Genomic DNA, 92,241 nt, shown 5'->3' with positions numbered 1-92,241 from the left:
GTTAAGTTTGAACTGCTCATATCTTTTGACGAGGTATTGCTACCTCATTCACAAACGTTGCTCGTTGTTCAGTTTTCAAAGAACAATCTCAGTCAGTAACCAATCTCTTAGTTACTTTCTTTTCCTCACCGCTTTGTCAGCGGCGACTTTTATATCTTATCATTTCGTTCATTTCTTGTCAACACTTTTTTAAAACTTTTTTTCAATCTCTTTTCGAGACTGTTTTTTGTTTTAAGTTTGTTAACTCATGTCCGAAGCGACATTGATTAATTTATCATAAAGGCAAGGGGTGCGTCAACCACTAAATACCTACCATTTTAAGGGAAACAATAAGCGCGAGTCCTGGGATACCCAGAAGCCCCACTCCTGTTAATGTGGCAGGGTTAATAGGTACATGGATTCCCGCTATCCACCCCGTCGAATTCACGATGTACAACAGCGCAAATGCGCTAACTCCATGAAGAAGAAAGGTTATGATACCACGCCATGCCAGCCGCTGACGAAATAGCACAATGAACAATCCAACTATGGACACAAGGAGCAGACCAACCAACAGCATTTTCATCACTATAATACCTCCCCTAACCGCAATGCATGCATCCCTACGCGCTTGGCTCTCTTCATCAGCATGGCAATCCGCTTCTCAGCTGCCTCAAGCGTCGAGATCGCATAATCCACCTCATCTGTACCTAGTGCATGCTCAAATCGCACACAAGCCATTCTCCACTCCGCAACCGCATTACGGATATCCCTCATAAGAAGCTGCTGCTCAGACAACATTAACCCATACTCACGCTTGTCCCTATTTCGCATGAACCAGTTCTTCATACGTTTCCACATGAGTTCCCCTCCCCACATTCACTTTAGTCATGAATATGAACGTCGGGACAAGACTAGAACCTCTTTATGAGCTGCTTCGACCATGCGAGACAGTACTCTAATGAACAGTATATCAATCATTCCTCTTATAGATAACAAAAAAAGCCCTCGATATTCGAGAGCTTCTATATCAAATCATGAAGAAACAACATTTCAGGCCTGCTCACGATGGAGCTCCACCATTACAGAACATCCCTCCGGCCTTCTAACGCCTTAGACAATGTCACCTCATCGGCGTATTCGAGGTCACCACCCACAGGAAGTCCATGAGCAATTCTCGTTACACGAATGCCGAACGGCTTCACAAGCCGCGAAATATACATCGCTGTTGCTTCCCCTTCAATATTTGGATTCGTAGCCAAAATCAATTCTTTGACCCGCTCATCACTCAAACGCTTAAGCAGCTCAGCAAGACGTATATCCTCTGGGCCTACTCCCTCCATTGGTGATATCGCGCCCTGTAGCACATGGTAATACCCCATGAACTCTTTCGTTCGCTCCATCGCAACCAAATCCTTCGTTTCCTGAACAACACACATTACTGAGGCGTCACGTGTCTTATCCGAGCAGATACGGCAAGGATCAATATCTGTAATATTGCAGCACACAGAGCAATAGTGCAGGTTCCGCTTCACATTAACGAGCGCCTTTGCAAAATCAATAACGTCATCTTCCTGCATGCGGAGTACATGGAACGCAAGGCGAGCCGCTGTCTTCGGCCCAATACCGGGCAAATGTGTAAATGCCTCGATCAACTTGGCGATCGGTTCTGGATAATACAATGCGGGCTCTCCTTTACGATAGCTTAATCAACGAACTCAACATCGTCTCACATCAAAAAATGTCCCCTAAATGGTAGAAACGGCATATACCAGAATCGGTATATGCCTCACATTCGTGTTTCTCTACATTAGAACAAGCCAGGAATTTTCATTCCGCCTGTGAATTTAGACATGTCGTCATTTGCCATGTCTTCTGCTTTAGTCAACGCATCGTTAACTGCAGTAATAACAAGGTCTTGAAGCATTTCGATATCTTCTGCATCTACTACTTCTGGTTTGATGGAGATGCTAAGCAGTTTTTTGTGGCCGTTAACCTCTACAGTAACAGCTCCGCCGCCAGATGTACCAGTTGTTTTCTTTTCAGCCAACTCTTCTTGAGCTTTCAACATTTGTTCTTGCATCTTTTTAACTTGTTTCATCATTTGGTTCATATTGTTCATCGCCGTGAATCTCCTTTTTTCTCCATTTAAGATAAGTTACTCTTTTATGACAACGAGATCTTCTCCAAATAACTGGATTGCCTCGTCAATCCATGGTTCTTGAGAATGATTGCGGCCTTCTTGGCCCTCTGGCTCCAGTTGGAACTCTTGCTCTTCCTTATCCTCTGTCTGGGCGGCTGCAGCCTCCCAGTCCTTGAGCATCATCGTATCCATCTGGTATGTCTTGCCGAAGGTCTCGGATAGCACTTGCTCAATCACCTGCTTGTTAGTCGGCTTCTCCGTCGTATCACGATGAATCGAATTTTTGAAACCGATAAGAATTCGATCCTCTAGACATGATACAGGCTCACCGTTAACCAGCCAAGCATGAATGGTAACACCGGCTTCCTTCACTCGCTGAAGCACTTGTCCCCAAGTCCCTCGAATGCGATTGAATTCGGCGCTGTTATGATTCGCAAGGTACCGTGTGAACTGCGGTGGCTGTTTAGAGAACTTGGATACGTGTCCAGATGGGCGAGTCGCAGCAGGCGTACGCTCATGCGTTACCTGTTCCTGACGACCTCCACCTGACTTCATCAGCTGTTCAACCTTCGTCTCTAAGGACGTAATCTGTTGACGCAAATGTTGCAGGGAGGATGAATGTTCCATTCCATCCTGCCGAACCTCTCCCTGAGCGGAATCCCCAGTGTCCGTATAATGATTCATCGGACGCTGTCCTGAAGCTGCCAATTGAAGCAGCGCGACCTCAAATAAAGTCTGCGGCTGCACAGCATACTTCATATCCGTCTGGTATCGATTCAGCGTATCAATGATATGAAAAAGACGACTCTCTGTGAATCCCTCCGCCATTTCACGGAAAGACTCTACGCGAGTCAACCGGTCCGTTAGCGCATCCCCGCTCGGCACCATCTTCATCATAAGCAGATCTCGGAAAAAGTACAACAGGCTTTCCATGCACTTATCCGCACTCTTACCTTCCTGCATCAACTGCTCAACCACCGAAAGAACAGAACCTACATCACCCGCCTGTACTGCTCGGGCAAGCTCCGCAAACCTCTCTTCGGGCATACCTCCTGTAATGTCCAATACCTGTTGATAGGTAATGGCTCCATCAGTAAAGGAGGCAGCTTGATCCAGCAAGCTGATCGCATCACGCATCCCACCATCAGACAGCTTCGCAATATAAGTCAAACTGTCATGATCTGCCTGGATGCTCTCTTCTTCGCACACCTGAGCCAAGCGCTGTACTTGCTCAGCAAGTGAAACTCGACGAAAGTCAAATCGCTGGCAACGCGAAATAATCGTGGCCGGAAGTCGATGCGGCTCCGTTGTCGCCAAGATGAACATCACATGCGCCGGCGGCTCTTCTAACGTCTTCAACAAGGCGTTAAAAGCTTCTGTCGTCAACATGTGTACTTCGTCAATGATGTACACTTTGTAGCGAACTTCAGTTGGCGCATACTTCACCTTTTCGCGAAGATCGCGAATTTCCTCTACGCCGCGATTCGATGCAGCATCGATTTCCACTACATCCATCACCGCGCCAGCTGTTATGCGCCGACACGCTTCACAAGCGTTGCAAGGCTCCGGGCCTGGCCCTTGTTCGCAGTTGACAGCCTTCGCCAGTATTTTCGCCGCACTTGTCTTCCCGGTTCCTCTTGGACCGCTGAACAAATATGCATGCGAAAAACGCTGCTCCCGCAGCGAATTTTGCAGCGTTTGAATAATATGCTGTTGTCCGACCATGTCTTGAAATGACTGTGGTCTCCATGCGCGATACAATGCGATATGAGCCATGATGCAACCTCGAAAACGTTTTTACTTATTATACTATATCATAACCTCTAAAAAAACAGCCATTCCCTCTCTTTGGAAAAGAGAGCGTTCGTCACTGCTGCTATGAACCCTGATAAGGGACAGCGAGCGTGAATGTCGTGCCAAACCCCTTGGATGAAACGCGTATCGTACCGCCCAAATCATGGATAATCCGTTGGCATACCGATAATCCAAGCCCTGTCCCATTCTGCTTCGTGGTGAAGAAGGGATCGAATATCTTATCGACGAGGAACGCAGGAATTCCCGGCCCCGTATCATGGATATCAATCAACACACGTTGCTCCACACTATCCCGCTTCACACTTACCGTAAGTGTGCCACCCTCCACCATCGCCTCAATACCATTTTTGGCGATGTTGATGAACACTTGCTTCAGCAGCTCGCGATCGGCAACCACGTTCGGCACAGTCTCTCCCGCCTCGTATCGAACATGTACGCCGTGCAGCACTGCTTCACTCCGAATAATCGGCAAAATATCATTCATCACCTGATATACATTCACACGCTCAATCGTGACATGCTTCGGTTTGCTTAAGAGTAGAAACTCCCCAACCAACTCATTGATTCGGTTGATTTCGGTCAGCATGATCTCGGTGTAATGGACTTCCTTCGCCATCCCTTTGTCACGCAGCGTCTTCTTGAACATTTGCAGAAACCCCTTAATAGAGGTCAAGGGATTACGAATTTCATGAGCTGTTCCTGCGGCAATCTGTCCAATCATCGCCAGACGGTCGCTTCGCTGTACCTGCTCCTCCAACGAGCGCAAATTTGACACATCCTTGAATAGCACATAAGCACCTACGATCTGCTGCTGTTCATCACGCATGACATTCGAATCCATAAGAAGCTCATATCGATCCACACCATTGCACCAAGAGACAGCATGATTCCGCACACTCACACCTTCAAGCAGAGAACGTTGTACCAGATGATGCTCTGTAGGCATGTCACCAAATAGCTCATTGACCCGTCTCCCGAGCGCCTTCTCTCTCTCCCATCCCATCACTATGCACGCCATATCACTGATGTCTACCAATGTGAACTGATTATTCAGCAGCATGATCCCTAAATTCACATCCTGAATAAAAGCACCGGCAAATTGCTGCAGCAGCGTTAGTTCCGTATCCGCCGCCTGTACATTTGCTCCTTCATTGCAGGAATCAGACATAGAATTCTGCGACAGAGCGCCGTGTAACGGCATGCTTGAATCGATCATACACTCACCTCTTTTTGCAGAAACGAAAATGAGATATCCGCTCACTTGCTGTTCACTCTAAACTTCGCCATCAGGCAATCTTTTTCCTGCTGTATATATAATATGAACATGTATTCATATTAGTTGAAACAAAAAAACACCGGTTATCCCGGTGTCCTCGTATGCACTATATGAACCGTGCACCTGTTATTGATAATTGCGATCCGAGCGGCACTTCTACACTACGACTCAGGCCAGGCTTCCCTCCGGCACATGAGCTCTCCTACTTATGGCTGCTTCCTTCCGGACCTGACCAAGTTCATAGGCACCCATTGCGGAGGACCCAGCCGTCAACACCGAGTGTAAACGCCAAACCCCACATCGACAAAACCTCTAACAGGAATTCAACCTCGCTACAGCGGATTGCGAGTTACAGGGCACCGCTACCTCCCCGTCTAGCACGGCATAACTTAGTATAGACGATTTGCTGCAAAAGTGCAACTGACGTCATTTGTTAACAGATATGGCATCTGCTTCTTCCTTACTGCCATCCGCATCTTCTTCCATTTGTTGCAAATACTTCAACAGCACACAAAGCAATGAACTCATAAGTCCAGATCCTAAATAAATCCACGGCGTAGCACCTGATACCGGATACAGCCATTGCAGTGCACAAGCTGATAACACCGCATATACCAGTACATAAATGACCCAGAATGAAGCAAGGAACACCGTCTTAGCCGCCCAGATGAGCTCCAAAATGATAACCCCTACTAATGCGAAACTTGTGACAGCGAGACTAAGCCATGCCAGTACAACATTACCATCCGGCAGAACTGGCCACCCCCAAGCAGGAAGGGCCCTTGCAGCCAAGCGAAAAATACCGTATTCAACCCCAACAACGAAGAAAGTAGCAACCATCACAATGAATGCGTCTTTGAACAACGTACCCGTTCCTCTTTGCAAACGATGCCCAAATTGTTCCGATCGCGCATGCTTGCGCCGTTCACTCCACTCTCCTGCCGCAACAAATAGAACCCCCAAGAAAAGCGTGCTTCCGACGATGGACAAGGGCAGCTCACCCTTGATGATGTGCCATATAAATCCCAAACTAAGCTCAAACAACCTTTCGATCATGCCGTTCACGCTCCGCTCCTTCTACTGTGGCCCCAATTCAAAGTCCAAATTCACCGGTTCTTTGGGCATTGTATCATTTACCGCTGGTCCACCCGTAGTAGGTACAGATTCATCAACAATATCCAAGCGAAATCCATCCACCCAGACTTGACCCGGACCGCTTAATAGCACGCCAAATGCAATCGCCTCCGCATAAGGTGCAATATCAAGTACAACTTCATAGGGCCTCCATTCGGTCGTGCCGCTAATTGGACGATTGTCCATGTTGTCGAAGTTAATAGGCACTTCATCCTTCCCGTCAACCCGCATCCACATGCCTGCCCATCCCTGCACGTCGTCCGTCTTCAGAAACGCTGATAAACGAAGGCGCTGTCCCACATAATTCTCAGCCTTGAACATTTGCATCAACGTGCCAAATCCTCGTGGATCCGCATCCACTTTTCCTTGAATCGTACCTGACGACCTCCCGCGATATACATGAACGTGATCAAGAGTAACGCTATATTGGTGCGGATACACACCTGTTATGATCCATCCCTGTGGAGCAGACTGCATCATCCCATATCCGGTATTCTCAGATTGATTGTTCTCATCCATTCGATGATCCCCCTCTGGCGTGTAAAAGCATCGGAAACCTTGGCGGTATACATGCGGTGTCATGCCATACCGTTGCTTAAAAGCACGAGTGAAGCTGTCTTGCCCAGAAAATTGATATTCTAATGCGATGTCCAATATGCGCTTGTCCGTTGACAACAGCTCCACCGCAGCCCTTGCCAATCTGCGCTCCCGTAACAATGTCCCCACACTGACACCCACATGCCGCTGAAACACACGATTAAAGTGAAAACGGGAGACCGTGCAATGTTCCGCTATGTCTGCTGCATCCACGTCCTCTGTAATATGCAGTTCTATGTAGGCTATTGCTTCTTTGATCCATTTCTCGTGCTCCAGCCACATAGCCAGCCCCCCAGTCATCTTGAGGCAATGCCAGCACATGCCTCGTAAATCCCCATTCCATTCAATCGTACCGTATTTACTCCCCTTTGTTTTGACATTTTGTGCGAAATCGAGTTCCGGACAGCAAACATCAAGCCAGGAAGGATAAAAATATACAAAAAAAATGAACTCCCTTGGCTGTTGCCAGCAAGGGAGTCCATATCGTAAACAGACGTATTAGATACCGTATTTCTTTTTGAATCGATCCACACGACCACCAGCATCCAAGAACTTCTGCTTACCTGTGAAGAATGGATGGCAAGCGGAGCAAACCTCTACCTTCAAGTTCTCTTTAACGGAACCTGTTTCGAAAGAGTTGCCGCATGCGCAAGTTACAGTCGTAATGAAGTATTTCGGTTGAATTGCTTCTTTCACTCGAATTCACCTCTTTCCGCCCTGAGCCCTTTGCGTGCCCAGAGTATATAAAAACACATGAATGGATTATAGCATGTTTGCATCTAGTTCGCAATCTCATGTTATAACCATATTCTTGTCCGCCATAACAGCGAACGAGCGCTTAGGAGCTCACAGAGCTGCTGCGTGTTCTGCGCGGAGGCGGGGTTGGTGTTCCGCTCGTATCAAGTGCTGCAAGGAACTCTTCGTTCGTCTTCGAATCACGCATCTTCTTCAAGAATTGATCCACGAATTCCGGAGACTCGTTCATGTTCTTTCGAATTGCCCACAGCTTATCAAGCTCTTCCTTCGACAACAGCATTTCCTCGCGACGTGTACCCGAGCGACGAATATCGATAGCCGGGAAGATACGGCGTTCAGCCAGCTTACGATCCAGATGAAGCTCCATATTACCCGTACCTTTAAATTCTTCATAAATGATGTCATCCATACGTGATCCTGTCTCAACGAGTGCCGTTGCCAAGATCGTCAAGCTTCCACCCTCTTCAATGTTGCGGGCAGAACCGAAGAAGCGCTTTGGACGATGGAAGGAAGCTGGATCAATACCACCAGACAACGTACGGCCAGACGGTGGAACCACGAGGTTGTATGCTCGCGCCAAACGAGTAATACTGTCAAGCAGGATAACAACATCCTTCTTATGTTCCACGAGACGCAATGCACGCTCCAGAACAAGTTCTGTTACCTTGATGTGGTTCTCAGGCACTTCATCAAATGTGGATGCTACAACCTCACCTTTTACAGAACGCTGCATATCCGTTACTTCTTCCGGACGCTCATCAATAAGCAGAACGAACAGTTCAATCTCAGGATGGTTGGTCGAGATGCTATTTGCAATCTCCTTCAGAAGCAATGTCTTACCTGCCTTAGGAGGGGCGACGATTAGCCCGCGTTGTCCAAGACCAACAGGTGCGAGCATGTCCATAATGCGTGTGGACACTTTGTTGGAAGCCATCTCAAGCACAAGTTTCTTCTCTGGATATAGCGGCGTCAGGGCCGGGAAGTGCAAGCGTTGAGCTGCTTCATCCGGATTCTCACCATTGACGGCGTTAATCTGAAGCAATCCGAAATAACGTTCGTTCTCTTTTGGCGGACGGCATTTTCCCGATACAAGATCACCAGTACGCAAATCAAATCTGCGAATCTGAGATTGAGAGATATAAATATCTTCCGAGCTAGGCAAATAGTTAATAGGACGCAAGAAGCCGAAGCCCTCTGGAAGGATGTCCAATACCCCCTCCATAAACATGAAGCCGCCTTGTTCCGCCTGCGCGCGCAAGATAGCAAATATTAATTCTTTTTTCTTCATTTGACCATAGCCAGGAATCTGAAATTGTTTTGCTAGTTTATATAGCTCGGTCAGCTTCTTCGTTTCCAAATCGGAAATTTGTAAATCCATGAATACAACTCCTATTCTGTTGATAAATACAAATGATGTCAGAAGGATAAGTCCATTGTGAAATCGTTACGTATAAACGCAGCGGCGTGTCAACATGAGATATGAAGGCTGGTTGATACAATGAGATGGTGGACAGATAACAGATGGGAACCATTCGGTCTGGGTAAAAGATAGCCGTTGAAGCGAAGCACTTATGGAAGTGATGGTGCTAAACGCTGCAGCCTCTCCAAGGAATAGAAAGGGAAATACTCTTCGTACGTTCAATCCTGCCAAAAAGTTGCATTTTCTTCTGTATCCGAAAGAGAATGCTCCACTTCCACTCTCTTTCGGACACAGTCCAATACACAAACGACGAATACTAGATGAAATTCCGCACAGCCACGTGAGCAGGGCGCATCATGAGGAGCATCACCACACCTTAACTGACGATCGCGAAATGATCATTATCCTATTTTTACCCTATTACCGTCGAATTATTCCGTCTGACGCCATACATCAGCGCCTAAATTTCGCAAATTTGTGACTAGGTTGTCATAGCCACGGTCAATATACTCTACGCCGGAGATTTCAGTAATGCCATCCGCTACTGTTAGTCCTGCAATGACAAGCGATGCTCCCGCACGCAAATCCGCTGCTTTCACTTTCGCGGCATGCAACTTGGTTCCTTCAATGACAGCAGAGCGACCTTCTACACGGATTTTGGCTCCCATGCGAAGCAGCTCAGGCACATTCTTAAATCGATTGCTATATACGAGATCGGACAGCATACTTACACCAGTTGCTTGCGTGAGCAAGCTTATCATCGGTGATTGAAGATCGGTTGCGAATCCTGGATATACAAGCGCCTTTACATCGATAGACTCGTAGTCAGGCTGGCCAAGCACGCGAAGGGACTCGTCCCCTTCTACGACTTGCACACCCATTTCCTCCAGCTTCGCCGTAAGTGCTTCCAAGTGCTTAGGGATAATATTGTCGATGAGAATATCGCCGCGCGTTGCAGCAGCAGCGATCATATAGGTTCCTGCTTGAATGCGATCCGGAATGATAGAATGACGGCAGCCATGCAGCCCTTCTACACCTTCAATACGAATCGATTCTGTACCAGCACCCTTGATTTTGGCACCCATTGCATTGAGCAGGGTCGCCACATCTATAATTTCAGGCTCTTTGGCCGCATTTTCGATAATGGTGATGCCTTTGGCTCGGGAAGCCGCAAGCATAATATTAATGGTTGCTCCTACACTAACCACATCGAGGTAGATTTTGGCGCCGCGCAATTCACGCGCCGAAATATGGATCGCTCCATGTTCATTGGTTACCGTAGCACCCAATGCTTCGAATCCTTTAATATGCTGATCTATCGGACGGGGTTCAAAGTTGCATCCTCCAGGCATGCCTATAGTTGCTTCGCCAAAGCGGCCGAGCAAGGCGCCCATTAAATAATAAGAGGCCCGCAATTTCTTCACAGGTCCGTTATACATCGGCATCGAAATCATGCTAGATGGATCAATTCGCAAGGCAGAACCTTCCCAGCTTGCCTCTCCACCGAGTTCGGTAATAATCTCCGTATAGGTTGCAACATCACTTAATGCCGGCAAGTTATCGAGCACTACTTCACTCTCTGCTAAAATCGCCGCAGGAATGAGTGCGACTGCACTGTTCTTCGCACCGCTGATCTGCACAGTGCCACGCAGCGGCCGCCCACCGCAAATCATTAACTTTTCCATCACAAGCTAAGTTCCCCCCACGCCGCACCTATCACAGGTTCGGCTCGCCCATATGCTTTATTGGATTCATGTTCATTCATCATAACGCTAAATAATCGCAAAAAAGGGAAGAACACCGGCGAACCGGTGCTTTTCCCGCATTCGTAAACATAAATATGAGTATCGATTATGCTTGGTTGTTGGATCCGAACAAGCGGATTTTGTTGCGAACAACTTCAACCATTGCATTGCGTGCTGGCGTCAAGTATTTGCGAGGGTCGATAACGTTCGCATCTTTAGCCAATGCTTCGCGGATAGCCGCTGTGCAAGCAACTTGGTTTTCTGTGTTCACGTTGATTTTACCTGCACCTGCTGCGATCGCCTTGCGGATGGATTCGTCAGGTACACCGGAACCGCCGTGCAATACGACTGGAACTGGGATTTTGGAAGCTACTGCTTCAATGATATCGTAGTGAAGTTTAGGCTCGCCTTTGTACATGCCGTGAGCAGTACCAACAGCGATTGCAAGTGCATCTACGCCAGTTTCTTCGTAGAAGCGGATTGCTTCTTCTGGGTTAGCCAATTGAGCTGCATCTTCGTCTACGTGAAGATCGTCTTCAACACCGCCGATTGTACCCAATTCACCTTCAACGGATACGCCCATAGCGTGAGCTGCTTTAACGACTTCTTTAGTCAAACGGATGTTGTCTTCGTATGCATGGTGGGAACCATCGAACATAACGGAAGAGAATCCGGCACGAATACAAGCCATAGCTACTTCAAATGTGCTACCATGGTCAAGGTGCAAAGCGATTGGCAAGCCGGATTTCTTAGCAGCTGCCTCAGCCATTGCTACTGTGTACTCCATTCCCATGTAACGCAAAGCGCCTTCGGATACACCAAAGATAATTGGTGCGTTTTCTTCCATCGCCGCTTCTGTAATTGCTTGTGTGAATTCCAAGTTATTGATGTTGAACTGACCTACTGCAAATTTGTTTTCTTTTGCTTTAGGCAAGAACTCGTTCATCGAAACTAATGGCATGGTCTCCATCCTCCTAGGAAGTTGTTCGTCGTCTGTCTATCTAGATTATAGCCGACATCTTATACGGTGTTATTATATCACAATTGGGCGTGAAAAAGTAAACAACCTCTTGACAAAACAGCTACATTACGTTTACGGCAACCGCTTTCCCCGAAACCGCTGCCTCATTGGCCGCTTCCATCAATTTTGTCAGGTCCAGCGCCATTTTTACGTTGTCCATGCTCACTTCTCTGCACTGCACATGACCGACCCATTGCTCAAACATATTCGGGATCGGTTCATCAAATGGAACGATGCTCCATTCGCCATCCCCCTCATTCAGACGAATGCGTATTTGCTCATCCGGCATTCCGTACATAATGCTTCCTCTTGCACCATGAATCTCAATCATGAACGGGGATTGACCGGTAACAAACCCTGTTTCAGCAATTCCAATGGCACCTCCAGTATATTGGAGCAGCGCAACTGCGTTATCCTCTACTTCTTTACCCGTAACATAGCCGTACGACGCAGTTACGGTCTCAGGCATTCCCAACAGTGCACGGGTAATGTACATCGGATGACAGCCAAGATCAATCATTGCCCCACCGCCGCATTCCGCCCGGTTGTAGAAATGCTCTGGCAGCCATCCTGCCAGTGCTCCATTATGCGCCATACGCACACGGACCAGCGATACATCGCCTATAGCACCCTCTTCTACTATTCGACGCAGCGTAACAATATCGCGCTCACACAGCTTCCGAAGAGCAACATTCAACACAACACCATTTGCTTCCACAGCATTCACGATGCGATCCGCTTCAGCTGACGTAAGCGCTAATACTTTCTCAGTGAAGATGTGCTTGCCAGCTTTCGCTGCCTTCACCATAATATCCTCGTGAAGGGAAGTCGGCGCTACTACGACAATCGCATCAATATCCTCTCTCAGCAGCATGTAATCCAAGTCCGGATAATAAGGCACATGATAACGGCCTGCATAGCGCTCACCGCGCTTGGCATCTTCATCCCATATTCCAACTAGCTCTGTATCTGGATGATGAAGGATAAAATCTGTATACTCTTCTGCATGAACATGCCAATAACTACAAACTGCTACACGTATCATCATTAACACCCCTGTATGATCCCTTATTGTCTTACTGATGTTATTTTGCTTAGCGAGTATAGGCCAGGATTTAGACAACACGAGAAACGAGGAAAGCCCCTAATGGGGTCTCTGCTGAGCGCCCTCCACTAGAGGCATGTCCAATTCTTCGTTCTTCGTACCACATAGCAATAATTGAAGGCCTTCCTCCGACCTTGCTCGGATAACATTGAAGAAGGCCAGGGCATCCCCCGGCATGTTTCTTGTTTATCGTTCGTACGCCACTTCTAAGAAGGCATAGTCATCTGATTATTCGGCTGTCCCTGCTCTAATGTCATATTGACCGCAACCCTCATCTCATCGATGTCGAAAGGCTTCGTAAAGTGCATCAATGCTCCGAGGTCCGTAGCTTCCTTAATCATATCCAACTCGCCGTAAGCGGTCATCATAATCACATTCATATGCGGCTTCATCAACTTGATCTGCTTCAAAATTTCCAACCCATCCATGCCCGGTATCTTCATGTCCAACAGGACAATATCCGGCGACTCCTCTCTTACGATCTCAAGCGCCATCTTGCCATTGGAAGCTTGATAGGTCGTATATCCTTCGCTACTGAACACTTCCATGAGAAGAACCCGAATACCATTCTGATCATCGACAATCAATACTTTCTTATTACTCAACTGGTACCCCTCCCACCGCGTCTCACGAGCGAGTGTGCAGCATCCTCTAGTTCGAATGAGTTAATCTCTCACACTGCATGCTTATTTTACCACTCCACATGTACTGTACATATTCGCTTCTTTACAATAAAATCCTTCTTCTTTCAGGAAAAACATCACAACTCCCACATAAAAGCAAAAAAAAAGCGAAGACTCTCCAATTAGGAAAGCCTTCGCTTCATATATTTTATGCGTTATTATCCACGGTGCTTCATTGCCGCTTTGACGAATTCACGGAACAATGGCTGCGGACGGTTCGGACGAGAAATAAACTCTGGATGGAACTGAACAGCCAAGAACCATGGATGGCTTGGAAGCTCGACAATTTCCACCAGTCGGCCGTCTGGGGACGTACCGCTAATCTTCAATCCAGCACCTTCAATTACTTCACGATATTCATTGTTGAATTCATAGCGATGGCGGTGACGCTCGTACACCAGCTCATCATTGTAGCAAGACATAGCGAGTGATCCCTCTTGCAGCTTGCAAGGGTACAGACCAAGACGCATTGTGCCGCCCAAATCTTCAATATCCTTCTGCTCTGGAAGCAGATCGATAACCGGATATTCTGTTGCTGGGTTGATTTCGGAGCTGTTCGCGCCATTCAATGCTGCGATAGAGCGTGCATATTCAATAACCGCAACTTGCATACCAAGGCAAATACCGAAGAACGGAATTTGTTGTTCACGCGCATAGCGGATCGCTGTTACTTTACCTTCGATACCACGATCGCCAAATCCACCTGGTACCAAGATACCGTGTACACCCGACAACTCTGCATCTACGTTTTCTTCTGTAATCTCTTCTGCATTCACCCAACGGATATTGACTTCTGTATTTGCATCAATACCTGCGTGAGCCAATGCTTCTACGATAGACAAGTATGCATCATGAAGAGCAACATACTTACCAACGATTGCAATCTCAACTTGTCCTTGAAGCTGCTTCACACGGTCAACAAGCTTCGTCCATTCCACCATGTCTGGCTCTGGTGTCTGAAGCTTCAAATGATTTACAACATAATCATCCATTCCTTGCTCATGAAGCATCAATGGTACTTCATACAACGTGGAAGCGTCACGGCATTCTACAACCGCATTCGCATCAATGTCGCAGAACAAGGAAATCTTGCGCTTCATATCCTCTGCAAGCTCATGTTCTGTACGGCATACGAGCATATTCGGTTGAATACCGATGCTGCGCAATTCTTTGACACTGTGCTGTGTCGGCTTCGTTTTTACTTCGCCCGCAGCCTTGATGTAAGGGATCAAGGTAACGTGAATATACATCACGTTGTCGCGGCCTACATCACTCTTAATTTGACGAATTGCTTCCAAGAACGGCAAGCTCTCGATATCGCCGACTGTACCACCGATTTCGGTAATAACTACATCAGAACCGGATTCCTTACCTGCACGGAATACGCGTTCTTTGATTTCATTTGTAATATGCGGAATAACTTGTACAGTTCCGCCAAGGTATTCACCGCGGCGTTCCTTTGAAATAACTGTAGAATACACTTTACCTGTTGTCACGTTGCTGTTCTTCGACAGGTTGATGTCGATGAAGCGCTCGTAGTGACCCAAGTCAAGGTCTGTCTCAGCTCCGTCATCTGTTACGAATACTTCGCCATGCTGATAAGGGCTCATTGTGCCCGGGTCAACGTTAATGTAAGGATCAAATTTTTGGATCGTTACTTTGAGCCCCCGATTTTTCAGCAATCTGCCCAGGGATGCAGCCGTAATCCCTTTACCAAGAGAAGAAACGACGCCGCCCGTTACAAAAATATACTTTGCCACTGGTGAAACCCTCCTATGATCAAGTGCATTCAAGACATGTTCTCGGGAGGCTTTGTCTGTAGAACAGGTTCGATACACGCGAGTTCCATAATCTCATGATGTTATCGTAACCCATTTATGCGATATTCATTGATGCAAAATGTCATTAAAAAAGCTCCTGTCTAAAATGTCCGGAAATGGTGTTCCGTAGTGGACGGGAGCTATTTTATACGAATCAAATTGTACCAATTGCAATCGGCAACAAAGCCATAAAAAACTGCAATTCGTATCCTAAAAAAACAAAAAAGTGACTCCCGTAGTGTCACGGGGCACTTTCTTCATATGTGAAAATGACTCTATTTAATTACGTGCAAATGCAAAGCCCATATGCTAGTTTACTCTGTAGGCATTCTCGTGTCAAGGGAGATCGAGTTGATTTTTCGCAGGGGCAGATTATATGGAAAATGCCGCTTACGTATCCCTCCTGAACATACCCCAATCAGCTAGGATATACAGGAAAAATAAGCAAGCGGCATTCTAAAATGCAAAATCAAATCCTGAAGAGGATCTTACATATTCTCTTCCCGGTCATCCTCTTCTTCGAAGTCATCGTTTTCTTCTTCGTTCAGATCCGCATCTTCTTCATCGATTTCCTCTTCGATGTCAACATCATCTTCTACATCAGAATCTTCATCCTCGAAGATCTCCTCTTCCTCTTCGCCATCTTCATCGACGAAGTCGAAGTCTTCTTCTTCATCATTGTTGAAGCTGTCGTCATCATCAGAGTAATCATCATCGTCGTCATCGTTAATGATGCGTGGACGAGGTGTACCCCCGGTCATCGCCTCTTCAGAACGGTCAACCGGATACCAGCGCTTCAATCCCCACAGGTTCTGGCCAACACAAGCAAAACGACCGTCAATGTTAATTTCCGTATATAACTGCGCAATGACATCGTTAATTTGCTCTTCGTTCAGACCCCGCAGCTTAGCGACTTCATTCATGAGATCGCGGTAATAGAAAGGCGTGTTGGCAGCTTTCAGTACCATGAAGGCAAGATCCACCATCGGTATTTCTTGCACTTTTTCAGGGTCTAATTTCAAATCCAGCGGTGTGCTCATTCGGACACATCCTCTCTCTCTAAAAAGTTCAAATTGCATTCACTTATCCATGTTCACACATAAGTAAACCCGATCTCAAGTGAAAATGCAAGTTTTCTTCCTATAGACGAGGAAATGCCACAAGTCGGACAAAAAATAGAAACGCGAAGGGAATCCCTTCGCGTTCGACTGTATCCGCACCCGATGAAGGCTCACGCCCCGTATCGGGTGTGCTAAGCCCTTCGTCGGCTCTTCTTCATACTATGTCCGTGGAAGTCTTTTGACACGGTGGAAGGCCTATCTTTCGCAAAAAAGGCATCTACCCCAGTCCACGCCGGGGTCTGATGCATACGATATGTAAAATTGTCTGTTCAAAAAGACGCTTCAACCGATCCACATTCGTTCGGGTTCACTTGATTATCATATGTACGCTTTTTGAACAACCGTTACAAAGGAACTGTCGGGAGGGACTCGACATTGGATATTACGGGCTTACTCCAGTTACTTATTCAAGGGCTCAGTACCACTAAGCCCTGCGAACGACAACTGCTCATCCGCTTCCGCACCCATGAACAGTATGAACAATGTTCCGAGGTGCTGCATGAACTCGAAGCAAGCAGATCTGAGCTTGCTGATATTCGCAAGGTTCCACTCATTGATGGCTGGGTATATCCGGCCAGAACGGACTTCGATTCCACCCTGCTATCGACCGCTTATGATGTTATTGTAGAAGAAGATATTCATCTCTCGATGCACGCCGTATCCCAGCGTCCTGTCAATTGGGAGCGCGGCATTCCTTGGGGGGTTAAGCACATCAAAGCGCCCCAAGCTTGGAGCACGACTACCGGTTATCGTGTTCATATTGGTGTCATTGATACCGGGGCTGATTTCCACCATCCTGACCTTCGGCACTCGCTCACCCGCGGCATTAATCTGATCCAGCGCGGTTTGCCCCCACATGACGACAATGGCCACGGCACCCATATCGCAGGTACGATCGCCGCTGCCAATCAAATGTACGGCATTATCGGAGTGGCTCCTCGCGCCATTATTCATCCCGTTAAAGCATTCGATGAAAATGGAGCAGCCTTCGTATCTGATATTATCCAAGGCATTGATTGGTGTGTCCGCCATGGTATGAATATCATTAATATGAGCTTCGGCATGAAGACCCGCAGCAAGTCGCTGCTCACTGCTGTCACGAACGCATATAATGCTGGCGTAACCGTTGTCGCCTCCTCTGGCAATGATGCGAAGCGGAAGTCTATTGATTACCCCGCCCGTTACTTGCAGACGATCTCGGTTGGAGCTACTGATCGAATTCGGAAAATTGCCTCCTTCAGCAACCGCGGCCGTTACGTCGACATCTATGCACCCGGCGATAAAATTGTATCTGCTTGGATCAAGGGCAAATATCATGAAATGAGCGGCACCTCAATGGCCACCTCACATGTAAGTGGCGCTATTGCTCTGCTGCTTGCCATGAAGCCTGGTCTCAAGCCTGGTGAAATCAAAACCTTGCTGCGACGATCGGCAAGTCCGATGCGAAGCCGGAATACTACTTCTCGTAGTTTAGGAGAAATCGATGTCATGCGCCTCCTTAAGGAAGCAGAACGCTGACGAGATCCGAACGGGAACAAACACGAGAATGGATGGAAACAAAACAAGGGCAGCCGAGCAAGTCGACTGTCCTTGAAGTTCATTCATGTAGTTGTGCTGTGGTCTAGGAGGCCATTACCGGATCTAGCTTCGTTCGAGGCGTGTTCCACAACTCTGTCCACTTCTTGATTGCAGAGATGAGGATGATGACTCCGAGCACCATCATAATCATTGACAACGATGCATTCAGAATGCTGTAGCCCTTATTAGTTGGATTCAAGTACACATTGGATATCATCCATATTCCCGCATAGTTAACGGTTACGAACAAGTAAGCGAGCGGCACAAGACAAGTAAGTGCATACCAGCGCTTATCTGCAATCTTCATAATAACCGTAGCACCGATGATAAGACCGATGGAAGCCATCATCTGGTTCGATACCCCGAACAGCGCCCATACCGATCCAATATCGCCAGAGAAGAGCAGGTATCCCCACAAGAAGCAAGCAAGCGCACTAGCAAAGATGGAGCCAGGTACCCAATCTACTCGTTTCAATGGCTTATACACTTCTCCGAAGAAGTCTTGGATAATGTATCGCGCCACACGTGTTCCCGCATCAATTGCGGTCAGGACGAATACCGCCTCGAACATGATAACAAATTGGAAGAAGTACGACGAAAGCGATTCGAACCATGGGAACTTCGTGAAAATGTACGTCATGCCAACTGCGAGTGTTACAGCTCCACCCGTGCGGCCTTCCAAGTTCAAACCGATCTCTCGCGCGAGATCCGGCAAATGAACCACATTCATGCCCAGCGTCTTAAACGCTTCTGGCGTTGAGTTAATTGCGAAGTAATCAGCAGGCTGCAAGGCAGTTGCCGCTATAAGTGCCATAATCCCTACAACGCATTCAACCAGCATCGCGCCGAAGCCAACGACTTTAATATCGCTCCAGCGATCCAGCATTTTCGGTGTCGTACCCGATCCTACGAAGGCGTGGAAGCCAGAGATTGCTCCACAAGCTATCGTGATCGAGATGAACGGCCATACTGGGCCTGCCAGTATTGGGCCTCCGCCGTTGATGAATTCAGTTACGGCAGGGAATGGAATATCAGGATTGATAATGAACACACCAACGATAAGAGCAATGAATACTCCGATCTTCATAAAGCTGCTCAAGTAGTCGCGCGGTGCAAGGAGAAGCCATACAGGCAGTGCTGCCGCAAAGAATGCATATATCGGCAAAATAATTGCCAGCGTCTTCATATCAAAGGTCAACCATTGGCCAAGCGCGGTACCTTGAATGTAGGGACCCATAAATACACCGACCATCAAAAGTACAAAACCAACGGTAGAGGCAAGCTTCAAATTGCCTGTCTTCTTGTACCAAATCCCAACCATCATGGCAATCGGGATCGTGATGCCTACCGAGAAGGTTCCCCATGGATTGTGTTCAAGCGCATGGAGAACTACCATCGACAGACCCGCCATCGTAATCGTAATAATGAACAGCATCGCTAGGCCCGTACAGAAGCCTGCCACTGGCCCTAGCTCATCCTTCGCTACCTCAGAGAGCGACTTGCCTTGCTTGCGCATGGAAGCGAACAATACAACCGCATCATGTACAGCACCGCCGATAACGGCACCGATCAACAACCAGAGCAGCCCTGGCAGATAACCGAACTGGGCAGCTAATATCGGACCAACTAACGGCCCTGCCGCAGCAATGGCTGCGAAGTGATGACCGAAGGTCACCCATTTATTCGTCGGCACATAATCCTTGCCGTCATTTAATTCGTGCGCCGGAGTAGGCTTGGAATCGTCTAGCTTTAACACTTTGTTTGCCATAAATGTTCCGTAGAGGCGATAGGTGATCATCAAGATGCAAATCGAACCAATCACTATTGAAACCGCATTCATGATCGTCCACTCCTTTCGAGCTGTTGCTGTTATCTTACCTTATGAAAACAGCATTACCCTGTTTTCAAAGCAGAATGCCGCATGTCCATGATGAAGTGCACAAAAAAAGGATTGAAATGCAAACGATTTCAATCCTCTCTTCTATCCTTATTCGCCTCTTCTCCATCTCATACCAAAATTGATTGGATGATTAGTGAACGCCATTATTTTAAAATCCTAGAAGCTGCTTAAGTTCCTTCATATAGGTACGACTCACAGGCAAGCTGGATCCGTCCTGCATCTTCAGTTGGCATGTGGAGTGGAACCATGGCTCAATCTCTACAATGCGATCCACATTCACCAAGTAGGCCCGATGCACACGAATAATGGATGGGTGAATCAGCTTCCGCTCCAGTACACTAAGTGGTTCTCCTACACGATAGCGCTGTTCTGTAGTTGCGACGACTGTCTTTCCCTCTTCAAACCCGATGTACACGATGCGATCCACATGCAGAACAACAATGCGCTCATCCACCGTCGTAATGGCAAGCCGCTCTACCCGTTCTGTCGGGGTAGGCCGGGAATGTGATATTACCTCATTCTGCATCAATGTAACTGAACGCGAGCCCTGCTTCTCCAGCTTCTCGACGGTTAGCTGAATGCGCTGCTCATCGAACGGCTTTAGAATATAGTCAGCAGCGTTCAACTCGAAAGCACGCAGCGCATATTCATCATACGCCGTTGCGAATACAATCGCAGGTGGCTCATCCAACGCGCCCAACCGTTCTGCTGCCTCCAACCCACTCGCTTCGGCAAGTTGAATATCGAGAAATACGACGTCCGGACGCAGCGCCCCTATGCGCTTCAACGCCTCTTCCATCGATTCTGCCTCTCCTACAACGTCAACCCGTTTCGTGCGGCGAAGCAGATAACAGAGTTCGTCACGCGCTAGCGGCTCATCATCCACGATAAATACTTTCAACATCGATGTCCCCCCGTTCGCTATAATGAATCGGCAACGTAATCGTGACCGATGTCCCTTCTCTATGTGTACTATCGATTTGAATCGAGCCCCTGCTTCCATACAGTTCTTCTATTCGCTTCACAATATTGCACAGCGCTGTGCCTGTTCCTTCTGCAGACGGAACCGCCTCATTGCCAAGCGCGGCCATGGACTCTGGTGCTATGCCCTTCCCATTATCCTTGGTCGTAATCGTCACGCTAGCTCCATTCACCTGCGCCCGAATCGATACTATTCCTTGCGACAAAGTAAATCCCTTGGAGAAGGCATGCCGAATCGCATTCTCCACCAGTGGCTGAAGCGTGAATGGCGGTATTAGTACGTCCATAAGAGAACCGTCAATGTCCGTCTCTACGACATATTTGCCGGGGAATCTCGCCTGTTCCAATGACAAATACGCTTCCACATGCTCTAATTCCTTGTGCAGCGGGATAAGCATCTTACGTGCGCCCTGCAGATTGCTGCGGAAAAACACACTGAGCTGCTGCAGCAATTTGCGCGCCTTCTCCGAATCGGTGCGGCAGAGAACGGATATGGTATTGAAGGCATTAAATAGAAAGTGCGGGTGAACCTGAGCTTGCAGCGCCTTGATCTCCGCATCTTTTAGCAGCCGACTCTGCCGTTCTGCTTCCGCCAATTCCAACTGGGTGGAGAACAGCTTGCCAAGACCCTCTGCAAGCTCTCGTTCTACTCGATCCAGCCGTGAGGGCTGCTTGAAGTACAGCTTCAATGTGCCCACCGTACGGTCATGCACCTTAAGTGGTAATACGTATGCAGCTTGCAAAGGACAACTCGGCTCGAAACACTGAATCTCTTCTCGTGAGGATGCCTTATGAACAATGCCCTCCTCCAGCACTTGCTTCGTCAACTGCGTGGATATTCCATTCAACGGCACATGATGGTCGTCCCCCGCGCCCACGTGCGCAAGAATGTGATGCTCATCTGTAATGGAGATCGCGTCAGCATTCGTACCTTTCCATATGATCAACGCCGCTTCTCGGCATGAATCGCTATTTAACCCTTGACGGAAAAACGGCAAGGTCTGATCGGCGATATGAAGAGCGTTATGGGTCAACAGCGCCCGAGAGCGCTCCTCTTCCTCATAGATGGATTGAATAATCAGCATGAATAATAGAATGCCGAATCCATTGACCGCGACCATCGGCACACTAATCAGCTTGACGAGTTCCCAAGCAGAGCTCCAAGGTTCCGCTACGAGCAAGATGGTGCCCATCTGCGCACACTCCATCCCTATGCCGATCAACGCTGCATGCCATGCAGCATGCTTGCCTTGAATCATACGAAAGCGCTTTCCAACGAGCCCAGTGATAATACCGGCCATTATCGTCGATATCCCACAAGCAGCAGCGGTATAGCCACCAAGCGATAGGCGATGCAAGCCCGCAATTAACCCAACACCTGTTCCGACAAATGGACCGCCAAGCAGTCCTCCAATGACAACACCCATAATGCGTGTATTCGCAATGGCACTTCCCGTCTCTATATCCATATGCCAAGCTTGTGAATATACCGAGCTATTATGAATTTGCACACCAGTATAGTTGCTGATTACCCCAAACGCGCCGAACACGAAGATCAGCAGCCATTTCTCAGCTGTACCGTGTTCATTATGAACAATATGTCGAAATGACTTCATACGCGACAGCACAAATGCGATGATCAGTAATACGCCTACCCGCTCGATCATCAGCGGAAGCAAATACAGCATCCCGTCACCTACTTTCTCTCTAGCTCGATCCTCTCGATGGTTCTTGTTCTTATTCTACCGAACAACTAACTATTGTGGGAACAAGAAAAGCGTCCTGCAAGCTAGTTTCAGCTCACAGGACGCTCTATATTAGGCAATGAACATTGTAACTCTCGTTAGGCGCTGTCTTACATCTGTTCTGGAGCAGATACGCCAACCAGACGAAGTACGTTCGCAATTGTTGTACGAACAGCGCCGAGCAATGCTAGACGGGCTTGTGTCTGCTCTGCATCCTCTGTAATGACACGCTCTGCTCTGTAGTAGCTGTGGAAGAGCGATGCCAGCTCGTACACATAACGAATCAAACGATGTGGCGCATAGTCGCGGGCAGCAACCGCAATCTCTTCTGGAAGCTCACCCAGCTTGCGAAGCAGGTCGAATTCATGCTCTGCCGTCAGCTTCGCCAAATTCAGCTCATTCAACGGCTGCAACGCAACCCCTTGTTCTTCCGCCTGACGGTAAATGCTGCAAATACGCGCATGCGCATACTGTACGTAATAGACAGGGTTCTCATTGGATGTGGAGATCGCCAAGTCCATATCAAAGTCAAGGTGGGAATCCATCGAACGCATTGTGAAGAAGTAACGGATTGCATCAACGCCCACTTCATCCATCAAATCTTCCATGGTTACGGCTTTCCCCGTACGCTTGGACATTTTCACTTTCTCGCCATCTTGGAACAAGCTAACCATTTGCGCAATCAACACGACCAGCTTATCTGGATCATTACCGAGTGCTTCCATAGCCGCTTTCATACGTGGGATGTATCCATGGTGGTCAGCACCCCAAATGTTAATCATTTTGTCAAAGCCACGGCCGTATTTATCCATATGATACGAAATATCTGGAGTCAGGTACGTGTAAGAACCATCATTCTTCACCAATACGCGATCCTTGTCATCGCCGAATGTCGTTGTGCGCAGCCATGTTGCACCTTCATGCTCGAATACATGTCCGCTTGCACGAAGCGCATCCAGCGCCTTCGTTACTTCATTGTTCTCGTAGAGCGATGTCTCGCTGAACCATACGTCGAACGGAACACGGAAGCGATTCAAGTCGCGCTTGATTTTATCCAATTCCTTCGAGAGACCGTAAGTACGGAAATAACGCTCGCGCTCTTCCTCAGACAAGGACAGCAGACGTTCGCCCTCTGCTTGAACAAGCTCTTCCGCAAATCCCTTAATATCTACACCATGATATCCATCTTCAGGCATTTCTGCATCCTGTCCCAATGCTTGCTTATAGCGGCATTCAATCGATTTCGCAAGATTGTTCACTTGGTTCCCTGCATCATTAATATAATATTCGCGCGTTACTTCATAACCCGCGTAATCAAGCAGGTTGCACAATGCATCGCCGACAGCCGCACCACGTGCGTGTCCAAGATGAAGGCTTCCTGTAGGGTTCGCAGATACGAACTCCACCTGTACGCGTTGACCGCTGCCAGCCGCAATCCGTCCGTAGTCGCTGCCTTTTTCATTCACTTCGTGCAAGATGTCGTAAAGATAGCTCTTGTTCACACGGAAATTAATAAATCCAGGTCCAGCGATCTCTGCGCTTTCAATGGAAGCCGCTTCTTTGTTCAGGTTCTCGATGATCGCTTCAGCAATTTGGCGTGGATTGCGCTTCGCAATGCGCGTCAACTGCATCGCTGCATTGGATGCCAGATCACCGTGCGTCTTATCCTTCGGCACCTCAATAACGAACGCAGGAATATCCTCGCGCGCTACAAGACCTGCCTGTACGATTGCATCCTCAATTGCTTGCTTCACTTGATTGTTTACTCGTTCCATTACACTGCTCATATGTCTCGTTCCTCCTGCATCTTATCGTTCATGCCTGTTTCAGGCGGGTGTAATACGTAATTGAATATTGAATTTCCCCGTGCAGCGTTCTTCTATATATAATTGATACGACCACGCTATCCGCAATTCGTCGAATTGTAGCGGCCCTTCGAACGGCCAAGGCTTGTCCCAAGACAGCTTCGATGTCGCTGTTGTTAGAGGAAAGCGAATCGCAGATGAACGATAGTAACCATTCTGTCTCGCTCCAAGAGCAAATGTCTGCTCTGCTTCAACCTGTCCTCTACGCGTTAGCTTCACCTGGTTCTCACTCACCTTCAGTGTAACCTGTGTACGGCTCGCATCTTCGGCAGAATCACTTCGTCGCTTCACCCGCTCCGGCTGGGACTGAGTCTCGGTATAGCGAATATAGAAATGTGAACCCTTCCGATATAAATCGCCCCGTACGTGCTCCGTGACCCGTTCATCATCTTGTCGGCTGTCAATCGTGATAAGAACCGGCAATCTATCAGCCGCTTCCCTCTGATGCTCCGTCATTGTCAAGCTCCATTCTCCAAAGTCTGATTTCTAAATTATCCGGTATACGCCCGCCTTTTGCAACCTCCTTTTCCTATTTGCGCCCTAGGGATACAGCTAAGCATAGCAGGGACAATTAATCGACAATCTATGGCATAATACGATAACTTACGAATTTGTAAGGTTATACCTCAAGAAAGACGTGGAAATTCGAATCTTCCCTCAATTATAATGATAGTAGTAAATGATTCCTCGATTGTCCGCTGCTGCATAATTGCTCAGCTTATGTCATTATTTCGAGGAATATGGGGGCGATTTATGGTGGAATGGACGGTACTTCTAACTTGGTTAACGAACCATAGCGACTGGCTGCTCCTGATAACGCTCGTACTCCACCTAGCTTCGTCAGTATGGGTTGTTATCGACAGCATCCGCATTGAACAATCTGTCTTCTTTACAGTCGGCATGACGACCATTGTGGTCATCGCTCCGCTGTTCGGGCTATGCATTTATATGATGATTCGAAACACAAAACGAAACGCACATCGCAACCACCGTAGACGTATAGGAACCTCTGCAATCTAACGATACGGAATAGAACGGGAGCTGTCCTCGACAGCTCCTTTTTCACGATATGATCTATGCTTTATCTATTTTTCTCCCATCTTCTCTCATGCTAATCTTGTTGATAGAGAAATCCAGTGTTTATTATGAAGGAACCGCAACGCACAATCCATTTATTAGAGGAGTGACCCGACGTGCCAACCAAGTCAAGAAGGCGTACGCCAGTCGCCACAAGTTGGCGATGCGGCGTATGCTGTGCTTGTCGATGCAAGCTGCACAGCTGAAGCTGTCGCAAGGCGCCTACATCGACAAGCTGTCCTTCATCAGGGCAATATTGTGGCATGTTCCTTGTAAGCCGAATCAGGGACGGCCTGGTGCAGTCTATTTGTCATTCATTTATACAGATGCCGGCATTCGTAATGATGCTGGCATTTGCTGTTTTCACACCGATACAAAAGGAATATTTGTCCATTGGCTTGAATTATAATAAACTGTACTCAGCTATACAAAATACATACAAATAGGTGAATGTCTGTGAACCCTTCCTTATTAGGCATTTCGAGTGTATCTTTCCTGCTCGTTGCCGCATTGACCCCATTGCTCATCTGGGGATTGCGGACACTGAAGCTGACGCAGCCGATTCGAGCTGAGCTTCCGCCTGATCATCAAGCTAAGCGCGGCACACCGCTGATGGCCGGCCTTATCCTGATTATCGGTGTAATTACCTCTGTCTCCTATCACCCATCGCCAATGACGATGTTTCTGGCAGCGACGTTTCTGCTATTCGGTTCCGTTGGTCTAATGGATGACTTGAAGAAGGCCGTATTTCAGGATCCCTCCGGGATATCGGGCAAAGCAAAGCTTGTCTTCCAATTCTCCTTTACCGGAGTTCTGTTGTACGTGCTCATTCAGCATTTTGACGTCAGTACGACCATTGTGCTTGGGGGCGGGCTAACGCTCGATCTTCCTCTACTCGTGTATGTGCCAATTATGGTACTGTTCGTGGTAGGTTCGGCAAATGCGATTAACTTTACAGATGGTCTGGATGGGTTGCTTATCAATGTGTCGATCCCGACTTATTTCTTCTTCTTCCTCATATCCGATCATATGGAAGTGAAGATGTTCTCGCTCATCATGATTGCCTGTCTGCTTGGGCTGTTCATTTATAATATTTATCCTGCGCGTGCATTCATGGGGGATACCGGATCGCTCGCCATCGGCGGCTCCCTGTCATTCCTTGCGGTTCTCGAGAAGGTAGAGATCCTGATTCCGGTTCTCTTCTTCGTCTACTTGGCAGAACAACTGTCTGTTATTCTACAAGTATGGTACTACCGCAGAACGAAGCTGAGAATGTTCCGAATGGCGCCCATCCACTATCATTACTCGCTCAAATACGGTTGGAGTGAGAACAAGATCGTCGTTATCTTTGGCTTCATCTCGTGGGTCGGAGTGGGGATATGCTGGTTAGCTTGGAAGTTCCTCTTATCTTAACAGTTGTTGCACACGAAAGCCCTGCAGCCTTTTGAGGCGGCAGGGCTTCTGTTCATTGTGTCATTTCGTTAGGACGCCATAAACTTATCTGTGAATTCCCATACTTTATTCCAATATACCGCTCCAGCAAGATGAGCGCCGCCGTGTCCTGCACCCTTGATCACCAGCAGATCCTTCTCGACATTTGCCGCATCATATAACTCATGAACCATTTCATATGGAACGAACATGTCGGAATCCCCGTGAATGAATAGAATAGGAGTCTTGCTCTTTGCTACTTGCTTCAAGGCAGAGGCTTCCTGCAAGTCATAACCGGCTCTAATATTGGCGACCACATTGGAAGCCGTCATAATCGGGAAGGCAGGCAAATGAAATAGCCGTTTCAATTGGTAGCTGAATTCATCGTAAGCCGACGTGTACCCACAGTCCTCGACAATCACCTTGACATTCGCAGGAAGTTCTTCTCCCGAGGTCATCATAACCGTCGCTCCTCCCATGGAGACCCCATACAGGGCAATTTGAGACTCGGGGTTAGCTTCGACGATATGGCGAATCCAACCCATCATGTCTAGTCGATCATGCCAGCCCATTCCAATATAGGAGCCCTCGCTCTTTCCATGTCCTCGTAAGTCGACGAGCAGTACATGATAGCCTTTATCATAGAATCTCTTGACCGCATACGACATCTGCTTACCGGAGCTCGTATAGCCATGAACGACAATGGCCCACCTATTCGTGGGATTCTCTTGCCGATACTCATAGCCCTGCAGCTTCAAACCATCGAAAGAAGCTAACGTGACCTCGTCGTGATGCTTCGTTTCGATCCATTCTTTTGCCACCTCATTTCCTTGCGTCTCCTGTCCATCTACTTGCATCGTCGGAACCGCACGATCAAGATCCGGATTGTTGTCGAGGAACGGACGCTCCGTCTCCGGATTAAGCGCTATGTTGTAAAAATGATTCCCTATGAATCCTAATGCAACGATGATAATAATGAATACGGTTGTGATCGAAATAAGTAAAATCTTCATCTTACTCATTCTCATCCTCCCTTTCTCTATATTTTAAAGGGGACCGTAACGCATGTCTAAGCCCTGCCCTTTTGCTGCTTCTTACAAAAACAAGCGCACTTCCTCTGCTGCATGCAGATTCTGTGCGCTCGGACAATGCTTCTTTTTCCAGACCTACATTACTTTACGAACCCGAGCAGCATCTCACGAATGATTTTGCTCGCCGTAATCGGCGTTTGCTCGGTTGGATCGTAGATTGGCGCAACTTCCACCAAGTCACATCCAATAACATTGGCTTCCGAACGGGCAATCGAATGAACCGCTTCAAGCAACTCCTTCGACGTAATGCCGCCCGCTTCTGCCGTTCCTGTGCCAGGTGCGCAGCTTGGATCAAGCACGTCAATATCGATAGTGACATAGACCGGACGGCCAGCCAGCTCAGGCAGAACCTTCTTCAGAGGCTCAGCTACTTCGAACGGGAAGAAATTGATGTTCTCGCGAGCATACGTCCACTCTTCACGCGAACCAGAGCGGATACCGAACTGGTACACGTTCTTGCCGCCGATCATCTCAGCAGCCTTGCGAATTGGTGTGGAGTGAGACAAAGGCTCACCCTCATACTGCTCCCGCAAGTCAGCGTGCGCATCAATATGAATAATAGCGAGATCAGGGTAGTTCTTGTACACCTCTTGCAGGATAGGCCATGTCACTAGGTGCTCCCCGCCAAGGCCGATTGGGAACTTCCCATCGCCCAGCAGCTTGCCTACGAATTCCCCGATGATATCCAGGCTCTTCGCCGCATTGCCGAATGGCAGCAGCAAGTCGCCTGCATCGAAGTAATTCAATTCCTCAATGCTTCTATCGAGATACGGGCTGTACTCTTCCAAGCCTACCGATGCTTCGCGGATACGGCCTGGGCCGAAGCGCGATCCTGGGCGGAAGGACACCGTGTAATCCATTGGCATGCCATAAATGACGGCCTTTGCTCCTTCGTAATCATCAGAGCTGCAAATGAACACATTGCCCGAATATTTTTGATCTATTTTCATTGTCTACGCTCCTCCTTCTTCCTGCGCTATCTTATTTGCACAGATCCTCTACAAATTTAGGCAGACAGAAGGCTGCTTTGTGCAGACGAGAAGAGTAGTACTTCGTCTCCATTTCTGGAATCTGTGCTTCGTCCACTTGCAGCGGATCGTGCTGCTTGCTGCCCATTGTGAACGTCCAGAGACCGCTTGGATAGGTCGGAATATTCGCACCGTACACGCGTACGATCGGGAAGATTTCCTTCACGTCACGGTTCACCTGCTGGATCAAGTCCGCCTTGAACCAAGGGTTATCCGTCTGCGCTACGAACAGGCCATCTTCCTTCAAAGCATCATAGATGCCTTGGTAGAAGCCGCGTTCGAACAACGGTGCCGCAGGGCCTACCGGCTCTGTGGAGTCGACCATAATAACGTCGTATTCATTTTTGCTGTTCAAAATATGCATGTATCCATCATTCACGACAACTTCTACACGCGGGTTGTCCAGTTCGCCCGCAATTTCAGGCAAGTACTGCTTGGAGTATTCGATGACTTTGCCGTCGATTTCAACGAGAACTGCCTTCTCTACTCCAGGGTGCTTCATGATTTCGCGGATAACTCCGCCGTCGCCGCCGCCGACGACAAGTACTTTTTTCGGATTCGGATGAGTTACAAGGGCCGGGTGTGCCACCATCTCATGGTATACGAACTCGTCTTTGATCGTCGTCATAACCATGCCATCCAATACGAGCATCCGTCCAAATTCTTCGGTATCCAACATCGCTAAATGCTGAAACGGCGTTTGCTCCTCCACGAATGTTTCGCGGATTTTTGCCGTAATGCCAAAGGTAGGCGTTTGCTTCTCTGTAAACCACAATTCCATAACATCAACCTTCTTTCATAATCATGGTATCGTTGGCTTAGTTCCCGAAATGCTCGTAATGGTTCCTATGTGTAACATTCGTAACACTTCATCTCCATTTTGCACCAAACACAAAGTATTATATCGGTTCCCCCCCAAAATGCAATCATTTTCCGAAGTCAAGTTGAATATTTGCACAATTTTCAGAGCTATTAGAGCTCTGAAAGCTGCTTTATCACTGGATTATTGAAATTTTGACAAATGCTCTAGAATATTCTGTTTTTCATAGTTTTCAACCCTTTTACAGTTTGTGAACGGTGAATTTATTCTAGCAAAAAGGAATAACCTTCCTCCTCTTTTTCCATACTGAATGGTAACCACAAAATGGCCTGATGACGGTCGAACAGGAGGCGCTGCCATGCAGCGGTTAAGCGGCAAAAAGACTGAGAAAAAGCGGAAGCGCGGGTGGCGGCTATGGCTGAAAATCATTGGCGGTTCAATCGCGCTCCTTCTAGGTGCTTGCGGCATCCTGCTCGGGTATCTATATATGACGGATCTGCCTGTGTCTGATATGCAGAAGCCCTCCTTCATTTATGACAGCCAGGGGGCGGAACTTACATCACTAACAAGCGGGCAGAAGCAGCAGCATCCGGTTACGCTGACCGATATCGCTCCAGACGTCATTCATGCAACCATTGCCACAGAGGATCGGCAATTCTACCGTCATGTCGGGATCGACTTCAAAGGAATTGCTCGCGCAATGCTTGTCAATATCGAATCAATGTCCAAAAAACAAGGCGCCAGCACCTTGACACAGCAACTTGCCCGCAACCTGTATCTCAACCACGATCGGACATGGGCTCGCAAGGTGAAGGAAGCGCAATATGCACTTCAACTGGAGATGAAATACAGCAAGGACGATATTTTGGAGCAGTATTTGAATCAGGTATATTACGGCCATGGCGCATACGGTATCGAGGCCGCCGCTCAGCTCTACCTTGGCAAGAAGGCTCGTGACCTGACGCTGGCAGAGAGTGCAATTCTTGCAGGCATTCCACGCGGCCCAAGCTATTATTCTCCCTATTTCAATATGAAAAATGCGAAGGACAGACAAAAGGTTGTGCTTCAGGGCATGGTGGAGACCGGATACATCACCCAAGAGCAGGCACAGCAAGCCTACAATGAAACGCTGGCCATTCGACCGAGGGAGGAGCGAAGCGAGTTGCTTGTCGCCCCCTATTTCCGAGATTATGTCCGGCAGGAGCTCGATTCACTCGGCATTTCCGATCAAGCAATCGAGGCTGGGGGTCTGCGTGTATATACAACACTGGATAAACGGGCTCAGGCGGCAGCAGAGCAGGCTGTCGCCAAGTATATTCCTGCAGAAGGGGATTTGCAGGCTGCTCTTATCTCGATCGATCCACGCAACGGCTATTTGAAGGCGATGGTTGGCGGCAAGAATTATCGGCTAAATCAATATAATCGTGTATTCGCCAACACGCGCCAGCCTGGATCATCCTTCAAGCCGCTGGTCTATCTAACAGCACTCGAGAAGCGAGCCATCACAGCGGCGACTCACTTCGTCAGTCAGCCGACTTCATTCACGTATGACAATGGCAGACAGCAATATAAGCCAAGTAATTATGGCGGTAAATATTATGGCGAGATCGATCTGCGCCGCGCCATTGCTGTGTCAGACAATATTTATGCGGTAAGTACCATTATGCAGATTGGCCCTGAGCAGGTGATCTCCCTTGCGCGGCGGCTTGGCATCGACAGTGACATGAAGCCACTCCCCTCTCTTGCGCTAGGTACATTCCCAGTAAGTCCGCTGGAGATGGCGGCCGCATACGGTGTGTTCAGTAATCAAGGCAAGCGTGTGATCCCCCGCTCCGTCTTAAAGGTCACCGACAGCGGCGGCAGTGTCCTATACGAGGCTCCACCGATTCAACAAGAGCAGGTAGTCAATCCAGCAGATGCGTATGTGCTCACCAGCCTGATGGAGAGCGTATTCGAAACCGGTGGAACAGGCAGCCGCGTAGCGACCAGCATGAAACGCCCTGTCGCCGGCAAGACAGGAACGACGGATACGGACGCTTGGATCGTCGGATATACGCCGGAACTCTCAACTGCCGTCTGGGTCGGCTATGACAAGGACAGAATGATATCCGTTACGGAATCTCATAAGGCAGCGCCTATATTCGCTGAATATACCGAACAGGCATTGTCCAACGTCCCACCTAAAATATTTGCCGTTCCGGACAATGTAGTTAGCGTCTATATTGATCCGGATACTGGGAAGCTCGCAGGAGATAACTGCCCGAATAAACGCCTGGAGACATTCGTAAGTGGAACCGAGCCCACCGCTTGGTGCGATCTTCATGTTCAATCCCCGACAGACCAGAGGAAATACGAAGAGAAGCGACCAACGAAAGAGCTTGAGAAACGTTCGTGGTGGCAGCACTTGAAGCGCTGGTGGGGGGATTAAGGAACGGTATCTATGTGAAACGAGGCTGTCCCAGAGTCCCAGCAATTTGATGACCTATTTCGATAGGAACACGTATGAAAAAAAGACGCTTCCCTTCCCACGAATCCAGTGGTTTGGGAAGCGTCTTTCTATTTTTAGTGGGGCCTGATTCCATTGTTATTGACCCTGCAGAACGGCGGATTCCATTGTTTGTTGATTTCTAGGCAAATCCACTATTCCTCCATAGATAGCCACCCAGCATACAACTCTTCGAGTTGCTGCCGCAGTTCTTGCTGCTTGGCCATCAACAGCGTCCAATCTACCTCCTGATCGGTCTGCATGGACAAGGCAGCCATCTCCTCGTCCAGTTGTCGCAGCTGCTCCTCTACTAGCGCAATGTCCCGCTCCCATTGGGGTGCAGTCTGTCCCTTCCGCGTCACTTGCTTCGGAAGCACGTCATCTGCATGTCTCTTAGCAGGATCGCTTGCCTTCGAATCTTGCTGCTGCGACTTCCTCTCTACCGTGTTCACATCCGTATGTGCACCAGTAGACACCGCCCCCAGCTGTCGTGAGTGATCCATCCAGGTCTGCAGCTTCTCCCGGCATTCATCATAGTTCCCAATATGCACAGACAATCTTGCCTGCTCCAGCACCCACAGCTTGCTTACAACCCGATTAATGAAATAACGATCATGCGAGATAACTAGAAGTGTACCTGGAAAGTTCTCCAACGCTTCCTCCAATGCTTCTCTGGAGTCGATATCCAAATGGTTGGTTGGTTCATCGAGCAGGAGCAAATTCAGCTTCCGGTACATGAGCAGAGCCAATCGAAGTCTGCTCCATTCTCCTCCTGACAGCTGCGCAATTCGCTTGAACACATCCGCTCCATAGAACAGGAATCTAGCCAGTTCTCCCCTAGCCTCTCCCTCTTCCATGGCCACTTCCTCACAGAAATATCGAAGAACCGTCTTATTTTCGGAAGGCGGAGCTTCCTCCTGCGCCAAATAGCCAACCTCCACACGCGAACCGACTCGGAGATCTCCGCCATCTGGATCAACCTGGCCAAGCAGCATCTTCATCAAGGTACTCTTCCCAGCACCATTGCTGCCAAGCAATGCTGTACGCTCGCCGTACAGCAGAAGCCCGTTCACCCCGCTAAGCAGCTTGCGCTCCCCATATGCCTTCGTAACCCCATCCAGCACGAGCACTTGCTTGCCAGAACGATCCTCCTGCTTCAGCTTCAAATCCATCGTCTTCCGCTCCAATATCGGACGCTTGAGCTTCTCCATACGATCGAGCGCCTTCTGCATCGATGCTGCCCGGCGATGAAATCCTGGATTCGGCGGATTCGCACGATTCCCCCATTCGATCAGCTGCTTAATTGTATCCTGCATCTTCTTAATCTTCTTCTGCTGCTCTTGATAGCTAGCGAATTGCTGCAGCAGCCGTTCTTCCTTCTCCTTCTGATAGCCGGAATAGTTCGTATGATAAATGAACGCTTCCCCATCTTCGATCTCAATCATTTTGCCTGCAACTCGATCCAGGAAATAACGATCATGCGAGACAATCATTACCGCTCCCGAATAAGCCAGCAGGAAGGATTCCAGCCATTCGATGGCCGCCATATCCAAATGATTCGTTGGTTCATCAAGCAGCAGAATGTCAGGCTGCCTCAGCAGCAGCGCTGCCAGGCCGACCTTCGTCTTCTCTCCCCCAGATAACGAGGAGAAGGGGCGGCTATATTGCTCTTCCGCGATCCCGAGTCCTGCACTGATCCGCCGAATCGAGGCCTCCATTTCATAGCCGCCTGCCCGCTCGAATTGCTCCATCATCTGTCCATACTGCTGCAGAATATGGTTCAGTTTCTTCTCATCTGCAGAGATAGCAGGGTCGGACATGGTCACTTCCACCTGCTTCATTTCTTGCTCTAGGCGGCGCACTTCCGCATAACTCTCAGCCAATACATCATATACAGAAGCGGATTCATGGGCAGAAGGTACCTGATCGAGCAATCCAATTGTCGCGCCTTTGCGGATAAACAGATCCCCTTGATCCGGTGTGGATGTCCCGCTTAGCATCTGCAAAATTGTTGTCTTCCCCGTTCCATTGCGGCCAATCAGTCCAACCTTTTCTCCGTCTTTTACTTCAAATGACACATCTGAGAGCACCAAGTTTGCTCCGTAATATTTTTTCACATGCCATAGGCTAATGATCATGTCGATATCCCCCTCGGGGCGTGAGCAAGACGCTGCCTCCCGGTCTGGAACAAAAAAAGGCTGCAGGGAAAAATCCCTACAGCCCTAAATAAACCTAAATCCGATCAGGTTAAGGCAGGAGAGTCTTCACGCCGTATTGTCGTATTCGTATTAGTAAAAATGGACACACGTATCCCGTTGAGAACTACATCATGAGTAATTCCAAACATTGCCATTGGAAGTTGGCTAATACGAATGTTCGGCGTATTGAAATTCATCTCCTACCTCACCTCCTGTTCCTGTTCTTCAGTCCGAAGAACATGTTATTCATATATATTACCACATTTTAGAATATCGGTAAAGGGACAGCTGGATACCCTGCCCAACCCCTACTTGCTTCCCTTAGGATCATCTTGATGTACAATGGTTATACCTAAGTTCATTCTTTTGTAATCTTTATCCATCGAAGAACGTCTTCGTTTCTTGTAGAATAGGACTCGCATCGGATTATCATATCGGAGGGAACCAAGCATCATGAATTTGCGGGAACTTGAATATTTCAAGGCCGTTACTGAACAGCATAGCTTTACAAAAGCAGCTGAACAGCTGTATGTGTCCCAGCCTTGCATTACAGCCGCTGTAAATCGGCTGGAGGAATTTCTAGGTGTGCAATTGCTCGAACGCAATAAGAAAGAGAAGGCTGTGCATGTCACGCCGCAGGGGGCGTTATTTCTAGCCAGAGTCGATAACATTTTGTCTGAAATTGATGAAGCTATTGTAGAAGTTCGTAATTATAACAGCTCCAACATTCATTTTGGCTTGCCGCCAATTATCGGAGCCTATCTGTTCCCTTCCATGTTCGCTTACATAAGGAAGCGGTATCCGCATGTGCAATTTAAAGTAACCGAGTACGGTTCTCGCATTACAACAGAGCTGCTGCAAGAGGGTAAGCTGGATTTAGGCATTATCGGACAGGCAGATCAAGAACCAATCTCCGATCTCCATTCTGTGCTGCTCTATGAGGATCACTTAAACGTGTGTGTGCCTGACACTCACCCACTCGCGACTCGAGAGTCCATATCCATTGCTGAACTCAAGCATGAACATTTTATCGTGCTGACGGAAGCTTATGTACATCATGAACAACTGATGCTCGCTTGTGGAACATACGGATTCAAGCCGAATATTGTATTTGAATCAGATGAAATTCAAACCGTTAAGTCGATGGTAGCCAGTGGGGCAGGCATTTCCCTAATCGTCTCTATGGCGGTCAAAAATATGCCTGGTCTTGTAGCCATACCACTTGAGGATCCGTTGTACTTCTATATTTATTTATGCTGGAAGGAAGGACATCATCTGTCGCAAGACTGCCTCAGCATGATCGAGTGCATGCGCCAGCTCCCACTTCAAGAAGCATAACGCCGAACGGATAAATAACAGAGGACATAACTTCCATTTCGTTACTATAAATAAAATTTATTAGCTTATATGCGGAACGTATTTCCCTTTTCCCCACTAACGTAGCACAATGGTAGCATGGGGCTTGCGGGGCTTATGTTCAGCAGCGAGTCTCCTTGGAATGATAAACAGGGAGCTGATTGTAGTATGCCAGTCGCACTGGACATCAAAGAAGAGTCGTTGCAACTTCATAAGAAGCTGCACGGCAAGATTGAAGTGACTAGCAAAATTGAGGTGACATCCCCAGAGGATCTGAGCCTTGTATATACACCAGGGGTGGCTGAATCATGCCGCCTGATTGCAAATGATGCGAATGCTGCCAACGAGTATACGTCACGTGGCAACATGATTGCCGTTGTGACAGACGGTTCGGCCGTTCTCGGCCTCGGCGACATCGGCCCCTATGCGGCTATGCCGGTCATGGAGGGCAAGTGCATGCTCTTCAAGCAGTTCGGCAATGTCGATGCCTTCCCAATCTGTCTATCCACGCAAAGTGTAGATGAGATCGTGAACATCGTCAAAAATATGGAGCCTACCTTCTCCGGTATTAATCTGGAGGACATATCGGCACCACGCTGCTTCGAAATTGAACGGCGCTTAAAGGAAGAAACGAATATCCCCGTCTTCCATGACGATCAGCATGGCACTGCTATCGTGCTGCTCTCTGCGTTAATCAATGCACTGAAAGTGGTAGATAAGCAGATGGAGGACGTACGCGTTGTCATCAATGGCGCCGGCTCTGCAGGCATTGCCATAGCGAAGCTGCTGTTGAAGGCAGGCATTCAGCATGTTGCCCTAGTGGATCTGAAGGGCGTAGTATGCGAAGGCGAGGAATGGATGAATCCTGCGCAGGCAGACATGGCGAAGGTAACGAATCGCGGACATCTACGCGGTACGCTGACCGATGTTGTACGCGGAGCAGATGTATTCATCGGGGTATCCGCACCGAAGGTGCTGACGCAGGAGCATGTGCGCTCCATGAATGTGAAGCCGATCGTATTTGCAATGGCGAATCCAACGCCGGAGATCTTCCCGGACGAAGCGCTTGCTGCTGGAGCGGCAGTAGTATGTACAGGTCGTTCGGACTTCCCGAACCAAGTGAACAACCTGCTCGCTTTCCCTGGCATCTTCCGCGGCGCACTCGATGTTCGTGCTATAGATATTACGGATGATATGAAGCTGGCGGCAGCCCGCGGTATTGCGGCTATCGTTACCGATGCAGAGCTCAGCCCGACGTATATTATCCCGAACCCGCTCGATAAGCGTGTCGTGCCTAGCGTTGCATCTGCGATTGCTCAGGTTGCGATCGAAACAGGAGTCGCACAGGTGAAGAAGATGCCTGTATATCGCGTCTAAGTCACCTTGTTGTAATGAGTGAACTCATCTCTATAATAATAGAAGGCCGCTGCACCGATCACGAGATCGGAATAGCGGCCTTCTTTAGATGTAAATGATTATGCTAGGCAAGCTGTGCCTTCACTTCTTCTGGCGTACGCTCCCACCACTCAGCATTGTGCGTCATAAGCAGCTCACGCAGCGCTGCCTTGTCTTCTGTATTCAGCTCTTCGACGAGCACGCGGCGCTTCATTGCATAGTCCATCCGATTGACGTGGTCTGCGAGCATCTTCCAGCCGCGCTTTGCCTCCGTGTCGATCAGCATTTCACAAGCAGCCAAGCCGCCGTAGAACGCACCTTCCGCAGAACGATCGACTGCCACCCATACGATCCAGCATTGGCGGCCATTCGGAACATCCTCTTTATTCGTAGAGAACTTAATTCCACGCTCCACCTTACTCTTCGCATGCATCGCGCCTAGATCGATGTACGCCGTTCCTTCATCGATGATGACGGGCGACACGTTGTTCAGATCGATACTACCCGAACCAAATCCTTTATGCTTACCACTGCTCATTACGTTCAATGCCAGCGGCTTCTTTACTTTCTTATCTGAAGATTCCATTTCGTCATGCGCTCCTTCCTTACCACGTACTCAAAATCATTTTCATTTTAGCTAATAATCTGCAAAAAGCCAACATATACATGCTGTAGATGCTTGTCAACGGGAGGTAAAAACGTATGATCCGAAGCAATGTATATCGCCGGCTTCTATTCACTGCCTTGTTCCTAGCCGCCTGCAGCTTCCTCCTCGTTCGGTTCTGGCCGTCTGGATCCGTTCCGTCCCTTGGACCCGAGGTGAACAAGCAGGCGGTTCAGGAACCCATTACGCAGCAAGCCGTGGAGACCCCCAATGCGGAGGTACTGAGTGAGCGTATTGCCGAATACCATATTGAAGTTAAACTGGATGAGTCTACACATACCCTTATCGGCAAGCAAACCGTAACTTGGACCAATCCTGGGAGATCGACTGTCAATGAACTGTTCTTCCACATGTATCCGAACGCTTTCCGTTCGCCCGATACCACCTTCATGAAGGAGTCTGGCGGAAAATTGCGGGAAGACAAGTTCCCTGCGGATGGATATGGCAGCATGACGCTAAAATCGTTATCCACGGTTGACGGTATGTCCCTGATGAACCGGGTACAGTACATTCAGCCAGATGACGGAAACGCGAAGGATGAGACGCTTCTGAAGCTGCGTCTTACCAAGCCAGTACGAAGTCAAGAGAAAGTCACACTTCGCATGGATTTTGAAGTAAAACTGCCGAAAATATTTGCACGTATGGGATACGCCGATAATTTCGTGATGGCTGGCCAATGGTTCCCTAAGATTGCTGCCTATGAAAAGGCAGGGGTACGCGGCCGGGCATCAGAAGGCTGGGATCTGCACCAATATCACGGTAATTCCGAATTTTACTCCAATTACGGCATTTACAGTGTACGCATTCAAGTACCCGACAATTACATCGTAGGCGCTACAGGCTTTCCAACGAAAACCCCTACGATAGCAGACAGAAAGAAATTTTATCAATTCTATGCGGATGATGTTCATGATTTCGCGTGGGCCGCATCTCCAAACTTTGTCTATTTTGAAGAGCCGTTCTCTTCTAGCCAAGTACCAGGGGTTCGTATCAAGTTATATTTAGACCCGAAGCATAAAGATTTGAAGGAGCGTTATTTCTACGCTGCGAAGACGGCTCTGTCCAAGTTCAGCGAATGGTACGGCAAATACCCGTACTCTACCTTGTCCATTATCGTGCCTCCTAAATTGGGCAACGGAGCTGGAGGAATGGAATACCCGACCTTGATTACAGCATTCGGTGCAGAAGATGAGAGTCCAGGTTACGATTTAGAACGTACCGTCGTTCATGAGATTGGACATCAATACTTTTATGGACTTCTCGCCTCAAACGAATTCGAGGAAGCATGGCTCGATGAAGGGTTCACTTCCTATGCAGAAGACAAGCTGATGGAGCAAGAATTCGGAGTACTTCCAAATAACGCAATACAAGCCAGCTACATCACAGATCCGGCTCCACTGAAGCTGAATGCATGGCGCTACAAAAATCAAAATCATTACGCAGAAAATGTGTACATGCGTGCCAAGCTGGTGCTGCTTGCAATCGAGAAGCAGGTCGGGGAAAAAATGATGAGCCGCATTATGAGAACTTATACGCAGAAGTACCGTTTTAAGTACCCAACTACATCAGACTTTCAGCGAGTCGTTGAGCAGGTAACTAACCGCAAGTGGAATGATTTCTTCCAACAATATGTGTACAACGGCATGATGGCAGACTTCGCCGTGGAGAACATTGATTCACGTACGATTGAATCGAATGGGTCTACCCAATATGAAGCGACTGTCCATATCCGCAAGCTCGGTGCCAATTATCCATCCATTCCGATCGTATTCGGGTTCTCGGATGGCACGACGACTCGCAAGGGATGGAATGGAGAGGGAGACCGCATTCAATATACCGTCACCCATAAAGCGCCGCTCAGCTGGGTCATGGTTGATCCTCTATATTCGATTGTCGTTGAGAACAAGCACATCAATAATTATATGCGTGCTCATGTCGATGAACCTGTCCGTACACGAGTTAATTTATCCGTCATCAAGGTAATCGAAGCTGTTACGAACATTTTGGGGTGGTGATAGTGTGAAGGCTTATGTGCGTTCAGGCTGGAATTGGTGCAAAGAGCACATCTATATATGGGTCATTCTATTCTTGTACCAACTGTTATGGGGGTTCTTCCTCTATCGCTTCGTCGATGGAGTGGTAACACCTATCCTGCGCCGTTACCCAGATCCAGCACCTACCGAGATGAGCAGGCAGCTCTTTCTGACCGAAAGCCAGTTCTATCTAATGAAGACGAATGACTATTTCCCTTACTTATGGGCTATCCTCGGATTCGTTGCCGTCCACATGCTGCTTACCCCCTTCATTCACGCGGGTGTATTCCATGCTATGTCACGGCCCAAGCAGCAGGGGCTTGCCTTCTTCCAAGGGATCAAGCTCGCTTGGAAGCCAATGCTTGTCCTCTATCTACTCGAGACACTGCTCATTATCGCACCAGCTATATGGTTCGTTCCTTATGCGGCGCATGCCCTGTCCACATCGGCTTCTCTATCTTCCTTACTCGTGGCAGTGGCACCGTTCGTAATCGCTTGGTTCATTGGCGGCTGGCTTGTTCATCAATTGTTCTTATTCCTTAACTTCGGCGCTGCCTCAGAAACACCATTAATTCGATCTGTGACAGCCGGAACTCGTCGCTTGCTTCCCATTCTAGGATTGTCACTTCTCTTTATTGGTATCACCATTGGCGTAGGCATATTGTCCACAACCGCGGCGGCCGTGTTCACCGGAATTACCGCACTCATTATTCAACAGGCATTGCCTGCCATTATGACTATACTTAAAATGTGGGGATTGTCTGCACGCCACGCTGTCTGGCAGGAAGCAGAGCAACAGATGAAATAATGAGGGTTCTGATTGAACGCAATTTAGTTACAGAGTTACAAAGTTACAAAGGGTTACGATGATATTGAAGCAGCGTAACCTAACAAAATGAATTAAAAAACTTGTCTATCAGCGAAAAAAACGCTGATATGACAAGTTTTTTTCGTGTCAAGGACAAAAAATATTTGTCAAAGGAATTTCCGTCTGTTACAATAAATCTAGATTTATTACAACTTTGTCATGAAAGCGGCACTAACTCTTGCAAAATTGTTACTATCGCACGCAGCAATACATAATCCTAAAACCAGAATGCCGAGTTTCCGGGCGGACCGGAAAGCGGGGGAACCAGTTTTTACGGGTGAATTGATCTTGTAACACAGGGATCATAGGGGTCCTTCAACCGAACCCTCCAGCTAACCTCGCAGGCACGGAAGGAGCTTTCCCTTTGAAGAAGAAGCTAGTTACAGCGGTGCTCGGACTGAGCGTTCTGTTTACTTCGTTCAGTGCAGGCAGCACATTCGCAGCATCCAAAATGGACAACACGATTGAAGGTTTGCTTGGCATTTCGTACAAGTATGGTGGTACAACAACGAAAGGCTTTGACTGCTCCGGATTTACGAAGTACGTGTTCAACAAGTTCGAAATTGATCTTCCTCGCACATCTTCGTCGCAATTTGACTCTGGTGAGAAAGTTAGCAAAGACGAGCTTCGTCCAGGAGACCTGGTCTTCTTTGACACAAGCGGCGGCAACGGTGTATCGCATGTCGGCATTTACGTAGGCAACAACAAATTCGCACACGCTTCGACAAGCAAAGGTACACGCATCGACAGCCTTAGCATGGACTACTATGAGCAGCGCTATGTTGGTGCTCGTCGCGTAATGAGCGAAAATGACTTTTCTTCTATCGCTACAGACAATCAATAGGTTGGAAGTTTCCTGCACTCTTATAATGATATGAACGACTACATAACCCGATGAGAAGCGCCCCGCGCCTTTTCGTCGGGTTGTTTCATGCTATCCCCTTTATCCCCGCTCAACTTCAGCTTCTTTATCCTATGCATCTCTGCATGTCAACGATTCATACTTTTATCTATCTTTACGAAATATTTCTTTTTCAGTTTCAACCATTTTCATCGCCATTAAACAACACAAGGACATGCGCTTGTGCGCATGTCCCGATATCTTGTCTGGATATTCACTATTTTCGCATAGACGCTTCTAATTTACTTGACTGACCCATTCGATTCTTGAAATTTCGCCTTAATCTCTTCTGGTGTGAGCCCATCCACCTCTGCTCGATGCTTTTCTTCCTCGTGCTGAAGCTGAGTCTGACGATCCTCGACATGCTTCCCATTATTGTGATGTTTCTCGTGGAACAGTCGTCCTTTTATGCCTAATTTCTCGCGTAATTCCTGGTGAATTTGCTTATTGCTTTTGCCTTCTGTCGAAATTCCGTGTTTCTTAGCGAGCAATTGAATCTTCTTCTCGCGCAGCTGCTTCATCTCTGCACGAATCTCCTTCATTTGTGCCTGTACTTGTTCTAATTGCTTATCCGTCTCCGTGCTCTGCTGATTCGGCTGTACTACAGCTTGAGATGAAGTGACCACTCGTACAGCAGCTTGCTCTCTGCTCTTATCTGTTGCAGCATCTAGCGCAGTTCTGCTTTGCGCTGCTGCAGGTGAAGCCATCAAGAGAAGCATTAGGCACGTCCACGCTGCTACGGTTGAATTGCGTTTCATAGGTTCCACCTCCTTATGTAAGGGATGGCTATAGTATGTTCGTAATTCCTGAAATGAAACTGAAAATAAGCTAAATATTCACTTAGAGAGAATGAAGCACTTATCCATTTATATTCTGGATGCTAATTGAGCCGACAATTCTCTATCAAGTATCTTCTGCATATATTCCAGCAGCAGTTCTTAATCCAGCCAGCCCTTCTCCCTGGCAGTTCGAATCGCCTCAATGCGCGTACCCGCTCCTACTTTGCTAATCGCATCCGACATATAGTTGCGCACCGTCCCATAGGATAAGAACAATTTGGCGCTAATATCCTGCATGGACAGTCCGTTCTCAGCAAGCAACAGCACTTCCTTCTCCCTCGGGGATAACGGACAAGGGTCTTCCCACGCAGCCAACGTTAATTCGGGACTCATCACCCGCTTGCCTGCATATACCTGGCGAATGGCATCCGACAATTCGTCGCTTGGGCTGTCCTTGAGTAAATAACCGCCTACACTGGATGCCATTGCACGCTGGAGATAGCCTGAGCGAGCAAAGGTCGTCAGCATAATAATCCGACAGTCCAGCCCCTTCTTCTTGACTGCATCCGCGACATCCAGCCCCGTCATAAGCGGCATCTCAATATCCAATACCGCGATATCCGGCTGAAGTTCCTCTATAAGCGACAGCGCTACACTGCCATTCTCGGCCTGTCCAATCACTTCGATATCATCCTCAAGCGACAACAAGGTGGCGAGTGCACTTCGCAGCATCTGTTGGTCCTCTCCTAATATCACTCGAATCATGATGAACCTCTCCCCTTCCCATCGCGGATTACACGCGGAATGACTAACGATAATGCCGTTCCCTTGTGGGCACCAGACTCTATAGCAAGCGTCCCGTCCACAAGCTGAAGCCGCTGTTTCAGTCCGGCCATGCCTGTCCCACTTGATTGCTTAAGCTGGTGCTCATCAATTCCGATGCCATCATCTGCAATCTCCAATCGAACCCTTGCCTCTTCCACCTCAACCCGAACCGAGCAATGCTTCGCCCGGCTGTGCCTGACGACATTCGTTAAGGTCTCCCGGAAGCACATGGCGAGAATCGTCTCCTGCAATGCTGATAACGGCAATCGGTTCACAATGCTTGGGCCTGCTGCTGAAGGGCTAATTCCCTCGCTGCGTTCCTGAAATTCCAGCTCAATTCCTGCGGCAGCGCATAGCTGCCTTCCATGCTCATATTCCTCTGCAAGCTTGACGATCTTCATTTCAGTTACGAGTTGACGCATCTGCTTCAGCGCAGCACGCGAGGTTTCCCGAATTTCCCTCGCTTCAGCAATTGCCCGTTCCGGATTACGTGTAATCAGCTTTTCTGTCACTTCACTCTTAAGCGTGATCAAAGACAATGTATGTCCAAGCGTATCATGCAATTCACGTGCAATGCGCTGGCGCTCTTCCTGCTGGGCCATCCGCTCAAGCTGTGAGGTCGCTGCCTGCAATCGTTCCGCCATCTGCTTGTACTGCCCAGCAGCACGCATGATGAATGGCATGACGAGCACACCGAATAATGGAGGGAGAAGCAGCGTATGAAGGGATGACCATGCGGTTACTGTATCCAAGCGTTGAGACAATCCAATTACGATACCTACCGCCATGACGGCAGCTGTTCCTAAAATAATGGAGGTCTTCTGCCTGCTTATCATCTGCGCGATCATGAACACCATATAAGCATACATAGGGTGATAGAATAGGATAAATACGAGAATAATTGCAGCCTGAACAGCCAACCACAGCATTGCCTGCTTCTCGTGCTGGTACTGCAGCCAAAATGCGATCACTAGAAACAGAAGCAGCGTGAACCCCACCAATACCTTGGTCGGAGTCTCACGCAGCAGGAAAAAAATAGGCACGCATAAGTTGACGAGGGAGATGTAAGGCTCCGCTCCCTCTTTTTCGGGAAATAATCTCTTCTTGACTACGTTCACTTACATCGCTTCCCGTCTGTTAAAGATATAACTCGATATTACCATGAAGATCATGCCACAGCCCAGAAGAATTACCCAATCCAGCAGGGCAGGACTCCCCCCAGCGAGCATACTCCATGCACCATGTGCATAGCGGTAGGATGGCAGCCATTCTCCAATGACTTGCATCCAGCTTGGCAATGTCTTCAGCGGCATCCACAAGCCTCCCATGATGGCAAAGCCCATGAGCAAAATGTTCGCGACCGCAATGGAGGCATCCGCGCTCTTCATCGTTCCTAAAATAGAGCCGATCGCCAGGAATGGAATGCTTCCAAGCCACAGCCACAATCCGCATGTCACCCATTGTACAGCAGTCAACTCAATGTGATAGGCAAAGTAGGCAGCAGGGAAAATGATAAGAATGACGAGCAAATGAACCAACATATGCGATACGATCTTAGCGCCAATCCATACCGACGGAGATAGTGGTGTCAGGCGAAGCAGACGTGTCCATCCGTCACGACGCTCGTAGGCAAGGCGAATACCGAACTGGCTCATTGCCGTTCCGATCAAGCTGAATGCTGTCATAGACATAAGTGAGAAGGCGCCATAGGTGGTCGATTCAATAGACTTAGATGCGCCATTTAAACTAGCGAATAAGAAATAGAAAGCGAGTGGCATGACGAGTGAGAACAGCAAGAAGAATGGACTGCGCATAATTCGTAAACTTTCTGCTTTGATTTGTGCTTGTAACATCGATCAGTTCCCCCTAATATGTGATGATTAAGGCACTCTCTGCCTCTATCTTTTATTTTCAGTCCTCAACTATACGCTTGCTTGAGTACGTGCAGCCTCATGAGATTTTGTTATTGATCGGAACGCATCCTCGAGCTTAGCGGATTGGATATCAATATCGCTGACTCCCCATCCGGATTGCAGGAGCACGGACAACACTTCGTCTGTATTGCGAACGTGAAGACGAACCCGACCCGAAGCACGTTCGACCTTCACAACACCCGGAAGCTGCATCAACGCTTCGTCCTGCTGTTCGACTTGGAGACGGAAGGACACTGTCCGCAATGCCGTCTGTGCCTTGAGCTCCAGTGAGGTTCCGCTGGCCGCCACTGTACCTGCCGCAATGATCGCGATATGATCCGCCACTGCATCTGCTTCCTCCAAGTCATGCGTCGTAAGCACAACCGTCCGTCCATCGTTCGACAGCGCACGAACCGTATCCCAGAAGCGACCACGCGCCTCCACATCCATGCCAACCGTCGGCTCATCAAGCAGGACAAGCTCTGGATTGCCAGCTAAGCTCTGCGCGAAGGCCAATCTCCGACGCTGCCCACCGGATAACGATGTTGCGCGCCGCTTCGCTTCTCCGTGCAGACCTGATAAGTCAAGCAGTCTGGACAGTGGAAGTGGGTTGCGATAGTAGCTGCGGAACAGATTCAATACCTCTGCAACATTCAAGCCATCAGGAGCTTGCACATCCTGCATGAGCGCCCCTACTCTGTGGCGCAGTTCCCGTGTTCCTGCGGGCTGACCAAGCACCTTAATCTCGCCTGATGTCGGCTTTTGCAACCCGAGGATCATGGAAATTGTCGTTGTCTTACCCGCACCGTTCGGGCCGAGCAGCGCGCTGATCTGTCCGCGCTCGAAGCGAAGATCGATATGATTCACGGCGTGGAAGTTGCCGAATTGCTTGACTAGGTTCGTACATTCGATTGCGTATGTCATCTATAATCATCCTTTGTCATTAAATTAGGAATCGTATGTGATTCTGTGATGCGGTCATTGTGTTATGTACAGCTTTCGGCTAATTAGTTCAATCTTTCGAGATAAGCTGAACGATGCTGCGCTGCTCAATCTCGGTTGTCCGTTGCCGTACTGCTTATGTTTGTATTGTACGGCAGGCACGCTTGAGCCAGTTAGTGTACGATGTCACCAACTACATATGACAAATGTCAGAAATGAAATTAGCAGCATTCGGATTATTTCCACCCCATAATTTTTGCTACCCCCGTCACAAAACAGCAAGTCTGTCCGTTGTATAGGCAGAAAAGGAGAGATAGCATGAAAAAGAAGTGGCGGCTTGGAATTGCACTGATCATGATCATGTCTTTGCTAGGTGGTTGCTACGGGGAACAAGAACAAAATGAGAGATTAGAAAGTGGAAAAATCAAGGTCATGTACTATGATGAACAGTCGTTCTACAACGATTACGGGAATCTCTTCAAGATGAAGTACCCAAAAATCGAATTCGATGTTATCAACATGAATAACGCCCTCGCAGATCGCGAACAAAATGGCACTTGGGACTACAATACAGAATTAAAGAAATTAATTGAGGTACATAAACCTGATGTGCTGCTACTAAACGAGAATTTGTTCGAAGATTATGCGCGGCAGGGACGGCTGTACGACGTCGAAGGTATGATTGCGAAAGACAAGTTCGATATCGACTCAATTTCTCCCGGACTTATCGACATGATTAGAGATAAAGGAGACGGCAAGTTATATGGATTAGCTCCGCATTTTTACACGGATGTCCTATATTTCAACCGAGATTTGTTCAAACAGTATCAGATCGATGTGCCGACGAACAAGATGACCTGGAAGCAATTGTTTGATTTGTCGAGAAGATTCGCCAGCACGGGCACTGGTGAAAAGACTGTAGTTGGTTTATATCAGGACTACGATGTGGAGTACATGTTACAGCAGATCGCGTCTTCCTTTGGATTACGGTTGCTCGATGCAAAGACAGACAGGATGCTTATCAACTCAGACGGTTGGAAAGAAGCAATTAAACTCGTAACAGATGCCGTACGCGATAAATATATCTATCTGCAGGCTTCAAATCAAAATAGCGGGGAGATTGTCGAAGCTTTTTATAGAGGTCAGGCAGCAATGACACTCAATGGGCCTTGGCTCGCAAAAGAATTGAAAGCGCGCGCTATCTTCGACAAAGCATCGAAATCGTTCGAATGGGATATCGTCACCATGCCCGTTGCCCCTTCCTCCCCGGATGAATCGGCAAATGTACATGTCTCGGAAATTTATGCGGTAGCCGCAGACTCACCAAATAAGCAGTCGGCATGGGAAGTTCTTAAGTTCATAAATAGTGCAGACATGGCTGCGGCCTCATCGCGGACGGCAAACGGAAAATTGCCTGCACGCCCTGGCTTGCTCCAAAATATTGAAGGCAAAAGCACGGAACCTTTCTATTTGCTTACGCCCAAAACAACACCTTCTTTCGAAGAATCTCTAGGCAGTACAGCCGTATCAAAAGAGTTCAATCAATTATTCCAACCTGTCTTGTCAATGGAACTGCAAGCAATTATCGATGACAAGCAGACCGTCGAGGAAGCGATAGCCGTGTTGGAAGTGAAGGGACAAGAAGCACTGCAAAAAGCAAAAAGCAAAAAAGCCGAAAAATAATGTACTAAAAAAGTGCTCTTATCACCCGAAAGTGAAGTTATACAATAAAAAGGTGTTATTAAGCCGGGCTGTATGAAAGGAGGATCCATACGGCTATGCCATCCAGCTCAGAATATCAAACTGTTGGGACTTTAGAACATGCCATTGCTCAAGTCAAGTGCGGAGATAAAGAAGCGTACACCTTTATCATCCATCGATTTCAGAAACAAATTTATTTATATTGCTACTATTTGTTGGGAAGCAAGGAAGAAGCCGAAGACGCTGTTCAGGACATATTTATTAAAGGCTTTCAACGTATACACCTTTTCGAGCCTCAGGTATCTTTTTCAGCCTGGATATATAAGATCGCCTACAATCATTGCTTGGATATTTTGAACCGTAGAAGCAGGCTCCGAAAAATACTGTTCCTGCTGAAACGAGATCAAATCAGTGATCAAGAACTTCCGTATGAAGATCTGATTTATCAATTGCTGGACAAGCTTTCTGCAGAAGAGCGGCATATTTTGTTGTTAAGGGCCGTGGAAGAATATAGCTTCGATGAAATTAGCGAGATTATGGATTTAAAGCCATCGACAATTCGCAAAAAATATGAACGTTTGCGGAAAAAGCTGCTTCGCTATCAAGCCAATCCATTCACAGAGGAAGGAGGTCTTCATAAGCATGTCATCAAGCCATCGTAACGGTGTAGATAGTGAACAATTAGAGGCATGGATTCGCCAGACGCCGACAAATCCTGATTTTACGGGGCAAATTATGAGCCGATTGGACACTGGGTCTCTATTTGTTGATGCCTCACGTACAACACGTCGTAGTACAGCAGTTCGTTCCATTGTCACATCGATTGCTGCAGCAGCCGCAGCATTCGTCTTATTAATAGGGGGCTCCTTTCTGTCTCCCACGGTAGCCGAGTCAATGAGACATGTGCCGGGCGTGAGCAGTCTTTTTCGTTTTGCGGGAGATTTAGGTCTGCAGGCGGCCGACGAAAAAGGACTTGTCACCTCATCTGAGCAGAGCCTAACCCATCATGGTCTGACACTTTCGATTCCGGTAGCAGCCTATGACGGAGTACGAGTGGCAGTTGGTATTGAACGATCGAGCCTATCAGGGTTGCAGGAGAGCAGTAGCCGCAATACCTTGATGGAATCTTTGAGTGATATTCAACTCCTTATTGATGGAAAAAGTATTGCCGACTATGCATACAACCAGCACTCGGTTGGCATCATTACTGTCCCAGGGGAAAATGAAAATTCGGCAATCCTTATGTTCTCTGATATGCGAAATCAAGAAGGAATATCCTTGCCCGACAAGTCCGATTTAACGGTAAAGCTTACCGTGTCAGACATACAGGAGCCCTATCAAATGACGATTCCCGTTTCCATGCAAACAAATGATTCAGTCGTCATGAAGCCAAACATTTCGAAATCTAGCAGTCCATTCACCATCAAGTACAATAAAGTAGAATTGACGCCGATTACGACGAGTCTTGCTGCAAGGCTGGAAATATCGAAAGACGATCCGCTTACGGCCAACGATCTGCCGTTTGGATTCGAAATCTACGATGATAAGGGGCGCACAGTCAAATTGCTAAACGGTTCAGGACTACATGAGGATAACGGGAAAACGATCCTGTTCAATTTGCTTTATCAGCCGTACGACCCTATTCCTACGTCTATTACGATCAAACCTTATATAAGTCTTATCAACGAGCATGATAAATCCCAATTCAAGCTTGGAGCAGACGGCCAACCACTCATCAAATATATCCCCGAGCTCGAAGTTACATTACCCGTTGAAACTTCAAAATAGAAAAGGAGAGAGCCCCACTGCTCTCTCCTTCCATCCTTATTTCATCCATTTATTCGGATTTCGAGTTTTCATTCCAATAATGACTATCTGGATAAATACGTTTGCCGAAAATTGCAGAGCCCACCCGCACCAGCGTTGAACCTTCCTCGATTGCCGTCTCGAAGTCTCCGGACATTCCCATCGACATGACTTCCATTCTAACGTTCGGCAATGCAAGCTCTTGCGCTTCCTGACGGATTTTTTGCAGCAGCTTGAAGCATTTGCGCACCTTATCTTGATCGTCGGTGAACAGCCCGATTGTCATGAGACCTTTAATGCGGAGCGTGTCCAGCTTGGCCACCTCTTGAATTAATGCGAGTGCATCCTCTGGGGCAGCACCGAATTTGCTTTCCTCATACGACGTGTTCACTTGGATAAGGACATCCATTGTGCGACCTTCCTTCTGCAGCCGCTCATGGAGTGCCGTTGCCAGCTTTATGCGATCGACGGATTGAACGCATGTTGCGAATTTAAGAACATCCTTGACCTTGTTTGTTTGCAAATGGCCGATAAAGTGAAAGTCTAGCGATGGATTAGCCGAAGTAAGCGGCTCCCGCTTCTGCAGCCCTTCCTGCACTTTATTTTCCCCAATTAAGTTCTCCCCTGCATCTAATGCCATCTGAATTCGTTCAACCGGAACTGTCTTCGTAACGAGCATCAGCTTCACTTCCTCGGGATTGCGCCCACTGCGCTTGCATGCCTGCTCGATACGCTCACGGATCACTCGTATGTTATGTTCAATATCGTTTAATTGCATCGTTATCACCACATTATTTTAGTATTTATGTCCATTCTAGCATACCTGTTCGGGTAAGGCTGTCACCTTCTGCACAATATAACGCTGAATCCGGCACCTCCCTTTCCATTTATTAGTTTCAACTTCTTGTGTTGATTTTATTTCCCTTATATATTAATATCGTAATATAACGATATAACGATTTATTAAGTGCATGAGTTCATGCACAAAACGAACCATTCCATCTTTTCATTTTTCTGTAAATAAAAGGAGACATGATATGAATAACGACTATGAACGTTTTAATGATACTGCCGAGCTGTTAAAAGCTCTGGCACATCCTGTTCGCCTCTGTATCGTGAAGGGGCTGCTGGATAAGGGAAGCTGCAATGTATCCTTCATGCAGGACTGCCTAGGCTTGCCGCAATCGACGGTATCCCAACACCTGCAGAAGCTGCGCAGCATGGGCATTGTAACCACACATCGCAACGGCCTAGAAGTGAACTATCGGGTAGAGAACGAGAAGGTAAAACAGCTCGTTGAAGCATTTTTCGGGGAGGAGACATCATGAGCAAAAAGGTATTGATCGTTGGAGGAGTAGCTGGAGGGGCTTCTGCCGCAGCACGTCTGCGCAGACTGGATGAGGATGCCCACATTGTCATGTTCGAGAGGGATGCTTATGTATCATTCGCCAACTGCGGGCTTCCTTACTATATCGGAGATACGATTCAAGACCGCAACAAGCTGTTCGTACAAACACCAGAAGCAATGCACCGCCGGTTCAATATCGATGTGCGCGTGCACAGCGAAGTCATCGGCATTGATACGCAAGCAAAAAAGGTACGGGTACGCAGCAAAGAGAAAGGGGAGTACGAAGAATCGTATGATTCCCTAATTCTGTCCCCTGGTGCGAAGCCGGTACGTCCGCCGCTTCCGGGTATTGAGTGCGAGCGAATTTATACGCTTCGCAACATTCCGGATACGGATCGCGTGAAGACGCGCGTCACAGAAGAAGGCGCACGCTCTGCTGTCGTCATCGGCGGTGGATTCATCGGGGTGGAGATGGCCGAGAATTTGCGAGAAATTGGGCTGGATGTCACGTTAGTGGAGGCTGGGCCGGCGATTCTCGCTCCATTTGACGCAGAAATGGCCGGAATTCTATCTAAGGAGATGGAACAGCACGGTACATCTCTCATTGTAAATGACCGTGTTCAATCATTCCGTGATACGAACAGCGGGATTGAAACGCAGCTGGCCAGCGGCAAAGTGCTCACAAGCGACATGGTCATTCTCGCAATCGGGGTAGCACCTGATACGGGCTTTATTCGAGACAGCGGCATTGAACTGGGGCCACGAGGTCACATCATTGTGAATGATTTTTTGCAGACCAATGTAGAAGACGTTTATGCCGTAGGAGACGCGGTTGAGGTTGTCGATTTCGTTAATGGGACGAAGACAGCGATCCCGCTCGCAGGGCCAGCCAATAAGCAAGGGCGTATCGCAGCAGACAATGTGAGCGGACTTGGCACTGCCTATAAAGGCTCGCAAGGCACATCTATCCTGAAGGTGTTCGGATTAACGGGTGCTGCAACAGGGAATAACGAAAAAACATTGCAACGATTAGGTTTGCCGTACAAGGTAACCTATGTGCATCCAAATTCCCATGCCGGGTACTATCCAGGTGCCAAGCCAATGACAATAAAGCTGATCTTTAATGAGGAAGGCAACGTACTAGGCAGCCAGATTGTCGGCTATGACGGCGTGGACAAACGGATGGACGTCATTGCTACGGTTATACGCTTAGGCGGCACCGTCACCGATCTTACGGAGCTTGAATTGTCCTATGCACCACCGTATTCTTCCGCCAAAGATCCCGTGAACATGGCCGGGTATACTGCCGAGAATATATGGACAGGAGCTGTGAGCGCGTTTACGCCTGCCGATCTGGAACAGCGCGACCCACAAGCTACGATGCTTGTTGACGTGCGTACGGATATGGAGCATCAGAACGGTCATATTCCTAACTCCCTGTCTATTCCTGTAGATGAACTAAGAAGCCGTCTGAATGAGCTCGATCGGGAGAAAGAAATCTGGGTCTACTGCCAAGTTGGTTTGCGCGGTTATACGGCGTCACGCATTCTAAGTCAGCATGGCTTCAAGGTGAAAAACTTAACGGGTGGATATAAGACATACCAGCATGCACAATATACCCCCGGACAGGTTACGCCGCCTGCCAGGCCTGACCAAGACACGTCTGGGAATCCGGTAAAAGAAAGCAATGAACAGAAAGATACACAGTACTCCTTCGATCGTACCCTGGACGCATGTGGTTTATGCTGCCCAGGGCCGCTCATGCAAGTGAAGCAGCATATGGATTTGCTGCAGGAAGGTCAAGTGCTGAAAGTAAATGCATCCGATCCCGGCTTCTATGAGGATATTCAAGCTTGGGCGGGCATGAGCAAGCAGGAGCTGCTGCATGTGCAGAAACACACGGATGGGACGATTGAAGCCCATATACGCAAGCTGCCGCCTACCTCCGCGGAGGATTTGCAACAGGCAGACAATCGCAGTGTATCATCGGATCGCAGTACCATGGTCGTGTTTAGCGGCGATCTCGATAAAGCAATCGCCTCCTTCATTATTGCGAACGGAGCTGCTGCTTCGGGAAAGAAAGTGACTCTGTTCTTCACCTTCTGGGGTCTGAATATTTTGCGCAAGCCGAACAAGGTTCCCGTCAACAAGAGCTTCATCGGCAAAATGTTCGGAGCGATGATGCCACGAGGAAGCAAGAAGCTGGGGTTGTCGAAGATGAACATGATGGGCATCGGGCCAAAAATGATTCGCTCAGTGATGAACAATAACAATGTATCTTCACTAGAAGAGTTGATTGAGTCTGCGATCCAGCAGGGTGTCGAAATCGTTGCCTGCCAGATGTCGATGGACGTCATGGGCATTGCCCATGAGGAGCTTATCGACGGCGTTACCATCGGCGGCGTAGGCTACTATTTAGGCAAAGCTGATCAATCGGGTATTAATTTATTTATCTAATATCTCGTACCTTCTTGTTCTATAGAGCAATCGTAGGGTAAATCGAACTACAAGGCTGCAGATCAACGATCTGCAGCCTATATACAAATTATTTAGTTGCCGTATCCCTCATATAAGAGGTATGGATTTTTAGTAGCGAGTCTATGAATCCTCTCATATGTGTATAGAAGGCTTATTGAACCTTTCTGGCCAGAGCAATATTTAATGCTTCTGTGAGTTACACCCAAACGTTTAATACCCTCCGCTTGACGCTCTACTTCCTGACATCAGGTATACCACGTTTTTGTCTGCATCCAATGCAGCCCTCACTATCGTTACTTCTGCCTTGGTACCTTTGTCGTCCTTGTCGTACTTGAAGAAGCAGTAATCTCCAAATAAGTTATCCCACTTCACTTCATATCCCGTAATGTCGATATTGAACAACTTTTTTGCCATCGGAGCAATCACTTCTTTTGCTTCTTTTGCCGGAATCCTTTTGTCTGTCTTTATCTTTTCTCTCGTTTTATGATTTACATTAAGTACCTTGCCTGACTCTGCTTCTATCTCAACTAAAACATCGTTGCCTTCCAGTTCCCACTTAGATAGATTGATGTTGTTTCTAAATTCGCCAGGAATAAGTTTAGCTTCTGTAAAATTAAACTCTTGATTTAAAGCCGTCTTCACCGCGTCTGCTGCTGTTTTTAGCAATTTCTCTTCAATTTCTTTCGCCTCAACTTTAATCATGTATCCCATAGACTCTAGTTCTGACGATCCTTTGAATTTAACTAGAAGGACTTCAAAGTCTTTGCCCACAAACGTATACCATACTTCCCCATTAAAATCAGCCTTCTTATCATCATACACTCGTATCGCTTTCACTTCATTTCCAAAAGCATATGTTTTTTGGGGATATCTCTTCTTTAGCTCTTGAATGGCCTTCTCCTGATCCTTTTCACTGATTTTATTGATTGGGACTAATCCAGAAACCGACCATACTTCACCTGTTTTAGTGCTATATTGGATTTTATATTTTCCGTCTACCGATTTAACCTCTGCATTCACTTTGTTCGAATCAATTATCATCTCGCCAACATCCTGCAACTTGATATCTTTCCCTGCAAATTGCTTTACCACTTTATTCAGCTTTTCGGTCATCGTTTTGTCGATCTGAACCTTCTTCTTATCCGATTGCTGCTGCTCTTGTACAGCCGCAGCAACGGGTGCGCTCGCTGCGTTACTTTCCTTAGCGTTAACCAACGTCACACTACCAAGCGCGAGAATCATTCCCATCCCCAGAATGGACAGGCGATAAGATTTTTTGTTGAATTGTTTGATCATTATAAGTCTCCTTTTCATTTCTTTATGTGTCGCTGACAAGCCGGCAAGCCCCGGCTGATGATGGCTGCCTGAAACATGCTCCAGCACATGAATAATGGTTTGTCCGTATGCCCTACTTTGCTGTGGATCCATCCGGTCCAAGACGCATGCATCGCAAGCCATCTCCTGGTTCTGTCTTGCTTTATGTGCGGCAAGCCATATCAATGGATTAAACCAGTGGAGAATCAGGATGACGTGTATCACCCAATTTACTGCCACATCCCGCCGCTGAATATGTGCGAACTCATGCGCTAGAATATATTGAAGCTGCTCCTTCTGTAACGTGACGAGCAGACTTGGCGCAATAACGATCGCTGGTTCACGAAAACCGACTACGGCAGGTCCAGGAATCCGTTCCGATGCAACAAATCGTACGTTACGATTTATGGCCAATCGCTGCTTTGTCTCTTGAAACACGGCCGATAAAAAGGGCGTATCGATGAATCGGCCTGCACGCAGAGCTCGCTTTAATCGAAGCTGGTCGTATACCGTTTTCGCAGCAAGAAATAATCCCCCCGCAAGCCATACCAGCATCAGCCCATTGATAAATCCAAGTTGCTTGATCTGGTTCCACCAGAATCCGCGCTCCTGCACGGTCTCCGATTCACCGGATAGAGCAGGTATTTCCGAAATTCCACCTGTTTCCGGTTGTACATATCGCTCACCATGAACCGCCACCCCACCTGCTCTACCCGCTTCCTTCCAAACTTGGGGATCTTGGGTCATCTGATGGATTCCAGGCGCTACATCCTTCAGAGAGAACACGTTGTACAGGCTAAGTGAAGATTCCGGCGCCCAAGGAAGCAGCAAACGAATCGCCACAGGTAGCCAAATCAAATATTTCCATCGCGCTTCTAGCTTGTTTTTTAATAGAATTTGCAGGGTCAGGATAAGTAGAACCAGGATACCGGCCATAAATGATCCGCGAAGCAACCAGCCAAAAAACGATAACAAGCTTGCATGTAATGTTGAACCCATCAGCTATCTCTCTTTTCCGGCCCGCCGTCTATACAGCTTTCATCAAATAAAGCCTTCAGATCCTCAATTTCCTGCGCATTTAGCTTTTTATCGTCTAAAAAATTGGCCAGCATGGGCTTTAATGCTCCGCCATATAACTTCTTTATAAAGGATCTGGTTTCAGACCGTAGAAATTCCTGCTCACTAATGATGGGGTAGAATAGCTGGTTGCGCTTCGAACCCTTTTCCAGCTTCGTACCAGCAGCTTCCTTCTGCACCAGCCGACTGAGGAATGTCCGAGTCGTATTCGGGCTCCAGCCCATTTTCTCTGCCATCTGCTTTACGACTTCGCCGGAAGGGCAATCCGGAATATTCCATAATACTCGCATAATTTCTAGCTCTGCATCCGTAATCGATGGTATTTGCTTCATGCATGTAACCTCCAAAGTCAATTTGATCAGACTACGTATGTAGTTGCAAAATCATGCTAGACTTGTAGTTTGATAAAATCCGAAGAAATGGAGATGCCGTGTTCGTATATACCACCACCCTACCAGTAATAGTTTTTGGTTAAACATCCGCTGGGTGCCCATCGTTAAAGGTGTAAAAATTTTTTCCCCGCAAAGTTCCACGATGAACAGCATTGCTGTTGAATGGCTACTTTTAATGTTACGTTCTTTGTATGGCCCCTCCCATATGATTATCATTAAGACTACAGCTGTAGTGTTATTAACATACTACAACTGTAGTTATATATTGTCAATACCTTTGTTACAAAAACAACCCATCTTACTATGCCTATTTGAAAGCGGGCTAAAGCCCAGTTTATTTCGGCTGCACATAATACAAAACATCAAAAAGCCATAGAGTGCTGCCTTCCACAGGCGGACATTCTATGGCTTTCCTATTTATCTCGAATCGCATCTATTCAGTGACTAAGTTCATTCCTGCATCGCTTCGTATTCACTGCGCACTAAGCCAAAAATGAGTTCATCGTGATACTTCCCCTTCGTAAAGACCATATCTCTCAGTCTTCCTTCCTGCTGGAACCCTAGGCGCTCGTGCAGCTCAATTGATGCCTCGTTGTACGCATATACATGCGCAATCACCTTGTGATAACGCAGCTCTTCGAAATAGTAACGCAGCAAAACCTGAACCGCATCCGATGCATAGCCCTTACGCCAATGTTCTCGGAAGATCGATACGCCGTACTTGAATGTGCCATTCCGCTTATCCACGCCATGCGTGTTCATTCCGCCCACCATTTCACCCGAAAGCGTTTCAATGGCAAACCGAAACTGATCGCCTTCCGGCACTGCAGCCGCCCGCTGTTCCGTCCATATCCGCGCACCCTCTTCGGATCTTGGAAAATGAACCTCATCGCATAATCGTGCAGTTTCCGTATCATAGTCATTGTTGTGGAATTTCTCCCAATCGCTTGAGACTATGGCGCGCAATCTTACTTTTTTTCCTTCCCAAATATGAAATACCATATTCGCTCCCCCTCAATATGTGGTGTTCACTTACTCCCTCATACGAGGGCGGAGATCTTGAGCGCAGATCGACCGTATCCCTCTCGACAACTACATCGTTCTCATTCCTTTCTTAGTCATGGATTATATCACGCCCTTGCAAATTTGGTAAATTAATGAAATGTAATATCTTTGATTTCTCAGCCTTACAGTGGGATGTGAACAACATCGCTTATCTAAGGGAGCACCCATTACGGGAACTATCTCCTCATCATCTTGTTTTTGTACGTGCTGCTCGGTCTGTCTTAGCCTCTCTCCAGTGAAAATTCCGGATTGTCCCCAAGATTTTGTTCCATCTTCTCGAAAGGTTGCCCCTTTAAGTAATGGTTAAAGAAATCAAGCGAGTATTTGTTAATGAGGCGATGTGCAGGGCGTAAATTTACCCCTTCAGCCTTCTCGAGTAGAGGCGATAGCAGATAGAAGTCGCAGAAGGCTAAGTGATCCATGTTTTTAATTTTCATCCAGTAGTTTCCTCCCTCTGCAACATGCTTATATCGTTCAAATATGTCACCGAAGTACTTGTATAAAGCTTTTCTCGTTGTACCTTGGGCAGCTGCTAACTGGTTTGCACCGGCAAGCGTTCTATCCGCACTCATCATCAACAACGGCTTCTTCACCCCGCCTTCCGGAATCCGGAGCTGACCAAATAAGCCGCCGTCCAAATTAATAGCTGCCTTAATTCTTGCGTCTGACATCAGCATTTGAACACTGGTTGCTCCACCGTAGGAATGACCGAACATACCGACGTTCTTCAAATCCATTCTTCCTGTAAAGCGATGGTCTGGATCGCCCTGCGCCAGCTTCCCCACTTGATTGAGTACAAATTTGGCATCCTCCACCCATACCTTGTTCAGTTCATCCAAGTGCTCAACTGACGGATCCTGGGGAATAAAATTCGCAACGCGGCCATCATCGAACACCGATGCAATGCTATTATACGTGTGATCAATACCCACAACGATATACCCATAACTGACCAATTGTTCGATCTGGAAGGTGTTATGGCTCTTATGCCCACCCATTCCATGAGAAAACAGCAGTACTGGGTAAGCACCTTCTTTACCGGATATCTCGGCATTTTCGATCGCATGTGTCTTGACGAATTTCATGCTTGTAAAAAACATTTTAGGCATATCGAAAGTTTGGCTGTACGCATTTACAAACACATCCGGATTAGATACATAAGGTGCGGTTTTCCCCTGTGCACTCGAACTAGCTGGATACCAAATTTGCACCATCAGTTCGCGCTTGTCGCCCTTTGCTGGGGTAAGTGTTTCTTCACGCCGCTCATCCTTCCAATCATACGTTACTGTCCCAATCTTATACGGACCTGTAGGATCCTCGAATGTGAACACCGGGAACAAGAGAGGCAGAAACACAGTGATAAGGGAATACAGCACTGCCAGCATAGCCACGAGAATTTGCTGAACTATGGACTTCTTTTCCTTCTCTTCCTTCGATCTGAACAGATATCGTGCTGCAAGGTTACAGATCGGCAGAAACGTTATCACATAGACCGGAACCATCTGCCAACGCAGCCCTTCCATGAGTCCATGCAGCAGCACGAATATGGCAGACGTGCAGAAACTAATGAATAGCATCTGCTTTGTCTTGCTCCTTGCAAATAGCAGCCAACCAAGCAATAAAACATGAATGACGACTAACAGCAGTTCAAACGATCTCATAAGAATTGAACCCTCCCCATTTATGGCTTACAGCGGTGAATTTCAACACTAGATCCGTCTGTAAGGAGACATTCAAAACTTATAATTTATTCGTCATCCTCAACAATATGAACCCTGCTCAGGTGTTTAATGATACATAAATTTGAAATAATTGTAAATATTAATTAATTTTCTGTCGTGCTTGCCCTTCGGACTTTCCATGTTCCCGAATTCAAAGAACTTCACTTTTTTGATACCTACATACTGAAACAAGGCCCTTTTCATCAACACTTTATGCACATTGCGATAAAAGAAAAATGGATACAGGGTAGGACCCTTCATTGTAGATATACAAACAACCGATTTCCCTTTCAGTAGCCCTTCAGGCAGCAAGCCTCCGTTGTCTCGATAGGCGAAGTCAGAAGCAAATAACTGATCAATGTAGCCGAGCAGCATCGCAGGCGGACGCAGCCACCAGATCGGATACACAAACACCAACTTATCCGCCCAGCGTATCTGCTCACGATACTTCTCCAGGGTCGGATCGAGGTGCATATCTCTCCTCCGCTTCGTCTTGTGGAACACAAGTACTGGATCGAAGTCCTCCTCATATAAATCAAGAACCTGAATTTCTTCCACGTTCTTATTCTCTGTACACCCTTGTATGATTTGTTGTAAAAAGGCGTAACTCAAACTACTATGATTCGGATGCGTATATACGATTAACACCTTCATCTTCCCACCGCCATTTAGTTATCATTTGATAACTAAAAGATACCAACCTACCCATATAGTTGTCAAATGATAATTGTTTATTGATAATTGATTTGTTATCGTGTTCTGGTAAGAGGTGATTTTTGTGGACAAGAAAGCTCTGTTTCATCAATTTGTGAGCTTTACAACCTCCGTGCACGAAGTGACGCATGAATTAACGAGGGACATTAAGCCAGAGGATATTACACCCGTTCAATATCGTATTTTGGAATATATCGCGGTCAGCCAACCTGTTACCTTAAGCCAAATTAGCGATTGCATGCACATGTCTATGCCAAATACGAGCCGGGAACTGAAGAAATTAACGGAAAAGAACCTATGTGAAAAGCTAGAGTCCACGGATGATCGACGCAAGCAGCTGATCCAACTTTCGGAAGCTGGACAAGCTATGATGGATGAGGCTTTTGGACGGATTAGCGAGCGTTTCTTCGAGCGAATTAAGAATTCCTCAGAAGAAGACTTGAAGGACATACAGCGGGCATTAGAGATTCTCCAATCCCATGTGTTCGATGTCAAGATGTAAGCCACAGCACAGCTTTTGTGAATAGGAGCAAATACAAGCTTGGATTCTAGTATAGAAAAAGACGAAGGAACACGCCATGTAGCGCCTGCCTTCGTCTTTTTCATTTCAATCACCTAATATCGTATCCTTGTACATATTCACCTGCTCGATCATATGACCGATATTGCCTTCTCCTGCATACAAGGTCATGTCGAAGAAATCGTGGGTCAGCTCCGACCAGTACAATTCATTCTCATCGCCATGAATCGCGACGTCATGCTTCAACTTGCCCATATAGACTTCCACATAACATTTTTGATAGTGGTACGTGAAGTCCATCAGGTGGTGCAGCGTGATATCCTCTTTGGAAATGCTCGTTTCTTCCGCCAGCTCTCGATAAGCACTTTCGATTCCTGCTTCGCCAGCCTCTATTTTACCGCCGACTAGATTACTTAGTCCTTTGTACGGTTCTTTTAATCGTTTGCACATCAATAATTTGTCGAGTTCTTTATTGTAAACCATGATGACATTATAGCCCTGCATCTCTTCATCTCCCGATTCACAATTAACAAAAAATGGGTCCCGAAAAGTATCGAGACCCTATTCAACATCATAGCAAACCGGTCATTATAAGTCTATATTTTTTTGGGTTTTCGTGTAAAATTCTCCTCTGTAAGATGAACCCAATCATTCAGGAGGAAGCACATGATTCCAGAACGTCTATCTGCCTATACTAACAGAATCCCTTTGTTAGCTGAAGTAACCGAGTGGGCACTTTTACGAAAGTGGGCGCTATCCGAAGTGTATCGCATCACTTTACGTACAGGTGAAACTCGCATATTGAAATGGGGCGGCAAAGAAATGGCTCAAGAAGCCGCCATTTACCGTCACCTCGTGAAACCTTTGCACATATCAGCCCCTCGCATTTATAAATATTATGAATCGGAACGTAGTGCGGTCATGATTATGGAGGATGCCGGGCAGTACAATTTGGAGCAGCGCCCCAGCTCAGCGCTCTTTCTGGAAGCCGCAAGAGCGTTAGCTAGGATTAGAGATACAGCTGCAATGCATATCAAGCAGAATATTCCGAGCAGTCTCATTCATCAATGCACCGAGACAGCTGCCGATTTCCTGTCGCTTGCGAAGGATCTCCTTCACTCGCCTCGTCTAGCTGGCCATCCTGCCCTCGGCAAACTGCAGGACATATTGCCGCAACAGCTGGAGAGACTGTATCGCACTCAGCCCCTTACACTCGTGCACCATGATTATCATGCGAAGAACTTGCTCATTCAGGGGACCCAGATTATGCCGATTGACTGGTCGATTTCGTATCTAAGTCCCCATTTAGGCGACTTGCATTGTCTCATTGATGAAGCTCAAGAATATAGTCATGTCCCTAGGGAAGAGATGTTGTCCGCCTTCCATAGCGCAATGGAGCAGGATTGTTCGATGGATCAGCTTGAATGGCAAGTGAACGTCGGCGGGATATGCTGGCTTATAAAAACACTGAAATGGCTTGTCTATGGCGGAACCGATACAATCCCAGGTTCAGATGCGTGGATTCCGGATTTGATGGATGAGCTAGAGCTTCTCGTGAATAGGATAGAGCAGCCTCCTGGGCGCTTAGTCTAAAACATATAGCCTGAAACCTGTGTCTTAGGCTATACTGTACTCAATCAAATGGAACAAACGGAATCTATGGATATGAAGGGGGAAGCAACATGAAAATCGGCATGATCGGTATTGGTGATATCGCACGCAAAGCATACTTGCCTGTACTAGGAACCCGATCGGATATTGAACTATCCATTGCCAGCCGCAATCAAGAAGTGGTCGATGAAGTTGGTCGGCAATATCGTATTCGCAACCAATTCTCTACCGTGCAGGAATTGATCTCATCTAACATCGATGCCGCTTTCGTACATACTTCAACGGAATCGCATGTGGATATATTACGTCAGCTTATCACTGCGGGAATTCATGTATTCGTAGACAAGCCCATCGCCTATACGCTGCATGAATCGGAGGAAATCGTTTCTCTGGCTCAGCAGCATAATGTGCAGCTCATGGTCGGATTTAACCGTCGATTCATGCCGATGTACAAAGGCGCAAAAGAAACCATTCCGGCAATTGAAACTGTCTTCATGCAAAAGAATCGAACCGGCCCCTTGTCGCCAATCCGGCAAACGGTTTTTGATGATTTCATCCACGTGATAGACACGCTGCTGTACTATGTAGGCGAACCAGAGACGATGACGGTCAACGGCAAGGTCGAGGATGGCTTATTGCATTACTTAGTCCTTAACTTGGTGGGCAAGAAGACGACCGGGCTCGCAATGATGCACCGACAAACGGGAATAACGGAAGAACGACTGGAAGTCATGGGATGTCAGCAGAAGATCGTCGTCCATAATTGCGTTCATACGACAACGTATATAAACAACACCGAACAGCAGTCCTCATTCGGGGATTGGACTTCCGTTCTCTATCGCCGCGGGTTTGTTGATATGATCGACCATTTCATCAGCTGTGTGAAGAGCGGAGACGAGTTTCTAACCAGTGGAGCGAAGTCACTGCTGACTCATCGCATCTGTGAAGATATCACGCAACAGTTAGAGATATTATGATTCCCCTTTGTACCTGTAGCATCAACTAACGCATGAACTTATATGTTGAGTGACAACAGGGAACCCGTTGGCCCCTTAGGTTAAAGACATACTATACGAAGCAGTAGCAAATCTGTATTGAGCCATTTCACATCCACCTTACTCGTGTGTAGTCTCGACAGCTACATGTTATGTAAGAGATATGAACATGGCTCTTTCCGCTGCCTTCCTCCCTATCTTCTTCATACTGCAATACATCCATCATTTAGTAGGAATATGACCAGACGCCAGATTCACGTACCTCAAATCAGCTTTGCAGCCCAACCGCAACTTAAAGACCACCCCATTCCCAATCCAAAAATGGAAATAATACCTATTTATGAACTTGATGTTGAAAAGAATTTATCTAAACTTCTTTGAAAATTGTCCTGTATGGAAATTGTGGTAATAAATGGCTTCATTTCAATCGCCGACTGTAATATATTTGGTTATAACTGCCGATAGACGATGTAGATAATGGACAATTTATCCTTCATGGCAGCTCCATCTCTTCTGAACAAAAATCGGGGAAATCGAAAGATGGCATACCTTTGTATGCGGAACTAGGGTAGTAGAATGGCTTTAAAAAAGAAAAGATATGAAATGGGGTCATGAGAAGTGAATGCTGTCAAAGTAATCGTCGCCCTGGTCGCAAGTATTGTGGCTGGAGGCGCTTATGCCTGGGTAACTAACCAATGGTCAGATCTTGTCCCGGTATACCCGTTAATTTTAGCTGGATTGCTGTATCTGCTTATACTATGGGTATCCAAAAAGAAAAGCACCGTGATCTCGCTCGGTGTCCTGCTCGGCATTGTAGCCATTGCTGCTAATCTGTTCATCGGCATGGAGTTATTGAAAAAAGATCTCCAGACCGATCTGACAAAAGCAGGCATCCTCACTGGTAGCGATGCGGAGATTAAGAGTGCGGTCAATGAATTCCTTGATAAACACTTGATGGAAACGACTGGATACAAAGGCATCATCGGGTATACCATCAACCTGACGAGTGGCGAGATCACAACCAAGACCGGAAAGACCGTCGGCGATGAGGATGAGTCGTCTCCAGCCGGAGTAGTCTTCCAGGTCGCTAAGTTCGGTATCATACTGCTAGGGCCGGCCATTATGGGCTGGAGAAGAAAAGAAGAAAATCAAGAAGAGATTGCCGGCGCTGAGGTATCCAACAACGCCTAATCGTTCCGGCAGCCCTATTGACCAGAGCGTCTATCCAATATAACGCTCTGGCGGATTCCCCTACACCTGAATAAGGTGCGAGACGGCCTTACACATGAGGCGAGATTTGTCATGTCTATCATAGCGAGCTGCCCTCGGCAGCGCGGCAGCAATACGTTTAAGCGGTGGAGCTATATACTTCACCGCTGCTTCGTATGCCGGTTACACCCATCTCTCCCGAAATGTAATTTTGACTTACTTCGTCGTCACCATACTATTCGCTCGCTCCAAAATATCAAATAACGCCTCGTTGAATATCTCCTTTCGTTCAAGCATGGCAATATGCCCCGCATCCGGAATGGAGTAAAATTGCTTGAGCGGTGCTTTAATGGTCGAATAGAATTCCCGTGCCAGCGGATAAGGTGTTTGCCAGTCCCGCTCGCCATGTATATAAAAAACAGGGACTTCGAATACAGCACCCATCGACGCCAAATCGAACGACTCCATTAAATACTTCCAAATATGACGTTGTCCATCTCCAAATGCCCCAGAGATAAAGAAATAGCGCATATCCTTGAATGTATAAAACGGAGAGCTTAAAGCATTGCCAATCAACTCAATTGTTGGGCCAGCCGCTAACTTATATTTACTTTGAAATTTACGAACCTTTTTAAGCTTCCTAATCATTTCACCATCAAATGTATTTGGAGGGTAGGGCTTCAAACGAAGTAAAGCTCGAACATCGTTTTCGTTGCCCGCTTCTTTTGCCGACTCTAGTACTTTTTCGTAACCGACACGTTCATTATCAATCATATTGACAATCTGCCCGACACCGATATAAGCCTGTACAAGCTCAGGGTATTTTTTAGTGAACAGGCTACCTAGTACCGATCCCCATGAATGTCCCAAAATGATAATCTTCTCTTTGCTGTACTTATTTTTTAAATACTGTACAACCTCATAAGTGTCCTGAACGATACGATCAACCGTGGTTGTCGGCGTGACTTGTTTCGGATCATTGTTGAAATAGGTCTTGCCACAGTTCCTTTGATCCCAGTGCACAACTGTAACGTGCTTCTCCCATGGGATCTGAAACTCTTGGGCAAATGGCAGTATCGGCTCCCCCGGTCCACCGTGCAAAAATAACATCACAGGATTGTCAACGTCCTCGCCCCGGTGATGCAAATATTGCGAAATTCCGCCGATCGTTACGAACTCCCTACAATCAATGCCATTACTCGTGGGAGCAATCCGAATTTGATTGGCCTTCTTCTTTTTCTTGTACTGGACAAGCAGAACCAAGCAAGCCGTTCCTAACATGATAAGCAGTCCGCCTAAAATAACGCTCAATAATATGATCATAGCTGCCTCCGATAATCGATATGACCTTGCCTCTGCTCGAAACCATTGTGGACAATCCCATATGACGGTCTACAGTCTTTTCGAATTCTCTCATTACCTGGCTTCCCCGGCCATGTAATCAGCAATAGAATGCACGAGTATATCCAGTGCCTTCTCTTTACCCCGCTCACCAAAAGTTATATCTGCCGAACCGATATAATGGAGTGCATTCATTAAATAAGCTAGCACATCCATCTCGCATTCTGATTCATCAATGCCGCAAAGCGATAGTGTCCAGCTAAAATAGTCATTTGATTTCAATGCCTCCCAGTCGGACACCTCATCCGGAAGCTTGCGAAGCAGATACTCGAAATCCGATGGAGACACGTAGTGAACTATACTATCCGCTGCCAGATAAATCTCCTTCAATGCCTTTACAATCTTCTCTTTCACATTTACCTTTTCAGATAGAATGGACTCTACTCTCTCAAACATTCGACTCTCGTTCTGTTTGATAATCGTATAAAGGAGTTCTTCTTTGGAATGGTAGTAGGAATAAAAGGATCCTTTACCGATGTTGGCCGCTGTGGTGATGTCCTCCACCGTCACTCGCTTTATCCCTTTTTTGCGAATCAGCTCGATCCCTTTTGTGTACATCGCTTCCCTTACCATTTGTTTTTCATGCTCGGTGACAATCTTAGGCATAATCCCCCTCCTTTTTAATGACTATAATTTCATTATTCGGTCAATATAACATTAAACCAATTCCCTAAATATTACAATGCCGTTTTGTAACTTCTTTTATAGTCTTGAAAATCCCGCGTTTAACCACACTTTGAAAAAATACAGGTTGATTACTTTTTTCAATATTTCCATGATATATTTGGTGGAAACGGTCTACATGGGAATGTGTACGTCTCAATATAAGGGAGATTAGCATGGATAAAGATAAGCAGGAGATCGATATTCATCAATACATAATCGAGGCTAAAAACGGCGATTTCGATGCCTTTCGCCAGATCGTGCTTCAATATTCTAACGCTATGTTATCCGTTTCCTTCAGCATTATCGGGGACTTTCATGAAGCGCAGGATGCGGCACAAGAAGCTTTTATGAAATGCTTTCGTCGACTACACACCCTAGATGATCCTTCGAAATTGGGCAGTTGGTTATATACCATTGTTTATCGAACAAGTCTCGATTTCGTAAAAAAGAAAAAACAAACCGTGCCTTACGAAGATGCGATTTTTCCCTCTATTAATAATGTCGATACATGGTTAGATCAGCATATGACGAAAGAAACGATTTGGAATGCCATGCAACATTTAGAGCAGACAAGTAAAATGGCCATCATGCTGCACTATTTAAGCGAATGGCCAATGAAGGAAATCGCTCAGTTCCTGAATATTTCCTTGTCCGCCGTGGAAAGCCGTATTCGACGGGCCAGAGCAGCGCTAAAGCGTCAGCTCTCCGGCGACTTTGAGTCTCATTTCCGCATGCAGCGTCTAGATCAGATATTCGAGCAGAAAGTCTCGGAACGAGTATTAAAAAGCACAGGGCATTTCTACATTCCCGTACTTCATCGAGAGCGGATATTAGACTGGTTCGTCCGTCATTTTCAACTGGGAATCAGCAGACACGGTAATCTATTAGTAGAGTCTGGACATGAATTGTATTTACTGGAATGTCATACCCATCTACCAAGCGATTTGCCCTTATTGGCCTTCGAAGTGTCCGATATCGAAGAACTTTGGCATAAGCTGCAACATGACAAAGTCAAGATGGAGTCGATCAATACAGACCATTTTATCGGCAAATACTTCATTTTCTATGACCCTGACGGCAACTCGTATCATGCGGTTGAACATAAAGAAAAAAGGAAAGCTTGAGGGCGACGGCTTTGATGAAGTCAGATCGTCTATATATAGAAATGTAAATTATGATGAGAGGTGGAACTTTCATGGCCGAAAAAGAATCAATCAAAACAGAGGAGCAACAAGCAACACAAACACCGATGTTAAAGAGAGTCTCTCATAACTACTTACCCGTATCTAACGTGGAACTTGCATCCAAGTGGTACAAAGAGACATTAGGACTTACAGTAAGACCCCGTGGATCTGCCGAAGGTGCCATCCTTGTGCTCGGTAACGGGCAATGGTTGTTCCTGCTGGAAACGAAAGAGAAGAAAACAGCAAACTTCATGACGGATCAATGGGAAGGCGACCAATATGAAATGTTCTCTCTGACATTCGAGGTTGAGAATATCGTAGAGGTCCATAAACGACTTCGCGAAAGCGGCGTCTACGTCGAACCGATAAGCGACCAAGGAAGCTGTGGTTTGCAATTCACATTCAAAGATCCGGACGGAAACAAGTTCAATGTGTGGCAGGATGCAGAATAAACTATAACTATCCATAAGGCCGAATCCCCTATGTGTGGAGTTTCGGCCTTTCCGCTTTTATTTAATGAATACACACGCTCGCTCGGGTGCCTCATCGTAAAATTATTTCAGTAGCCACCAATGTACCATAACGCCTTCACCATTTGGGTATTGAATGATTGTCTCGTGTAATTGATTTAAAGTTTCATTTTTAACCCTTCATGAGTCGCTTCAAATCCTAACCTCTCATAAAAGCGAAATGCATCTTCTCGCTTTTTGTCAGTTGTTAGCTGAATAATATGGCATCTTCGTTCTTTAGCGCGTTCAATTGCCCATTGGATTAACTTGCTCCCAGTACCTTTCCCTCTTTCTGAAGATGCCGTCCGAACCCCTTCAATCGTAGCTCTCCAACTACCTTGATGTGTAATATAAGGAGTAAAGGTAATTTGTAAAACACCAATAATTTCTTCACCGAGGCACGAAACAATCAGTTCATTGTTTGGGTCTGAATCAATTGCTTCAAACGCTTTTAAATAGCTCTCAGGAAGGGGAAGCTCGTATCGTTCTCTCATTCTGCCCAATTCATCGTCGGCAAGCATTTGAACTATTTTATTCAAATCTTTTACTGTAGCAGTTCTAAAGATAACCATAGTACTCACCCCACTTAATGTCGCTGGTACTCCCCTAAATGTTTATTTTCTACAATACGACTAGCGGTAGATTCATCCGTTATCAGCATATTTGTGTATCCACCTCGTAGAGCTGGTAAGATGCAATCTTGTAATTGTACAGAACATTTGTAAACGGAAAACAGAACAAGACTGACAGAGGTCGGATCTGGACGTTGGTTTGGCCATATCGCAAATCCCCTTTTGAATGCACTTTAATATATTCCTTTGATTGATTAGATCAGTCAATTCGGGAATAAAACAACACCCATTTATTGTCAATGGACCTTGGGGCAATCCTTCAACAATCACCAGACCCGACTGCTCTGCTGCGACTGGTCCAGGGTTTCTGGTATGGCTTTCGATGGGTTCTTGTTTGCAAGCAGTTCCTCGGAAAATCAAAATAGGGCTACAACAGGTTTCTTGCCTAAAACCTGTCGCAGCCTCAAAACCTGGGCCCGATGCGTCCCCCAGCTCTTATTCCTCCACCGTTGCAATCGGATTGTCCGCGTAAGAACTCCAATCGCTCCAGCTTCCTGCATACAGCTTCGTACCCTTAATTCCCGATTGCCACAAGGACAAGAGGTTCGGGCATGCCGTTACGCCAGATCCGCAATAGACGATGACTTCCTCTGCGCCTTGCACGACCGGCTCCCATTGCTCACGCTGCGCTTGCACAGTTAGCCAGTTCCCTGCTTCATCGAGGCGATTGCGCCAGAAGTGGTTCACCGCGCCTGGGATATGCCCCGCCTTCGCATCAATAGGTTCAATGCGTCCCGCATAGCGGTCAGCCTCGCGAGAGTCAATCATAACGACACCCGGTCTTCCGAGTCGCTCCCGAATATCATCAACATGAAGAACAAGCTCCGGACGAACCTGCGGTTCATAGCTGCGTGTTGCAATTTCAGGGCCTTCTGCCGATACAGGGTGTCCCGCTTCCACCCACGCACTGTATCCGCCATCCATTACATAAATATGGCCTTCATGACCGAAATATTGCAGCAGCCACCACAGGCGGCTTGCCATGGCTCCACCTTGGTCATCATAGGCAATTACCGTCGTAGTACGGTCAATGCCGCTTGAACCAAGCTTCTGTGCCAATTCGCTAATCTCTGGCAATGGGTGACGTCCGCCATGTACCCCACGTGGTGATGACAGATCCCGATCCAAATCAAAATAAACGGCCCCCGGAAGATGTCCTTCCTCATACGCTGCTTGTCCACGCTCTGGCTCTGTTAGCCAAAATCGGCAGTCCGCTACTGCCGCTTGTCCCTCTTCAATCAGCTTCACTGCTTCTTCCACGGTTACAATTACCGTATACTCCTGCATGTCCCATACCTCCCGAATTTGTCCTTTGCTTATGTAATCCAGCCATTGTCGTTCATATCGTAAGACACCCGTTTGCCAAACTCTCCTTCCCATGTCACAATGGGAGGAAATCCACGCGATAACGTCTTGTATCGCCGCGAAGGAGGAGAACAGACCAATGAGTTCGCCTCATGATCCATCATCATCACCTAATCATAATCATTCGATGTCCGGCCATCACCATCCTGCACAGCCAGAACCATTATTTCACGTCCACCCCATGACCGAGGAAGAGGCGCAGGACATCTGCACCTGGAAATACGAACCGCCGTATCAGCTATATGGATTCCTTCCGTGGGAACAGATGAAGGCGCTGGGGATTGAGATGGGTGATCCCGACATTCGCCGCAAGCAATATGTATCCGTCAAGAACCGGAACGAGGAACTTATCGGCTTCGCGCAGTATTTTCCGCTGGTCGGAGTAACACGCATCGGATTAGGCATGCGCCCTGATCTGCTTGGTCATGGAAAGGGGACTGCGTTCGTGCAAGCCATTGTGAATGATGCCACACGCCGTCACCCCGAGGATGAAATCGACCTCGAGGTGCTTACCTGGAACCATCGCGCAATTCGCGCTTATCAAACAGCCGGATTCCTCATTACAGATACGTATGAACGGCCTACGCCAGAAGGAATGGGGGAATTCCACTGCATGGTGTATCAGCCCCAAGCGAATCCAGCAGAGTAGTCTACCTATATGATGCTTGGCTGTTCCATGAGCAATCCTTCACCTATGAACAATAAGAGCTGCCCGGTACGGACAGCTCTTCGTTTTTTTGCGAAATTTTAGATTAGAGAAACCGTGGCCACCGTATCGCTCTCTACCACAATCTCGATGTTGTGGAACTGGGGATCATACTGTACGCTGCCGCTTCCGATGAACAACAGCCGATCCTCTCCCAGCCCATAGAACACATCATCTGCGAGCGCTTCCAACACTTCTTGGCGTTCTGCTTGTCCAAGCTCAGCCCAGTCTTCTTCGGTCATTTCGAAAAACGTATACCCGTCCGGAATCAGTCCTATTGCGTTCGTCAATTCTTTCAAAATATCTTCATATGGTCTCCCGAATGAAACGCCCATCTACGCTGCCCCTCTCGAATCAACTATGTCTTCCGTATTGTAGCATAGAATGCCCGCTCACTCGAATAGAATAGCGATTGCACCAAACGCCCCCATTTTTACAGAATAATCGCGCTCTTGTTATTTCATTAAGATCCAGAATTGGGAAGGAAGAATATCGTTGAAACTTAATTATTCCCCCACGAACTGGCTACTGCTTCAATCAGTTCTTCAGCTGTCAGAGTGGTATGCAGAAACTCCCACTGCTGGCCTAATTGAGTGACGCATGGCGTATCCAAGTACGCTTGTCTCGGCAATTCTGCTGCAAGAACACATTCCTCCTCCCCCCAATCAGCAACAGACTATTCGATCTGCTCCTGCCGATACTGATGCATATCTCAATGGCAATCACCTCTCCTTGCTCAAAAAGTCTTCACCGTTCACGTTCATATCGTGATCCATCCAACGGTTCAGCTAAGACTGATTTCTCGCTTGCCATTGTTGAACCGATGCGCGCGCAAGCTGTGTCAGCGCGACATCCTCCATTGGGGGATTATGGAGCCCGAATCGTACATCGCGGTACATCCGCTGCAGCGGATGATCCAATCGGAGGCTATGTGCACCGACGATTCGCATCGCCTTATCGACAATCGATTGTGCAGCCTGCACGACGAATACCTTGGCAGCCGCAAGGTCGGCAGCTCGCAATTCCGCTCTCTCAGTTCCGCCCGACTCCCATGACTTCGCAACGCTATATAGCAATCTTCTGGCTGCAATCCATTCAAGCTCTATCTCGCCTAATTGCCGTTCCACGTTCGGCGTACTCACAATAGGCTCCGACAACGACGGAGGCGTATACGAGGTAGCGAAGGCAATCGCCTCGTCACGGGCAGCTGTCGCAATGCCCAGGTAGCAAGCTGGGATATGAAGCAAATAAGGGTTCAGCAGCGAACGATCTCGCTGATTATGCTTATATAGGAACGCATCCTTTGATACTCTCACCTGTTCCAGCACAAGATCATGACTTGCTGTTCCCCGCATACCTGCCATATTCCATGTCCATTCAATGGACACACCCGGACTGTCGTGCGGGATAAGCAGTTCAATAACTTCCTCACTGTCCTCAAGTGTTGCCGTCACAATAAACCATTCCAGCAGCGGCGCGAAAGTTGTGAATGTCTTGCGTCCGTCCACCACATAACCACCACCAGGGATTGGCTTGACTGTTGTGCGCGTCTTGCCCCCACGGGAAGGACTGCCTCCCCCCACCTCCATGACGGCGCGATTCAGCAGCCCTCCCTCAAGAGCAATGCGGCGGCATACGTCTGCAAAGGTTGCCTCCGGCCAAGTTCGGCGCTCTGCCAACTCATGCACAATACTCATATGCCATCCCATGCCAAGCGCTACAGAAGGATTCGCCTGAGCAAGCAGCTCCTGAGCCTTCAGCCATGCGGTAAGCGGCATGGCCTGACCGCCATACTCTTCCGGCACATTCCAAGCTGGATAGCCGATTTCCTTCAGCTTCGCTACATGATGCGCAGGCAGCCCGTGCTTCGCATCCAGCTCTGCTGCATCCTCATGCATATGCTTCACAATTTGTTCCACCTGCAGCAAACCACGCTTTACTTTGCAATCCGGAGCCACCGTCTGCTTCTGGAGATGTTGTTGCTCCGTTTCCACGCCATTTTGCTCATCTCCCCGTTCTCTTAGCGTATGTCCTGCACCTTGTGCCACACTTGTTCCCCCTCCGTCACCTTATCTCTAACTCCCTCATAAACAATTGCCAGCAATCAAGTAATGCATACAGCAAAAGAAAATAAGGAAAGGCCTATTTCCATTCGAGTCTTGCCAGACAGCTACTAAACAACTAAACAGCTGTGCTATCAGCAAAAATCCGTTCCAATACTCGCCGCTCCAATGCTCCAAACTCCTGATCGGTTACCTGTCGCGGTCTTGCGCATGGATTGGCAAAATCCAGCGCAATCCGCCCCTGATCAATAAGCACGATACGATCTGCAAGCCGTACAGCCTCATTCACATCATGCGTAACAAGCAGAGTTGTGAACCGCTGGGTTCCCCAGAGGGAGGCAATCAGCTGCTGCATCTCCAGCTTCGTCAACGCATCAAGTGCACTGAGTGGTTCATCGAGCAGCAGCAGCCTTGGCTTCCGTACCAGCGCTCTTGCCAGCGCTACACGCTGCTTCTGCCCGCCAGAGAGAGTGCTAGGCCAATCGTTCTGGCGACTATCGAGTCCGACCTGCTGCAGCGCTTGCTCCGCTCTTCCTTTCCAATCCCCCTGCAAGCCAATTCCAACATTATCGATCACCGTCTTCCACGGAATGAGCCTGCTCTCTTGGAACATCACCGTAGTGCTGCCCTGAATGCCATGGATTGGCTCACCATCAATCAGTAGTTCGCCCTCCGTCACTGTCTCCAGCCCTGCCAGGAGACGAAGCAGCGTACTCTTTCCACAGCCACTGCGACCAACAACTGCAACGAACTGCCCCTCCGTAATTGTTACATCGATATGATCAAGAACCTGATGTTCTCCAAAAAATTTACTGACCCCACTAATCCTAATCTCTGCCCCTGCTGCAGCAGCCTGATCAGGTGCAGTCTCATTCGCTTGGAGCGGCCATCCTGTTTGCGCTAACGGGCGCATGGCTTGATATCCTCCCATTTCTCAAACGCCTCCTTCTCTCCACATTCAAGCATGCTCCACACCTAATGAATCTCATCAGCCTTACTTCCGATACCTACTGCAAGCGGGGCTGCTTCGTTCAACCTCACGTTCGTTGCTCTGCATTCCAACGAAGCGACTTGCGCTCCAACAGCTTCGCAATCACATCGGCTGCTTTGCCGAATACAGCATACAGCATGATGCTCAGAATAATGATGTCTGTCTGCATGAACTCTCGTGCGTTGAGCGCCAGATAACCTACACCAGCATCCGTAGCTATCGTCTCTGCGACAATTAACGTCAACCACATTACGCCAAGCCCATACCGCAAGCCGACAAATATGGATGGCAGTGCACCGGGCAGTATAATATGCCGAAATAATGAGCCAGATCGCAGCCCATACACTTTCGCCATTTCCACAACGCCTGGATCAACGCTGCGAATGCCATGGTACGTATTCACATAAATCGGGAACATGACGCCTAGAGAGACGAGAAAGACCTTAGCCCCTTCATCAATACCCAGCCAAATAATAACGAGTGGGACAAGTGCCAAATGAGGAACATTGCGCAGCATCTGTATCGATGTATCGAACAATCGATAGAAAGCCAAATACCTGCCGCTAAGTACGCCAAATAGAAAACCGATCCCTCCGCCAATAAGAAAGCCTATAAGTGCCCGCTGTAAACTAACACCAATATGATAGGCAAGTGTTCCATTTGAGGTCAGCTCCCATAAGGTATTCAGCACCTTCATGGGTGTAGGCAGCAGCTGCGCCGACACGATCGCTGACGAGGCTGCCCATTGCCAGAGCGCTAGGCATAATAGGGGCAGCAGCCATGGCACAATGGCAGAGGCGAGCTTACTCCCCCATCTCCCTCCACGCCGCTGATCCGCTCCATCCAAGTGGCTCACCCGCTTCGTATCCGCTGTGCCCCGCACATCAGGGGATATTGATCGAACGGTACGTGAAGACTGTCCACGTCTTGTTGACCCCACTGACCGAGCAGCATCGGTGCCAACAATATTCGTCCCTAAAGGTTCTGTCTTCCGATTGGTCAGACTACCGGGTGGAGCCGTATCTGTCGTGCGCATTGTAATTTCCTCCTCATCACTTGCTGGCAACAGGGCCTTTCACAGCCCACGGCGCATCCAGCGGCATCCGTTCCGCCACCTTGATCGGACTCGGTATCAAGCCAATCCGATAATACGTATCCGCCAGCTGCTGCTGTGCATCGATAATAGCAAAATTGAACAGTTCCACTCCGTACGTGCGGCGCTTAACGGCAAGTTCGATAGCCTCTTTGTCAATTCCCTGTGTTTCCGACAATAGCTTAATCACTTCGTCCTTGTGTGAGTTCGCCCATTCATCAGACACTTGGATCTCCTCAAGAATGGTACGGATTAGTTCAGGCTTCTCCTTGGCAAAGTGTTCATTGGCATAATAGAACGTACGATTCGGCGAGTAACCTTGGCCATCCGTGAGCGTCAGCGGCTTCAGATCCGTCTGTACTGCTGCAAAAAAGGGATCCCAGGAACCAAGTGCATCCACCTGCTTCGTCTCAAATACAGCTCTCCCTTCAGATGCATCCTTGACGTATACGAATTGGACATCCTCCAATTTCAGCCCCGCCCTCTCTATCGCCAGCACTGCCAAGTAGTGATGATTGCCTCCCTTGGCTACTGCGAGCTTCTTCCCCTTCAAGTCGGCAATCGACTTGATTCCTGACTCCGGATGCACCACAATGCCTATCCCTTCAGGATTCGGAAGATCATTGCCTACATACACAAATGGTTTATTGCCCGCTTGAGCGAAGACACCAGAGCCATCCGCTGCATGCCCGAAGTCAATGCTGACGCTGCTCAATGCCTCAAGCAAGAAGTTCCCTCCAGCAAATACCTTCCACTCGACATCATAGCCATCTGCCTTCAGCCGCTTTTCCAGATTGCCGTTCACCTTGAGTACGTTCAGCGTGTTGCCCTTCTGATAGCCGATGCGAATTACTTGATGAGATTTCCCCTTATCGCTGGCAGAACCATTGGCTTCTGCTCCATTGCCGCCTACTGTCCCAGTTCCACCCGAAGTGCATCCTGCCAGTATCGCCATCAGGCAGATCCATGAAATAAGAAATTGAATTCCTCGTAAGCGAGGATGCCCATTCGCATGATATTCAGATGACTTCACTTGAATCTCCATAACGAAGTTATCCAATGCATATAATTGGGTTTTAGACATCGTAAGTCCCCATTTCACAATGAAATTCAGCAAGCAGCAGTTCCCTCTCGACGAATATCACTTCAAAGATGTTTGACATAACAGGCCATATCATTAACCACACACCATCTCTTCCCCGCAATACCGAGCGCTCACGATGGTAGACTACCCCCTTCCAATCCCGATAACCACATAATCCGATTAATTTACTAAGTATTTAGAAGACATTTTATTCCTCGCGCCTCTTTCCTGTCAATCCTATTTTTCCTCCATCATTTGAACTAGAGATATATCGTTTCATTAAATAAAATGGCCTCTTTTGCCGATAAAAAGAATATTGCATCTTTTTTTTCACGTATTTCGGCTCACGCTGTCGAATACGCACGCAGGAAGCACCATTATACTCATGGATGAGGTGTGTATGGAATTATGGAAAAATCTACGATCATTGGTCTCGTGCTCGGCCTTGCTGCCGTCACGCTAGGGATGTACTTTAAGGGCGCGCCTATCTCCAATCTCGCCAACCCAGCAGCCATTATGATTATTTTCGTTGGTACTGCGGGCTCCCTGTTCATTGCCTTTCCGATGAAGGAACTGAAGAAATTTCCGAAGCTAATCGGCCTTCTCTTCAAGAAGCAAGATTTAGTTGACCGTGTCGAATTGATCTCGCTCTTCATGGAGTGGGCGTCGATTACACGTCGCGAAGGCTTGCTTGCCTTGGAAACACGCATTGACGAAATTGAAGACGAATTCCTCCGCAACGGAATGCGGATGATTATTGATGGTAATGATCAGGACTTCGTTCGTGACGTGCTCATGGAAGACATTCACGCAACTGAGGAAAGACACCATTCTGGCGCTCTTATTTTCTCCCAAGCCGGCATGTATGCTCCAACGCTGGGGGTATTAGGTGCCGTTATCGGTCTGATTGCTGCCTTATCGCAAATGTCTGAGATGGAACATCTGGCAAAAGCGATTGCTGCGGCCTTCGTTGCTACTCTGATGGGTATTTTCTCTGGTTATGTGCTGTGGCATCCAATTGCCAATAAGCTGAAGCGATTGTCGCACAGCGAAATTGAAATCCGTCTCATGATGGTTGAAGGGCTCTTGTCCATCCAATCGGGTGTATCCACGATTGCAATTAATCAGAAGCTCTCTGTCTTCTTGACTCCACAAGAGCGTTCTCTTATGAGTACTAAGGAGGGGGCAAGCGTTGAGTAAGAAACTGCGTACCCCGCCGAAGGAAGAGCATACCGATGAGACATGGCTCATTCCTTATGCCGATATATTGACACTGCTGCTCGCCCTTTTCATTGTGTTGTACGCCATGCAAGCCGTTGACGCGAAGAAGTTTGAGCAAATGAGCCAAGCCTTCAGCTCAGCGCTGAACTCTGGCGGTGGGGGGGCTGGAATCTTAAATGAGTCAGCAGTCATTCGATCAGATGGATCAAAATCCAGCATGGTTGATGCGACGCCTAAAAATTACACGAAATCTCGCAATCGTGAACGAGATGAGTATATGCTGCATGCCAAGCAGGAGCAGCAGCAGCTTGAACAGCTTCAGAACAAGATGAACCAGTATATTGCCAACAATGGCCTAACGGATCAGCTGAACACGAAGCTCAATCACTCTGAATTGAAGATTACGATCAAAGACAGCGCACTCTTCGATTCCGGTAAAGCGGACTTAAAACCAGATTCCAAACAGCTGGCGGCTACTGTCGGCGACATGATGAAGCAGTATCAAGGCTTCTCCGTCGTCATTAGTGGGCATACAGACAATCGCCCTATCCGCAACAGCCGGTTCGATTCCAACTGGGACTTGAGCTCGGCACGGGCACTCAGCTTCATGAAGGTTGTCCTCGAGCGTTCTGGAATCGATCCAAAGCAATTCCAGGCAGTTGGGATGGGTGAATACCACCCTGTAGCCGACAATGATAGTGCCGAAGGTCAAGCGAAGAATCGCCGTGTAGAGGTATCTATTCTTCGCAAGTATACAGACAAAAATAATGCTGCTGCGAACGCAAATGAACTTACCGATCAAAACTGATCGGTGGAAGATAGGATAACGCAGGCTGCAAATAGGGGTGCCCTGATCTAGACGTAAATGTCACTGATCAAGGCACCCCTTACTATTATAATCCTTATGAGGAGATTGCGGTTAATGCTGGCTGTGACGCAGCATCATCTCCGCCACCTGCGTCCTCCATCCCAATGGCGGGTAGCGAGATGGTTACTTCTGTTCCACAGTTCTGCTCACTTGCAATGTCTATCAACCCCCGGTGATTGTGAATAATTCGTTGACTCACCATCAGTCCAAGACCTGTTCCACATTCCTTGCTCGTGAAGAATGGATCACCTAGCTGCGACAAGTGCTCCGCTGGTATACCGATGCCATGATCCCGAATCACCACGACGACCTGCCCCTTGTACCGTGATTGCACAGCAATTTCGACCATGCCGCCTTCCGGCATTGCTTCCATTGCATTCTTCATCACATTGATGAATACCTGCTTCAACTGGTTCTCTTCACAGTTCACTAAGGGCACGAACTCATCGAACTGGGTTGCAAAATACACATTATTCAACTTCGCTTGACTGTCCAATAAAGTGACGACGTCCGTAACAATTCGGCGTACATCTTTCGGCTGAAACTGAATTGCCTGTGGCTTAGCCAATACGAGAAACTCGCTTACAATCAAGTTAATACGCTCCAGCTCCGCCAGCATCATATCCATGTGATTGTCATTCAGAGCTCTTGTACGCTGCTGCAGCTGTAAGAATCCCTTCAACGTCGTTAGTGGATTGCGAATCTCATGCGCAACACCTGCTGCCAATTGACCGACCGTCGTCAGCTTCTCAGAACGTCGCAACAGCTCTTCCATCCGCTTGCGGCTAGTCATATCTCGCGTAATGCTTGCCCAAGCGATGCAATCCCCGCCCTCGTTGTACATTGGTGAGGTACTGACACTAACATCCAGGATTCGCCCATCCTTCGTTAGACGCGTCGTCTCCCAGTTGCTCACATATTCGCCATGACGCTGTGCTTCATGAATTTGGTGCTCTTCCTCCACTTTGTCCTCTGGAATATTGCATAGTTGCTTGCCTAGCACCTCTTCCGAGGTCCAGCCAAACATATCAACGAACGCTTGGTTCACTCGCTCAATTTGTCCCTTCAGATCTGTCACATGAATAGCATCATTCGATTGGTTAATGAATGATTCCAGATGCTCTTTCATGGCGCGGTTCTCCAAATACGACATGCGCAGCCGCTCTGTCGAAGCATCCAAATTCCGCGCCATCGTATTAATTCGCTGAGCCAATATTCCAAGCTCATCCTTACGATCAATATTCAATTGCGTATTGAAATGGCCTACCGAAATCATATTGATTTTGTTCAATATCGATTGAAGTGGACGTATCAATATGCCGGACAGCATATAGCTTCCGATAAGAACAATCTCCAATAGCACAATGCCTACCGCGACATTGCGCATCAACTGATCATGGAGTGCCTCTACGACCGCTCTTGCATCCATGGATATGTTCAATACATAGGAAGTCGCCCCGATGATTGGAATGAACCCTTTAATGATGGTTCTACTGCCAAAATCACTTTCATAGAACAGAGGCTTTCTCCGCTCCAGCGCATTTCGAATATATTCTTCATCACGCTCATGATTCAAGGTGTATTCACCGTATAAGACACGGCTCTTGCTCTCGTCAACCACCTGTACACCATCGCTGCGAACTTTGAATGTGGGTTCATCTTTAAAATTGTTAATATTAAGAGCTGCGATTTCCACAATATTGGATTGAGCACTCAATGTCTGCTCAATTAAGATATTCGGCTTTGTCAGTTCGAAGAAGGTTTCAACCTTATCATCGCGAATAAACGGATTAATTATATAATCCCGCTTGCCATCGTAATAATATCCCCATTTATCAAGATGTTCAGGGTTGGATGAAGACACATCAAACGGACCTGACCAAAAATACTTGCGCTTCTGCCCTTCCGCAATCCATACTTGCTTATCCTCAAATAATTGAATGAAAGCTTGATACCAATACCCCCACTGTCTCGTCGACATGCCGATTTCTTTCGGATCAGAGGAGCGATTAATCGTGATATCGTCACCGTTCGGCGTCTTGTGCAAGAGAGAAATGTGGGATATTCCAATATCAGCGCTTATTTGCTGCAGTTGCTCGTTCGTTATGCTATCAATTCGAGACGGGAGCTTATCCGCAGCATACATAGACGCAATGTGCAGCTTCTCTGCCAACTGCTCTTCGAATGAATTCGCCGCCATGCGGGATTGCTGTACGGATACATTGATCTGCTGAGCAATCGCATTCATTCGCTGCTGAATTTCCTCAACAAGCTTATCCTTGGTTATGTTGTAAGTGAGGATCATATGAAGCAGAAGGACGACAAACACGATACAAGCTATAGAAATAGATAATTTCGCTTTGATGGAAAGTCTCATGCTTCACCTCTATCAGGCCTATCCATCAGTATCAGAGTAAACATACGGAGATAATGTCGGATATCCTGACAAATGTTGGATTTCGTTGGAGTATCTCTTCGAATCATATCGTAATATAGGGCGATTTGTCCATTGTTTTGGCGATTATTGTGGGAAGAAGGTATAATAATATCGATTAAGTTCGGACCCCTGCTTCATGTGTATAACATATGGTTATCAACAGGTTATGCACATAATGTGAACAGTTTTGGATAAGATGTGTATAATACTGTGTACATCCATATAGTTATCCACAATTTTATACACACACTGTTAACAACGAATATTTGTTCGATGAATAACGACTAGACTTTTACACATATTTGCGTCTAATACAAGATCGCTGGATACCATAGAGGCAGGGATACGAGAAAGGAAGCTGAAGTTGGAAATACAATCGATTGAACCTGAACAAATCAGCCAGCACGAATACTGGATGCGTAGGGCCATTGAAGAGGCCCTCAAGGCCGAGGCAATTGGAGAGGTTCCCATTGGCGCTATTGTCGTCCATCAGAATGAGATTATTGGACGCGGCTACAATTTGCGAGAGACATCGCTTGACTCTACTGCACATGCCGAGATGATCGCGATTCGAGAGGCGAGTGAGCATCTTCAAGCTTGGCGGCTGCTTGATTGCACTTTATATGTTACTTTGGAGCCTTGCCCGATGTGTGCCGGGGCAATCGTTCAATCCCGAGTGCCTACCGTTGTATACGGCACGACCGACCCAAAGGCAGGCTGCGCAGGCACACTGATGAACCTGCTTCAAGAGCCCCGCTTCAACCATCGTGCAGAAGTCATTGAGGGCGTGCTGCAAGAAGAATGTGCATCAATGTTAACGAAATTCTTCCGCCGTCTGCGCGGCAAAGCTTAATCAATAAGCATAAAGAAGCCGCAGAATCAACGAAGTTGAGCAATGCGGCTTCACTGCTTCCGTTCTAGAATGAAATCTGCACGGTTGATAAAGCTCCTATCGCTCACGATTATAAGTCCTTTCTAACAAATTCTATTTATTGTCACTCTCTCCTTTACGATTCATTCACTCTCCTCATAGACCAATCGAATATGCTCCATTAATTCAGACAAGGATACGTTCAGTGCCTTAGCGTCCTTCACCGCTTCTTCGATCATCATCTCCATCTGATGCAGACGCTGCTCACGTATCAGCTGTGGATTTGCGCCCGAGATGAAGGATCCCTTGCCAACCATGCTGTCAATAAACCCTTCCCTCTCCAGTTCCTCATAAGCACGCTTCGTTGTAATGACACTAATTTGCAAATCCTTAGCCAGTTGTCGTATAGAAGGGAGCGCATCTCCAGGCTTAAAATCACCACTGAATATACCAGTTCGTATTTGTCTTGCAATCTGCTCGTATATCGGCTCGTCAGTCGATGATTCGATACGAATGTGAATCATTGTGGCCACACACCTTATATATTGTATATGTAAACCATATACATTACAGAATGAAGCGTCAAGTCATGTCTTGCCCATATTAGATCCCATTTGCATACCTCCTCCTCTTCTTCTAACTATTCCGCGCATAACAAAAGACCGCCACTCTCTAGGAGCGGCGGTCTTGCTAATGACTATATCTTAATATCCACCGAACATTTGCTGCAATTGTTCCATTGTCAGAACATCGGTTGGTACAGGCTTGAATTCAACCTTCTCGTTGATCTTGCTCAACTCAGTCGTAACGCGAGCGGCAACCTTCGATTTCACACCATCGTCGCCAGTCACATCCAAGTTGGCTACAATTACTTGATATGCAGGATATTGATCTTTGTTAATCGCTGTAGTGACGCTCAGTTCGTTAATCTTCAGCGACTTTTTCATTTCTTCGATATCCTTTTTCAGTTCGCTGTCATCTGTTTTCATTTCTTGCTTCATTTTCTCAACTTGGTCTTTTTCCAATTTAAACAGCTTGCTGTACTCTTCCTTACCCATTACATCTGCTAGTGCAGGCAATGCCTCTTTAACAAGGGTTGTAACGAATTGCTCCAAGTTCTCATTGGTAACATTGAACTTCACAATTTGCTTTGCATCTACATTTTCAGGAAGACCAGCGTCTTTTTTCTCTACTGTAGAGAAATACATTTTCTCATCGAACTTGCCGAGGAATGCTTTGAACATATCATTCGAGAGGTTCTGCATTGCCTTCATATCCTTCGCAGAAGGAAGCTCTTGGCCGGATTGCTCTGCCATTTTCTTTAAATCGATCTCAATTGTTTTGCCGATCAACTCATCTGGAATTTGGCCCGCCAACATCGGAATATTCGGGATTTTTACCCACATTTTATTTTCATCCATAGTCAATGGGAGAGAAAATTTCATTTCCATATCGCCTTTAAGGCTGATTTCGAGATTCGCTTCCATCTTCATAGGCTCTTGTTGAACTACACCATTTACACTAAGCTCAGCATTTTTAAGCATGTTCAAGACCATCTGTGCATTTGGATCCATTGCTCCACCATTATCCATTTGAAGATCTTCAAGCTTAATCGATGTATTGAATGCATAGGACTTCATATCGAAGGACTTGCCTAGAGAACCTTCAATTAATTCCTTCGGACTAGACTTGGCTCCACAACCCGTAATAATTAGTGCTAAAGCAAATATGAGTGCTAATGCCCCTTTTAAACCTCTCTTCAATCTCTTCAACCCCTATTCATCATAATAAGTGAGCTAAAATTACCCAGTATATATTAACTTATACGTATGATAATGAAAATAGTTCCTTTGAAACATATTTCGCGACCCTGTACATAGAATTATGAACTTCGTCCTATCTTTCACTGCTTAATGAATGTCCTTTTTCTTAAATCTGCCACCCTTAACGTCATGAATGTTGCCGATTGCAAGAAACGCATGCTCATCATGCTCCTCTACGATCCCCTTGAGCTTCGCTTCCTCCAATCGGGTAATGACGGTGAAAATCACTTTCTTCTCATCTCCGGAGAAGCCGCCCTCGCCTTTCATATACGTAACGCCCCGACCGAGACGTCTAAGCAGCGCATCGCCGATTTCCTTGTGATTGTCACTAATAATCCACACCGCCTTCGAATCGTTCAATCCCTCAACGGTAATATCGATCATTTTATATGCAATGTAATAGGCAATGAGGGAATACATCGCACGATCCCAGCCAAATACGAAGCCCGCACTCGTGAGTATGAACAAATTGAAGAACATAATGATCTCGCCGACGGAGAAGGGAGAACGTTTGTTAAGCAAAATTGCTATAATCTCTGTACCGTCCAAAGAACCACCATAGCGAATGACGAGCCCCACGCCAATACCGAGAATAATCCCGCCAAATACGGCAGCCAGGAACGTATTTTCTGTAAATGCACTTACATCGTGAAGCAGCGTCGTGCTGAGCGACATCACTAGGACGCCGAGTAATGTGGATAGGGCAAAGGTTTTGCCAATTTGTTTGTAGCCGATAATCAGGAAGGGCAAGTTAAGTAGAAATAGAAATACACCGAGTGGCACTGAGGTTACATAAGACAAAATAATCGAAATGCCGGTTACTCCACCGTCTGTAATTTGATTCGGAACAAGAAATAGCTCAAGTCCGACACCCATTAAGACTGACCCAATGACAATAAAGATAATTCGCTTGAGAAGCTTGATTAGGCCGATCTTCGTGTGCTGATACTGCTGCACACTGGCAATAGCTGCAGAATCGAGTGCTCCCAATTGGGCAATTGCCTCAAACTGATCCATATCCTGCGAAGCCGATGCATGATTCCCCTTAGAACTGTTGCTGTCTGCACTGGTGTTCGTTGTCAGATGCTCCACCGCGTTCACCTCTCTATATAAGCCTTAAATACACTACACTCATTATTATATCGGAATTCACTTCCTTGTTGGACCCTATTGGTAAATATTAATAATAATAGTACTAATTCGAACTTCAACATACCCTATTTATTTGCATAAAAAAACACAGACTCTCCTCACTCTTGCAAGGAAAATCCGTGTTGCTTGTACCCGGTTATCTTATCCCTCAGGATTGTTGTGGCTGACATGATTCGCCATCTTCGTCTTCTTAGACCCTGACAATGGCTCTTGCATCGCATTCCGTTCATTACCTGCTTGATGCCGGCTGGATTGCTCCTGGTTAGGTACAGGGACTGCTCTTGGCTTGCTCATTGCACGCACACTCCTCCGTCATTATAAGTGTTCTAAGTCCGTCGGCTTATCATGATTCAGTGCATCCTGATGGCGTCGATCATTGTGATCCTGCTGTAACTGCTGGGCATGATGACTATTGACCGGTGCCTGCTCCAAGTCCTTGACGACATTGCTCAAATTTTTGTCCAGACCATCCTTTGCTTTCGTCACCTTCATCCCTCCTACTGTAAGCCGTGATGGGTTACATCATGCAGCGCTTGCGCGCATTCATGAATATGACGCACATAATTCTGTACAAGCTCCTGCACAACCTCAGTCCGCTCATCGATATGAACCCCACTCTTCTCGACATCGATGAGATTGAGCTCTACCTCGCGCGAATCCACATAAGCGCAATGGAAATCGAATGAGTACATTTGGCGGCCGGCTGTATCGATATGAATAACGAGTGCCTGTGGATTGGCGCCGTCAGGCAGTACTGTGGCTTTATCGCCAGGCTCAAGCTTCGCCGGCAACGTTTGCTGCCATGCATCCACAAGCCTCGATTGATCGACTTGCGGTTGTTCTTCCTGATTCATAAGAGCTACACCTCCACTATTCAATTACAGTTTGCGGCCAGCAGAGGCATTTTATACAGCAAAAAACCCACATCACCAAGGATGTGGGTTCTACATGTAAAAGTTATGGCGGAGAGGGTGGGATTCGAACCCACGTGAGCTTGCACCCTAACGGTTTTCAAGACCGCCCCGTTATGACCACTTCGGTACCTCTCCACATTCGACTGCCCGAGTCGAGTCGGACAGTCTTTATTATATCATAGGCATTACAGCAATGCAACTATGATCTTTCAATTATTTGCGGCGAATGGATTCCAATCCGCCCATATAAGGACGCAATGCTTCTGGAATCACAATGGAACCGTCTTCTTGTTGGTAATTCTCCATAATCGCAGCGACAGTACGTCCAATCGCAAGGCCAGAGCCATTCAGCGTATGCACGAACTCAGGCTTGGATTTCGTATCGCGGCGGAAGCGAATGTTCGCACGACGCGCCTGGAAGTCCTCAAAGTTCGAGCAGGACGAAATCTCACGGTACGTACCGCTGCTCGGCAGCCATACTTCCAAATCATACGTCTTCGCAGAGCTGAATCCAATGTCTCCTGTGCACAATGCCATCACACGATACGGCAAGCCAAGCAGCTGCAGAATCTTCTCTGCTTGGTTCGTCAGTGATTCCAGTTCAGCATAAGAATCCTCTGGCTTAACCATCTTCACCAGCTCAACCTTATTGAATTGATGCTGACGAATAAGTCCGCGTGTATCACGGCCAGATGCGCCTGCTTCAGAACGGAAGCAAGAGCTGTAAGCTGTATAATAACGAGGAACTTGCTCGTCCGTCAGAATCTCATCGCGGTGGAGGTTCGTTACAGGAACTTCTGCCGTCGGGATGAGGTAATACTCCGTACCTTCCAGCTTGAATAGATCTTCCTCGAACTTCGGCAGCTGACCTGTACCGATCAAGCTGTCACGGTTCACGATAAGCGGAGGGAGCACTTCTTCATATCCATGCTGCATCGTATGCACGTCCAGCATAAAGCTGATTAGGGCACGCTCCAAGCGAGCTCCTGCCCCCTTGTAGAATACGAAGCGAGAGCCTGTTACCTTCGCAGCTGATTCGAAGTCCAAGATGCCGAGATCCTGCGCGATATCCCAATGCGCCTTTGCTTCGAAGGAGAATGCGGTAGGCTCGCTCCAACGGCGAACTTCTACGTTATCCTCCTCTGATTTACCTACTGGTGTACTTTCATGAGGAACATTTGGAATGGATAATGTAATCTGTTCCATTTGTACTTCAATACCACGAATCTCTTCATCGAGCTCCTTAATCCGATCGCCTACTTCACGCATTTGCGCAATAAGTTCGTCGGCTGACTCGCCTGCTTTTTTCTTCTTCGCTACATCTTGAGACACGACATTGCGTTGATTTTTCAACTGCTCGGTCTCTTGCAGCATTTCGCGGCGACGTGCGTCAAGCTCCGGGAAGTCCGCGATCATTTCTTCCGATTTGCCTCGATTTTGGAGTGCTGTTACTACACGTCCATAATCACTTCTTAACAATTTGATATCTAGCACCGATTGACCCTCCTGCCAGAAACGGATGAACACCCCTCACGATATACGCTGGGCTGATTTGATTCGATCCGTATCATACTATTTCACTATTATACCGTATATCCGAGAAAAACACCTTAACTCTCCTAGCATCAGGAGAGTCAAAGTGTTTGTTATTCTTTATCCTACTACATTTGCAGCATGTTTAACCATATCAACGAAATAGCTGTGCAGGCTAATATCTGATGTCAGCTCCGGATGGAACGAGCAAGCTAGAAGCGAGCCTTGTCTTGCTGTTACAATCTCCCCGTTCACCTCGCAGAGTACATCAACACACTCACCGACCGATTGGATAAGCGGTGCGCGAATGAAAACCGCACGTACAGGCTGCTCAATCCCTTTCACATCTAAATCTGCCTCGAAGCTTTCACGCTGCCGTCCAAATGCGTTGCGCATTACCGTCATATCCATCAGCTGCAAATGCGGCTCCTCTGAGCCTTGATGGCCTTCCACTCGTTCCGCCAAGCAAATCAGTCCCGCACATGTGCCGAAGATCGGCTTGCCAGCTGCTGCAAATGCCTGAATCGCCTCGATAAAGCCGTACTTCCGCATCAACTTGCCAATGGTTGTACTCTCTCCACCGGGAATGACAAGCCCCTGAAGCTCATCAAGCTGTTCTGGCCGCTTCACGGCTACCGCATGGGCTCCTGCCGCCTCCAAGCTGCGCATATGTTCTGCTACCGCGCCTTGCAGCGCCAATACTCCGATGTTCATCCGTGAAGTCCCTTCTTTCCCCTGAGGCTATACTAATACACCTATAGATAGGATACAGGGCGCTTAACGCCGACTAGGAAGCACCGTCACGGTGCTTCCTCAGCTGCCCTGCTTCTATAATTACCAGCCGCGATCCTGCATACGCTCAGATGGCGCAAGCTTGGAGATTTCAATCCCCTTCATCGGTGTACCCAGGTTCTTGGATACGTTCGCAATTAGAGCATAATCTTCATAATGAGTTGTCGCTTCCACAATCGCACGAGCGAACTTCTCAGGACTGTCAGATTTGAAAATACCAGAGCCAACGAATACGCCGTCAGCGCCCAGATGCATCATTAATGCTGCGTCTGCTGGTGTTGCAACGCCGCCTGCAGCGAAGTTCACAACTGGCAACTTACCTGTCTCATGAACATGTAACAGCAAGTCATACGCTACACCCAAGTTTTTCGCTTCTGCATACAGCTCGTCCTTCGACAAACTCTGAACTTTGCGAACTTGGCTAGTGATCAAGCGCATGTGGCGAACAGCCTCAACAATATTGCCTGTTCCCGGTTCACCCTTCGTACGAAGCATTGCTGCTCCTTCGCTAATACGGCGAAGTGCTTCACCCAAGTCTTTAGCGCCGCATACGAATGGGATGGTAAATGTATTTTTGTCAATATGGAATACTTCGTCTGCTGGAGTCAGTACTTCTGATTCATCGATGTAATCTACGCCAAGGGATTCCAATACTTTGGCTTCTACGTAATGACCAATGCGTGCCTTCGCCATAACTGGAATCGATACAACCTTCATAACCTCTTCTACGATTGTTGGATCTGCCATACGAGCTACGCCACCAGCTGCACGAATATCAGATGGGACACGTTCAAGCGCCATAACTGCTGTTGCGCCTGCTGCTTCAGCAATTTTCGCTTGCTCTGCATTCATGACGTCCATAATGACGCCGCCCTTTTGCATCTCTGCCATACCACGTTTTACTCGAGCTGTACCTGTTTCCATTTTCGATTGCCCCCCGCCACTAGTCAGTCATTTTCTATTGTTACAGTTTCATCCCTCTATTTTACATGATCGTCATTCGAATAGACAATTGATTTTGTCACAGACGAAAGCCAATTCCTATGACCAATACTGCGAAACTAGAACAAATTCTTGATAGACTTGAACAAATCTGCAAAGAATTCCCCGATTGCACGGAAGAATAGACGCCACCAGCTGCCCTTCTCCACTTCTTCTGTTGCAATCATGTTCACGGTCTTCTTCTGCTCGGCGCCATTGTCCTTGTATGTGAACGTCACTGTACCCACTTGCTGTCCCTTCTTAATAGGCGCAACAAGCTCATTTGCCGGCTTCAGATTCACTTCTTGTGTAATTTTTCCTTCTGTGGTCGCACCTTTTGGAATTACGAACGAAACGCCTGTTTCAGCAACAATTGGCACTTCCGTATCTACACCTTTTTTGATTGGAGCTGTCTCTACACCTGCTACAGTCTTCTTCGGTGCAATCTCATTCTTTATTTCAAAATGCTCGAACCCGTGATTAAGCAGCTTCGCTGTTTCTTCGAACCGTGCTCCTTTATCTTTCGCGCCCATTACAACTGAGATCAGTCGCATATTATCGCGTACTGCTGTACCTGCGAAGCAATATTGAGCAATATCAGTAAATCCTGTTTTCATTCCATCCAAGCCTTGATAAGCATAACGCTTGAAGTTCACGACATCTTTATTGGCTTCAAGCATCCAGTTCAAGTTGGAGATTGGCGTTTTGTCACGTTCTCTAAACTTATAGGATTGAATCTTCGTATACTCACTGAATTCAGGGTGATCATTAACGATTGCACGCACCAGCTTGGCCACATCCATTGCTGACATCATCGTCTCTGCTTTTTCAGCGGGGCGGAAGCCTTCAGGCATGCTTGCCCAATCCAATCCAGTAGAGTTGATATAGTGTGTCTTCGTCATGCCAAGACGCTTTGCTGTCTCGTTCATGATTTTTACAAACTCAGCCTCAGAGCCAGCAATATGCTCCGCTAGAGCTACCGTTGCATCGTTGGCAGATCCGATTGCCATCGCAATATACAAATCGCGAACCTTATGCGTATCCCCTTCTGCCAAGAAGATGCGGGATCCTTCTGTTACGGACGCATTTTTCTTCGCTACAACCTCGTCGTCGAAGCTCAACTCGCCTTTCTTCACTTTCTCCATGACAATGTACTCTGTCATCATCTTCGTCATGCTTGCTGGAGGATAAGAGATCTCCGAGTCAATATCGACTAATATTTTGCCCGTTGAAGCTTCCATAAGAACCGCGGAGCGAAGCTTCAAATCAAGCTTAGACTTATCCGTAATAACTTGATTGTTGTTCCCCTTCGTTGCCGCTACTTGCTTCGTTTGCGTTTGAGTTTGAGCAGCTGCTTCAGCCGCCACCATTCCTGCTGATGGCAATAAGGCGAAGCTTAATATTTGACATGCGGTAACCAAAGCGACCGCTCGTTTCCATTTGTTATGTTTCACTGTTGTATGTTGCTTAGACACTACGTACAACTCCTCTCCTGTTGAGTCCCATAGCTATTCTAACATAGCCAGACACGCAAAAAAAAGACAGGGTTGTAATACCCTGTCTTTCCTTGTCGACATTTTCCGTAAATGCAACACAATTACATGGAATAGTTAGGAGCTTCCTTTGTAATTTGTACATCATGCGGATGACTTTCACGCAATCCTGCGCCAGATATCTTCACAAAATGAGTATCATTTTGAAGCTCTTTCAGAGTGTTCGTACCACAGTAACCCATACCTGCTCTCAATCCGCCAAGCAATTGATGGATCGTATCAGCCAAAGGCCCCTTGTAAGCTACACGGCCTTCAATGCCTTCTGGAACCAGCTTCTTCTCATTGCTGCTGTCTTGGAAGTAACGATCCTTACTGCCTTGCTTCATTGCGCCTAGCGAGCCCATACCGCGGTATACCTTGAAGCTGCGGCCTTGATAAATTTCAGATTCACCAGGGCTTTCTTCTGTACCTGCAAACAAGCTTCCAAGCATAACCGCACTTGCACCTGCAGCGATTGCTTTTGTAATATCACCTGAGTACTTAATACCGCCATCCGCAATAACAGGGATGCCGTACTCACGAGCTACGCTCGCACAGTCGTATACAGCTGTAATTTGTGGTACGCCGATACCAGCAATAACCCGAGTCGTACAGATGGAACCTGGTCCAATACCAACCTTAACTACAGAAGCGCCTGCCTCAATCAAATCACGAGTTGCTTCACCAGTAGCTACGTTCCCTGCTACGATAGTCAACTCAGGGTACAAGCCGCGTAGCTTGCGTACTGCTTCAATAATATTGATATGATGGCCATGAGCGGAGTCAACAACGATTAGGTCAACACCAGCTTGTACAAGCAGTTCAGCACGTTCGAATGAATCTTGGGAAATACCGATTGCTGCACCACACAGAAGACGTCCTTGAGCATCCTTCGCAGCTTTCGGATATTGGATTGCCTTCTCAATATCCTTAATCGTGATAAGTCCCTTCAACGTGTTGCTTTCATCAACCAATGGAAGCTTCTCGATCTTGTGCTGCTGCAAAATCACTTCTGCTTCTTGAAGCGTAGTGCCGACAGGAGCTGTTACCAAGTTCTCATGTGTCATCACTTCTTTAATCTGAATGCTGTAGTCATGAACAAAACGAAGATCCCGGTTCGTCAAAATACCTATAAGCTTATTTTCTGCATCCACAATAGGAACACCAGAAATGCGATACTTCGCCATTACACGATCCGCGTCTTCAACAGTATGATCTGGAGAAAGCGAAAATGGATTAGTAATAACGCCACTCTCTGAACGCTTTACGCGATCCACTTCTTCGGCTTGTTGCTCAGCCGACATATTTTTATGAATAACACCGATACCGCCTTCGCGAGCAATTGCAATTGCCAATGGAGCCTCGGTAACTGTGTCCATACCTGCACTCATAAATGGAATGTTCAATTTAACCTTATCGCTCAAAATTGTCGATACGTCTGTTTCCCGTGGCAGTACACTCGATTTACGAGGTACTAACAGCACATCGTCAAAAGTTAAGCCTTCCTTCACAAACTTAGATTCCCACACCAGAAAGTTCCTCCCTTGATTGTATTGGCGCATTCATTGTCCAAACTCCTTATCATACAGGGCTTGTCCTCTGATTAACGTCGTCTCTAAAAATATATTATTGCAATCTTAGCAAAGCGGTATGAGGCTGTCAAGGATAAGCGTCTTGTTTTGGTAATTCGTAATTCATTTGATTCCTATTCATGTACAAACAAATAAATGTCCACTCCAGGCGAACAATTTTATTACTATTATGGATAGTATGAGATTGTTTGTTATTCTCCATTCATCACCTAATCAGCAAGAAATATAAAAAAACCACCGTCGAGATATCTCAACAGTGGTCTTTAATTGCTTGGCGACGTCCTACTCTCCCGGGACCCTGCGGTCCAAGTACCATCGGCGCTGGAGGGCTTAACGGTCGTGTTCGGGATGGGTACGCGTGGAACCCCTCCGCCATCGCCACCAAACAGC

General features: G+C 47.4%; 85 protein-coding genes, 1 tRNA gene, 1 rRNA gene, 1 other RNA gene and 1 riboswitch. Of the genes, 25 read left to right on the top strand and 63 right to left on the bottom strand.

The features are described 5' to 3' along the window. Nucleotides 1-301: 301 nt before the first annotated feature. The 17 genes from RQP50_RS28195 to rpoE all read right to left on the bottom strand — a co-directional run bounded on the left by RQP50_RS28195 (nucleotide 302) and on the right by rpoE (nucleotide 16,534). Nucleotides 302-565, bottom strand: coding sequence for a pro-sigmaK processing inhibitor BofA family protein (locus RQP50_RS28195; RefSeq protein ID WP_315747429.1), 264 nt, complete (start codon nucleotides 563-565; stop codon nucleotides 302-304). Nucleotides 566-567: 2 nt separating this feature from the next. Continuing rightward, complete coding sequence (locus tag RQP50_RS28190) at nucleotides 568-840, bottom strand: hypothetical protein (protein ID WP_028532440.1); 273 nt, start codon at nucleotides 838-840, stop codon at nucleotides 568-570. Between the two features lie 221 nt (nucleotides 841-1,061). Continuing rightward, nucleotides 1,062-1,661 carry a recombination mediator RecR gene (gene recR, locus RQP50_RS28185; protein WP_021253424.1) on the bottom strand — a complete coding sequence of 200 codons (600 nt, stop codon included), beginning with the start codon at nucleotides 1,659-1,661 and terminating at the stop codon, nucleotides 1,062-1,064. A 128-nt stretch (nucleotides 1,662-1,789) separates the two neighbouring features. Further along, on the bottom strand, nucleotides 1,790-2,101 hold the full coding sequence (locus RQP50_RS28180) for a YbaB/EbfC family nucleoid-associated protein (protein ID WP_028532439.1): 312 nt from the start codon (nucleotides 2,099-2,101) through the stop codon (nucleotides 1,790-1,792). Nucleotides 2,102-2,137: 36 nt separating this feature from the next. Beyond that, nucleotides 2,138-3,898, bottom strand: coding sequence for a DNA polymerase III subunit gamma/tau (gene dnaX, locus RQP50_RS28175; RefSeq protein WP_268627226.1), 1,761 nt, complete (start codon nucleotides 3,896-3,898; stop codon nucleotides 2,138-2,140). A gap of 100 nt (nucleotides 3,899-3,998) precedes the next feature. After that, the gene (locus RQP50_RS28170; RefSeq protein ID WP_090514527.1) at nucleotides 3,999-5,105 is read right to left on the bottom strand and encodes an ATP-binding protein; all 1,107 of its coding nucleotides are present in this window, start codon (nucleotides 5,103-5,105) and stop codon (nucleotides 3,999-4,001) included. A gap of 223 nt (nucleotides 5,106-5,328) precedes the next feature. Next, nucleotides 5,329-5,596, bottom strand: an RNA gene (gene ffs / locus RQP50_RS28165) — signal recognition particle sRNA large type. Nucleotides 5,597-5,639: 43 nt separating this feature from the next. Next, a complete protein-coding gene (locus tag RQP50_RS28160) occupies nucleotides 5,640-6,269 on the bottom strand; it encodes a hypothetical protein (RefSeq protein ID WP_315747426.1) in 630 nt (209 codons plus the stop codon). A 21-nt stretch (nucleotides 6,270-6,290) separates the two neighbouring features. Further along, the gene (locus RQP50_RS28155; RefSeq protein WP_315747425.1) at nucleotides 6,291-7,226 is read right to left on the bottom strand and encodes a helix-turn-helix transcriptional regulator; all 936 of its coding nucleotides are present in this window, start codon (nucleotides 7,224-7,226) and stop codon (nucleotides 6,291-6,293) included. 216 nt (nucleotides 7,227-7,442) lie between these two features. After that, nucleotides 7,443-7,640, bottom strand: a complete 198-nt coding sequence (gene rpmE, locus RQP50_RS28150; protein ID WP_021253430.1) for a 50S ribosomal protein L31 — start codon at nucleotides 7,638-7,640, stop codon at nucleotides 7,443-7,445. A gap of 142 nt (nucleotides 7,641-7,782) precedes the next feature. After that, complete coding sequence (rho, locus tag RQP50_RS28145) at nucleotides 7,783-9,078, bottom strand: transcription termination factor Rho (RefSeq protein WP_021253431.1); 1,296 nt, start codon at nucleotides 9,076-9,078, stop codon at nucleotides 7,783-7,785. Nucleotides 9,079-9,551: 473 nt separating this feature from the next. Next, complete coding sequence (locus tag RQP50_RS28140; RefSeq protein ID WP_021253432.1) at nucleotides 9,552-10,805, bottom strand: UDP-N-acetylglucosamine 1-carboxyvinyltransferase; 1,254 nt, start codon at nucleotides 10,803-10,805, stop codon at nucleotides 9,552-9,554. A 166-nt stretch (nucleotides 10,806-10,971) separates the two neighbouring features. Further along, entirely contained in the window at nucleotides 10,972-11,826 is an 855-nt protein-coding gene (gene fba, locus RQP50_RS28135; RefSeq protein WP_021253433.1) for a class II fructose-1,6-bisphosphate aldolase, read from the bottom strand. Between the two features lie 121 nt (nucleotides 11,827-11,947). Then, nucleotides 11,948-12,934 (bottom strand): Gfo/Idh/MocA family protein, encoded by a 987-nt coding sequence (locus tag RQP50_RS28130; protein WP_315747424.1) that lies wholly within the window; start codon nucleotides 12,932-12,934, stop codon nucleotides 11,948-11,950. A 263-nt stretch (nucleotides 12,935-13,197) separates the two neighbouring features. Further along, nucleotides 13,198-13,596, bottom strand: a complete 399-nt coding sequence (locus RQP50_RS28125) for a response regulator (protein WP_021253435.1) — start codon at nucleotides 13,594-13,596, stop codon at nucleotides 13,198-13,200. Nucleotides 13,597-13,832: 236 nt separating this feature from the next. Further along, the gene (locus RQP50_RS28120; protein ID WP_021253436.1) at nucleotides 13,833-15,434 is read right to left on the bottom strand and encodes a CTP synthase; all 1,602 of its coding nucleotides are present in this window, start codon (nucleotides 15,432-15,434) and stop codon (nucleotides 13,833-13,835) included. 548 nt (nucleotides 15,435-15,982) lie between these two features. Next, nucleotides 15,983-16,534, bottom strand: a complete 552-nt coding sequence (gene rpoE, locus RQP50_RS28115; RefSeq protein ID WP_315747423.1) for a DNA-directed RNA polymerase subunit delta — start codon at nucleotides 16,532-16,534, stop codon at nucleotides 15,983-15,985. Nucleotides 16,535-16,990: 456 nt separating this feature from the next. Here rpoE and RQP50_RS28110 point away from each other — a divergent pair, with 456 nt between their 5' ends. After that, the gene (locus RQP50_RS28110; protein ID WP_028532432.1) at nucleotides 16,991-18,133 is read left to right on the top strand and encodes a S8 family peptidase; all 1,143 of its coding nucleotides are present in this window, start codon (nucleotides 16,991-16,993) and stop codon (nucleotides 18,131-18,133) included. Between the two features lie 103 nt (nucleotides 18,134-18,236). On the opposite strand, the gene cstA is transcribed toward RQP50_RS28110, so the two are convergent. From cstA to RQP50_RS28085, 5 genes are all read right to left on the bottom strand, one after another. Beyond that, nucleotides 18,237-20,033 carry a carbon starvation protein CstA gene (cstA, locus tag RQP50_RS28105; RefSeq protein ID WP_072731853.1) on the bottom strand — a complete coding sequence of 599 codons (1,797 nt, stop codon included), beginning with the start codon at nucleotides 20,031-20,033 and terminating at the stop codon, nucleotides 18,237-18,239. A gap of 208 nt (nucleotides 20,034-20,241) precedes the next feature. Next, nucleotides 20,242-20,997, bottom strand: coding sequence for a LytR/AlgR family response regulator transcription factor (locus RQP50_RS28100; protein WP_315747422.1), 756 nt, complete (start codon nucleotides 20,995-20,997; stop codon nucleotides 20,242-20,244). Continuing rightward, nucleotides 20,972-22,762 (bottom strand): sensor histidine kinase, encoded by a 1,791-nt coding sequence (locus RQP50_RS28095; protein ID WP_315747421.1) that lies wholly within the window; start codon nucleotides 22,760-22,762, stop codon nucleotides 20,972-20,974. The genes RQP50_RS28100 and RQP50_RS28095 overlap by 26 nt, the downstream gene beginning before the upstream one ends. A 167-nt stretch (nucleotides 22,763-22,929) precedes the next feature. Further along, complete coding sequence (gene argS / locus RQP50_RS28090) at nucleotides 22,930-24,606, bottom strand: arginine--tRNA ligase (RefSeq protein ID WP_072731848.1); 1,677 nt, start codon at nucleotides 24,604-24,606, stop codon at nucleotides 22,930-22,932. Nucleotides 24,607-24,645: 39 nt separating this feature from the next. Beyond that, nucleotides 24,646-25,140, bottom strand: coding sequence for a DUF1934 domain-containing protein (locus tag RQP50_RS28085; RefSeq protein WP_065292895.1), 495 nt, complete (start codon nucleotides 25,138-25,140; stop codon nucleotides 24,646-24,648). Nucleotides 25,141-25,437: 297 nt separating this feature from the next. On the opposite strand from RQP50_RS28085, the gene RQP50_RS28080 reads away from it, so the two are divergent. From RQP50_RS28080 to mraY, 3 genes are all read left to right on the top strand, one after another. Continuing rightward, nucleotides 25,438-25,704: a hypothetical protein gene (locus RQP50_RS28080; RefSeq protein ID WP_315747420.1), complete on the top strand. Its 267-nt coding sequence runs from the start codon at nucleotides 25,438-25,440 to the stop codon at nucleotides 25,702-25,704. Between the two features lie 163 nt (nucleotides 25,705-25,867). Next, nucleotides 25,868-26,170: a hypothetical protein gene (locus tag RQP50_RS28075; RefSeq protein ID WP_315747419.1), complete on the top strand. Its 303-nt coding sequence runs from the start codon at nucleotides 25,868-25,870 to the stop codon at nucleotides 26,168-26,170. Nucleotides 26,171-26,217: 47 nt separating this feature from the next. After that, nucleotides 26,218-27,174: a phospho-N-acetylmuramoyl-pentapeptide-transferase gene (gene mraY / locus RQP50_RS28070; protein ID WP_315747418.1), complete on the top strand. Its 957-nt coding sequence runs from the start codon at nucleotides 26,218-26,220 to the stop codon at nucleotides 27,172-27,174. 68 nt (nucleotides 27,175-27,242) lie between these two features. On the opposite strand, the gene RQP50_RS28065 is transcribed toward mraY, so the two are convergent. From RQP50_RS28065 to speE, 3 genes are all read right to left on the bottom strand, one after another. Next, nucleotides 27,243-28,205, bottom strand: a complete 963-nt coding sequence (locus RQP50_RS28065) for an alpha/beta hydrolase (RefSeq protein WP_072731873.1) — start codon at nucleotides 28,203-28,205, stop codon at nucleotides 27,243-27,245. A gap of 158 nt (nucleotides 28,206-28,363) precedes the next feature. After that, complete coding sequence (gene speB, locus RQP50_RS28060) at nucleotides 28,364-29,233, bottom strand: agmatinase (protein ID WP_315747417.1); 870 nt, start codon at nucleotides 29,231-29,233, stop codon at nucleotides 28,364-28,366. 31 nt (nucleotides 29,234-29,264) lie between these two features. Continuing rightward, the gene (gene speE / locus RQP50_RS28055; RefSeq protein WP_315747416.1) at nucleotides 29,265-30,092 is read right to left on the bottom strand and encodes a polyamine aminopropyltransferase; all 828 of its coding nucleotides are present in this window, start codon (nucleotides 30,090-30,092) and stop codon (nucleotides 29,265-29,267) included. A gap of 397 nt (nucleotides 30,093-30,489) precedes the next feature. Between speE and RQP50_RS28050 the strand changes: the two genes are divergently transcribed. Beyond that, nucleotides 30,490-32,559: a transglycosylase domain-containing protein gene (locus RQP50_RS28050; protein ID WP_315747415.1), complete on the top strand. Its 2,070-nt coding sequence runs from the start codon at nucleotides 30,490-30,492 to the stop codon at nucleotides 32,557-32,559. 212 nt (nucleotides 32,560-32,771) lie between these two features. Here RQP50_RS28050 and abc-f read toward each other — a convergent pair whose 3' ends face one another. Then, the gene (abc-f, locus tag RQP50_RS28045; protein WP_315747414.1) at nucleotides 32,772-34,754 is read right to left on the bottom strand and encodes a ribosomal protection-like ABC-F family protein; all 1,983 of its coding nucleotides are present in this window, start codon (nucleotides 34,752-34,754) and stop codon (nucleotides 32,772-32,774) included. A 104-nt stretch (nucleotides 34,755-34,858) separates the two neighbouring features. Next, a complete protein-coding gene (locus tag RQP50_RS29425) occupies nucleotides 34,859-35,011 on the bottom strand; it encodes an RAxF-45 family protein (protein ID WP_394358445.1) in 153 nt (50 codons plus the stop codon). Between the two features lie 256 nt (nucleotides 35,012-35,267). Here RQP50_RS29425 and RQP50_RS28040 point away from each other — a divergent pair, with 256 nt between their 5' ends. Continuing rightward, a complete protein-coding gene (locus RQP50_RS28040) occupies nucleotides 35,268-36,152 on the top strand; it encodes a LysR family transcriptional regulator (protein ID WP_021253452.1) in 885 nt (294 codons plus the stop codon). 186 nt (nucleotides 36,153-36,338) lie between these two features. Then, a complete protein-coding gene (locus RQP50_RS28035; RefSeq protein WP_021253453.1) occupies nucleotides 36,339-37,547 on the top strand; it encodes an NAD(P)-dependent malic enzyme in 1,209 nt (402 codons plus the stop codon). A gap of 103 nt (nucleotides 37,548-37,650) precedes the next feature. Here the strand turns inward: RQP50_RS28035 and RQP50_RS28030 are convergent, their stop codons facing one another. Further along, nucleotides 37,651-38,151, bottom strand: coding sequence for a YwhD family protein (locus RQP50_RS28030; RefSeq protein WP_021259752.1), 501 nt, complete (start codon nucleotides 38,149-38,151; stop codon nucleotides 37,651-37,653). 116 nt (nucleotides 38,152-38,267) lie between these two features. Here RQP50_RS28030 and RQP50_RS28025 point away from each other — a divergent pair, with 116 nt between their 5' ends. From RQP50_RS28025 to RQP50_RS28015, 3 genes are all read left to right on the top strand, one after another. Then, nucleotides 38,268-40,244 (top strand): M1 family metallopeptidase, encoded by a 1,977-nt coding sequence (locus RQP50_RS28025; RefSeq protein WP_315747412.1) that lies wholly within the window; start codon nucleotides 38,268-38,270, stop codon nucleotides 40,242-40,244. Between the two features lie 4 nt (nucleotides 40,245-40,248). Then, complete coding sequence (locus tag RQP50_RS28020; protein ID WP_021253456.1) at nucleotides 40,249-41,070, top strand: hypothetical protein; 822 nt, start codon at nucleotides 40,249-40,251, stop codon at nucleotides 41,068-41,070. A 279-nt stretch (nucleotides 41,071-41,349) separates the two neighbouring features. Next, a riboswitch (cyclic di-AMP (ydaO/yuaA leader) is annotated at nucleotides 41,350-41,491 on the top strand. A gap of 3 nt (nucleotides 41,492-41,494) precedes the next feature. Further along, complete coding sequence (locus tag RQP50_RS28015; protein ID WP_072731834.1) at nucleotides 41,495-41,974, top strand: C40 family peptidase; 480 nt, start codon at nucleotides 41,495-41,497, stop codon at nucleotides 41,972-41,974. 299 nt (nucleotides 41,975-42,273) lie between these two features. Here RQP50_RS28015 and RQP50_RS28010 read toward each other — a convergent pair whose 3' ends face one another. From RQP50_RS28010 to RQP50_RS27990, 5 genes are all read right to left on the bottom strand, one after another. Then, entirely contained in the window at nucleotides 42,274-42,789 is a 516-nt protein-coding gene (locus tag RQP50_RS28010) for a serine protease (protein ID WP_315747411.1), read from the bottom strand. Nucleotides 42,790-42,969: 180 nt separating this feature from the next. After that, a complete protein-coding gene (locus RQP50_RS28005; RefSeq protein ID WP_065292500.1) occupies nucleotides 42,970-43,575 on the bottom strand; it encodes a response regulator transcription factor in 606 nt (201 codons plus the stop codon). Then, nucleotides 43,572-44,753, bottom strand: a complete 1,182-nt coding sequence (locus RQP50_RS28000; RefSeq protein WP_315747410.1) for a sensor histidine kinase — start codon at nucleotides 44,751-44,753, stop codon at nucleotides 43,572-43,574. The genes RQP50_RS28005 and RQP50_RS28000 overlap by 4 nt, the downstream gene beginning before the upstream one ends. Then, on the bottom strand, nucleotides 44,754-45,488 hold the full coding sequence (locus RQP50_RS27995) for an ABC transporter permease (RefSeq protein WP_072731829.1): 735 nt from the start codon (nucleotides 45,486-45,488) through the stop codon (nucleotides 44,754-44,756). It abuts the gene before it with no gap. A gap of 69 nt (nucleotides 45,489-45,557) precedes the next feature. Next, the gene (locus tag RQP50_RS27990) at nucleotides 45,558-46,472 is read right to left on the bottom strand and encodes an ABC transporter ATP-binding protein (protein WP_072731828.1); all 915 of its coding nucleotides are present in this window, start codon (nucleotides 46,470-46,472) and stop codon (nucleotides 45,558-45,560) included. Nucleotides 46,473-46,808: 336 nt separating this feature from the next. Here RQP50_RS27990 and RQP50_RS27985 point away from each other — a divergent pair, with 336 nt between their 5' ends. From RQP50_RS27985 to RQP50_RS27975, 3 genes are all read left to right on the top strand, one after another. Continuing rightward, nucleotides 46,809-48,173 (top strand): ABC transporter substrate-binding protein, encoded by a 1,365-nt coding sequence (locus RQP50_RS27985; protein WP_315747409.1) that lies wholly within the window; start codon nucleotides 46,809-46,811, stop codon nucleotides 48,171-48,173. A 95-nt stretch (nucleotides 48,174-48,268) separates the two neighbouring features. Then, the gene (locus RQP50_RS27980) at nucleotides 48,269-48,853 is read left to right on the top strand and encodes an RNA polymerase sigma factor (protein ID WP_315747408.1); all 585 of its coding nucleotides are present in this window, start codon (nucleotides 48,269-48,271) and stop codon (nucleotides 48,851-48,853) included. After that, a complete protein-coding gene (locus RQP50_RS27975) occupies nucleotides 48,834-49,979 on the top strand; it encodes a DUF4179 domain-containing protein (protein WP_315747407.1) in 1,146 nt (381 codons plus the stop codon). Before RQP50_RS27980 ends, RQP50_RS27975 begins: the two co-directional genes overlap by 20 nt. 49 nt (nucleotides 49,980-50,028) lie before the next feature. Here the strand turns inward: RQP50_RS27975 and RQP50_RS27970 are convergent, their stop codons facing one another. Beyond that, nucleotides 50,029-50,775 (bottom strand): YggS family pyridoxal phosphate-dependent enzyme, encoded by a 747-nt coding sequence (locus RQP50_RS27970; protein WP_315747406.1) that lies wholly within the window; start codon nucleotides 50,773-50,775, stop codon nucleotides 50,029-50,031. Nucleotides 50,776-51,034: 259 nt separating this feature from the next. On the opposite strand from RQP50_RS27970, the gene RQP50_RS27965 reads away from it, so the two are divergent. Both RQP50_RS27965 and RQP50_RS27960 read left to right on the top strand, forming a co-directional pair. Beyond that, a complete protein-coding gene (locus tag RQP50_RS27965; RefSeq protein ID WP_021253467.1) occupies nucleotides 51,035-51,325 on the top strand; it encodes an ArsR/SmtB family transcription factor in 291 nt (96 codons plus the stop codon). Next, entirely contained in the window at nucleotides 51,322-53,802 is a 2,481-nt protein-coding gene (locus RQP50_RS27960) for a DsrE/DsrF/DrsH-like family protein (protein ID WP_315747405.1), read from the top strand. The genes RQP50_RS27965 and RQP50_RS27960 overlap by 4 nt, the downstream gene beginning before the upstream one ends. A 231-nt stretch (nucleotides 53,803-54,033) precedes the next feature. Here the strand turns inward: RQP50_RS27960 and RQP50_RS27955 are convergent, their stop codons facing one another. From RQP50_RS27955 to RQP50_RS27935, 5 genes are all read right to left on the bottom strand, one after another. Further along, nucleotides 54,034-56,136, bottom strand: coding sequence for a M56 family metallopeptidase (locus RQP50_RS27955; RefSeq protein WP_315747404.1), 2,103 nt, complete (start codon nucleotides 56,134-56,136; stop codon nucleotides 54,034-54,036). Further along, on the bottom strand, nucleotides 56,136-56,546 hold the full coding sequence (locus RQP50_RS27950) for a BlaI/MecI/CopY family transcriptional regulator (protein ID WP_315747403.1): 411 nt from the start codon (nucleotides 56,544-56,546) through the stop codon (nucleotides 56,136-56,138). The genes RQP50_RS27955 and RQP50_RS27950 overlap by 1 nt, the downstream gene beginning before the upstream one ends. 510 nt (nucleotides 56,547-57,056) lie before the next feature. Next, a complete protein-coding gene (locus tag RQP50_RS27945) occupies nucleotides 57,057-57,608 on the bottom strand; it encodes a GNAT family N-acetyltransferase (protein ID WP_315747402.1) in 552 nt (183 codons plus the stop codon). Nucleotides 57,609-57,892: 284 nt separating this feature from the next. Beyond that, on the bottom strand, nucleotides 57,893-59,332 hold the full coding sequence (locus RQP50_RS27940; protein WP_315747401.1) for an alpha/beta hydrolase family protein: 1,440 nt from the start codon (nucleotides 59,330-59,332) through the stop codon (nucleotides 57,893-57,895). Nucleotides 59,333-59,458: 126 nt separating this feature from the next. Beyond that, a complete protein-coding gene (locus RQP50_RS27935) occupies nucleotides 59,459-60,046 on the bottom strand; it encodes an NAD(P)H-dependent oxidoreductase (RefSeq protein ID WP_021253473.1) in 588 nt (195 codons plus the stop codon). 124 nt (nucleotides 60,047-60,170) lie between these two features. Between RQP50_RS27935 and RQP50_RS27930 the strand changes: the two genes are divergently transcribed. After that, on the top strand, nucleotides 60,171-60,608 hold the full coding sequence (locus RQP50_RS27930; RefSeq protein ID WP_065292511.1) for a MarR family winged helix-turn-helix transcriptional regulator: 438 nt from the start codon (nucleotides 60,171-60,173) through the stop codon (nucleotides 60,606-60,608). Nucleotides 60,609-60,713: 105 nt separating this feature from the next. Here the strand turns inward: RQP50_RS27930 and RQP50_RS27925 are convergent, their stop codons facing one another. Further along, nucleotides 60,714-61,130 carry an NUDIX hydrolase gene (locus tag RQP50_RS27925; protein WP_315747400.1) on the bottom strand — a complete coding sequence of 139 codons (417 nt, stop codon included), beginning with the start codon at nucleotides 61,128-61,130 and terminating at the stop codon, nucleotides 60,714-60,716. Between the two features lie 162 nt (nucleotides 61,131-61,292). Here RQP50_RS27925 and RQP50_RS27920 point away from each other — a divergent pair, with 162 nt between their 5' ends. From RQP50_RS27920 to RQP50_RS27910, 3 genes are all read left to right on the top strand, one after another. Beyond that, the gene (locus tag RQP50_RS27920; protein WP_315747399.1) at nucleotides 61,293-62,219 is read left to right on the top strand and encodes a phosphotransferase family protein; all 927 of its coding nucleotides are present in this window, start codon (nucleotides 61,293-61,295) and stop codon (nucleotides 62,217-62,219) included. Nucleotides 62,220-62,308: 89 nt separating this feature from the next. Next, a complete protein-coding gene (locus tag RQP50_RS27915; protein WP_315747398.1) occupies nucleotides 62,309-63,214 on the top strand; it encodes a Gfo/Idh/MocA family protein in 906 nt (301 codons plus the stop codon). A 678-nt stretch (nucleotides 63,215-63,892) separates the two neighbouring features. After that, entirely contained in the window at nucleotides 63,893-64,423 is a 531-nt protein-coding gene (locus tag RQP50_RS27910; RefSeq protein WP_139295438.1) for a hypothetical protein, read from the top strand. A gap of 234 nt (nucleotides 64,424-64,657) precedes the next feature. Here RQP50_RS27910 and RQP50_RS27905 read toward each other — a convergent pair whose 3' ends face one another. Together RQP50_RS27905 and RQP50_RS27900 are read right to left on the bottom strand one after the other, a co-directional pair. After that, a complete protein-coding gene (locus RQP50_RS27905; RefSeq protein ID WP_315747397.1) occupies nucleotides 64,658-65,764 on the bottom strand; it encodes an alpha/beta fold hydrolase in 1,107 nt (368 codons plus the stop codon). A gap of 93 nt (nucleotides 65,765-65,857) precedes the next feature. Next, nucleotides 65,858-66,448: a TetR/AcrR family transcriptional regulator gene (locus RQP50_RS27900; RefSeq protein ID WP_315747396.1), complete on the bottom strand. Its 591-nt coding sequence runs from the start codon at nucleotides 66,446-66,448 to the stop codon at nucleotides 65,858-65,860. A gap of 233 nt (nucleotides 66,449-66,681) precedes the next feature. Here RQP50_RS27900 and RQP50_RS27895 point away from each other — a divergent pair, with 233 nt between their 5' ends. Then, nucleotides 66,682-67,632 (top strand): sigma-70 family RNA polymerase sigma factor, encoded by a 951-nt coding sequence (locus RQP50_RS27895; RefSeq protein WP_315747395.1) that lies wholly within the window; start codon nucleotides 66,682-66,684, stop codon nucleotides 67,630-67,632. Nucleotides 67,633-67,703: 71 nt separating this feature from the next. Beyond that, nucleotides 67,704-68,144, top strand: coding sequence for a VOC family protein (locus tag RQP50_RS27890; RefSeq protein ID WP_072731800.1), 441 nt, complete (start codon nucleotides 67,704-67,706; stop codon nucleotides 68,142-68,144). 176 nt (nucleotides 68,145-68,320) lie between these two features. Here the strand turns inward: RQP50_RS27890 and RQP50_RS27885 are convergent, their stop codons facing one another. After that, entirely contained in the window at nucleotides 68,321-68,773 is a 453-nt protein-coding gene (locus RQP50_RS27885) for a GNAT family N-acetyltransferase (RefSeq protein ID WP_072731798.1), read from the bottom strand. Between the two features lie 495 nt (nucleotides 68,774-69,268). Continuing rightward, nucleotides 69,269-70,120: a sulfurtransferase gene (locus RQP50_RS27880; RefSeq protein WP_315747394.1), complete on the bottom strand. Its 852-nt coding sequence runs from the start codon at nucleotides 70,118-70,120 to the stop codon at nucleotides 69,269-69,271. 205 nt (nucleotides 70,121-70,325) lie between these two features. Here RQP50_RS27880 and RQP50_RS27875 point away from each other — a divergent pair, with 205 nt between their 5' ends. Beyond that, entirely contained in the window at nucleotides 70,326-70,847 is a 522-nt protein-coding gene (locus tag RQP50_RS27875) for a GNAT family N-acetyltransferase (protein WP_315747428.1), read from the top strand. A gap of 98 nt (nucleotides 70,848-70,945) precedes the next feature. Here the strand turns inward: RQP50_RS27875 and RQP50_RS27870 are convergent, their stop codons facing one another. The 5 genes from RQP50_RS27870 to RQP50_RS27850 form a co-directional block, all read right to left on the bottom strand. Next, complete coding sequence (locus RQP50_RS27870; protein WP_028532409.1) at nucleotides 70,946-71,239, bottom strand: hypothetical protein; 294 nt, start codon at nucleotides 71,237-71,239, stop codon at nucleotides 70,946-70,948. Nucleotides 71,240-71,692: 453 nt separating this feature from the next. Then, nucleotides 71,693-72,952, bottom strand: coding sequence for an acyl-CoA dehydrogenase family protein (locus tag RQP50_RS27865; RefSeq protein WP_315747393.1), 1,260 nt, complete (start codon nucleotides 72,950-72,952; stop codon nucleotides 71,693-71,695). A gap of 133 nt (nucleotides 72,953-73,085) precedes the next feature. Further along, entirely contained in the window at nucleotides 73,086-73,898 is an 813-nt protein-coding gene (locus RQP50_RS27860) for an ATP-binding cassette domain-containing protein (RefSeq protein WP_315747392.1), read from the bottom strand. 106 nt (nucleotides 73,899-74,004) lie between these two features. Then, entirely contained in the window at nucleotides 74,005-74,805 is an 801-nt protein-coding gene (locus RQP50_RS27855) for an ABC transporter permease subunit (RefSeq protein ID WP_315747427.1), read from the bottom strand. A 205-nt stretch (nucleotides 74,806-75,010) separates the two neighbouring features. After that, entirely contained in the window at nucleotides 75,011-76,135 is a 1,125-nt protein-coding gene (locus RQP50_RS27850; RefSeq protein WP_315747391.1) for a sulfonate ABC transporter substrate-binding protein, read from the bottom strand. A gap of 408 nt (nucleotides 76,136-76,543) precedes the next feature. Between RQP50_RS27850 and motA the strand changes: the two genes are divergently transcribed. Continuing rightward, a complete protein-coding gene (motA, locus tag RQP50_RS27845; protein WP_021253492.1) occupies nucleotides 76,544-77,335 on the top strand; it encodes a flagellar motor stator protein MotA in 792 nt (263 codons plus the stop codon). Then, nucleotides 77,328-78,164, top strand: a complete 837-nt coding sequence (locus RQP50_RS27840) for a flagellar motor protein MotB (protein WP_021253493.1) — start codon at nucleotides 77,328-77,330, stop codon at nucleotides 78,162-78,164. Before motA ends, RQP50_RS27840 begins: the two co-directional genes overlap by 8 nt. Nucleotides 78,165-78,258: 94 nt before the next feature. Here the strand turns inward: RQP50_RS27840 and RQP50_RS27835 are convergent, their stop codons facing one another. Next, the gene (locus RQP50_RS27835) at nucleotides 78,259-80,601 is read right to left on the bottom strand and encodes a PAS domain S-box protein (RefSeq protein WP_072731791.1); all 2,343 of its coding nucleotides are present in this window, start codon (nucleotides 80,599-80,601) and stop codon (nucleotides 78,259-78,261) included. A 424-nt stretch (nucleotides 80,602-81,025) separates the two neighbouring features. Between RQP50_RS27835 and tadA the strand changes: the two genes are divergently transcribed. Beyond that, nucleotides 81,026-81,514, top strand: a complete 489-nt coding sequence (gene tadA / locus RQP50_RS27830) for a tRNA adenosine(34) deaminase TadA (protein WP_315747390.1) — start codon at nucleotides 81,026-81,028, stop codon at nucleotides 81,512-81,514. A 161-nt stretch (nucleotides 81,515-81,675) separates the two neighbouring features. Here the strand turns inward: tadA and RQP50_RS27825 are convergent, their stop codons facing one another. The 13 genes from RQP50_RS27825 to rrf form a co-directional block, all read right to left on the bottom strand. Continuing rightward, nucleotides 81,676-82,056, bottom strand: coding sequence for a GntR family transcriptional regulator (locus RQP50_RS27825; protein ID WP_175560814.1), 381 nt, complete (start codon nucleotides 82,054-82,056; stop codon nucleotides 81,676-81,678). Nucleotides 82,057-82,236: 180 nt separating this feature from the next. Then, a complete protein-coding gene (locus RQP50_RS27820; protein WP_072731788.1) occupies nucleotides 82,237-83,295 on the bottom strand; it encodes a hypothetical protein in 1,059 nt (352 codons plus the stop codon). Between the two features lie 147 nt (nucleotides 83,296-83,442). Next, nucleotides 83,443-84,447, bottom strand: coding sequence for a YitT family protein (locus RQP50_RS27815; protein ID WP_021253498.1), 1,005 nt, complete (start codon nucleotides 84,445-84,447; stop codon nucleotides 83,443-83,445). 201 nt (nucleotides 84,448-84,648) lie between these two features. Continuing rightward, on the bottom strand, nucleotides 84,649-84,801 hold the full coding sequence (locus tag RQP50_RS27810) for a small acid-soluble spore protein P (RefSeq protein WP_028532403.1): 153 nt from the start codon (nucleotides 84,799-84,801) through the stop codon (nucleotides 84,649-84,651). A 21-nt stretch (nucleotides 84,802-84,822) separates the two neighbouring features. Then, a complete protein-coding gene (locus RQP50_RS27805; protein WP_162833944.1) occupies nucleotides 84,823-84,993 on the bottom strand; it encodes a hypothetical protein in 171 nt (56 codons plus the stop codon). An 11-nt stretch (nucleotides 84,994-85,004) separates the two neighbouring features. Continuing rightward, nucleotides 85,005-85,361: a hypothetical protein gene (locus RQP50_RS27800; protein WP_021253500.1), complete on the bottom strand. Its 357-nt coding sequence runs from the start codon at nucleotides 85,359-85,361 to the stop codon at nucleotides 85,005-85,007. 106 nt (nucleotides 85,362-85,467) lie between these two features. Next, a tRNA-Ser gene (locus tag RQP50_RS27795) sits at nucleotides 85,468-85,556 on the bottom strand. Nucleotides 85,557-85,634: 78 nt separating this feature from the next. After that, nucleotides 85,635-86,915 carry a serine--tRNA ligase gene (serS, locus tag RQP50_RS27790; RefSeq protein ID WP_021253501.1) on the bottom strand — a complete coding sequence of 427 codons (1,281 nt, stop codon included), beginning with the start codon at nucleotides 86,913-86,915 and terminating at the stop codon, nucleotides 85,635-85,637. A 159-nt stretch (nucleotides 86,916-87,074) separates the two neighbouring features. Further along, nucleotides 87,075-87,668 (bottom strand): pyridoxal 5'-phosphate synthase glutaminase subunit PdxT, encoded by a 594-nt coding sequence (gene pdxT, locus RQP50_RS27785; RefSeq protein ID WP_315747389.1) that lies wholly within the window; start codon nucleotides 87,666-87,668, stop codon nucleotides 87,075-87,077. A 120-nt stretch (nucleotides 87,669-87,788) separates the two neighbouring features. After that, complete coding sequence (gene pdxS / locus RQP50_RS27780; RefSeq protein ID WP_021253503.1) at nucleotides 87,789-88,670, bottom strand: pyridoxal 5'-phosphate synthase lyase subunit PdxS; 882 nt, start codon at nucleotides 88,668-88,670, stop codon at nucleotides 87,789-87,791. Nucleotides 88,671-88,807: 137 nt separating this feature from the next. After that, nucleotides 88,808-90,202 (bottom strand): D-alanyl-D-alanine carboxypeptidase family protein, encoded by a 1,395-nt coding sequence (locus RQP50_RS27775; RefSeq protein ID WP_315747388.1) that lies wholly within the window; start codon nucleotides 90,200-90,202, stop codon nucleotides 88,808-88,810. Nucleotides 90,203-90,324: 122 nt separating this feature from the next. Beyond that, nucleotides 90,325-91,788 (bottom strand): IMP dehydrogenase, encoded by a 1,464-nt coding sequence (gene guaB / locus RQP50_RS27770; RefSeq protein ID WP_021253505.1) that lies wholly within the window; start codon nucleotides 91,786-91,788, stop codon nucleotides 90,325-90,327. A gap of 332 nt (nucleotides 91,789-92,120) precedes the next feature. After that, nucleotides 92,121-92,237: ribosomal RNA gene (rrf, locus tag RQP50_RS27765) — 5S ribosomal RNA — on the bottom strand. Nucleotides 92,238-92,241 lie beyond the last annotated feature (4 nt).

It is taken from the genome of Paenibacillus suaedae (assembly GCF_032337355.1).
GTDB lineage: Bacteria > Bacillota > Bacilli > Paenibacillales > Paenibacillaceae > Paenibacillus_B > Paenibacillus_B suaedae.
This window is presented reverse-complemented; position numbering and strand designations above follow the sequence as displayed.

Excerpts from the sequence above, each read along its gene's own strand:
- RQP50_RS27860 (WP_315747392.1), bottom strand. The coding sequence starts at position 73,898 with ATGGGAGGATATCAAGCCATGCGCCCGTTAGCGCAAACAGGATGGCCG.
- RQP50_RS27835 (WP_072731791.1), bottom strand. The coding sequence starts at position 80,601 with ATGAGACTTTCCATCAAAGCGAAATTATCTATTTCTATAGCTTGTATC.
- RQP50_RS27950 (WP_315747403.1), bottom strand. The coding sequence starts at position 56,546 with ATGAAGCAAATACCATCGATTACGGATGCAGAGCTAGAAATTATGCGA.
- RQP50_RS28160 (WP_315747426.1), bottom strand. The coding sequence starts at position 6,269 with ATGATCGAAAGGTTGTTTGAGCTTAGTTTGGGATTTATATGGCACATC.
- RQP50_RS28030 (WP_021259752.1), bottom strand. The coding sequence starts at position 38,151 with ATGGAATCTTCAGATAAGAAAGTAAAGAAGCCGCTGGCATTGAACGTA.
- RQP50_RS27945 (WP_315747402.1), bottom strand. The coding sequence starts at position 57,608 with ATGGTATTTCATATTTGGGAAGGAAAAAAAGTAAGATTGCGCGCCATA.
- dnaX (WP_268627226.1), bottom strand. The coding sequence starts at position 3,898 with ATGGCTCATATCGCATTGTATCGCGCATGGAGACCACAGTCATTTCAA.
- RQP50_RS29425 (WP_394358445.1), bottom strand. The coding sequence starts at position 35,011 with ATGAATTTCAATACGCCGAACATTCGTATTAGCCAACTTCCAATGGCA.
- RQP50_RS28130 (WP_315747424.1), bottom strand. The coding sequence starts at position 12,934 with ATGATGATACGTGTAGCAGTTTGTAGTTATTGGCATGTTCATGCAGAA.
- RQP50_RS27980 (WP_315747408.1), top strand. The coding sequence starts at position 48,269 with ATGCCATCCAGCTCAGAATATCAAACTGTTGGGACTTTAGAACATGCC.
- RQP50_RS27990 (WP_072731828.1), bottom strand. The coding sequence starts at position 46,472 with ATGACATACGCAATCGAATGTACGAACCTAGTCAAGCAATTCGGCAAC.
- RQP50_RS27935 (WP_021253473.1), bottom strand. The coding sequence starts at position 60,046 with ATGAAGGTGTTAATCGTATATACGCATCCGAATCATAGTAGTTTGAGT.
- RQP50_RS27925 (WP_315747400.1), bottom strand. The coding sequence starts at position 61,130 with ATGCAGGGCTATAATGTCATCATGGTTTACAATAAAGAACTCGACAAA.
- RQP50_RS27975 (WP_315747407.1), top strand. The coding sequence starts at position 48,834 with ATGTCATCAAGCCATCGTAACGGTGTAGATAGTGAACAATTAGAGGCA.
- RQP50_RS28040 (WP_021253452.1), top strand. The coding sequence starts at position 35,268 with ATGAATTTGCGGGAACTTGAATATTTCAAGGCCGTTACTGAACAGCAT.
- RQP50_RS28050 (WP_315747415.1), top strand. The coding sequence starts at position 30,490 with ATGCAGCGGTTAAGCGGCAAAAAGACTGAGAAAAAGCGGAAGCGCGGG.
- RQP50_RS27880 (WP_315747394.1), bottom strand. The coding sequence starts at position 70,120 with ATGCAGGAGTATACGGTAATTGTAACCGTGGAAGAAGCAGTGAAGCTG.
- RQP50_RS27890 (WP_072731800.1), top strand. The coding sequence starts at position 67,704 with ATGGCCGAAAAAGAATCAATCAAAACAGAGGAGCAACAAGCAACACAA.
- RQP50_RS28155 (WP_315747425.1), bottom strand. The coding sequence starts at position 7,226 with ATGTGGCTGGAGCACGAGAAATGGATCAAAGAAGCAATAGCCTACATA.
- RQP50_RS27955 (WP_315747404.1), bottom strand. The coding sequence starts at position 56,136 with ATGGGTTCAACATTACATGCAAGCTTGTTATCGTTTTTTGGCTGGTTG.
- motA (WP_021253492.1), top strand. The coding sequence starts at position 76,544 with ATGGAAAAATCTACGATCATTGGTCTCGTGCTCGGCCTTGCTGCCGTC.
- RQP50_RS27895 (WP_315747395.1), top strand. The coding sequence starts at position 66,682 with ATGGATAAAGATAAGCAGGAGATCGATATTCATCAATACATAATCGAG.
- RQP50_RS28190 (WP_028532440.1), bottom strand. The coding sequence starts at position 840 with ATGTGGAAACGTATGAAGAACTGGTTCATGCGAAATAGGGACAAGCGT.
- RQP50_RS27900 (WP_315747396.1), bottom strand. The coding sequence starts at position 66,448 with ATGCCTAAGATTGTCACCGAGCATGAAAAACAAATGGTAAGGGAAGCG.
- RQP50_RS27885 (WP_072731798.1), bottom strand. The coding sequence starts at position 68,773 with ATGGTTATCTTTAGAACTGCTACAGTAAAAGATTTGAATAAAATAGTT.
- RQP50_RS28035 (WP_021253453.1), top strand. The coding sequence starts at position 36,339 with ATGCCAGTCGCACTGGACATCAAAGAAGAGTCGTTGCAACTTCATAAG.
- RQP50_RS27800 (WP_021253500.1), bottom strand. The coding sequence starts at position 85,361 with ATGAATCAGGAAGAACAACCGCAAGTCGATCAATCGAGGCTTGTGGAT.
- RQP50_RS27965 (WP_021253467.1), top strand. The coding sequence starts at position 51,035 with ATGAATAACGACTATGAACGTTTTAATGATACTGCCGAGCTGTTAAAA.
- rho (WP_021253431.1), bottom strand. The coding sequence starts at position 9,078 with ATGGATTTACAAATTTCCGATTTGGAAACGAAGAAGCTGACCGAGCTA.
- RQP50_RS28170 (WP_090514527.1), bottom strand. The coding sequence starts at position 5,105 with ATGTCTGATTCCTGCAATGAAGGAGCAAATGTACAGGCGGCGGATACG.
- RQP50_RS27920 (WP_315747399.1), top strand. The coding sequence starts at position 61,293 with ATGATTCCAGAACGTCTATCTGCCTATACTAACAGAATCCCTTTGTTA.
- RQP50_RS28140 (WP_021253432.1), bottom strand. The coding sequence starts at position 10,805 with ATGGAAAAGTTAATGATTTGCGGTGGGCGGCCGCTGCGTGGCACTGTG.
- pdxT (WP_315747389.1), bottom strand. The coding sequence starts at position 87,668 with ATGAACATCGGAGTATTGGCGCTGCAAGGCGCGGTAGCAGAACATATG.
- RQP50_RS27960 (WP_315747405.1), top strand. The coding sequence starts at position 51,322 with ATGAGCAAAAAGGTATTGATCGTTGGAGGAGTAGCTGGAGGGGCTTCT.
- rpoE (WP_315747423.1), bottom strand. The coding sequence starts at position 16,534 with ATGAGCACACCGCTGGATTTGAAATTAGACCCTGAAAAAGTGCAAGAA.
- RQP50_RS28095 (WP_315747421.1), bottom strand. The coding sequence starts at position 22,762 with ATGCTGTATTTGCTTCCGCTGATGATCGAGCGGGTAGGCGTATTACTG.
- RQP50_RS27985 (WP_315747409.1), top strand. The coding sequence starts at position 46,809 with ATGAAAAAGAAGTGGCGGCTTGGAATTGCACTGATCATGATCATGTCT.
- RQP50_RS28195 (WP_315747429.1), bottom strand. The coding sequence starts at position 565 with ATGAAAATGCTGTTGGTTGGTCTGCTCCTTGTGTCCATAGTTGGATTG.
- cstA (WP_072731853.1), bottom strand. The coding sequence starts at position 20,033 with ATGAATGCGGTTTCAATAGTGATTGGTTCGATTTGCATCTTGATGATC.
- RQP50_RS28180 (WP_028532439.1), bottom strand. The coding sequence starts at position 2,101 with ATGAACAATATGAACCAAATGATGAAACAAGTTAAAAAGATGCAAGAA.
- speE (WP_315747416.1), bottom strand. The coding sequence starts at position 30,092 with ATGGAATTGTGGTTTACAGAGAAGCAAACGCCTACCTTTGGCATTACG.
- abc-f (WP_315747414.1), bottom strand. The coding sequence starts at position 34,754 with ATGATCATTAGCCTATGGCATGTGAAAAAATATTACGGAGCAAACTTG.
- RQP50_RS27915 (WP_315747398.1), top strand. The coding sequence starts at position 62,309 with ATGAAAATCGGCATGATCGGTATTGGTGATATCGCACGCAAAGCATAC.
- RQP50_RS27995 (WP_072731829.1), bottom strand. The coding sequence starts at position 45,488 with ATGTTACAAGCACAAATCAAAGCAGAAAGTTTACGAATTATGCGCAGT.
- RQP50_RS28065 (WP_072731873.1), bottom strand. The coding sequence starts at position 28,205 with ATGAAGATTTTACTTATTTCGATCACAACCGTATTCATTATTATCATC.
- RQP50_RS28025 (WP_315747412.1), top strand. The coding sequence starts at position 38,268 with ATGATCCGAAGCAATGTATATCGCCGGCTTCTATTCACTGCCTTGTTC.
- RQP50_RS27940 (WP_315747401.1), bottom strand. The coding sequence starts at position 59,332 with ATGAGATCGTTTGAACTGCTGTTAGTCGTCATTCATGTTTTATTGCTT.
- speB (WP_315747417.1), bottom strand. The coding sequence starts at position 29,233 with ATGAAAATAGATCAAAAATATTCGGGCAATGTGTTCATTTGCAGCTCT.
- RQP50_RS27850 (WP_315747391.1), bottom strand. The coding sequence starts at position 76,135 with ATGTCTAAAACCCAATTATATGCATTGGATAACTTCGTTATGGAGATT.
- RQP50_RS28005 (WP_065292500.1), bottom strand. The coding sequence starts at position 43,575 with ATGATTCGAGTGATATTAGGAGAGGACCAACAGATGCTGCGAAGTGCA.
- RQP50_RS28085 (WP_065292895.1), bottom strand. The coding sequence starts at position 25,140 with ATGACGGAGCATCAGAGGGAAGCGGCTGATAGATTGCCGGTTCTTATC.
- RQP50_RS27970 (WP_315747406.1), bottom strand. The coding sequence starts at position 50,775 with ATGCAATTAAACGATATTGAACATAACATACGAGTGATCCGTGAGCGT.
- RQP50_RS27825 (WP_175560814.1), bottom strand. The coding sequence starts at position 82,056 with ATGATTCACATTCGTATCGAATCATCGACTGACGAGCCGATATACGAG.
- argS (WP_072731848.1), bottom strand. The coding sequence starts at position 24,606 with ATGAGCAGTGTAATGGAACGAGTAAACAATCAAGTGAAGCAAGCAATT.
- RQP50_RS27870 (WP_028532409.1), bottom strand. The coding sequence starts at position 71,239 with ATGGGCGTTTCATTCGGGAGACCATATGAAGATATTTTGAAAGAATTG.
- RQP50_RS28010 (WP_315747411.1), bottom strand. The coding sequence starts at position 42,789 with ATGAAACGCAATTCAACCGTAGCAGCGTGGACGTGCCTAATGCTTCTC.
- RQP50_RS28080 (WP_315747420.1), top strand. The coding sequence starts at position 25,438 with ATGGTGGAATGGACGGTACTTCTAACTTGGTTAACGAACCATAGCGAC.
- RQP50_RS27875 (WP_315747428.1), top strand. The coding sequence starts at position 70,326 with ATGTCCGGCCATCACCATCCTGCACAGCCAGAACCATTATTTCACGTC.
- RQP50_RS28100 (WP_315747422.1), bottom strand. The coding sequence starts at position 20,997 with ATGTTGAAAGTATTTATCGTGGATGATGAGCCGCTAGCGCGTGACGAA.
- RQP50_RS27905 (WP_315747397.1), bottom strand. The coding sequence starts at position 65,764 with ATGATCATATTATTGAGCGTTATTTTAGGCGGACTGCTTATCATGTTA.
- fba (WP_021253433.1), bottom strand. The coding sequence starts at position 11,826 with ATGCCATTAGTTTCGATGAACGAGTTCTTGCCTAAAGCAAAAGAAAAC.
- RQP50_RS27810 (WP_028532403.1), bottom strand. The coding sequence starts at position 84,801 with ATGAGCAAGCCAAGAGCAGTCCCTGTACCTAACCAGGAGCAATCCAGC.
- pdxS (WP_021253503.1), bottom strand. The coding sequence starts at position 88,670 with ATGGAAACAGGTACAGCTCGAGTAAAACGTGGTATGGCAGAGATGCAA.